We start from the raw sequence: 115,343 nt of genomic DNA, 5'->3' as shown, positions 1-115,343 counted from the left end.
AACAGCGACGGCACCGGCTCGGCAATGGTGTGCCCCAGCGCCCGCAGCCAATCGTATTGGGCGGCTTTGGGGGCGCCGCCGGTGGCTATCAGCAGGCGCGCTACCTCTAGTTCCTGCGCGTGCGTGCCCGTGAGATGCAATCGAAAGCCACCCGTAGGTAGGGTAGCAATATGCTCGGCGGTGGTATGGGTAAGGATGCAGACGCCCGCCTTGTCGGCCGCTGTGAGTAGGGCCTGGGCAATGGTTTCCGACGAATCCGTGACCGGAAACATACGGCCGTCAGCTTCGGTCTTGAGGCGCACGCCGCGCCGCTCAAACCAGCGCACGGTATCCACGGCCCCAAACTGCTTGAAGGGTTCCTTGAGCTGCTTGGCCCCGCGGGGGTAGTGCTGCACCAACTGCGCAGGCGTATCGGCGGCGTGCGTCACGTTGCAGCGCCCGCCTCCCGAAATACGCACTTTGCTCAGCAGCTTGCCGGTTTTTTCAATCAGATAAACACGCAAGTGCGGGTTGGCTTCGGCACAGGCAATGGCCCCAAAAAAACCAGCCGCACCGCCGCCCAAAATAGCTACTACCTCTTTATCGTTCACAAGCGCAAAGATACGAGGTAGGGGGCTGAAAACCGGCGCGAAAGCACTGCGGCGTGTTGCTCGCCAAACGGTATAGCCGATGCGCTAGCAGTGCTTCATGGCCTCGTTCAGGTCATCAAACTGAAACATATAGCCGGTTTCCTGACGCAGCAATTCGCTGTCGATGCACTTGCCCAGGGTTTCTTCCTCCGCGAAGGTAGGGGGCGCGAGTTCCAGATGAGCCGCGGCGGCGGTGTAGAACTCCTGCCGGGTAGGGTGGTGTGCCGCGCTGGCATTGAACGTGTGCCCCCAGGCGCGCTGGCGGATAATGCGGCCGAGAATGCCCAGACAATCGGTGAGGTGGATGAGGTTGACGGGGGCCTGAGGCTTGGGCAGACCGGTACGGCCCGCCAGGAAGCGGCCAGGCGCGCGTCGGGGGCCAATCAGGCCAGCCAGGCGCACCACGGTGGTGGCGAAAGGTGCATCGGGGGTGGTAAACAGGCTCTCCGCCCGCAGTAATTCCGAGTCGGCGTCGGGGGTAGCTAGGGCGTCGGTTTCGGTCATGGTGCGGGGCTCGTCGGCATACACACCGGTGCTGCTCACAAACAACACGTGGCGCACGCCGCAGTCAATGGCGGCTTGATATACGGGCTGTAGCAGCTCCACGTAGTGTCCTTTGGCGGCGCTGGGTGGCACGTTCAGTACCAATACCCGCGCGCCGGTAAGCATCGTGTGTAGCGTGTCTTGGTCGGTGGCGGTAAGGGTAGGGCCTAGCTCCAGCAGGTAGGGCGTAATGCCCGCGTCGCGCATTTTCAGGAGTCGGCTGGGCGTGGTGGTGGAGCCAGCCACGGCATAGCCTTCTTCCACCAGCGCCTGCGCCAGGGGTAGGCCGAGCCAGCCGCAGCCCAATACGGCAATTAGGGGTTGTAGGGGGGTAGGAGTAGGAGACATGCGGGGCTAAAGGTGAAGAAAAATTCTTAGCCGGCATACATCTTGGGCAAATCCGACAAATCCCGTTCTTGCATCCTTGCTGCTTCACCTTTAAAAATCCACATCCTATGCCAGCCTACTCCCAACCCATGCTCCGCGACAACGCCCTGCAAGGCAAAACCATTGTGGTGACAGGCGGCGGCACCGGCCTGGGCCGGGCCATGACCACCTATTTTCTGCAACTTGGGGCCAACGTCACCATCAGTTCGCGCAAGCTGGACGTGCTGGAAAAAACTGCCGCCGAGCTACGCGAGCAAACCGGCGGTCAAGTGCTGGCTGTGCAGTGCGACGTGCGCAAATACGACGAGGTAGAGCGCATGCTCCAACACACCATTGATACGTTTGGGGCTGTCGATGTACTCCTAAACAACGCCGCCGGCAACTTTATTTCGCCTACCGAGCGCCTGAGCCACAAGGCGTTTGATGTGATTGTGGACATTGTGCTGAAAGGCAGCTACAACTGCACGCTGGCCTTCGGCAAGCGCTGGATTGCCGACCAGCGCCCCGGCACCATCCTCAACATCGTGACGACGTACGCCTCCGTAGGCTCGGCCTACGTGGTGCCCTCGGCGGCGGCCAAGGCGGGCGTGCTGGCCCTCACCCGCTCGCTGGCCGTGGAATGGGCCAAGTACGGTATTCGTTCTAACGCCATTGCGCCCGGCCCATTTCCGACGGAAGGTGCCTGGAGCCGCCTCTTCCCCGAGCCGCTAGCGTCCAAACTCGACCCCGCTGCCTCGGTGCCCCTCAAGCGGGTAGGCGACCACCAGGAATTGGCCAACCTAGCCGCCTACATGGTATCGGACTTCGCGGCCTACATGAATGGTGAGGTAGTCACCCTCGACGGCGGCGAGTGGCTCAACGGCGCCGGCGAGTTCAACAAGCTGGAAGCCATTCCAGCCCCCATGTGGGACGAGATTGAGAAGAAAATGCGCCGCTAGATCACGGATTCCTGCGGATTTTTCGGATTACACGGATTTTGTAGACGATTTCAAACAAAAAGCGCTTGCCAAATGGCAAGCGCTTTTTTGATGGGTAACTCAGAAAAATTAAACAGCTCCGACTACACTGTGCAATTGTCCACAAAATCCGTGTAATCCGAAAAATCCGCCTTAATCCGTGATTATAGTTTATACCCCTTATATCCCTTCGCAAACTCCTCCGCCGCAATAGGCTGGTTGGCGATGATATTCGAAAACTCGAACCGCTCGAACAGGCCTTTGTCGTCCAGCACCTCTACCACGAGCGGCAGCATAAGCTTCTGATCGACGCAGACGGTGGTGCGCCGGCCGTAGCCGTTGGGCACCTGAATGGTTTTGCCAGCCGGTACGGGCTTATCGTACGACAGGCCGTTGCGCTCCACAATCCGAAACTCGCCGCAACCAAACTTATTGGCAATCTGCGTCAGGGTTTCAGCTTTGGCGGGCGTGTAGGATACGTACCGAAACTGTGGGAAATTGGAAAGCAGCACGTGGCACGGCCGGCCGGCCACTAGGGTGTCGCCGGCGTAGCGAAAGGAGCGCTCGAAGGTGTGGTCCTGGCGTTGAGTTGAACCGCGGATGATATCGGAAATGCTGCCAAAACCGGCGTCGAGCAGGCTGTGGTGCTGGTCGCGGCGCATGAGGGTGCCGTTGGGGTCCAGGTTGAGCGTCACGTAGGGAAAGCTATTGGGGTAGACCCAGGCGTCGCCGCTGTTTTGGCCCGTTACCCACAGGGCCTCAATACCTTTTTGATTGCGCAGATACACCCGTAGCGGGCTGCTGGTGAGCTTCAAAGACGATTGCGCCGTTACGTATTTGCCCTCTACCCGCTCCTTGGCCCGCACCGTGCAACGCAGCGTCTTGAGGTTGTCGATGGCGGAGCTAAGGCGGCTCAATAGCTGCTCGGTAGAAATCTTATCAGTAGGAACCGGGGCAGCGGCTAGCGAAGAAGTCAGCAAAACAACGGCCAGCGCAACCAGCCGAATAGTACGCATCATAGGAAAAATAGGAAGACGTTAGCAGTCGTCCTCATGCACAAACCGCGCCGAATAGCCCGCTGGCTAGTTGAGGCTAATGCGCGGAAACCGAAACGTATTGCTATCGAACACGAATAGCTCGTGCACCTCAATTTGCCAGAAATAAGGGTACAAAGGCAACTGCTCCAACACAGCCCGCGCCTCGGCCTCCGTTTCCCCGTTGATGGTAAGCCAGCCGTGCCGGTAATCGGCGCTGATGGCGTAGTTTTCCAGCACACTCTCATCCAATAGCTGGCTCACGTGGGCGCGGTGACTGGGAATCAACTCTATAAAATCCTCGGAAAAGTGAGGGGGTAGGGAGAGTGTGACGATGAACTTGGGCATACAGTGGAGCAGATAATGCTAAGTCGGGTAAACGGTACTATTTCGAGAAAGTTGGCTTTCAGCTGGATTGACGCAACTTTTTAGCGGCAATTGTAGAATAGGAAGGCATGCACTTCTCCATCATCACCCCGACCCGCAACCGTCGGCAGTATTTGCCCGAGGCCATTGAAAGCGTACGCGCTACCGTTTCGGCCCCCATTGATTTTTCCTACGAGCACCTGATCAACGAGTTAGCCAGCGACGACGATACCGCGTCCTACCTTGAGGAGCTAGCCGCTCAGGATGGCCCGCCGTTGCGCTACTGGACGCAGCCCGAAAAAATGCTGCCCGGCCCCGCCCGCAACCAGATCATCCGCGAGGCGCAGCCCGGCGGCTGGCTGGTGCCCCTCGACGACGACGACGTGATGCTGCAACGCAACCTCTACCACTACGCCGACCTCATCCAGCAGAACCCCGACCGCCCTTGGCTGGTAGCCGACTTCCTGCGCATGGACGAGGAACGTCGCTACATGCTGCGCGAAGATTACTACGCCTGGAAATTTGACACGCCCACAGACATGCTGCGGGCCATTTTTCGGGCCGAAAACTTCATCCAAGGCAACGTGTGCTACTCGCACGAGCTGTTTGATCGGGTGGGCGGCTACAGCGAAGACATTGAAATGGCCGAAGACTTGGAACTATATGTGCGCTTTCTGCTGGCCGGCCACCTGCCCCTTCTTTCGCCCCACATCAGCCACCTGCACCGCTTCCACACCAACAACATCAGCATAGGCGTAGACGCCGAAAAGCACGGCAACGACCTGCGTGTCATCTACGACCTGCACGCAGCGGAGCTGGGTAAGTTGGGAATTGAACGTCCATAGAACCCTAGAATCACCTATCATCCTGAACGCAGTGAAGGACCTTCCCAGGCGAGAACGACCATCGTAGCAACGACTCGTTCTCGCGTGGGAAGGTCCTTCACTGCGTTCAGGATGACACACAGGTTCTACAGCTGTTTATATACTACCCCGCCCTTCATCACTAGCCGCACCTGCCGCAGGGCCGTCACGTCATGGGTAGGGTCGCCTTGCACTGCCACTAGGTCAGCCAATAAGCCAGTCTGGATGCGGCCCCGATCAACTAAGCCGAAGATGCGGGCGTTGCCGCTGGTGGCTTGGCGCAACACGGTCAGGGGCGTGAGGCCGTAGTCTTGCACCAGCAGCTCGGCCTCGCGCACGTTGTCGCCGTGCGGAAATACGCCCACGTCGCCGCCAAACGCCAGCGTGACGCCGCTTTTCAGGGCGGCTTCCATGCTAGTGTGTTTTTGCTGGACGCGCTCGGGTAGGGCGCCCTGGCCTTTGCGCCAGCCCTGATATTGGGCAATAGCATCGCCGGCCGCTACGGTGGGGCAAAGTGCTACGCCGCGCTGCTTCATCAGTTTGAAGACTTCCAGCGTGCCGCCGTCGCCGTGCTCAATGGTTTGCACGCCGGCCAGTGTGGCGCGGCGCATGCCTTCAGGGGTAGAGGAGTGCGCCACTACGGGCCGGCCGGCGGCGTTGGCCGTCTGCACAATTAGGTTCAGTTCTTCCTGCGAGAAGGTAGGGCGCGCCGGTTCGCCTTTGCCCCAGCGGTAGTCGGCGTATACTTTGATGATGTCGGCGCCGCGCCCGATTTGCTCGCGCACGGCCCGCACCACACCCTCGGGCCCGTCGGCTTCTTGGGCGCCCTGGGGTACTTCTACGTCGGTGGAGAGCTTGGGGCCGTAGCTGCCAGTTGCCACCAGCGCACGGGTAGCCACCAGCATGCGCGGACCGGGAATAATTCCCTGATCAATAGCTTGTTTGATGCCTACATCGGCGTAGCCGGCACCCTCCGTGCCCAAGTCGCGGGCGGTGGTGAAGCCGGCCAGCAGCGTGCGCTGAGCGTGAGCCGTAGCCCGCGCCACCCGCAACGCCTGCGACTCCAGCAGCACTTGGTCGTTCCACGGGGTTTCGTTGTAGGGGTGCAGCAACAGGTGGGAGTGGCCTTCTATCAGACCAGGCAGAAGGGTAAGGCCCGGCAGTTCCAGCGTACGGCCGCCGGCGGGGGTAGGCAGGTTGGGGCCAACAGCTGTAATCCGCTCACCTTCTACTAGCACCTGCCAGCCAGGGTGTAGCGTTTCGCCATCGAAGATGGCGGCGGGGCGTAGGAGGGTAGGAGGAGGTGTGGGTTGAGCTAGCAGTGGTTGTGCGCTGCACAACAGAAAGCCAAGTAGGAAAAACCAGCAGTATCTGTGGCTGTGAGAAAGCGAGAGCATAAAGCGGAAATATATTCTTGGTCAATAAACACAAAAAAGAGACGTCAGTAGCTGACGTCTCTTTGTAGGTAGGGGTAGGGTACAAGAGGTTGTTCTCTACTACCGGCTCTACGCTTTTTGTTTGCGCTTGCCCTTCTTCACTTTCGCTTCCTTCGCTGGTTTGCCGTTGGCTTCCGGTTTGCCTACCAGCGTCATTTCCTGGATGAGACGGGTGGCGCCGGCGTATTTATCCACTACAAACAGCATGTAGCGCACATCGAGGGTGATGTTGCGCACCTGGTTGGGGTCGAACATGATATCGGACATGGTGCCTTCCCAGTTGCGGTCGAAGTTGGTGCCGATTAGCTCGCCGCGGCCGTTGATGACGGGCGAGCCGGAATTGCCGCCGGTAGTGTGGTTGGTGGCGATGAAGGCCACCGGCACGGTGCCATCTACGGCGTATGGCCCGTAGTCTTTCTTCTGGTACAACTCCACGAGGCGGGCCGGCACCTGAAAATCAGGGTTCGTGGGGTCAGCCTTTTCCATGATGCCGTCGAGGGTAGTGTAGTACTCGTAGCGTACCCCATCGCGGGGCTCGTAGCCGGCTACCTGGCCGTAGGCCACGCGTAGGGTAGAGTTGGCATCGGGATAAAACGTCTTGTCGGTCTGCATTTGGCGCAGGCCGGCAATGTAGGTGCGCGACAATAGCGTGATGTTGTCGTTGGCAATTTGGTAGGGCGGCAGGATGTTGGCCCGATAGTTCGTCACAATGGCCGACGCCAACTGGTAGGCCGGGTCGTTGGTGAGGGCTGCCACGTTGCCTTTAGCTACCTCATCGAGCACAGCGTTAGCGCTTTCCGGCGTCGTCAGTCGGGATTTGCTGTAGAGATAGTCGGCGTAGGCGGTCCAACCGTTTTTACCCGGATACTGCTTCTGCAACGTCTTCACGTAATCGGGTAGCAGGGTAGACGGCGTATTCTCGGCGTACAGCGCCAGCAATGCCGCCGCTACTTTCTGATCGGTAGATTTGCTGTAATTCCGGAAGAAGCCATTTACGCCGGTTTTGAGTTTCTGCACGGCGGCGGTGCGGTCGGCGGCGTTTTTGATATCCACCACGGCCAGCAGGCTATTGGCATACAGCATCAGTTCCACGCCCAAGGCGGCTTCCGTCACGTAGTCGCGGGCCAGCGACACGTCGCGCTCGGCGCGGTAGTTTTTCTCAAACTCCGGCAGCAACCCGGTGTAGGCGGCGCGGCGGGCGGCATCGCCCTGGGTGGCCCACTGCTGGAAGCGGGCTTCCTGCTCCTTCTTGCGCGCCACGGCATCCAGACGCTTCAGGCCGCGCATCTCGCCTTGCCACTTCTTCCAGTAGTTGGCCAGCGAGGCATACTTGGCAGCGTACTGAATCCGCACTTTATCCGAAGCCTTCATATCGGCGTCCAGAATTCGTAGCTTGGTGTCGCGCACCTGCACCTTGGCCGGGTCGGAGAGGGAGTACACTTCGTCTACCCCCCACGAAGTCAGATACTCGTTGGTGCGGCCGGGAAAGCCAAACACCAGCGTGAAGTCGCCAGGCTTGATGCCGCCGAGCGAGATGGGCAAATGGTGGCGGGGCTTGAAGGGCTTGTTCTGGGGCGAGTAGGGGGCCGGCTTATTGTCGGGGCCGGCGTAGATTCGGAACAGGGAAAAGTCGCCGGTGTGGCGGGGCCACATCCAGTTGTCGGTGTCGCCGCCAAACTTGCCGATGCTGCTCGGCGGAGCGCCTACAAGGCGTACATCTTCAAATACTTCGGTTACAAACAGGTAGTATTCGTTGCCGCCAAACATAGGCCGCACAAAGGCGCGGTAGTGAGTGCCTTGCACAGCCGCCTGGGCCACCTGTTGGCTGTGCTGCTGCACCAGTCGCTCGCGGGCATCTTCTGAAATACCGGTGGCAGGCACGTCTTGCAGCACTTGCTTGGTCACGTCCTCCATGCGCACGATGAATGTAGCGGTGAGGCCCTGGTTGGGCAGCTCCTCGCTGGGCGACATGGCCCAGTAGCCATTGGTGAGGTAGTCTTTTTCGACCGACGAATGGCTCTGGATGGAGCTGTAGCCGCAGTGATGGTTGGTGAGCAGTAGGCCTTGGTTGGAAATAATTTCGCCGGTGCAGCCGCCGCCGAACTGCACCACAGCATCTTTCAGGCTGCCTTTGTTGACGCTGTAAATGTCTTCGGCCGTCAGCTTGAGGCCTTTTTTCTGCATGTCAGCTTCGTTGAGCTGCTTGAGCAGTAAGGGAAGCCACATGCCTTCATCGGCGCGGGCGGAGGGTAGGAAGAAAAGGAAGGTAAGGGCCAGCAGCGCCAGCCGATTGGTAATGGGCATGAACAAAAATTGGGTGAACGAAAGCCCAAAATACAATTTTTGAAGGGCTTTTATAGCTCGTTTCACAGGTAAACGCTTCACCTGTTTATTCAAAAAAGACCGTCGAAGCAGCAAATTTTGCGTAGAACAAGCAGAATAATTACTTCTACTGTCTTACTTCCACTAGGTATGTTTTTTAACGGTTGGGCCGGCGTAGGCCGCACGGTAATAATGGCTGTTCTTGTGTACGTAGCCATCATCCTGCTGATTCGCATCACGGGTAAGCGTACACTAGCCAAAATGAATGCCTTTGATATGATCGTAACTGTTGCTTTGGGTTCCAGCCTGGCTTCGGTAGCATTGTCAAAAAGCACACGGCTAGTGGAAGGCATAGTTGGCATTGGTACGCTACTGGCCCTGCAATTTGTTGTATCGTGGCTGTCTGTGCGCTCTAAAACGGTGCGTAAGCTGGTAAAATCGGAGCCGCGCCTGTTGTTTCATGAAGGCAATTTTCTGGACAGCGCAATGCACGACGAGCGTGTAACGCACGACGAAGTGCGCTCGGCCGTGCGCAAAGAGGGGGGACTGTCGATGGAAAAAGTGACTGCCGTGGTACTCGAAACCGACGGCACCTTCAGCGTTATCAAGCGCCCGGATGATAATAGGGCAGAATCAGCCCTCCAAGGCGTTGACGGAGTTGAGCAGAAGTGAAGATGTAGTTGCGTTTTTCAGCTATTCCAACAAACCTACGCCTGTCTCTCGTCGCATGAAGCACGACGAAAGACAGGCGTAGGTTTGTTGGAATACTGATGACCAGCAATTAGCTACTAGACTTGTTTAGGAACAAGTCTATTGATTTATGAGTGACCCAACTCCGCTACGGCGGGTAGCTCCTTGTTGGGACGGGCCGGTGCCTGGGCATCTTCGGCTACTTTGGCCGAGGCTTCTTCCCAGCTCTGGAAGTGCTCCAGCTCCACCCGGAAGCGGTCCATAAACCAGGCAATCAGGGCGGCATCATCCAGGAAGCCCAAAATGGGTAGGGCGTCGGGCACCAAGTCAATCGGCGACAACACGTAGAGCAGCACCGCCAGCCCCGACACGATAGTGGAAGTGGAAATCTGGCGGTAAGAGCCGTTGATATAAGACGTTACCAACCGAATCAGCAGCCGGCCCACATCGATTACCTGTTGGATAGGACCTTTTTTGCTGTCTTGGTCGTCGAGCTTTTTTGCTACGTCGTGCAGGGCGGTAGCTACTAGGAAGGGCTTGCCCAGCATTCGGGTAGCACGCCCCATGAAGGCGGAAAAGATGGCGTTTTTGGCGATGCCAAAACCTTTTTCGGTAAGTGAGGACATTGGGATAGAGTAAGAAAATGAGAGTACGAAGGGATGTACGTAACCCCTCCGGTTGCCGTTGTGTCAGGCCCGAAACGCAAAAAAGCCCGCCGAAATCGGCGGGCTTTCTGTTCAGCAGGAGCGCGAGGCGGCGTTACTGCTTGATAAAGCGCTTCACGTAGGTCTGCGTGCCACTATTCACCTGAATGACGTACATCCCGGCTTTCAGCTGACCCAGACCTTGATTCAGTTGCTGATTCAATTGCTCCAACGAGCCAGTACCCGTGGCTACCTGGCGACCATCTACGGCCAGCACGCGCAATTGCAGCGTTTTGGCCGTTTGCTCGGGCAGGTTCAGGCGGATGGCATTGGTTACCGGGTTGGGGTACACTTCAAACTGGCGGTTGGCCAAGGCCTGCTTGGTGGGCGTCGTTACCCCGAAGGTGTAGCGCGTCTGCACGGGGTAGTGGTCTGTGGTGGTGTTGCCATAGTTGGTCACCAGGTTGGCTACGCTCGTCAAAATCTCGGTCGAGTTGGGCACCACCAGCGGCTCTGTGGCTTTGGTAATGACAACGTGGTCAATTACATCGTTGTAGCCTACCGTAGAGCGTTGGCCGGCCAGGCTCAGAGGGAGCGTCAGGGCGGTGTAGTTGGCTACATCGGTCGTAAAGGCGCTGTACGAGGTAGCATTGGTTGGAGCGTCCGTTGTGATGGTTTGATCGAGGTCGTCGTTGAAATCACCCAGGATAATAACGTTCTTCCCCTTGTAGTTGGCATCCAGCGCTGCCTTCAGGCCATCGGCAGCGTTTTTCCGCCGCTCATACGAGGTAGACGTTGGGCTGGTGTTGGCTTTGGCATGAATCAGTACGAAGGTGAAATGCTGGGTAGCGCCGTTCAGCGTTACGTCGGCATCGAGCAGGTAGGGGAAGCGGCCCGACGACCAGTAGTTGAACTCGGGGCAGTTCTCGGCCTGCGTGCAGCGGAACAGCGACGAAATAGCTACATTTTTGAAAAGAGTGGTGTTATACACAAAGGCCAGTTTCTGCGCGCTGGCATAGTCGGGGTCCTGCGCATTATCGGTATACGAGCCAAAGTCCGATACGCGGTAGGTGTAGCCACCGCCCGGCAGTTGCCGCACAATGGTGCCCAGGCGAGCCGTGTCTACTACCTCCACTAGCCCGTAGATGTCAGCCTTCAGCGAGTTAAGAATGGTGCGCACATTGGCTTGCTGCTGGTCTTTGTTGCTCGGGCCGTTTTGCGTCGAGCCAAACCACTCCACGTTCCAGTTCACTACTTCCAGCGTGTTGGCTGTGTTGTAGGTATTGCCCGATAAGGTGACCGTAACCGAGGGCGCATTCGTAGAAGCCAGGGCCAGGCTACCCGTGTAGCTCTGCTGGTTTTGCGTGGGGCGGAAGCGCACCGTCAGGGTTTTCGTCTGGTTATTAGCTTCTTCTACCGTATAGGTAGCAGAGCTGCCGAACGTAGTGCCATCTTTCGACACCTGGAAAGCGGCGCCGGTGGCCGTCACCGTGAAGGGCGCCGTTAGGTTGCGGGGTGTTACCGTGAAGGTTTGCGTGGCCGTAGCATTCGCCGCCACGTAGCCGAAATCCAGGCTGCGGGTCGTCGTGGTCAGCAAGGGGGCGGGCGGAGTAGCCGAGTTCGTCAGGCTGATGTCATCCAGCGTCCAGCGGGCACTTTCCTCATCTGAGGAGGTATATATGAAGGCCACATACGTCGTCTGGCCTTTATACTCGCTCAGGTCTACACCAGCGGTTTGCGTCCAAGTATCAGAACCAATGGCGGGGAAGCTCACATCCAGATCCGTCCAGGTTACGCCGGTAGCCAGCGGGCTGCCCGTGCCAGAATAGTTAGTCGAAACTCGTAGTTTCAAAGGAGGGCCATTGAAAGCTGCCCGGCTCCAGAACGAGAGAAGGGGGTAGGAGAAGGAAGATGTATTGAAGGCCGGCGAGATAAACCAGTCCTCGTTCGGAACATTCGTGTTGCTTGCGAAGCCATTGATCTGTATACCGTTAGGCTTGCTGGCTTTGCCGGTGGCATCAGTGGCATCGTGCCCAAAGGGCGTGCAGGCCCAGGTTTGCGCGCCGGTCACGCTATACTGCGCCCAGCCACCCAGTGCGGCCGTGCATTCATCAAAGTTGAAAACCAGGTTGTTGGGGTCGATACCCGTACCGGTTACCGCCACGGTTTGGTCGGCGGCACCAGCCGAGGTATTGGTAATCGTGCCCGATACGGGACCAGCCACGGTCGGCGCAAAACGCACGTACACCGTTTGGGCCGTCGCCAGCTCAGCCGCAGCATAGCTCAGGGTAGAGCCAAATGTGCCAGTAGCGGTTTTGGAAACGCTGAAGCCGCTAGGGGCCGTAACAGTAGTAGCGCCCATGAGGTTGGCCCCTGTGAGCGTGTAGCTGCTGGTGGCAGAAGTAGCTGCCAGGTTGACGCGGCCAAAGCTCAGGCTGTTAGGCGATACAGTAAGGGTAGGCGCGTCGGGTGCCGGCGTATTCCAGGTCAGTGAGAAATCATCGATGGCCGAGGTAGGCCGGTTGTTAGACCCTGTGGTTGGATCTGGTGCTACAATCCGAATCCAGACAACATCGTTAATATTGTCGAGTTGATTACCAAAGTCAACGGCGACGGGCGTACTGCTAAAGGTGCTATTCCCGGTTGTGAACGTGGCCCCTACTGGTGTGAAGGCTGTAGGTGTGGCCCCCGTAGCATAGTCTACTCGCCAGGTAGTGGTACGGGTAGAGGTAGCATCCAACGACTGCAACAGGAAGTTGAGCTTGAAGCCTGTGCGGGCGCTGGTATTGGCAACCTGGAAAACGAAAGCCGGGCCGGCATTCGTGCTGCCATCCGCAAACGAGCCAGTCTGCCGTACACCGAGCGCCCGGTTGGTGGAGGCGTTTTGCGCCGTAGCGTCCGCAGCAGAGGTTAATCCCGTGGCGGAAGCGAAGTTTTTAAAGGCTCCGCTGGTATTATTCCACGCCGTTGCGGCGGTGGTAAGCGTTGCCGCGTCGCCCAAAGCACCGGCTTTGGCACCCGTGCGTACGCTAAAGCCGGCGGGCAGACCAGTGCCAATTTGGTCGAAATTCTCAGTGAATGAACTGCCAGTTAGTGTTATCTGAGCTGATGCACCTTGTATACCACACAGCATGGTAAAGGCTACAACAGCGCTTCGTATAGTAAGTAAAGAGTGTTTCATGAAAAAACGGATTAGTTACAAAAGAGACACGTAAAAGTACCCACGCTAGGCGCGGCGGTATGTTAAGATAGTATTATTAAATAGAATATTACCCGGTAGCTTGTTTATGCGTGGGTATAAGTGATTATTAGTCAGTTAATAACATAAAAAACGCCGCTCCCCAGTGGAAGCGGCGTCAATGGCTCGCAGCACCATCCGATAGGCTACCGTTCAAACAGGCCTACCGTGCCGCCTACCCAATCCTTGTTCTTGTTGAAGTCCACGCCAATCATGGCGCCGCGGCTGAGGCGGGCTAGGTTGGTGAGTAGCACCGGGCGGGGCGCGTTTTCGGGCCAGATGTACAGCAAGCGGATTTCACACTTCACCAGCTCGCCATCATCGGCTCGCACCACAGGCTCGTAGGCTACTTTACGCTGCAAGAGGTAGTTATGCTTGTCCTCGATGGCATCCAGCTCGGCGGGCGTCACGTGCAGCTTCACACCGGCTCCGGCAAAGGAAAACAAGGGTTTGAGCACGTAGTTTTCCAGGTCGGTGGGGTAGGTAGTTAGCTCGTGCAGGTAGTAGCTGGGCGGCACAAAGGCGCTGTGCAGCAGCGGCAACGTGTACTTGCTGATGCGGAAAAACCAATTGGGGTGCCCTACCCAGGTCACGTCCACGTCCTCGTCGGTGAGGCGGAACTCCAACGGCAGATCGGGGTAGCGCAGCAGCTCGTCGAAAATCAGGCGGTTGTAGATGCGCTTGATATCAATGCGACGGCCGTCCTTTTCGTAGTACAGCTGCCGGCCGTCCTTGCGTACGTCGGTGATGCATACGGCTTCTACCCCCAACTCGCGCTTGGTGAGGGCAAAGTCGATGCGGGTTTTCTGCTTGTCGGGAAACAGCTCCAGCAGTACTACGTTTTCCGGGTTTTCGTCGCCCACAATCAGCTCCCGCAGCGCTGCCAGATAGTCGGCAGAACTCAGCCCACCAAACAAGTGCGTCACCGAGTTGGGTACCGGAAAAAACTTCCGAAACGTGTGGGCCAGATAGTCCTGAAACACATAGAGCGATGGAAAACCTTGCAGCTCAATTAGCTGCGGCTCCAGTTCGCCTTCCGCATCACGGCACACAGCAAAGTCGATAGCCAGAAATTGCGTGTGCGCGTCTTCGTGGGGTACGCGCTGGGCTGGCGGCACGGCCGCTTCGGTGCGCTCCTTGAAATCGGGCGCTACCAGCACGTCAATAATATCCTCGCCCGCCTGCAACAGCTTGTCGCGCAGCACAGAAGGTATGAACACCGGCGTTTCCGCTACTCGAAAATCCAATTGTCCCGGCAGCTCCTGATCCACGGAGTCGATCAGCTCCTGAAACCGTTGCGGCGTGAAAGCCGCGTTATACGTCTGGCGAAATTCAGGAATCATGCGGGGGAGGGGTTGGGGTAAGATAGGGACAATAGAACGTCATGCTGAGCTTGTCGAAGCATCTCTACCGTGAGTAATTTCTGTTGAATGAAACGAAGCGGTAGAGATGCTTCGACAAGCTCAGCATGACGTTCCTGTATTTACAAGGTAACCGGCTGATCAACAGCCGTAAGCGCCGCTACAGATTGTCGCAAAAAGGCCGGCACCAGAATGCGTTCAGTCAACTCAATGGCTTCGGGGTCTTGGAGCAGACGCACCATATCGTCGTATTTCTGCTGACCGTGCGTGTCAATCACCTGCTGGCGGCGCTCTGTAGTCAGCATGTAGTGTAGCATGCCTTCGCCATCGGCTTCGGGGTGAAACTGGGTGCCTACCATCTCCGGCGTGAAGCGCAGGGCCATAATGGCCCGGTCGAAAGGCACGTGAGGCCGGTCTTTTTCCATCGCCAGCACCTGCACGCCCAACCGCTGCAAGTGGTCCTCATCGGGATTCGTCACCTGAAAATCGCGCGAGTCGACGGCCATGAACGGGTCAGGCAACAGGCCCAGCAAAGGGTCTTGCTGGCCGGCCTCGGTCATGTGCATTGGGAAGATGCCGAAGGAGGTAGACTTGCGGGCGCTTAGCTCGCCTACCTGCAAGTGGCGGCTCACCAGCTGGAAAGAGTGGCAAATCAATAGCACGTACTTTTTCTGCTCGTGCGTGCGGTTCCAGGCCAGCAGCTGGTCGATGAGCGCGAAGTAGGGCGTTTCCCAGGGCTCGTCGGAGGGTAGCGGTGAGCCGGGCCCGCCCGATGAGAGGTAGATATCGTAGTCGAGGCCCGGCAGCGCCACCTCGGCGCGCACGTTAAATACGTCGTAGGTGACGGGCACGGCCACCTCGGCTTGCAACTGGTGTAAGATCTTCAGAATACAGCGCATTCCCTGATTCGGGAAATTGTTGTACATATCCAGAACGGCAATTTTCAATGATTTCATTCGGTAGCAACTGCCCGACTTGCAAGCCGGAAATAATGGCAAAAAAGCAGAGCGACAGCAAAGATGTGGCCGAACCTGCCTCAGGTTCCAACGGGGAAGCCTGACAGGTAGAACATTACAAACCGTAAGAGGTTTCCTGCACAATGAAATCAACGACTTTCTTCAGGTCACCAGTCTCGCGGAATACCTTTAATTGGCGGTCGGCGCCGGTACCCATTTCCATCATTTTGTGGATGTACTCTACCTCGTGGCGGCTGCCCAACTCGTCGAGTACGTCGTCCACAAAGTCCAGCAGCTCCTGAATCAGATTGCGGGTGGGTAATTCTTCCTGCTTGCCAAAATCGATGAGCTTGCCGTCGAGGCCGTAGCGGGCGGCGCGCCATTTGTTTTCGTTGATGAGGGCCTTGCGGTATTGTCGGAAAGTGAGGTTGCTGATCATCAGCTTATACACCTTGGCCACCAGCGCCTGCATGAGTGCAGCCATGGCCACGGCTTCGTCCACGCGCAGCATCATGTCGCACACGCGGTACTCGATGGTGTTGAAGAACGGATGCAGACGCAAGTCCCACCAGATCTTCTTGCCATTATCAATACAGCCCGTCTTGATGAGCAGGTTGATGTAGGCATCGTACTCGCTGGCGCTGCCAAAGTGCTCAGGAATACCCGTACGCGGGAAACGCTCGAATACCTTGGTTCTGAAGGATTTATAACCGGTTTCGCGGCCTTCCCAGAAGGGCGAGTTGGTACTTAGCGCGAAGATGTGGGGTAGGAAATAGCGCAGGGCGTTCATCATGTATACGCCCAACTCGCGGGTTTCTACGCCCACGTGCACGTGCATGCCAAATACCAGGTTGGAGCGGGCGGCATCCTGTAATTCCTCAACAATCTTATCGTAGCGGGCATCTACCGTAATAGGCTGGTCCTGCCAGCGCGAAAACGGGTGCGTACCCGCGGCTGCAATTTGCAGCCCTACCCGGTCGGCCAGTTCAATCACTTGGCGGCGCAGGTGCGTTACCTGATGGCGGGCCTCCTCAATATTATTGCACACCGTAGTGCCTACCTCCACCACCGACTGGTGCATTTCGGCCTTCACCTGTTCCTGCAAAATCATCTTGCCCCCCTCCACAATCTGCGACATGTGGGAGCGAAGGTCGCGCGTTTCCGGATCAATCGTCTGAAACTCTTCCTCAATTCCGAGGGTGAAAACCGGCTTACCCATGATGATAATAGATTAGAAATGAATGAATAGGGTGGTAGTTAGGGTAGGGTTTTAGGGAAGTTGGAAGCCTAAGCTAGTTCCACTCAAAAAAGGAGGGGTGCCCGCAGGGCGGGGTGGTAAAGTCGTTGAACAATACTAGAACTAGAAAGCTAAAAGGACTAACTCTAGCTTTCATTCTTGCGGTTTTACCACCCCGCCCTGCGGGCACCCCTCCTTAAAAAAGAGGGAAATTCTAACTCTCGCTCTTAGCTTTCTTTCTTAGCGGTAGCCGTTGCCTTCTTCGGAGCAGCAGGTTTCTTAGCTGGTGCCGCGCCTGCCGTTGGGTGTACAAACGTGCCCCAAGTAAGGTTATCCTTGCCGGGCTTCTGGGCTTGAGCACGCTTGATGGCCATGTTGGCCGCGGTTTCCACAACCCACTCAAAGTTCTCCTGGCCCACAGAATTGATATCCGCATCGGGGGCAGGGTTGCCGAAATCAATAGCCAACGGAATACCGTCGCGCACGGCAAACTCTACCGTGTTGAAATCGTAGCCAAGGCCCTGGTTGAGCTTCAATACATAGTCTTTCATGGTAGCCAGCAGCTTTTTGCCCGCGGCGCCCGTGGTTTTCATCTCGGTGGCGTAGCGCTGATGGAACTCGTTGCGGGGCTCGTAGGGCATGATGCGCACGTCCTTGCCGCCAATGCAGTAGCAGCGGAAATAATCGGTAAACTCCACCGCTTCCTGGAGCAACATCACCAGCTGGCCGGTTTCGTTGTAGGCGCTGAAAAACTGCTCGGGGTTGTCGAGCTTGTACACGTTTTTCCAGCCGCCACCCGAGTGAGGCTTCATGAATACGGGCCAGCCCAGCTTCTCAAACGCGGCGTCCCAGTCCATCCAGTTTAGGTTGCGGAACGACTGATCTGAGGTGTCGTCGGGGCGATTTTTGGAGGGTAGGAGCAAGGTTTTGGGCACCGGTACACCCAGTTGCACAGCCAGCGCATTGTTGAAAAACTTCTCGTCGGCCGACCACCAGAACGGGTTGTTGACTACAGCCGTGCCGCCCAGCGCAGCATTTTTGAGGTAGGCGCGGTAGAAGGGCACGTCCTGCGAAATCCGGTCGATAATAACGGCGTAATCGGTTGGAACGCTTTGCTCAACTAGGCCAATCTGCACAAACTCGGCCTGTATGCCACTGGGTGCTTTCTCATTTACGCGGTCAACGAATGCCTGCGGAAAGCTGTTTTCCCGGCCGAAAAGAATGCCAATTTTTTTCATAGTGTTTTAGGGGGTTAGGGTCTTGATTAAGTAGGGCCTCTAGCCCGTCAGAACGCCATTCCGAGCTTGTCGAGAAATCTCGCGTGCTGATGAAAGATAGGAATTCTTACCAAGCGAGACTTCTCCCGCTGGTCGAAATGACATTTAAAAAGGGAGTTTTACGCTTCAATTTGTGCTAAATATTCCGGGAACATGTCGCGCCACACAGGCCAGTCGTGGGTGCCGTAGGGGCGGATGTCGAGCCAGTGGCGGATGCCCTTACGGTTCAGGATTTCCGACATTTCAATGTTTCCCTGCTTGCAAAAGTCGTCTACGGCTGAGCCCAGCACAATGCCCATCTGGTAGAAATTGTCGTCCTGCGCAGCGGGCATGTAGGCCGGCGGATTGTTAAAATACAGGTCGTCGTTGTGGTAGCCGCCCAGAAAGTTGCTGATATCAAACTTAGCGCCCATCGAAAACATGTGACTGACCTGGCTAGGGTGGCGGAAGGCGAAATTGAGCGCATGGTAACCGCCGAAGCTGCACCCGGCCACCGCTACTTTGGCCACGTTGTTTTCGCGTTGCAGCTGGGGCACCAGCTCCTCGGTCAGCATTCGGTCATAACGGATGTGGTTGTGCAGGCGCTCCTGGGGCGGCAGGTGCTGGCCGTACCAGCTGTAGCCATCCACGCTATCGACGCAGTAGAGGCGTATTTTGCCACTGTCGATCAACGGAGCAGCAGCATCTACCAACCCAAAATCTTTGGCCTGATAATACCGCCCACCGGAGGTAGGGAAGACGATAACGGGGTAGCCACGCTCGCCGAAAACCAGCATTTCAACGTCATGACCAAGCGCGTGGGAATAGAAGGGGCGGTAGGTTTCCTGCACGGAAAGAGGGAGTTGTGAAATGGAAAATCAGAAATATTCAGCTATAAACTTTCATTTCTCCGGGTAATCTACGGCTTGGAAGCGGAATAAAGTACCTTGCGGCCTTAAAATCGTTCGTGAAGCTATTCCCCGGCGAATGAATCAGCCTGCTTTCCTTCCTACGCAAAATACGGCCGTAACGGTGGTTCGCCGCTTGCGGCTGGCCTCGCGGGCCCTGCGGCGCACCGTCCGGTTTGATGTGGTGCTACCGCCCGGCTACGATGCTGCCGCCCCCGTGCCCTACCCCGTGCTCTACCTCAACGACGGGCAGGACCTGCGCCGCCTGCACCTGCCAGCCACGCTTAATGCGCTCTACCGCCACCAGGCGGTGCGGCCGTTTGTGCTGGTGGCCATTCAGGCGGGCGTGCGGGTGCAGGAGTACGGCACCGCTGCCTACGCCGACTACCTGGGGCGGGGCAGCCGCGCCAAGCACTACACCGAGTTTCTGCTTACCGAAATGCTTCCCTACGCCCAGGCGCGCTACCACGTGAGTGCCAATCCGGCGGAAGTAGTAGTGGCGGGCTTCTCCCTCAGCGGGTTAGCGGCGTTCGATTTTGTGTGGCACCACCCCGAGGCCGCGTTGCGGGCGGGCGCGTTTTCGGGCTCGTTCTGGTGGCGCCGCCGCGCCCTCGACCAGGGTTACACCGACGCCGACCGCCTCATGCACCTGCTCGTGCGCGAGGGCCAGCCCGCGCCCGGCCAGCAGTTCTGGTTGCAAACCGGCACCCTCGACGAAACCAATGACCGCAACAACAATGGCATCATTGATGCCATTGAAGACACATTGGACTTGGTGGTGGAACTGAAACGGCACGGACTTCACCCCAACCGCGACGTGCGCTACGTGGAGGTAATAGACGGCCGACACAACCAAGCCACGTGGGGCCGTATCCTGCCCGATTTCTTGCAGTGGGCCTTCGGGCCAGCGGAGGTAGGGAAGTGGCTCACGGCAGAAGAGCTACTAGGCCGCCGCCGCGTGTGGGGCAGCCCCAGTCGCTTGGCGCGGCACCGGCGGCGCCTGCGCCCACAGCCCGCAACCCTGCCGCCCTACCCCAACGCGGCCAGCCTCACCGATTTTCCTATGCAGCCCGCCATCCAGCGGCCGCAGCCGGGGCAGTATCCGGCATATTTCGATGCGTCGTATATCCCCCGCGTGCCAGTGGGCGCCAACCCCTTAGTGCAACTGGAGCAGCAGCTCCGCGAGGTGCAGCAGGTGGTGGGCCAACTCACCGACGAGCAAGCTCTTACCAACTACGACCCTGGCAAGTGGAGCATCAAGGAGGTGCTGCTGCACGTGCTGGATTCCGAAAGGGTGTTTGCCTACCGCGCCCTGTGCTTTGCCCGCGGCGAGCAACAAACCCTACCCGGCTTCGACCAGGACGCCTACGCCCCCGAGGCCGGTGCCAACAACCGGCCCCTGGCTGATATTTTGTCGGAATATGCCGCCGTGCGGAGCGCCACGCTGGTGCTGTTTCGCTCGTTCACGCCCGCGCAGCTAGATAGAGTAGGCTTCACGGCCAGCGGCCCCGTAAGTGTGCGGGCACTGCTGTTTGCCATTCCTGGCCACGAGGCGCATCACCTGCACATCCTGCGCGAGCGATACTTGCCACTGTTGCCGTAAAGCCCTACTTTGCGCACAACAAGGGCATATTTCTCCGCGTTAAGGGAGAAACTTAACCTGATTCTGCCACCCCTAACCCAGTGTACCATGGCCAAAGCACAAGACGCCCGCAAAGAGAAAAAGAAGGAGCCTGCCAAAACCACCAAGGAAAAAAAGGCTGCTAAAGACGAAAAGAAAAAGCTCCGCGACCGGGCAGAGTAGCGGTGAAGTTGTGAATGCAAAAAATCGTCTCTCATCCTGAGCGTAGCGAAGGACCTTCTCACGTTAGAACGACCATCGTAACAACGACTCGTCCAACGGGCAGAAGGTCCTTCGCAAGCTCAGGATGAGAGACGATTTTTTGCATTCACAACTTCACTATTTCGCTATTTCACAGTGTATAATACGGCTCTCGCTCCTTGTCGTGGTGGCGGATGTAGCCGTGGAGCGTGAGTTTGATGAGGGTGCGAAAGGCCCGTCGCTTCCCGATATTTAGCAGTTTCATATACTGCGGCAGCGTGATGCGCGTGTGCGTGCGTAGGTAATCCAGTACGGCCGACTCCTCTTTGTTTAGTGGCATCCACTCCACGCCCGTGCTTGGCTCACTTCGTTCTAACACCTTCTCGGTGAGGTTGCTGGCTTGCACGCTTTCATCTCGCACACGCACATAGCTGCGCCAGTCGCCATCGGCTACTTGGGCGCGGTGCGGCTTGCGCGGACTTTCCGGAACCGTTACAATCAGCACGATTCGGTCGTCTTCCTCTACCTCCTGAAAGCGCAAATCGGTAAGTGGCGGATCCACGAAGTGCTCGGCTGCTTGTCGTAACACGTAGATTTCCTCCTCCGCATCGCGCACGCCCACCACGCGCCCGTCGTCGTCGACGCCTACCAGCACCTGCCCGCCGTGCGTGTTGGCCAACGACGCCAGCGTGCGGGAAATACGCGTGGGGTGGGTAGTCTTCTTCTTGAATTCCAACCGCTCGCCTTCGCCTTGCTTAATTAATTCTTGCAGCATTTTCTTACGCTATTTGCTAGTAGCTGATGGCTGCTAGCCTTCTGTAAGTATGAAACGAAAAAAAGCCACTTTCCGGTCGGAAAGTGGCTTTTTCTTGCAGGCAAGCCTACTGGAAATTTAAACGATAAGCCAATAGCTAGCAGCCATCAGCTAACAGTTTAAAATTAGAAAGGCAGGTCGTTGTCGTCGTCGCCGGCGATGGGGGCAGCGGGTTGCGCCCGCAGGTTGGGGTTTTGGTTTTGCTGGGCAGGAGCAGCGGCGCGAGGTGCAGCAGCTGGCTGCGAGTAGCCACCACCAGCGGCCGGAGCCGAAGCACCACCCGAAGCAGCCTCTAAACGCCACGCTTCCAGGTTGGTGAAGTACAACATCTGGCCGTTTTTATTGAAACCACGACCACGCAGGTTGAAGGTCACTTTAATCTCGTCACCGATTTTGTAGGGGTCGATGAGCGCGGTTTTGTCTTGCACCAGTTGAAACTTGATATGCTCAGGGTACTGACCATCTATAACCTCCAGTACGAACTCGCGCTTGCGGAATTTCTCGCTCACCTGTTGCTCGTCGAAAATCTCGTGCAGGCGGCCGGTAGCATCGTAAGCCATAAAACAGAATATTAGGGAATGTGAAAACAGTTAATCAAACGTACGAAAAAAAACCGACGGCGGCCACGTCAGGCGGGTATCTTGTACGGGGTAGGAGCCGGGACTGGGCAGGATAGTTTGCGTACTTTTCGGCCGATTTCTCCCACTGTTTTTCGTCTGCTTATGTCTACTACCTGGGCGCTGGCCCTGCACGGCGGCGCTGGCACCATTGCCCGCGCCTCCATGACTGCCGAGGCCGAGCGCACCTACCGCGCCGCCCTACAAACGGCCCTCGAAGCCGGCGCCGAAGTGCTCCGCCGCCACGGCCCAGCCCTCGACGCCGTAGAAATGGCTGTGCGCAGCCTCGAAGATTGTCCCCTGTTCAACGCCGGCCGCGGGGCCGTGTTCACCCACGAGGGCCACCACGAAATGGACGCGTCTATTATGGATGGCCGCACCGGTCTGGCCGGGGCTGTGGCCGGCGTGCGCGCCGTGCAGAATCCCATCCGGGCCGCCCGCCTCGTGATGGAGCACACCGACCATGTGCTACTGGCCTACCCTGGCGCCGATGAGCTGGCCCGCCAGCACGGTCTGCCTACCCAACCCGCCGAGTACTTCTTCACCCAGCACCGGTACGACCAACTGCAAGAAGCGTTGGCAGAAGGAAAGATGCGCCTCGACCATTCCGAAGCGAAACAGCCCAACGAAGACACCAAAAAGAAAATGGGCACCGTTGGCGCCGTGGCCCGCGACCAGCACGGCCACCTAGCCGCCGCCACCAGCACCGGCGGCATGACCAACAAGCGCTACTCCCGCATCGGCGATTCGCCCATCATTGGCAGCGGCACCTGGGCCGACGACCGCACCTGCGCCATCAGCTGCACTGGCCACGGCGAATATTTCCTGCGTGCCGTAGTGGCCCACGACATTGCCTGTCTGATGGAGTACCGCGGCCTGAGCCTGGCCGAAGCCTGCCGCATCGTAGTACACGACAAGCTAGCCCCGGTAGGCGGCGAGGGCGGCCTGGTGGCAGTAGATGCTGCCGGCCACGTGGCCCTACCCTTCAACTCCGAAGGCATGTACCGCGCCAGCCTCACCGATTCCACTCCTATATATATAGGTATCTACGGCGACGAAGGGTAGGGGACGTATATAATAAGGAGTAGCATGTATGTGACCACTCCTTATTATATACAGATGCAAAGGCTAGTTTCAATTGTGTTCTGCCTTAGTTAATGCTTCTCGGACGAGAATTACGCTGTAGGCACTACATAGTAGAAATTGTGGTCATACATCCGATCTATCTGGTACAACCACTTCTTGTTTAATAATGCCAAAATTCCCTGTTCGATATCTTTTGAGGAGAAGTGCAGGTGTGGATAGTTCCAGCTAATAAATGACTCTATACGCCATTCGTCAAATCCTTGCCAATCCCCCCGAGAGTCAAAATCGATATCTATCTTAAGATCTTTGGTTTCAAAGTAGCAACCGATTCCATGAAAGAAATAAATAAGCCCTTCTATCTTACCCTTTCTGCCCATACAGGTGTTGCGTTCCATCTGTCCAATACGAGAAAAATCTAATTGATAAGCATCTCGTAAAGTATTGCAGAGACGATCAGCTTGCTGAATCCACTTCTCAATGCATATAAAGAGTTGTTGCTCGGCCTGCGTCAGAGAATCCCGTTCAGATATAGGTAGCGGATGAGGGAGCATCGGCAGGTCTTGCGTATGTTCCTCAATAGCTTCAATACTAAATTGTCCGACCTGCTCACGAAATGCAGTTCCAATAACGATGGACTCTCCTACCTGTACTGGTACATTAGCTCCCGCTGAAACGGAGAGTACAGCTTTCTTTGTTTGCCCAACCTGCATAGAGCCGGTAGAAATGGCTTTAACTTGAGCACCGAAAGCATAAGGGAGTGCTTCGGACCAAAAGCAGAGAAAAACATTTTCTTCCAACTGGTTCTGACCTTTCCATCTGGCAGGAGGGACAAGCGAAAAAGAGAGAATGCCATGAAGCAACATTACTTGGAAATAGTAGAGTAGAATCAAACAATATATTATAGAAGAATCTCTTTTCTAAAAGAAGAGCCGCCATTCTAATAGTCACTTAGAATGGCGGCTCTTTTTATAATACACGTTCGAATCTACATCTGCCCCGGCTGCTCGATACTCACCGTTTCGGCAAAGTTGGTTTTGCCGGCGTAGAATTTTCGCTCGTCAATGTCATACACGTTGCCTTTGGCCAGCACGTGCATCGTCATGTTCTCCACGGATAGCGCCGCGCCTTTTTTAACGACGGCCGCATTGTTGTGCTGAATGGTATGGCCATCCATGATGATGACCAGGTTGGAGCCGATAGTCTCGATGATGTTGCCGCCGGTGATGAGCACGCCCGTGTCTTCACCCAGCCCAATGCCAATGAGCTTGGGGTGGAGGCTCACGGCTTCAATGAGCCGGCCAAAGCGGCCGCGCTTCACGAAGTGCGAGTCAATCACCACGTCGTCGATCAGGCCCAGGCCGCTGCCGATTTTCACGGCGCCCTTCATCAGCGCATCCGGCACCGAGCCGCCCCGAATCATAATCTTCGACATGGCCATGGCCCCGGCGCTGGTGCCGGCCACCACAAAGTTCGACTCGCGGTGGTAGCGGGCGTTCAGGATTTCCAGGAACTCGCCTTCCCCAAACATCTCGCGCAACCGCGACTGGTTTCCACCGCTGAACATCACCACATCGGCGCGGCGCAGGCGCTCCAGGTACATGGGGATACGGGCGTGCTCGGGCGTGCGGATATCCATCACGCCCACATTGCGGCAGTTCAGCATGCCGAACGAGGAAACGTAGATCTTCCCGATTTCTTCCGGAATCATGGAGGCCGTGGTCACTACCTCTATGCGCGGGTCCTCCTTGCCCGACTCCTGCACCACACGGCGCAGGATGCCTAGCTCAAAAAAGTTGAGGTAATACTTTTTGCGCACACTAGCGCTGGAGTAGGTGCCTTTATCTTCGTTGCCACCGATGGCAATCAGCTTACCGAGGGGTTTTTGATTGTTCAACGTTACGACTGTTTTTTTATCAACTCACAAAATACAACGCACCGGTCCAGGCTGCAAGCATCGGGCCGGAGTAATGATGCCGGGTTTAGGGTTATCTAAGCAGCGCATCGAGGGTGTTAGTGGCTACGGCGTGGTAGTTGGGCCGTGCCTCCGCATAAATTTGCCGGGCGCGCTCCCGGCCGCCGGGGGTAGCCAGCACCGCCCGGTAGAGCGGCACCAAAAACTTACGCCGCCCCACTCGTACCAGAAACTGGTGCAAGGCCTCATCGGCAGGGGAGTAGCCAGCGGCCAGCGCCAGCGGAAACCACGCCGCCAGGATTTCGGCGTTGCCGGAATGGGTAAGGTCGAAGGTGTTGTCCAACTCCGCTAGTTGGGCGTGCGTCAGGGAGTGGGGGAGACCTTGCAGGAAGTGTACCCACTCGTGGCTGCTCCAGTCGGCAGTGGATAGGGTAGGAGCCGCTTTGCCCTCCATCCATTGTTGCCGGGCGGCATCCACTGTATCGAAGCGGGCGGAGGCTACGGGCGGCGCCACCCCCGGCACACCCGGACCGTTTATCCAGGCATCGAGCTGAAGCTTCTCTTCTAGTCCGGGCTCTTGGTCTAACAACGCTTGCCGCAGATAAGTTATGAAGCCCGCTGTATCCATGGACTGAAAGCTGTGGCGAGTGAAGTACTCCTTAATAAAGGAGTCGAGGCGCGGGCGGCCTATCAAGTGCTCTAAGGTGAGCAAAAAGTAGTCTCCCTTTTCGTAAGCAATTTCCGTCATGCCCTCGTCGGGGTCGCGCCCAGTTAGGTGCAGGTGCAAATGGGTGTCGGTACTGGTAGGGCCTAGTTCCGCGAAGGTATGCTGCAAATCGGTAAAGCCTAATACTTGCAACATATCGGCATACATGCGGCCATACAGCTGCTCCATAATACGCCGCTCGAAATACACCGTAAAGCCCTCATTCAGCCAAAAATCGTCCCACGTAGCGTTTGTAACCAGATTGCCCGACCACGAATGCGCCAGCTCGTGGGCTACCAAGCTGGTCAGGCTTCGGTCCCCGGCTAAAATCGTGGGTGTAACAAATGTTAAACATGGATTTTCCATACCACCAAATGGGAAAGAAGGCGGAAGTATCAACAAATCGTATCGACCCCAGCGGTAGGGGCCATACAAATCCTCGGCGGCGGCTACCATTTTTTCTAGGTCCACAAACTCGTGCGTGGCTAGGGGTAGAGTAGCCGGTTCAGCGTAGATGCCAGTGCGCTCACTTAGCGGCGCAAAGGCCAGGTCGCCGACGGCCAGCGCCATGAGGTAGGCCGGAATAGGGTAGGGCTGCCGAAACTGATAGCGCCCGGCCGCATCAAGCTGCTGCGGATTATCGGTGGCGCTCATTAGAGCCAGCAGGTGGGCGGGCGTTTCAATGTGCGCCTCGTAGGTGAAGCGCACACCCGGTGAGTCCTGACACGGCAGCCAGGTGCGCGCCAGAATGGCCTGCGACTGGGTGAACAGAAATGGCTGCTCGCGCCCGGCCGTTTGCGCAGGTGTCAGCCACTGCAAGGCTGCCGCGCCCGGCGTGGTGCAGTAGCGGATGGTCACGTGCTCGGTGGTTGGCTCCAGGGTAATGCGCAGTGCCTGTCCCAGCACCGGATCGGTGGGAGCTAGGCTGAAGGGAGTAGGCTTACCCTCGGGGCCGCCGAGTAGCACGGCCTCCACAAGTAGGTCGCGGGTGTCAAGGTAGAGCTCGGTGGCGCCGGCTGGATTGTGGAGCTGCCAGGTAGCATGACCCGCCAGGGTACGGCTGGCAAAATCAACACGCAGCTGTAACTGTAAATGACGAACGCCTACCTCGCCCAAACGGGCATAGCTGTGCGAGTCGGAAAGAGCGGGAACGAAAGAAGTCATAAAAGAAATAGAAAGCGGCCGACAGTCTAAGGGTTGTCGGGCCGCGTGGCGTGAGTACGGGTAGGGTATACGACTGGCGCGCCAAGCAGAGACGGAAGGCTACCATTAAAATGCGGAAGAACAACTGAGCGCCACACGTGCCGCAACACCCCCCAACGCTCAGTGAGACGACCTACTCATCCGGAGGGCCTGCCCAATTGTAGACTGAAGATGTGCGTGGGTGAGACAAAACTCCTACCTTGCATGTTGATGAGATGAGCCCTGCCTCGGAACGCAATAACCCTACGGTAGCGTTTGGAGTAGAACGGGCACGCGCCGCATCCGATGGTCAGGAATATAATTCCTTGGCATCTGACGGAGCTGCTATCATTTCTTCCACTTCACCGAATTCATGAAATCACTGTTTCACTCCGCTTTCCTGACCACACTGCTCTGCTGGCTTTGCGGCCTGACGCTCTTGGCGTCGGCTACCAGCTGCAGCCAGGAGCAGAAGGCGAAAGTTCAGGAGGCGCTACCCGGCGTACTCACCGGCAACCAGGGCCCGCAGCCCACGCTCGATAGCGTGTATGTGGCGCGCCAGATGCTGGCCGAACCCGCCTTCAAAAGTCAGCTCGACTGGGCCAAGAAGTTTTACAAAGCCCGCGACTACCGCCTGGGCTGGTTTAAAAACCACGAGGTAGTACCGCAGGCCAAGAAGCTACTTGAGGTCATCAACCAAGCCGGCGATGAAGGCTTGGATCCGCAGAAATACAAGATCAAAAACTTCGATAAGCTCTTTGCTGAGCTAGATAAAGCCCGTGGTGATACCACCCAGCGCAACAGCCTGGAGAAGCAAATCGACGTGGCTTTATCGGGTACTTACTTCACCTGGGCCTCCGATTTCTATCGAGGAACTGTAAATCCCCGAGAAGTTAAAAACATTGATTGGGACGTAAAACGCAACAAAATCAAGTTGCACAAGGCCCTCATGACCATTTTGCAAGAGCGCGAAAGCACGTATCCCTACTACGAGTTCGAGCCTCTGCACCCTGAATACGACCGGTTGAAAAAGGCGCTAGCTGAGTACCGCACTATCCAGCGAAACGGCGGCTGGCCTACCCTGCCGGCTGGTACCAAGCTGAAGCCAGGCGATACGTCACCGGCCGTGGCGTTGCTGCGCCGTCGCCTGCTCGATGAGCCGGGCACGCCTGCTCAAGGCGTTGCTACGCCTGTGCAGACGGTAGCCAACAATGGCCCATCCAATGGCCCCGCGCCGGCGCCCGCCGCCCAGCAATACGACAGCGAGTTGGTGGCTGCCGTGAAGAAGTTTCAGCAGCAAACCGGGCAGCGGACCGATGGTGTTGTAGGCGGAGAAACCCTGCGCTTGCTCAACATACCGCTCGACAAACGCATCGATCAGATCGTTCTGAATATGGAGCGCTGGCGCTGGATTCCGAAGCGTTTCGAGCAAAATTATCTGCTCGTAAACATCCCGGACTACAAGCTACATGTAGTGGAGGAAGGCAAGGAAGTGATGAACATGAATGTCATTGTGGGCAAGACTTTGAACGCAACGCCGGTCTTCAGCGACAAGGTGGAGTACGTGGTATTGGCCCCCTATTGGAATGTGCCGTTCAGCATTATCGATAAAGAAATGCGTCCGAAACTGGTGGCCAATCCGCAGGCCTACCTCGACCGTTTGGATATGGAAGTGGTGAAGGGTTGGGGTGCCAAAGCTACTCCCATCGACCCCACTACGGTGGACTGGGCGAACCTCACGCAGGCGAACTGGAAGTACACATTGCGCCGCCGTCCCGGTCCCAAAAATGACCTGGGTGACGTGAAGTTTATCTTCCCCAACTCCAACGATATCTACCTCCACGACACGCCCCACGACGAGCTGTTCAGCCAGACCAAGCGTAACTTCAGCCACGGCTGTGTGCGTGTAGCCGAGCCCATTAAGCTGGCCACCTACCTGCTGCGCAACAAGCCTGGCTACAATGAAAACACTATCCTGAGCACCATCGGAGAGCGGCAGGAAAAGTACATCACCCTACCCGAAAAACTGCCTGTATACTTGGTGTATTTCACGGCGTGGGTAGACGATGCCGGTCACCTGAACTTCCGCGACGACATCTACGGACACGACAAGAACCTAGCGAAAGAATACTTCAACTAGGGTCTTTGGATAGCTTCATCTTCAGTTGAACCTTCTCTATCGTTGCAGGGCTCAATAAAGCTGATAAGCCCTCTGACAGATTCGTTTCAGCTTAGAGTACCTGGACGCAAGAACGATTAGTTTGCGGGCCGCCGAAGGGAGAAAGAAGTTATTACAGTTTACCTCAAAGCCGACTGCGCGCATAGCGTCAGTCGGCTTTTTGCATGTAACCACAGTAACTATTCAATGGCAATAGTTACATCTGCTACTAATAAAATAAAGACGGCAAGTAAATAGGGAGGAATATGCAGATTACTCTTGTAAATACATATGTAAACTTCAGATTACTCTTGTAAATACATATGTAATCAAGATTAAGAAAGAGAATAGGTAGAGCATCGTGCTAGTGCAAACGCGTGGGTTGCGTACATTTGTGAAGCTGACACTACACTATTCTTGCAGCTTTGGTATGATCGAACGCATCCGGCAGATTCTGGCTACACGCGCACTGTCTCCTACGCAGTTCGCGGATACTATTGGTATCGGCCGGCCCGTAGTCAGCCACATCCTAAATGGGCGAAATAAGCCCAGCCTGGAGGTGATGCAGAAAATAATGGATGCTTTCCCTGACTTAGCACTGCCTTGGCTGCTGAAAGGAGAAGGCCCTATGCTGGCATCTGCGCCAGCCGAAGCAACTGCTACTACTACTAATACGCCGGAGACCGTTCCTACGATCGTAGCAAGCCCCAGTAAGAAAAAGCAGCGTGCAGCCGCCCTGGTTCCATCGGAGCCCAGCAGTCAGGCTGTAAAGCCCAAAAAAGAGCCTACAAGCGCTCCGCCCCAGCAAATAAGCGCTCCTGAGCGTGAAGAAAGCACTGTTGCCGCCCAGGTGCCCACTACCCCTGAGCTATCGGTTACACCGCCTGCACCAGTTGCGCCAGCAGCTTTAGAAGTTACTACGCTACCCGCCGCACTAGCCGCTACGCCTACTAATAAGGCTATTCGACGCATAATTATCTTCTATCAGGATGGTACGTTCACGGACTACCAGCCGGAGAAGTAACTTGTGCTATTTATGTTTCTTAGTAGATAATAGTTCTGATGTGGCAAGGATGTTGTTGAACGCTCGGAATTGTAATAATCCAATTTGGCAGGCTGGTTATTTATTCTCTATACCAGTAAATGGTTGTGGTGTGCTACAAGATGCTTGCAAGTGTTTCAATGCGTTGGCAAAATTGGTTGTGTCTGGTGCTTATTTGCTAAGTAAGCTCAGCTAACAGAATGATTATATGCATTTATATTTTGTTATTTTTCAGACACTTAATATACTTATGCGGAAGTGTGGCTTTATTGTTTATGCGTTAGTATGTAGTCTTATTTAATATTGAAATAGTTATATATTTTAGGTTGGTGGTTCCTCAGTGAAATGCATAGTAACAGTGCTAAAATCCTTGACAGTTAGATTGGCTTGTTAAAACAATAAATCCTACTCGTTTTATTTGGCCAAAGCTGTTAGTAGGTGTTTTTTATTATTGGCTGTCCCATTTCAACTTAACAAAAGTAACATGACTTTAGGAAGGGTCATCATAGGTCAACAGGGAGGACATTTGTTGACCAGTGACCAACAGCAGGCTTTCGTCAAGAAGCGGCGGAGAATAAGTGACTGTTGACTTTTGTAATAAGTAGCACTAGTGCTGGTTGGATATCAACTCAAGACAAAAGCTGATAAGCGTGAGAAAGTCCGGCTTGGCGTTATTCGCGTTGATGCTTACCTTTGGGCTATGAAAACGTCTCGCCTGTTTCTTCTGCTTGCTGCCAGCGCCACGCTGCTATTTGCTTCTTCTTGCGCGCAACAGCCCGATCCTGAGAAAGACCCCGATGCTGATGCTGCCTACAAGCGCAGCCACCGCCCCGAAATGTACCGTGAGGCGCAACGCAGCAACGTAAACTACTAACCTATCTTTTATCTGCCTTTATCGGCAGAGTTGGCTGTTATACAAAAAGCCCCGCCGGATCGACTCCGGCGGGGCTTCTGTATAGTAGGTGGTAGGACGTTTACTAATAAGCGCTAACCGGAGCCAAAGCAGGGATAGGCAACAGCGTAGGCAGTGTGATGGCCTGTAGCAATGGCTGTTCCAATAGGTCGGCCCAGGTGCGGAGGTAGAGTACTACATCGTCGCGCTGGTTGTGGCGCAGTGCGTTGCGCCGTTCCAGGGGTAAGGCACCGCGAATAACCGGATCGGAAAGGCGCTCTAGATGCGCGAGGTCCTGGCGGGTGAAGCCCGCTGCCAGCATTTCGTCGATGGTATCATCGATGGGTAGGCCGCTGGAAGGGCAATAGTCGATGAGCTGCCGCTCCCAGTCGCCGTAGCGCTGCATAGCCCGGCTATGGATTTCGGCTTTGGTGAGGTGGGTGATAGTCTGCGCTAGGTGGCCGCAGTTGCAGCTACCCATGTGGCCCCACTGGTAGGGCGCTTGCGTGGCCAGACGCTGTGCCGTGGCGCGCAACGCCTGAATGACGGGAAGAGTGCTGATAGCCATACAGAAATAGAAAAAGAGTGTTCGGAAATATAAGCCGATAGCCGGATTTTTTGTTTCCTTTTGACCCTACTGGGGCATAAAAAACCCGAACGCCTCCAGACGTTCGGGTTTTTTATGCCCCAGTAGGGTAGGAACCTGACGAGCTTAGCGCTGCCCGCCGCTGTCGCCTCGGAAGCGACGACGGTTGCCACCGCCACCGCTGCTGCCTGCCGTTGCGGGCCGATTGCCACCCGTAGCAGGGCGCGAGGAGCCACTGGCGCTAGGCCCGGCGGTGCGGCCAGCCGAACCTTGTCCTTGCCCACCAGAGCGCCCGCCTTGGCCGCTACCGCCCCGGCCGGGCCGCGGCGGACGCCCCGCCGGACCTTTGGGCCGCTGAATGTTTTTGCCGCTGTGCAGCATCACGGGCTCCACGCTGTTGGTCTTATAAGGATGCTCGAACACCACGTCAATCTGACGCTTAATCAGGCGCTGGATGTCCTGTAGGTAGGCGCGTTCCTCATCTTCCACAAACGACAGCGCCATGCCATCGGCGCCGGCCCGGCCCGTGCGCCCAATGCGGTGCACGTAGGTTTCAGGCTCGTTGGGCATTTCGTAGTTGACAACGTGCGTCAGCTCATCCACGTCGATGCCGCGGGCGGCAATATCAGTGGCTACCAGCACGCGGGTAGTGCCGGCCTTGAAGTTGCTGAGCGCCCGTTGCCGATGGTTCTGCGACTTGTTGCCGTGGATGGCTTCGGCCGGAATATTAGCCTTTGCCAGCGTCTTCACCACGCGGTCGGCGCCATGTTTGGTGCGGGTAAATACTAGCACGCGGCGGATATTTTTATCGGCCAGCACGTGCTCAAGCAAGGCAGGCTTGTCATTTTTTTCCACCAGATACACGGCCTGCGATACCGTATCGGCAGTGCTCGAAACGGGTGTTACGGCTACCTTCACCGGGTTGGGACGCAGCAGCGAGTTGGCCAGCTCTTGAATCTGACCCGGCATGGTAGCCGAGAAAAACAGCGTTTGCCGCTTGGCCGGCAGCTTGGGCAGAATGCGCTTGATGTCGTGAATAAAGCCCATGTCCAGCATGCGGTCGGCCTCGTCCAGCACAAACACGTCGAGATGGCGCAGGTCCACGTAGCCCTGGTTCATGAGGTCGAGCAGGCGGCCAGGAGTGGCAATCAGCACCTCTACACCGCGCCGCAACGCCTGCGTTTGGGGCAGCTGGCCTACTCCGCCAAAAATAACCGTGTGGCGCAGCTTCAGGTGGCGGCCATACGCCCCAAAACTTTCCCCGATCTGGATGGCCAACTCGCGGGTAGGCGTGAGTACCAGGCAGCGAATGCGGGAGTGCGAATGCTGCGCTACCTGTGCCGTTTGGTGCAGAATCTGAAGAATAGGAACTGTAAAGGCGGCTGTTTTGCCGGTACCGGTTTGAGCCACACCCAGTAGGTCGTGGCCTTCCAGCACCTGCGGAATTGCCTGCGCCTGAATAGGGGTAGGCGTCGTATACCCTTCCTCGTGCAAAGCGCGCAGGATGGGGTCAATCAGATTGAGTTCGTCGAAGGACATTAAAAAAAGTAGGAAAATGCCCGTTAACGGGCCACTGGCCTCAGGCCAGCGCGTGAATAGAGCCCGCAAAGGTCGGAAGGTTTGCGGTAGAAATTGGTGCGCACCAGAAAATCAGGCAGAGCCAGACCACCAATGCGGGTGCAAGCGGTAACAGGAAAGCGAGCGTTGTACTTGATTAGCAGCCTGCTATCGACAGCAAGAGGTAGAAAGCTGCGGGCATTGCCGCCGTATCTACCGCAACACGACAAGCTACCGGCCGTTTTTGTTCGTATTGGCTGATAAGCTTTCACGAACCATTTTTTTGCCTTCCATGAAAATAACTGATCGAAAAATCGCTTACGATGGTCACTACAAGCTCAGCAAGCTAACAGTGCAGGACGGCGACAAAGAATTGCAACGAGAGCGTTTTGAGCCTGGGCAGGCCGTGGCCGCGTTGGTTTTCGACACGCAAAAGGAAAAGTTTCTGCTGGTGCAGCAGTACCGGGTAGGCGCCGAGGCCGACGTGCTGGAAATCGTAGCGGGCATGATAGACCCAGAGGATAAAAATCCCGAAGAAGCGCTGCGCCGCGAAATACAAGAGGAGCTAGGTTACCCCGTTGATGCACTGATACCTATTGCCGAAGTGTATGCTTCTCCCGGTAACTCAGCCGAGCGGCACTATATCTACTACGCCGAAGTCAGCAAGCAAACAGGAACTGGCGGTGGTATCGCCAGCGAAAATGAACACCTCGAACTCGTGGAGTTGACAGCAGAGGAATTATATAAGGAAAAGCCTCTGGACGCGAAAACACTACTGGCAACACAATGGCACCAATTGTTTAAACAAAAGGATATATAATATTTTCTATTTATTTAGTGCAACATTTGTATAAAAACCGAAATCCCGTGTTACCTGATGGATTAGGTGACACGGGATTTTATTGTCAGATCAAAATCTACTTTATTATTTATTGGGTGTTTACTACATACTCAAAGTCTTGCTTGAGCTTTGCATCGTTAAGTGTCACATATACAGTATGTTGATCATAAATTTTAACAAATGGTATACTGCGTTTACTCATATATAAGTCACGATTCCAAAATCGGCCTTGCCCTTCTGGTAAAGAAGGTACGGCTAGCAATTCTTTGCCAGCTTTATCACGAGCGGTAACGCTGAGTAGAGCTGGGTCGGCGTTCTGTGCGCCGCGCCGATACATAGTAACTAACAGCATTCCACCAGCCGGTAAGGCCTGAAACTTGCGTTGGTAGGTGCTATCAGCCCAGTTATTCATTCGGCGCAGTTCCGTGATTTCTGTGAGCAGCTCGGCGTAGGGACGATAGGCCAGACGCGTGACGGAGGCCGTTACTTCAGCTTCCTCATCGGTGTTTTTGGTGACGTTGAGAACGTAAGCACATTCTTCGTCTTTCTTAGGACGTAGATATTTTTTGCGCGGCGTGCCCGGTAGCATTTGGGCAGAAGCTTCAAAGCTTAGGAATAAAGCGAATAGAAAGAAAAACTGCTTCATGAAAAAGGATAAAGAGAAAGCGGTAAGCAGCCCATATAGCATGGGCAAAATTAGAAAAGAGCAAATTGAGTGCCTGATGCGTGTCCTGTAGCTGTAAAATGCCCCAGTGAATGTGCTTGTAATAAAAAGACCCGTTCTTGTAATAGTGGCACTTCGCCATTCTATCATATAATGATATGCTCCTTACAATTACTACCACCCACCAGCCTGCTACTGATCTGGGCTACCTATTGCATAAGAATCCCGCCCGCTTGCAGTCGGTGGATATTGCCTACGGGCAGGCGCACGTGTTCTACCCCGAAGCCACGGCCGAGCGTTGCACCGCCGCCCTGCTGCTCGACATCGACCCCATCGCGCTGGTGCGCAACCACCGGGGCCCGACCGGCGAGGGCTTTGCCCTGGAGCAGTACGTCAACGACCGGCCCTACGCTGCGTCATCGTTTCTGAGCACGGCCCTGGCTAAAGCGTTCAACACGGCCATGAACGGCACCTGCAAGGACCGCCCCGAGCTGCCCGACGTTTCGTTGCCGCTGGAAGCCACCGTGGCGGCCCTACCCGCCACTAGCACCGAGCAACTCCGCCGCCTGTTTGCACCCTTGGGCTACGAGATAGAAGTGGAGGAGCATCCGCTCGACCCGACCGTGCCGCAGTGGGGCGCCAGCCGCTACCACACGCTGCGCCTGCGCCACTCGGCCCTGCGTCTGCGCGACCTGCTGAGCCACCTTTACGTGCTCATTCCGGTGCTCGACCGTGGCGACAAGCACTACTGGATAAGTCAGGACGAAGCCGAAAAACTGCTGCGCCGCGGGGCCGAGTGGCTGCCCCAGCACCCCGACCGGGAGTTTATTACGCGGCGCTACCTGCGTTTTGCGGAGTTTGTCAACCCTACCCTGAAACGGCTATTGGCCCTAGATGCCGAGGCGTCGGATGATGCGTCGGAACCGCTCGCCGAACTAACCGCTATTTCGGATGCTACAGGAACGGCTGCCGCTGAAACCGCCGCCAAGCAAAACCTGCACGACTTGCGCCTGGACCGCGTGGCGGAGGAAATCAAGGGGATTGGCGCCACGTGGGTGCTGGATTTGGGTTGCGGGGAAGGTAAGCTGGTGCGCCGGCTGCTGAAAAACCCAAAAATCGAGCACATTCTGGCAATGGACGTGTCGTGGCGGGAGCTAGAGCGGGCGCAGCAGCGTCTGCACGTGGCCGAAATGCCCCCGCGCCAGCGCGAGCGGCTCACGCTCACACAAGGCTCCCTACTCTACCACGACCCGCGCCTGGCCGGCTACGATGCGGCCGCCGTGGTCGAAGTCATCGAGCACCTCGACGAAAGCCGACTGGCAGCATTTGAAGAAGTGGTATTTGCCCGCGCCCGCCCCGGCGCTGTGCTCGTCACCACCCCCAACGCCGACTACAACCAGCGCTACGAAACCCTCGCCGCCGGCGACTTCCGCCACCACGACCATCGCTTTGAGTGGACGCGGGCGCAGTTCACCACCTGGGCCGAAGGTGTGGCCGAGCGCCACGGCTACCGCGTGCGCCTGGAGCCATTGGGCCCGGCAGAGGCGGAGGTAGGAGCCCCGTCGCAGCTGGCTGTATTTGAGGTAGGGTAGGAGAGTTGGTTGGACTACAGGCTAATGATAGTGTCGTCTCCGGCCGCGTAGCGGCCATAGGTTTGTAGGGAAGGCACGAACTTCTATCACTAAGATTTACGGCCTTGAACCTCGTCCGGCCAATCTAATAAGCCGCCATTCTTTGTATAAACTCCATCTCGTAGAAATCGATCAATAAAAGTTGCAAGCGAATCAGTCAGAGTAACATTCATATGGTGAATCTGATAGCCAGAAGATTGAGAAGTTAGCTCAACCTCCCATATATCACAATAAGTCAAATACTCGGCTACATAAAACTGTTGAGGCTCAAACTCTCGCTTCTGCTCAAGTATTTCTTCAAGCGGAATAATTCGAAACATATCCTCGGCTGATTCAAAGCCATTGCAAAACGAGTAAAACGCTTTGAAATCAGTTGGGAGAGTCAAGCTCATTTCCTGCTCAAATTGTTGAATCAGTTGCTTACTCGCGCCAGGATACAGTGTGATATCTGTTTGACTCAGATTAGCTTTGAGCGTCGAGAGTAACCCGTGAATTGTCATTCTATTCAGGTGATAAACGGATAATGACCTGTTGCCAAGGCGCCGTCTGTCTCTATTTCCTTTTGTCCTCTATATGCCCCAAGATACCCTTAAGCTCCCCGAGCTCTCCCTGGTTTTGCTCATCGGCACCTCAGGAGCAGGCAAAAGTACGTTTGCGCATCGCTTATTTCAGCCCACGGAAATTGTATCGTCGGACCGGTGTCGAGCTTTGGTATCCGATGATGAGAACAACCAGGCGGCTACGTCAGATGCCTTTGCCTTGCTGCACTACCTGGTAGGGCTGCGCCTGAAGCGCGGTCTGCTGACGGTGGTAGACGCCACCAACGTGCAGCCCGAAGCCCGCAAAACCCTCGTGCAGCTGGCCCGCGATTACCATGTGCTACCCACCGCCATCATCCTCGACGTGCCCGACCGCGTGGCCGAGGACCGCAACCGCCAACGGGCCGAGCGTCAGCACTTGGGCCGCCACGTAGTGCCCCAGCAACGTCAGCAGCTGCGCCGAAGCCTCAAAATGCTCCGTCAGGAGGGATTCCGCCACATCTACCACCTGCGCGGCCCCGGGGAAATTGACGGCGTGCAGGCCATTGTGCGTGATCCGCTCTACAATAACCGCAAGCAGGACACCGGCCCGTTCGACATCATCGGCGACGTGCACGGCTGCTACGCTGAGCTGGTGCAGCTGCTCACGGAGCTGGGCTACGTAGTAGAGGAAGAGCCGGTGACTGATGCGCGGGATTTGGGCGTGCGCGTGACGGCGCCGGCCGGTCGCCGTGCCCTGTTTTTGGGCGACCTGGTAGACCGGGGGCCGGCCTCGCCGCAGGTGCTGCGGCTGGTGATGCGCATGGTGCAGGACGGCGTGGCCCTGTGCGTGCCCGGCAACCACGACATCAAGCTGCTGCGCTACCTCAACGGCAAAAACGTGAACGAACAGCACGGCTTTGCCGAAACCGTGGCCCAGTTGGCCTCGGAGACGGATACATTTAAAGCGCAGGTGCGCCAGTTTTTGGATGGGCTGGTGAGCCATTATGTGTTGGACGGCGGCAAGCTGGTGGTAGCCCACGCTGGCATGCGCGAGGAAATGCAGGGTAGGGGCTCGGGGGCCGTGCGGGCCTTTGCGCTGTTTGGCGAAACCACCGGCGAAATCGACGAGTTTGGCCTGCCCGTGCGCTACAACTGGGCCGCTGAGTACCGCGGCCGCGCCATGGTGGTATACGGTCATACGCCCGTGCCCGCACCTGAGTGGCTTAACAACACCATCGACATTGATACCGGCTGCGTATTCGGCGGCCGCCTTACTGCCCTGCGCTACCCCGAGCGGGAGTTGGTATCGGTGCCGGCGCAACAAGTGTACTGCGAGCCGGTGCGCCCATTGATAGCTGTCGGCTCTCAGCCGTTAGCCTCTTCTAAAACGAACTCGAACGACGAGCTATCAGCTGATAGCCAGGTGCTAACAGCGCAACAGGAAAGCGACGACCTGCTCGACATCCGCGATGTGATGGGTAAGCAGATCATCCAGACGCGGTTGCTGCCTTCCGTCACGATTCGGGAGGAAAACGCGGTGGCGGCGCTGGAGGTGATGTCGCGCTTTGCCCTAAACCCAAAGTGGTTGCTGTACCTACCGCCTACCATGTCGCCCACCGAAACCTCGGCGCTGCCCGATATGCTGGAACACCCCGCCGAAGCCTTTGACTACTTCCGCCGCCAAGGCCTGGAGCGGGTAGTATGCGAGGAAAAGCACATGGGCAGCCGCGTAGTGTTGGTGCTGGCGCGCAGTGAAGACGCCGCCCGGCGCCGCTTTGGGGTGGTAGGCGAGGGGCCGGGCAAGTGCTACACCCGCACCGGCCGCAACTTCTTCACCAACGAAGCCCTGGAAGAAGCCTTCCTCACACGTCTGCAGGATGCCCTCACGGCAAGTGGCTTCTGGGAACGGTTCCAGACCGATTGGGTGTGCCTAGATGCCGAGCTGCTACCCTGGTCGGCCAAGGCGCAGGAGTTAATTAAGACGCAGTATGCCGCCGTGGCGGCCGCCGCTACCGCCGCCCTACCCCTGGCCGAAGCCGCCCTGGCGCAAGCCGCTACCCGCAGCCTCGATGGGGTAGAAGCCCTGCTAGCCCGCACCTCAGCCCGCCGCACCGCCGCCGACCACTACGCCGATGCCTACCGCCGCTACTGCTGGCCCGTGGAGAGCCTCGCCGACCTGCGCCTGGCGCCCTTCCACCTGCTCGCCACCGAGGGCCGCACCTACTTCGACAAGGACCACGCCTGGCATATGGAAACCCTGCGCGCGATGTGCCTGGCCGATGAAAGCCTGCTCCGTGCCACGCCTTACCGTGTGGTGCACCTACAGGATATTACTGACGTGGACGCCGCCACCCAATGGTGGCTCGACCTCACGGCCAGCGGCGGTGAAGGCATGGTCGTAAAGCCCTATGACTTCATTTCGACCACTAAAAAAGGCCTCATCCAACCTGCCCTCAAGTGCCGCGGCCGCGAGTACCTGCGCATCATCTACGGCCCCGACTACCTCCTGCTTGGCAACCTGGAGCGCCTGCGCGAGCGAAACGTGAAGTCCAAGCGCAACTTGGCTCTGCGCGAGTTCACCCTCGGTGTGGAAGGTTTGGAGCGTTTCGTGGCCGGTCAGCCGCTGCGGGCGGTGCACCAGTGCGTATTTGGCGTACTGGCGTTGGAAAGTGAGGCCGTGGACCCACGGTTGTAGGTATGTAGCGGCTACCCGCAAGATCCGCAGTAGAAAGCTCATCACTTCACTATTTTTTCTTTCTGGCTCATGCACGCCCGCATCCAAACCGCCCTCCAGCAGCTTGAAGTCCGGCACCATATCCGTATCCTCTACGCTTGCGAGTCGGGCAGCCGGGCCTGGGGTTTTCCCTCGCCTGATTCCGACTACGACGTGCGCTTTCTCTACAGCCACTCGCCCGACTGGTACCTGACCCTCGACGCCGGCCCCGACACGCTCAACTTTCCCGTGGACAACGAGCTGGACCTAGCCGGCTGGGAGCTGCGCAAGGCCCTGAAGCTGCTGCGCGGCGGCAACGCGGCCTTGTTCGAGTGGCTACAGTCGCCGGTGGTGTACCGGGAGGCGCCTGGGTTTCGGGAGGCGCTGGGCCCCTTGCTGCCGGCGTGCTGGAACCCGCGGGCCGGGCTGCATCATTACCTGGGCCTGATGCGGCGCGGGGTAGAGGACGATCTGACCAGCCAACATGTACGCCTGAAACGCCTATTCTACGCTCTGCGCTCCGCGCTGGCTGCGAGTTGGATTCGGCAACGCCCTGATGAGGTGCCGCCGATGGAGTTCCGGCCGCTCCGTGAGCTATTGCCAGCCGCGCTGCACAGCGTAGTAGACGAGTTACTCGCCCGCAGAGCCACCGCTGACGACAAAACCACTGTGCCCCGTCCGGCCATGCTAGTCGAATATCTGCAAGCTGAGTACGAAGCTACCCTAGCCGCCCACGAAACTCTACCCGTCACTCGCCAGCCTGACCCCACGGCGGCGCTAGACGCGCTGTTTCGGGCGTGGCTACCGGACGCGGGCACTATGTAGAGACGCATATTCGCGTCTCGGCGTCAGAACAACCGGACGCATTTATGGTAGAATCACGCCGCCGTTTTCCACCAGAACAGCCCGCTCTAATTAAATAACATCAGCAACGACGAGACGCGAATACGCGTCTCTACACCGCCCATGACTATTGCCGACCTGCGACAACGCGGCCTGCTTCTCTTCGAAGCCATCAGCGGCAGCCGCGCCTACGGTACCCACCTGCCGCACTCCGACACCGATCTGAAAGGCGTGTTCATCCTACCCGAAACCGAGTTCTACGGCCTCGACTACGTGCCGCAGGTGGCTAATGATACCAACGACAAGGTATTTTACGAGCTGCGCCGCTTCGTGGAACTGCTGCTCAAGAACAACCCTACCGTGCTAGAGCTGCTCGGTACTCCCGAGGACTGCGTGGTGTATAGGCACCCGCTGTTTGCGGCGTTTCGAGCCGAAGATTTCCTCTCGAAGCTGTGTCGCCAGAGCTTTGCCGAATACGCCGTAGCGCAGATCAGGAAGGCGAAAGGACTAAACAAGAAAATCAACCATGCTGAGCCGCCTAGCCGCAAATCAGTGCTGGATTTCTGCTACGTGACGGTGGGTGCAGGCGCGCAGCCGGTAGCCATCTGGCTGGAACGGCGCGGCTACGGGGCCAGTCAGTGTGGCTTGGCCAATGTACCACACCTCACCGACTTGTATGCCCTATTCGTAGACAAAACTCCCGACCAGCGTCACGGCTACCGCGGTCTGGTGCGCGACCCCTATACCTCGCAGGACGTGCAGCTCTCGGCTGTGCCGAAAGGGGAGGTGCCGGCGGCCTACCTCAGCTTCAACCGTAACGGCTATAGCACCTACTGCCGCGTGTACCGCGAGTACAAAGAATGGGAGCAGAAGCGCAACCCCGAGCGCTACCAAAACACCGTGCAGCACGGCAAAAACTACGACGCTAAAAACATGCTCCACGTGTTTCGGCTGCTGCGCATGGCCGAGGAAATTGCCACCGAAGGCCGCCTGCACGTCCGCCGCCCCGACCGGGACTTCCTCCTACAAATCCGCCGCGGCGAGTTTGAGTACGAGCAATTGGTAACCGAAGCCGAAACGTTGGTAGAACGGGTGAATACCGCCTTTGCTACCTCCACGCTACCCGAAACGCCCAACAGAGAAGCAGCCGAGCAACTGCTGATTCAAACGCGGCGGGCGTGGTACACTATGCGTCAGCACCCGGCATAGAGACACAATATACTGCCTTGTCGTTAAACGACTTGCGACAGCATCATTCGCATAAACACCATCAGCAACGGCGAGATAGAAGATATTGCATTTCTACATAGTAAACAGCCATACAATAAGGTAGGGCGCCCAGCACGAGAAGTGTCTCTCGCGTTGGGCGCCCTACCTTATCGTATGGCTATGCCTATGACGGTACTAGAAGCGGCGGGCGCGCACTGTGGAGCGGAGCTTGTGGCTGCGTTTCTTGTGGAAGAATTTCAGGCCCTTACGATTTCCCTTCCGGAAACCTCTGTACACTTTGTAGCTCGGGCGGTGCGTATATACGCGGCCTTTTGCTTTGGCCCGGGCATAGCGCGTGCCGGGATTAGTGGCCTCAGCAGGCTGAAGCCCACTTAGCAAAAACAAGGCGAAAACGAGCAGCAGGGCTTTGTACATGCGAGCAGAGAGAGTATGATGAGAGTAACAAAGAATAGAACTCTGATAAGAGTAGAAAATTGCGTGCCAGATCCCCAGGGAATAAGAAATAACACGGTGCGGCCTTTTCAAAAATGAAAAGCCTCCCGGGTGGAATCGGGAGGCTTTTAGTCGTAAGGCGTGCCTGGCCAGGCCGGGGTGGGAGCAGCGGGCCGGCGACTTACGAGTGGACGACCGACCGGGTGGATTCTCGGACAATCAAGCGCGTGGGAATTTTAACGGTAGAGGGTGGGGCAGCTTTTTGTTTCTTTTCAATCAGTTCAATCAGGCGTTCTACGGCTACCTGCCCTATTTCCTGGGCAGGCTGCACGACGGTGCTGAGCGCCGGGTTTAGAAGGTCGGCAGCGTTGAGATTCGTGAAGCCAATCAGCGATACGTCGTCGGGAATGGCGATGCGGCGCTGATGCAGCGACGCCAGGCAGCCCAGCGCCAACCGGTCGCTGGCTGTGAAAAAGGCGTCGGGTGGGGTAGGGAGGGCCAGTAGCTCGTCCACCATCGGCCCGGTTTCGTCCTGCCCGAAGCTGCCGTAGCGTACCAGAGCCTCATCGTAGGGTAGGCCGTATTGCTCCAGGGCGGCACGGTAGCCGGCCAGGCGTTCCTTCGTGATGCTCAACCACGGCGGAATAGTAAGGTGAGCAATACGCTGACGACCAGCTTTAATTAAGTGTTCGGTGGCAGCAAAGGCCCCACCAAAGTTATCGGCCACAATGCGCGTAGTATCCAGCTCGTGCGATACCCGGTCGAATTGTACAATGGGTAGGCCCTGCTCCTGCAACGCCCGCAGGTGCGATACATCGGAGGTTTCGCTGGATAAGGAGATAAGCAAGCCGTCTACCTTCCGGTCCATGGCCTGCTGCATGTTGGCCGCTTCCCGCTCGTACGACTCCTGACTTTGGAAGATAATGACGTGGTAGCCCCGGTTGTAGGCAATGGCCTCAATGCCGTTGATGGCCTGCGAAAAGAAGTAATTGGCAATCTGCGGCACAATCACGCCAATGGCCCGACTACGATTTTCCTTCAGGCTGAGCGCAATAGGGTTGGGGCGATAGTTCAGCCGCTCGGCATACTCCAGCACCAACTCTTTCGTCTCCTGATTTATCTCGTAGCTACCCCGCAACGCCCGCGAAACCGTGGAAGTTGAGATGTTCAGAGCGCGGGCGATATCCTTTATAGTGACGGTACTCAAAGTAGACTATACTTCTAAAATGCAATTTTAAGGAGAGGGGTAGATGGGATTGAGGGTAGGGGTAGAAGAGCGGGAAAAAGGCTTCGGGAGCAAATCTAACAACTTATTGCATAACAACAACTCGCTTTGACATCGTTCCCGGCAACGTTTGCGGTAATAAATGCTCGCAAGCGTTTTCTTTCCTTGATGCTGCAATGTAATCTTAAAGAGCCGGGTTATGCACCCAATCTCAAAAAAAATATCACTGCTTCTCAGAATAGGTACGAAATCGTTTACTCCACTTCAGGGCCAGTGCCAAGGCCATTTTTACTGCAACGGCTCACGCAAAGTTGCACTAGCATGGTAGGCAAATTTTCGCGCATCACTCCAATTCCTACTCTTATACATTCTGGTTTCATGAAAAAATATCTACTGTCGCTCTGGCTACTGCTGGGGATAGTGTCGCTGGCTGTAGCCCAGCAACGACAGGTAACGGGCGTGGTACGCTCGGCGGATAAGGCTGAGGCCTTACCTGGCGTAACGGTAGTGGAAGTAGGTACCACCAACGGTGCTACCACCGACGGCGAAGGACGTTTTGTACTGACAGTAGCCGGACCCGCTGCTAAGATTCGCCTAAGCTACATCGGGTTTGTGTCGCAAGACGTGACGGTGGGCACGCGCAGCAGCATCACTGTAGAGTTGCGCGAGGACTCCAAGGCCCTCGACGACGTGGTGGTAATCGGCTACCAGGCCGTGCAGCGCCGCGACGTAACAGGGTCCGTGTCGTCGGTTAGTGCGCAGCAAATCAAAGATATACCCGTTAACTCGGCCGCTGATGCATTAGCCGGCCGCTTGGCCGGGGTGCAGGTTACGGCCTCCGAAGGCCAGCCGGGTTCCGATGTGCGGATCCGGGTACGGGGTGGCGGTTCTATCACACAAGACAACTCGCCGCTGTACGTGGTGGACGGGGTGCAGGTGGAAAACGCCTTATCGGTACTTTCTCCGCAGGATATTGCCTCCGTTGACGTCCTGAAGGATGCCTCGGCTACGGCTATCTACGGCGCCCGCGGTGCCAACGGCGTAGTAATTATCACGACCAAAAATGGCCGCGAGGGTAAAACAACGGTGTCCTACACTGGCTTTGCTGGCGTCCGCACCATCACCAAAACATTGGATGTTCTGAATCCGGCGGAGTACCTCGACTACGCTTACGAGCGCTCAGCACTGTCGGGGGCTAGCTACCTGAGCGGATTCAGGACCCGCTTTGGCAGTTCCAACTTCACCAGCGATACACTGAACCTGCTGCGTAATTCGCCCTTCCTCGACTGGCAGGATCGGGTGTTTGGCCGCCGCGCTTTCCAGCAGACACACAACCTGACGGTTTCGGGTGGTAGCAAGAGCACTACCTACTCTATTAGCCTGACAGATAACGAGGAGAAGGGTATTCAGTATGGTTCTGACTACAATCGCAAGCTGGTAAACTTTCGCTTCGACCACAAAGCCACCGATAAGTTCCGCATTGGCTTCAATACGCGTTTCAATAACCAGGTAGTGAAGGGTGCGGGCACTTCTACCAACGGCGCTACCACTACCTCGCGCCTGCGCAACGCGGTTACCTACGTGCCATTAGAGACGACGGGTACCACTGCTATAAACCCCGCCGACCTAATCTTCGACGACGATTTGTATAACAACTCGGGGCAGCTGGTGAATCCCATTCTGGCCATCGACAACGAGTACCGCCAGGATAAGCGTTTGCTGATCAACCTCAGCGGCTACGCCAGCTATAACTTCACCAAAACGCTGCAGTTCCGCTCCACGGTGGGGTACGATAATACCAACCGTCGCATCGAATCTTTTAACGGCCAGTTCTCGCCCAGTATCCGCAGCAGCAACTACGCTAACCTGCCCTTTGCCTCCATTGCGACGAGTGTGCTGGGTACGATTAATAACTCAAACGTACTGACGTATTCCCTCACCAAAGGCAAACACGCTTTCGATGCGTTGGTGGGGGAAGAAATTTACCAGCAGCTGCAAACTTCGCAAAATATTCAGACCAACTTCCTACCCCTGGAAATTACGGCCGATAAGGCCATCAATAACATCAACCAGGGTGTGCCGCCCACGGGCTACACACAGCCCTACCCCTCCACTGACCAGCCCATCAACTCGCGGTTGCTCTCGGGCTTTGGCCGCCTGAACTACAGCTACGACGATAAGTACCTGCTGACGTTCACGTTCCGGGCCGACGGCTCATCGAAGTTTGCGCCCGGCCGCAACCGGGTAGGCTACTTCCCGGCTGCTTCAGCGGCGTGGCGGATTTCGCGCGAGTCATTCATGCAGAATTATACCTCCACCATTTCGGATCTGAAGCTGCGCCTGAGCTACGGTTTGGCCGGTAACAACCGCATCGGCGACGGTCTTTATTTCTCCTCTTTCACACCAGGCAATGCGCAGTACGCTCTAGGAGGAATTGTGCTGCCCGCTACTTCGGCTACCTCACTGGCTAATCCCAACCTGAAGTGGGAAACTACTGCCTCCAGCAACGCGGGCCTCGACCTGAGCCTGTTCAACAACCGGGTGCAGCTTACGGCCGATGTGTACTACAACAAAACCCGCGACTTGCTGATTAATCTGTCGATTCCCTCTTCCTCGGGCTACCCTTCGCAGCTGGTCAACGTAGGGGCTACCTCGAACCGCGGTCTGGAGTTGCAGGCTACCGCCACGGCGGTGCAAACCAAGAACTTTACCTGGACCACCAGCGCCAATATGTCGTTCAACCGGGGCCGGGTAGAAAGCCTCGGGCCGCTACAGGCACTACCACCGCAGTATTCGGGCTGGGCGAGCACCGCTATTTCTTCCGACTACTTGGTGCGGGTAGGACAGCCGGTGGGGCTTATGTACGGTTACGTAACCGATGGCTGGTACACCACCGACCAGTTTGAAGGCTACACCAACGGAAGGTGGGTACCTAGGAACGATGTGGCAAGCGACCAGGGGGTAATTGGTGCCGCCATTGCGCCGGGCTCGCTACGTCTGAAGGACCTCAACAAAGACGGCGTGGTGAATGAGCAGGACCGCACGGTAATAGGCAATGCCAACCCTAAGTTTACGGGTGGTCTGAACCAGCAGTTTTCCTACAAGAATTTCGATGCCAGCATCTTCCTGAACTTCGTGTATGGCAATGATGTGTACAACGCCAACAAAATTGAGTTCACCTCCTTCCTGGCGCAAAACACACAGAGCAACGGGTTGGGTATCCTGGCCGACCGCTACCGCACAATTGACGCCAGCGGCCAGAACATCACCGATCTAGCTACGCTGGATGCCGTGAACCAGAATGCCAAGATCTGGTCGCCCCCGCGTCAGTTGCTGGCGCACTCTTGGGCTATTGAGGATGGTTCGTTCCTGCGCATCAACAACGTTACGCTCGGCTACACACTGCCGAAGGCGCTGGTTGAGCGCGCCAAACTCACGCAATTGCGCTTTTACGTGACGCTGAACAATCTCTACACATTCACTAAGTACTCGGGCTACGATCCGGAGGTGAACACCCGCCGCGCTACGCCGCTGACGCCGGGCGTTGACTACGCTGCCTACCCCCGCAGCCGCGCCTTCCTGTTCGGCGTGAACCTTTCGCTTTAGTAATTCCCACAGATCTGTCCTCGAATCATGAAACATATACTTCGTCCTGCCATTCTTGCAGCCACTCTAATGGGCTCTTTGGGGGTAGTTTCCTGCCAGGACTACCTCGATGTGACGCCGGCAGCCCTCTATTCGCCCGAGGATATTTTTAGCAGTGTCAGCAGCGCCACCAGCACCGTTCTGGGGGTGTACGACCCCCTTTCGGGCGACCAGGGCTATGGCATTCGCCTAAACATGTACTACCCCTTCGATACGGACGAGATGCTCAGTAGCCCCGGCGCTTCTGACGCTGGTCGCCGAGGCATCTCCCGCTACGGCGCCATTCCGACCAATAGCGAGATTTCCCGCCCTTGGGACAACCTGTACCAGGGCATTGAGCGGGCGAACATTTGCATCAAGTACATTCCGCAGATGGCGCAGTACACCAGCGGCGCGGCCACGGATATGGCTGCCGTCAAGCGTCTGCACGGCGAGGTACTGGTGCTACGGGCACAGTACTACCTGGAGCTGATTCGCAACTGGGGCGACGTGCCAGCACCCTTCGAACCGTCGGTAGCAGGCCAGAACTTCAACATCCCTAAGACCAACCGCGACGAGATTTACGAGCAGCTCCTCGCTGACTTGTTGCAAGCGGAGGATCTGCTGCCCTGGCGTACGGAGATTGGCGCCAAAGACGAGCGTATCACCAAAGGGGCTGCCAAGGCCTTGCGGGCCCGCATAGCACTGTACCGTGGCGGCTATTCCGAGCGCCAAAATGGGCAGATGGAGCGCGGCTCCAATTACCAGCAATACTACCAGATTGCCCACGACGAGTGCGCTCAACTAATGGCCCGTCGTGATCAACACACGCTGCTGCCCAAAGCAGAGGACGTGTGGCGCGCTATCAATGCACGTACGTTGGAAACAACTGAGATTCTGTTTCAGGTAGGTTCTGGAGGAGGTAATAGCACCTCTGATAGCAAACTGGGTACTTACAATGGCCCACGTCTTAACAACTCGCCTAAGTTTGGTACCACCAGTGGTGCTGTCACGGCGCTGCCCAACTACTTCTACGCGTTCGACTCAACGGATACGCGCCGCGACCTGAACGTGACCAAGTATACCATTGAGAGCAATGACCAACAGAAAGCCACTGAAATTTTGCGCTTGACCGATGGCAAGTTCCGCCGCGACTGGCGTGTGCCGCTGCTACCTGGAAACGCGCAGAACCTGGGCTACAACTGGCCTCTGATCCGCTTCGCCGACGTATTGCTGATGTTTGCTGAGGCTGAAAACGAGCTGAATGGCCCGACGGCAGCTGCCAAAGCTGCCTTCGAAGAAGTGCGCAAGCGAGGTTTGGGTACCAAGATAGGTACTACTCCCAGCGACAAAGAAGGTTTCTTCAATGCGATTGTGAAGGAACGCTACCTGGAGTTTGGGGGCGAAGGTATCCGAAAATACGACTTGCTACGCTGGAATCTGCTGGCTACAAAGATTGCCGAAACTAAGGCCACGCTGCGGGCTATGCAGGCCGAAACCGGCACGGGCGCCTACGCGAATGTTCCACAGTACATGTACTACAGAGTAATAAATGGAGAGGTACAATTCCTGAACTCCTTCTACCGACCCACGCCGGATAAACCGCCGGTGGTGGCTGGAGCCACAATAACCCGCCTCAACTGGCGGCAGGGACTGGTAGGTTCAAGTGCCACAACATTTATCAATAACGTGGCGGCTGAATACCAGCCAAACAAAGGCAAAGAGTTGGTGCCTATTCCACAAACGGCTATTGATACCAACCCGGCCCTGGTGCAGAACTTCGGCTACTAACCAACTGATTTTTGCTCCCGCTAGCTTCGGTTGTTGGCGGGAGCAGGATAGTGCAGGACATTGCCCACACTGCGCCTGACTACTTTTTCTTCCGTTTGTTGTCCCTCTTTTCATGAATACTTCCCCTTTCACTACCTATACTACTACCTGGCAAGACTTGGGCGGCGGCCTGCGCCGGCAGGTGCTCACCTACGGCCCGGAGCTGATGCTGGTGAAGGTAGCCTTTGAGGCGGGTGGGGTAGGCGCTCCGCACCAGCACCCCCACGTGCAGATCAGCTATGTGGAAAGCGGCGTGTTTGAGGCCACGGTGGGCGAGGAAACGCAGGTGTTGCGCGCCGGCGACACGTTCTACGCGCCCTCCAACGTGCGCCACGGCGTGGTATGCCGCGAGGCGGGGGTGCTGCTAGACGTGTTCAACCCCCTGCGGGAAGACTTCTTACAACCGTTGGAAGGGTAGGGCCATGCACAACAGACCACAACGAATGACTCGATTTTTTACAGTATTGCTCCTGCTGGTTACAGGAGTAATCGGGGGAAGAAATTCCCTCGCTTATGCGCCGACGGTTAGGGTAGCGCAGGATGGTTCGGGAGATTTCCGAACCATCCAAGCCGCCCTAAACAGCCTGAGCGCCCACGCCGAACAGCAGCGGGTAGTCTATATCAAAAACGGCACCTACCCCGAGAAGGTCTACCTCGACGGCAAAGACCACGTGACCCTGCTCGGGCAGAGCGAAAAAGGCGTGGTGATTACTGTGAGCCAGGCCCGCGACGCTTACCGCTGCGAGGGCAACCTCGATGACTGGGGCGTGGCTACCCTCAACCTGCGCAATTCCCCCGACGTGACACTGGAGAAGCTCACCGTTGTAAATAGCTACGGCTTCAACGCCGCGGGCGACATCACCATCGACTGTCCCGCCGATGCCAGCGGGCAGAAGAAAATCGGCAAGACTGGCCACCAGATGGCCCTGCGCACTTTCCCCGGCACCACGCGCTTGGTCGTGAAGAACTGCACCTTCCGAGCCCTGGGTGGCGATACTGTGAGCCCCTGGGACGTGGAAGCCGGCTTGTACTACTTCAAGGACTGTACCCTGGAAGGCGGAGTGGATTTCTACTGCCCCCGCGGCTGGGCCTACGCCGAAAACTGCCGCTTTATCTGCCACAACAGGAGCGCGGCCATCTGGCACGACGGCTCGGCAAACAAAGATTCGAAAACGGTGCTGGTGAACTGCCGCTTCGAGGGCGACGACAACTTCAAGCTGGGCCGATTTCACCGCGAGGCGCAGTTTTACCTGATTGGCTGCCGCTTCCCCAAGAATATGGCCGATGCTGATATTTACTGGGCTGAGTCGGGGCCGGGGGCCAAGCAGTGGGGACGGCGCGTGTACTACGCCAACGCCCGCCGCCGAGGCGGCAACTACGCCTGGATGGCCGACAATCTGGCTGCGGCTGAGGGTAGCCCGACCATCAAACAAATAACGCCCAACTGGACCTTTGGCGGCCGTTGGAACGTGGACCCCAAAGCGCCCGCCCTACCCGCGCCGCCTGTGGTGGCCGTTGAGAAAGACTCTGTAGCCGAGCGTATGTTGCTCTATCAGCGTAGCGTAGGCGGCTGGCCCAAGGCTGTGGGCGACGTGAAAGTGAAGTACGACCACCCTCTGACGGCCGCGCAGAAAGCCTCCATCCTGGACGACAAAGGGCGCAACGACCCTACCATCGACAACAACGCCACCACCCGCGAAATTCGCTACTTAGTGGAGGCCGCCAAGCGGACTGGCAACCTAGCCTACCGCCGCGCCGCCGAAGATGGCATTCGCTACCTGCTGAAAATGCAGTACGCCAACGGCGGTTTTCCGCAGTACTACCCCGACCACAGCAACTACCGCCACCAGATCACCTACAACGACAACGCCATGATTCAGGCGATGCAGGTGCTGCGTGACCTAGCCGAGCAGCGCGGCGACTATACCCTGCTGGACCAGGGTCTGGTGGAGCCTGCGCGCAAGGCCGTGGCCCGCGGTATTGACTGCATCCTAAAAACCCAATACGTGCAGCACAGCCAACTCACGGCCTGGGCCGCGCAGTACGACGAGAAAACCCTGCAACCCGCCAAGGCCCGCGCCTTCGAGCTGGCTTCGCTCAGCGGTGATGAAACCGTGGCCATTGTGAAATTTCTAATGGACATCAAAAACCCTTCGCCGGAAATTAAAAAGTCCATTAAAGCCGCCGTAGCGTGGCTGAACAAGGTGAAGCTGGAGGGCTACGCCATCCGTGACGTGACCGACCCCAAGCAACCCAGCGGCCGCGACCGGCTGATTGTACCCGAGGCGGGCTCTACCATCTGGGCGCGCTTCTACGACCTCGACACCAACCGTCCCATTTATGTAGGCCGCGACAGCCAAGTGCACTACTCGCTGGCCGAGATTGAGAACGAGCGGCGCGTGGGCTACGGCTACGCTGGCACCTGGCCCGCCAAGCTCCTGAATCGGGAGTACCCGAAGTGGGAAAAACAGTGGGCCAACTAACCTTCCAATTGTATACTCTTTTAGTCTACTTTATATGAGAAATCTGTCGCAACGTCTGGTCGCCGGAGATGCACCGGTTGCCGTAGAAATGCCCCAGGCCTCCCTGTTCGCGTTGCCCGAGAAAGTGTTGCAGTTCGGTACCGGCGTGCTGTTGCGCGGCCTACCTGACTACCTCATCAACAAGGCCAACCAGAAAGGCGTGTTCAATGGCCGTATTGTAGTAGTGAAATCCACCGACGGCGGCGACATCACAGCGTTTGAGCGGCAGGATGGGTTGTATACCGTTGGTATTCGGGGGATAGAGGACGAAGAAACGATTGAGCGCAACGTGGTGTGCGCGGCCATCAGCCGCGTGCTGTCGGCCAAAAGCCAATGGGCCGAAGTGCTGGCCTTTGCCGCTGCGCCGGAGCTGCAAGTAGTCATTTCTAATACTACGGAGGTAGGCATTCAGTTTGCCCCCGACGATATCCGGCAGGACACTGCCCCTAGCTCGTTTCCGGGCAAGCTGCTGGCCGTGCTCTACACTCGCTGGCAGGCATTCGGTAACGACCCCAGCAAAGGCCTGGTGATTGTGCCCACCGAGCTGATTCCGGCAAACGGCACGCAACTGGAGAAGATTCTGCTGGAGCTGGCCCACCGCAACCAGCTCGAAAGCGAGTTTATTGACTGGCTGGAAACCGCCAATACCTGCTGCAACTCCCTGGTAGACCGGATTGTGCCGGGCCTACCCAATGCGGACGCTCATCAGCAACTAACCGAGGAACTGGGCTACCAGGACGACCTGCTGACCATGTCAGAAGCCTACCTGCTGTGGGCTATTGAGGGCAATGCGCGAGTACGGGAAGTGCTGTCCTTTCACAGCGCCGACAAGGGCATATTCATCCAGCCCGACATCAACCAGTTCCGGGAGCTGAAGCTGCGCCTGCTGAATGGCACGCATACCTTGAGCTGCGGCCTAGCCTTTCTGAGCGGTTTTGCTACCGTGCGCGCCGCTATGGAAGATAAGGCCATGGCCGGTTTCATCTCCAACCTGATGCTGGCCGACCTGCTGCCCGGCATTCCCTACCCCGTGGATGAGAAAATTGCCCAGCGCTTTGCCATGCAAGTGCTCGACCGTTTCCGCAACCCCTACATCGAGCACCGCTGGTTGGCCATCACGCTCAACTACTCGGCCAAGCTGCGCATGCGCGTGCTAGCCGACCTGCTGCACTACTACGAGCGGTTTGGCAAAGTGCCGCAGTACGTGGCGCTGGGCTTTGCGGCCTACCTGCTGTTTATGCGGGCTACCGAGCAGCATAATGGCAAGTGGCACGGCGAGCTGCACGGCGAAAGTTATTCGATTGAGGACTCGCAGGCCGGTTATTTTGCCAATCTTTGGGAAAAGCACGCCGACGAGCCAGCGGAAGTAGTCCATGAGGTACTCGCCAACGAAACCCTTTGGGAGCACGACCTCACCCAACTGCCAGGGTTTGCCGACCGCGTCACCTACTTCCTGCACCAGCTGCTGGAAGTGGGCGGCCATGCTGCCGTGAAAGCGTGCTTTATTTCGAAAGCTGCTGTGAGCTAAATAATTATGAAGCATTTAGTTGCCAAAATTCATCCGGCCGACAACGTACTGGTAGCCCTCACGGACCTACCCGCCGGCACACCCGTAACCTGGGACGGCACCACCGTTACCACCACCGAAGCCATTCCGGCCAAGCACAAGCTGGCTCTGCAACCCCTCGCCTCCGGCGACCCCGTTACCATGTATGGGGTGCTGGTGGGGAAGGCTGCCTCGGCCATTGGGGTAGGCGGCCGCCTTACCACTGCCAACCTGCACCATGCCACCGATGCCTATGCCGAAAGCGGCCAGCGTCCCGCCTGGCAGGCACCCGACGTGAGCCGCTGGCAGGACCGCACCTTCTTGGGCTACCATCGTGCCGATGGCAAGGTAGGCACCGCCAACTACTGGCTGGTGATACCCATGGTATTCTGCGAAAACCGCAACATCCAGGTGCTGGAAGACGCCCTGGTAAAGGACCTGGGTTACGCTCGCCAGAAGTCGTATCAGCCCCAGACCCAGGAGCTGATTGCGTTGATGCAGGCCGGCAAATCGGTGGAAGAAATCCTGAGCGTGGACTTGCAGGCCGCCGAAAGCAGCCGCCAGAAAGCCCGCCTGTTTCCGAATGTGGACGGTATCCGGTTCCTGACCCACGAAGGCGGCTGCGGCGGCATCCGACAGGATGCGCAGTCGCTGTGCGGCTTGCTGGCCGGCTACATCACTCACCCCAACGTGGCCGGCGCCACCATCCTCAGCCTGGGCTGTCAGAATGCCCAGGTGACCATGTTGCAGGACGAAATCAACAAGCGCAGCCCGCAGTTCAGCAAGCCGCTCTATATGATGGAGCAGCAGAAAATGGGCACCGAAGAAAACATGATCAGCGCGGCGCTGCGCCAAACGTTTGCCGGCCTGATGCTGGCCAACCAGCAGCACCGCCAGCCGGCTCCGCTCAGCAAGCTGTGCATAGGGCTGGAGTGCGGCGGCTCCGATGGCTTCTCGGGCATTTCGGCCAACCCCGCCGTGGGGCACGTGTCGGATATGCTGGTGGCGCTGGGCGGCTCGGTTATTCTGGCCGAGTTTCCGGAGCTGTGCGGCGTGGAGCAGGAAATCTTGGACCGCTCGGTGAACCAGGAAACGGCGCAGCGTTTCAGCTCGCTGATGAAAGCCTACGGCGACGCGGCCGTGGCCGTGGGCTCTGGCTTCGATATGAATCCCTCGCCCGGCAACATCCGCGACGGCCTGATAACCGACGCGATGAAATCGGCCGGGGCGGCGCGCAAGGGCGGCTCCTCGCCTGTGGTAGCCGTGCTTGACTACCCCGAGCTGGTGACCCAGCCCGGCCTGAACCTGCTCTGCACCCCCGGCAACGACGTGGAATCTACGACGGCCGAGGTAGGGTCGGGGGCCAACGTGGTGCTGTTTACCACCGGCCTGGGCACGCCCACCGGCAACCCCATCGCGCCGGTTATCAAGATTTCGACCAATACACCCCTGGCCAAGCGCATGCCCGACATCATCGATGTGAACACCGGCACCGTGATTGACGGCGAGGAAACTATCGAGCAAGCCGGCGAACGAATCCTGGAGTACGTCATCCGCGTGGCAAGCGGGGAGGAGGTAGCCGCCGTCCGCCACGATCAAACCGACTTTATTCCTTGGAAACGAGGGGTTTCGCTGTAAATAAAAGAACGACAAACTCCCCTCCTCATCTGAGGAGGGGACGTTCAGCCGAAAGGCTGAACTGGGGTGGTTGAAGTCGTTGCTGACGTTGTTTAGTTGAACAGATATAATGAGTATTCCAAACATAAAAAGAACGTCATGCTGAGCCTGCCGAAGCATCTCTACCGTGAGTAATCTAATTTCTATCAGACGAAGCGGTAGAGATGCTTCGGCAGGCTCAGCATGACGGTCAACCCTCCCCCCAAAAACACCCGGCTAACCACCGCTTTCCTACCCACTGCCTAACCCAGCAAACCGCATGAAAAAGCCCTTTCTCGGCCCCGATTTTCTGCTCCAAACGGAAACCGCCCGGCAGCTCTACCACGTGCACGCCGAGCACCAGCCCATCATCGATTACCACTGCCACCTGCCCCCCGACCAGATTGCCGAAGACCGGCAGTTTGAGAATCTGACGCAGATCTGGCTCTACGGCGACCATTACAAGTGGCGCGCCATGCGGGCCAACGGCGTAGACGAGCGCTACATCACGGGCGATGCCTCGGACTGGGAAAAGTTTGAGAAGTGGGCCGAAACCGTGCCCTATACCGCCCGCAATCCGCTTTACCACTGGACGCACCTGGAACTGCAACGCTACTTCGACGTGCACGAGCTGCTGGACAAAGACAGCGCCCGCCGCATCTACGACGAGTGCTCCCAGAAGCTGCGCACGCCCGAATACTCGGTGCGTAGCCTGCTGCGCAAAATGAGCGTGCGGGTAGTGTGCACCACCGACGACCCTGCCGATTCGCTGGAATATCATCAAGCCATTCGGGATTCGGATTTCGACGTGCAGGTGTTGCCTACCTTCCGGGCTGATAAGGCGATGTCGCCGGAAGATGCGGAGGCCTACAACGCCTACCTCGATAAGCTGAGCGCGGCCGCAGGAGTGGATATTCAGGCGTTTGCCGATTTGGAAAAAGCGCTGCGCCAGCGCCACGATTTCTTTGCTGAGATGGGCGGCAAGCTCTCCGACCACGGCTTGGAGCAACTCTACGCTGCTGACTATACCGACGAGGAAATCGACACAATTTTCAAGAAAGTACGCGGCGGTGAGACGCTGGATTCCGCTGAAGTCTTGAAATTTAAGTCCAAAATGCTGGTGTTGCTGGCCGAAATGGACTGGGAAAAGGGCTGGACCCAACAATACCACATCGGGGCGCTGCGCAACAACAACGCCCGTAAGCTGCGCCAGCTCGGCCCTGATACGGGCTGGGATTCTATTGGCGACTTCCCGCAAGGCGTGGCCCTGTCGAAGTTCTTCGACCGGCTGGATACTCAGGACAAGCTCGCCAAAACCATCATTTACAATCTGAACCCCGCCGACAATGAGCTGATTGCCACCATGATCGGCAACTTCAACGACGGCTCGGTGGCCGGTAAGATGCAGTTCGGCTCGGGCTGGTGGTTCCTGGATCAGAAAGACGGCATGGAGCGGCAGATCAACGCCCTGTCGAACATGGGCCTGCTGAGCCGCTTTGTAGGCATGCTCACCGATTCGCGCAGCTTTTTGTCCTACCCCCGCCACGAGTATTTCCGCCGGGTGCTGTGCAACCTGCTTGGCAACGACGTGGAAAACGGCGAGCTGCCCGACAACATGAACTGGCTGGGCGAAATGGTCAGCAACGTCTGCTACGGCAACGCCAGCACCTACTTCGGCTTCACGCCGGTAGAGGAGAAGGTGGCCGCCGAAACGGCGTAAGGCGTGCAGTACGTCTGTCATCCTGAGCTTGCGAAGGACCTTATGCCCGCAGAACGGGTCGTTGGTAAGATGGACGTGCTGACGTGAGAAGGTCCTTTGCAAGCTCAGGATGACAGATGTTCACCAACTCAAGTTACTAGTAACTAACAACACGCATTCAATCCATCTCTTTTGAAACAAGTCGTAACCTTCGGCGAAATCATGATGCGGTTGTCGCCGCCGCTCAACCTCCGCCTCACGCAGGCCGCTAGCCTGGACGTTACCTACGGCGGGGGCGATGCCAACGTGGCCGCCGCGCTGGCCCAACTGGGCCAGCCCGCCGCTCACGCCGGCTGCTTTCCCGACAACGACCTGGGCCGCGCTGCCGCCCAGCACTTCCAGCGCCTGGGCGTAGATATGCACTCCTGCGTGTTTCGCGGGCAGCGGTTGGGGCTGTACTTCCTGGAGGTAGGAGCCTCGTTGCGTGGTAGCAAAATCGTGTACGACCGCGCCGATTCGGCCTTTGCGAACCTTGACCCCGCGTGGTTCAACTGGGATGAAATCCTGAAAGACGCCCAGTGGCTGCACTGGACGGGCATCACGCCTGCTATTTCGGCCAGCGCGGCTCAGGCTACCCGCGAGGCCATTCAGGCCGCTCGCCGCCTGGGCATCACTGTGTCGGCCGACGTGAACTACCGCCGCAACCTGTGGCAGTACGGCCAGAAGGCGCAGGACGTGATGCCCGAGCTGGTAGCCGGCTGCGACGTGGTAGTGTGCACCGAAGGCGACGCCGAGGACTTGTTCGGCATCCGGCCCGAGGAAGGTAGGGAAGACCGCTTCGTGAGCATGTGCGAGCAGCTGCAACAGCGTTTCCCGCAGATCAAACAGGTAATTGCTACCCGCCGCGAAACGCAGAGCGCCTCCCACGAGCGTATCCGCGGCCTACTCTACGACCAAGGCGCCTACCACGAAACCACACCCTATGATATCGTGCCCGTGATAGACCGTATCGGCGGCGGCGACTCGTTCATCTCGGGCTTCATCTACGGCTGGCTGCACTTCGACCAGGACCCGGCGCGGGCGCTAGGCTTTGCTACGGCGGCCTCGGCCCTCAAGCACACCATCGTTGGCGACATCAACCTGGTGACGGCCGCGGAGGTGGAGCACATTGTGCAAGGCAACGTGACGGGGCGACTGCTCCGGTAAGGTTCTTACTAATTAGGTATCAAACTGATTTGCAGGGTGATGCAGAGTAGTGCATAGCTACTCACCGCTCTTTCCACTTAGCGCTTAGAACCAGATAGGCGCTGTATTCGCTCTTTTCTCATTTCTACCCTACCTCCCTTATGGCTCGATTTTCACGTGCAGATGCATTAAAACAGTTACTGGCGCACCCGCTGGTTCCAGTCTTTTATCACCCCGATGTAGCGCACGCCCAGCAGATTGTGCAAGCCTGCTACAACGGCGGTATCCGGGTCTTTGAATTCACCAATCGGGGCGCGCAGGCCTTCGATGTATTTACACAGTTGCAATCGTTTGTGCAGACCAACTGCCCGGAAATGTTACTGGGCATCGGGACGATTTATGAGGGGGAGGAAGCCCAGCGCTTCATTCAGGCCGGCGCCGATTTCGTAGTGCAGCCCGTCACCACTGAGTCGGTGGCGCACGCGTGCAAACACACCGACGTGGCCTGGCTGCCCGGTGCCATGACCTTGAACGAAATCTACCGTGCCCACCAACTGGGTGCCGATGTGGTGAAGGTGTTTCCCGGTAACACCGTGGGCCCCAGCTACATCAAGGCCGTGCGCGGCCCCCTACCCGATGTGTCCCTGATGGTGACCGGCGGGGTAGAGCCCACCGAGGAAAGTATTGGCGAGTGGCTGGGCGCGGGCGTGCAAGCTGTAGGTATTGGCTCTCAGCTCTTTAAGGGCGATGCGGGCGCCGAGGCCCTGACGGCTAAGGTGGCCGGTCTGGTTCAATTTATTCAGCAACGCGCTCAGCAGTAGACTCATGGAGAAAAAACTCGGAACCTACCGCTGGACCGTTGTGGCGCTGCTGTTCTTCGCCACTAGCATCAACTACCTCGACCGCCAGGTAATTGGCCTGTTGAAGCCTACCCTCGAAACCCAGTTCAACTGGACGGAGAGCAGCTACAGCTACATCGTCATGGCTTTTTCGGCGGCCTATGCTATTGGGCTGCTAGCCTTTGGGCGCATCATCGACTTCATCGGCACCAAGAAAGGTTACATCATTTCTATTATTGCCTGGAGCGGAGCGGCCATTGCCCACGCCTTTGCCTCCAGCACACTGGGGTTTGGGGTAGCCCGCGCCGCGCTGGGTCTGGGTGAAGCCGGCAACTTTCCGGCCGCCATTAAAACCGTAGCCGAGTGGTTCCCGAAGAAGGAGCGCGCGCTGGCTACGGGCGTTTTCAACTCCGGCGCCAACATTGGGGCCGTAGTAGCGCCCATCATGGTGCCCTGGATTCTGGGGAGCTACGGCTGGGAAGAAGCCTTTCTGATTACCGGTGGCATTGGCTTTATATGGCTGATTTTCTGGTGGATATCCTACCAGATTCCGTCCAAGCAGCCCAAGCTGTCGGCCGAGGAATACGCCTACATCCACAGCGACAACGAGCCTGAAACCGCCGAGGGCGACCATGGCAAAACCATTTCGTGGGGTCGGCTGCTGAGCGTACGCCAGACCTGGGCCTTCGTATTCGGCAAGATGCTCACGGACCCCATTTGGTGGTTTTTCCTGTTCTGGCTGCCATCCTACTTCGCTACTACCTTCGATCTGGACCTGAAAAAGCCTAGCCTACCCTTAGTGGTTGTGTATACTCTGACGACGGTAGGCAGCATCGGTGGCGGGTACTTTTCTTCCTACCTCATCAAGCGGGGCTGGAGCGTGTATAAGGCTCGCAAAACTGCCATGCTGGTCTTTGCCCTGCTGGTAGTGCCCATCATGCTGGCCCGCTACGCCACCAGCATCTGGCCAGCCGTGGCCCTGATTAGCCTGGCCGCCGCCGCGCACCAGGCTTGGAGCGCCAACATCTTCACCGTGGCCTCGGATATGTTCCCCAAAAAGGCTGTCAGCTCTATTGTGGGCATCGGCAGCATGGCCGGCTCGGTGGGCGGCATCCTGTTTCCGCTGCTCATCGGCTATCTGCTCGACACCTACAAAGCGGCCGGCAACATCAACGGCGGCTACAACATCATCTTCCTGATTTGCGGCTCGGCCTACCTGCTGGCCTGGGTGGTGATGCACCTGTTTGTGCCGCGCATGGAGCCGGTGAACCTGGGTGAGCCAACTATATCAAAAGCTGTAACCACATAACCATGAAAATAATAACGATTTTTTTGCTCCTCCTGCTAGGTGGGGTAGGGGTGGCCTTTGCCCAAATCCCCACTGCCAAAGACAAAGCCGCCGCGCAGGAAGTAGAGCGCTTGGAGCGCCAGCGCTTTGAGGCCCAGGTGAAAAAGGACTATGCCTTCCTAGAAAAAGTCTTTGCCGACGACCTCATCTACACCCACGCCAGCGGCAAGCAAAACGGCAAAACGGACTACATCCAGAGCATCCGCGACGGCAAAAGCCAATACGAGAAAATCGACGTGGAAGCCCTGAACGTGCGCGCATACAACAACGGGCAGGCGGCCGTGGTGAACGGTACCATCACCATTACCTTACCCCCCACGGCCGAGGCCAACCCCAATCTGGCCCACCTTAAGTACGTGGTGGTACAGATCAAAGATCCCAAGAAAGGCTGGCAAGTGGTCCTGTGGCAGTCGCAGAAGCAGCCGAAGTAACTGCTGCCGCTAGTCAACATTTCTAATCTACTTATCATGAGTCATCGTCCGCTAGAAGACACCATTGCCCAGCCCGTGGGCACCACCCTGGAGCGCTACATTATGCGCACCCAGAGCGAGTTTCCGTATGCCACCGGCGAGTTGTCGCAACTGCTGCGCGATATTGCCCTGGCCGGGAAAATCGTGAGCCGGGAGATTAATCGGGCGGGGCTGGCGGAAGTAGCGGGTGCCTTTGGGCAGCAGAACGTGCAGGGCGAGCAGCAGCAAAAGCTAGACGTGGTAGCGAATATTCGCTTCATTCGAGCGCTTACCAACGGCGGTCAAGCCTGCGCGGTGCTTTCCGAGGAGGAAGACGAAATTGTGCATACCGGCAACGTGCAGGGCAAGTACGTGGTAGCCATCGACCCGCTGGATGGCTCGTCTAACATTGATGTGAACGTGAGCATCGGCACTATTTTCAGCATCTACCGCCGCGTGTCGCCCTACGGTGCGCCGGCCACGGAGGCCGATTTCTTGCAGGGCGGGCGCCGACAGGTGGCGGCGGGCTATATTCTGTATGGCTCCAGCACCATGCTGGTGTACACCACCGGGCACGGCGTGGCGGGCTTCACCTACGAAAGCTCGTTGGGCGAGTTTTTCCTCTCGCATCCGCGCATGCTCATTCCGGAAACTGGGAATATCTTCTCCTGCAACGAGGGCAACTGGCACGACTACCCTGAGTACGTGCGCGACTACCTCTCGCGCTGCAAGGAGCGCCGGTGCAGTGGCCGCTACGTGGGCTCCCTGGTGGCCGACTATCACCGCAACCTGCTGGTAGGGGGCATCTACCTCTACCCGCCCACCCAGAAAAACCCCGATGGCAAGCTGCGCCTGCTCTACGAGTCGTTTCCGCTGGCTTTCGTGATTGAGCAAGCGGGGGGTAGGGCAGAAGCTGGCCCCGGCCTGGGCCGGGTGATGGACCTGATGCCCACGCACTTTCATCAGCGCACGCCTCTTTTCACCGGGTCCTACTCGCTGGTAGATGAGCTGCTCGGCATGGAAACCACCTAGTTTTTTCGCCTTCTTTCGCACACTAAATTCCCAGATAATGACGTATCAATTCCCCTTTCTACTTTCCGTAGCTGCTGTGCTGGCCGGAGCGGCGCCCGCCACCGGGCAGGTCCGCCCTACCTTCACCGTGAAGTCTACTCAGTTCTCGGCCGATACAGTGAGCCTGCTCAACTACGGCGGCAAGGCAAACGGCCAGACGCTGAACACCAAGGCATTTCAGCAGGCTATAGCCGCCGCCAGCCAGAAGAGAGGGGTAGTGTTGGTACCGGCCGGCCTGTGGCTAACGGGACCTATCGAGTTGAAAGACAACGTGAACCTGCACTTAGCCAAAGGTGCGCTGGTGCAGTTCACGACGGATAAGAGCCAGTACCCACTCATCAAAACCAACTGGGAAGGGGTAGACGCCGTGCGCAACCAGTCGCCCATTTCGGGCATGGATCTCACCAACGTGGCCATCACCGGCCCGGGCGTGTTCGACGGCAACGGCGACGCGTGGCGCCCCGTGAAAAAAGACAAGCTGACGGCCGGACAGTGGAAAAAGCTGGTGGCCTCGGGTGGCGCCCTGAATGAGAAAAAAGACTACTGGTACCCCTCGGAACAGGCCCTGAGAGCCTCTACCATGCCGGAGCCGGGCGTCATCAAGCCGGGCAAAACGACAACGGCCGATTTTGCCGATATCAAGGATTTTCTGAGGCCCAATATGCTGAGCCTGCAACGCTGCAAGCAGGTGCTGCTGGAAGATTTTACCATCCAAAACTCGCCGGCCTGGACCATCCACCCGCTCTTGTGCGAGGACGTGACCATCCGCCGCGTGACGGCCAAAAACCCCTGGTACGGCCAGAATACGGATGCCCTGGACCTGGAATCCTGCCGGAATGGGCTGGTAGAGGACTGCACTTTCGACGTGGGCGACGATGGTATCTGCATCAAATCGGGCAAAAACGAGCAGGGCCGCAAGCGCGGCGTGCCCACCGAGAACTTCGTGTTTCGCAATTGCAAAGTCTACCACGCCCACGGCGGCTTCGTGATTGGCTCGGAGATGTCGGGCGGAGCGCGCAACCTGTTTGTCTACAACTGCTCCTTCATCGGCACCGATGTGGGCCTGCGCTTCAAGACCACGCGGGGTAGGGGCGGCGTAGTGGAGAAAATCTACGTCGACGGCGTGGCCATGACTGACATTGCCGGGCAGGCCATCCTGTTTGATATGTACTACGCGGCCAAGGACCCGGTGCCCGCCAACGGCGAAGCCGAAGCCCTACCTGAAATCAAGGCTGAACCGCTGAACGAGGGCACCCCGCAGTTCCGCGACTTCACCATCAACAACGTGGTGTGCAAGGGCGCCGAAACCGGTATTCTGATTCGGGGCCTACCCGAAATGAGCATCAAGAACATCCTGATTCAGAACACGGTGCTGGAAAGCGAAAAAGGCATGGTGTGCCAGGAGGCCGAAGGCGTTACGCTGAAAAACGTGGCTTTGCTGAGCAAGGATACCAAGCCCGTAATGGAAATCCAGAATAGCCGCAACGTGTTGGTAGACAACTTGCAATACGCCAACAGCGCCGACCTGCTGGTGCGCCTCAGCGGCGACCGGACCAAGGGCGTACGCCTCACCAACACCGATACCAAAGCTGCCAAGAAAGACGTGGAGCTGGGCCAAAAAGTGTCGAAGAAAGTCATCACGGTATCAAAACGATAGTCGTCAGAACGAAACTCCCTTTCTCAGCTGCGAAGGGGATGTTGCGACTGTAGTCGCAACTAGGGTGGTGGGCGTCGTTGCTGACGTTGTTTGGCTGTCATTCTGAAGGACGTGAGGAATCTGCGTGCTGATACAGAGCAGAAATTACTACCACGCAAGATTCTTCGATAAGCTCGGAATGACGGGCTATTTAATACACTCAGCGTCAATGCCAACCTGCATTGACGTTTGACTTACCATTTTCCTGTATGCTCTTTTCCCGTTTGCTTCTTTCTGGCTTGCTACTGACCTCGGTCGCGAGCGTTGCCCAAATGCCTACCTCCGCGCCGCCCATGTCGCAGCGCATGGCCGATGCGTTCATCTCCTGGCATCCCGATTCTATTGTGATTGGCAACCGCAAAACGGCCCGCTGGGACTACGAGCAGGGCCTGATGCTGAAGGCATTAGAACGCGTCTGGCAGCGCTCCGGCGACGGCAAGTACTTCACCTACATTCAGAAAGACCTCGACCAGTTTGTGCAGCCTGATGGCAGCATCCGCACCTACAAACCCACCGACTACAACCTCGACAACCTAGCTACCGGCCATGCCCTGCTGCTGCTGAGCCAGGTTTCCCTACCCAAGAAAACCGATAAATACCAGAAGGCCGCTCAGCTGCTGCACCAGCAAATTGAAGGGCAGCCGCGCACCAAAGCGGGCGGATTCTGGCATAAAAAGGTGTATCCCAATCAGATGTGGCTCGATGGCCTGTATATGGCCGAGCCGTTCTACGCCGAGTACAGCCAGGTGTTCAACCAGCCCGAGGGGTTTGACGACGTAGCCAAACAGTTTGCGCTGATTGAGAAGAACTTAGTGGATTCTAAAACCGGGTTACTCTACCACGGCTACGACGAAAGCCGGGAGCAAAAATGGGCTAACAAGCAAACCGGCCAGTCGCCCAACTTCTGGGACCGGGGTATGGGCTGGTACGCCATGGCCTTAGTGGATGTGCTCGACTACTTCCCGCAGAATCATCCGCAACGCGCCCAACTCATCAAGGATGTGCAGCGCCTGGCGCCGGTGCTGGCGAAGTATCAGGATGCCAAAACCGGTACCTGGTCGCTGGTGGTAGACCAGGCCAAGCGCAAGGGCAACTACGCGGAGGCCTCGGGAAGCAGCATGTTTGTGTACGCGCTGGCCAAAGGCGTGCGCATGGGCTACCTCGATAAGAAATACCTACAAACCGCTCAGAAAGGCTACGATGGTCTGCTGAAAACCTTCGTTTCGACGGAAAACAACGCCCTGGCCTTCAACGGCACGGTGAGCGTAGGCGGCCTCGGCGGCAACCCCTACCGCGACGGCAGCTACGAGTACTACCTCTCCGAACCCCTGCGCAAAAATGACCTGAAGGGGGTAGGGCCGTTCATTCTGGCGAGCGTGGAAATGGAAATTGCCCGCGAAAACAGCGTGGGCCAGGGCAAAACTGTGGGGCTGGACTACTACTACAACCATGAACTGCGCCAGAACCCGCTGACAGGGCAACAGGAACAGTGGCACTACACCTGGGAAGACCGCACGCACGGCGGCTTCTGGCTGTGGGGCAATCAGTTCCGCGAGCTGGGCGCCCGCACCGTATCGGTATCCACGGCGCCTACCCCCGCCGCCCTCCAAGGCATGGACGTATACATCATCGTTGACCCCGATACCAAGAAGGAAACGCCCCAGCCTAACTTCGTGCAACCTGCTGATAGCAAGATCATAACGAACTGGGTGAAAGCCGGCGGCACGCTCGTGCTGATGGCCAACGACACGTCGAACTGTGAGATTCCGCACTTCAACGAACTGGCGAAAAACTTCGGCATCCAGTTCCTACCCCAAAATGTCAACATGGTGAAGGGCAGCCAGTTTGAGCAGGGCCGCGTGGATATACCGGCCGGCAATGCTATCTTCAAAAATGCCCGCGCGGCTTACATCAAAGAGTTAGCGCCGCTGGGATTGTCGGGGCCAGCCAAGGCCAGCGTAACGCAGGGCCGTAACGTTATCATCGCTACGGCCAAGGTAGGGAAGGGTACCGTCTTCGCCGTGGGCGACCCATGGCTGTACAACGAGTACGTGGATGGCCGCAAGATTCCGGCCGTGTATCAGAATTTCGACGCTGGTAAAAACCTGGCGGAATGGCTGCTGCGGCAGAAGTAGTTGATTTTGTCCTACGCGTTGAACGTCATGCTGAGCCTGTTGAAGCATCTCGCGTGCTGATGTTGCTTTATTTTAGACGCCAGCACGCGAGATGATTCAACAGGCTCAGCATGACGTTCTTACTATATAATAAGTACAACTTGTTGATGCGCAACCTGTTCTTTCTGCTCCTTTTCCTACCCTCGCTCTCCTTAGCGCAAACCAGTACGCTCTCCAAGGTATGGGTGCCCGACCTAGGTAATGGTACCTACAAAAACCCGGTGCTCTACGCCGACTACTCCGACCCCGACGCTATCCGGGTAGGGGAGGACTATTACCTCGTATCGTCGAGCTTCAACAGCGTGCCTGGCTTACAGATTTTGCATTCCAAAGATCTGGTAAATTGGACGTTGGTCAGCGCGGTGTTTGGTGAGCAACAGCCCGCTGAGCGTTTCCAGAAGCCCCAGCACGGCGGGGGGGTGTGGGCACCGGCCATTCGCTACCACAAAGGCCTCTACTACATCTACTACCCCGACCCCGACCTGGGTATCTTCGTGACCCGCGCCCAGCACCCGGCCGGCCCCTGGGAGCCGCCTATTCTGGTGAAAGAAGCCAAAGGCTGGATTGACCCTTGCCCCCTTTGGGACGACAACGGCCGCGCCTACCTCGTGCACGCCTTCGCCGGCTCGCGGGCAGGCTTTAAGAGTGTGCTGGCTGTAAGCGAGATGTCGGCCGACGGCCTGCAACTACTTGGTGATGAGGTATTGGTGTTCGACGGCCACACCAAACATCCTACCCTAGAAGGCCCCAAGTTCTACAAGCGCAACGGTTACTACTATATTTTTGCGCCGGGTGGGGGCGTTACGCCGGGTTGGCAAGTGGTGATGCGCTCCAAAAATGTGTTTGGTCCGTACGAGGACCGCATTGTGCTGGCCCAGGGCAACACGACCATCAACGGCCCGCACCAGGGCGCTTGGGTCGATACCAACACCGGCCAGGACTGGTTTCTGCACTTTCAGGACCAGGGCGCCTACGGCCGGGTGGTGCACTTGCAGCCCATGCGCTGGCAAAACGACTGGCCCATCATCGGCGACGACCCCGATGGCGACGGTACCGGCCAGCCCGTTTTGACGCACAAAAAGCCGGCTATCAAGGGCAAAGCGCAGCCGCTAGCTACGCCTGCTACCTCCGATGAGTTCGACGCACCCGAGCTGGGCTTGCAGTGGCAGTGGCACGCCAACCCGCAGGATGGTTGGGCTTTCCCGATGCCCGCACAAAGCCAGTTGCGCCTCTATACGGTGCCGGTGCCGGCCGATTTCAAGAACTTCTGGCAGGTGCCGAATCTGCTGCTGCAAAAGCTACCCGCCGAAACCTTTACTACGACCACCAAAGTCACCTTCACGCCGCGCTTGGAAGGGGAGAAGGTAGGGCTAGTAATGATGGGACTAGACTACGCCTACCTGTCGCTGACCAACGAAAATGGCCAGCTCCGCGTCGGTCAGGCCGTTTGCCGCAATGCCGATAAGCTAACGCCCGAAACCACAGCGGCGCCCGTGGCTACGCTGCCCACTGGTCAGCCCATGTACCTACGCGTAGCTGTACGCTCTGGCGCTAAGTGCCAGTTCAGCTACAGCACCGATGGCACCACGTTTCAGCCGGTAGGCACTGAGTTTCAGGCGCGGGAAGGCCGCTGGATTGGAGCAAAAATGGGCCTATTTGCCCTTCGCCCTGGCTCTACCAACGACGCCGGCAGTTTAGATGTAGATTGGTTTCGGATAGAGTAGGGAAAGGCGTTGGGCTAAACGATACACCCAACGCCTACCTTAATAAATGCAGTATGAACTAGCCGAAACGTAAAAAAGCCCCTGCATCATCAAATGCAGGGGCTTTTTCTAGAAGAGCGGTCCGGACGGGACTCGAACCCGCGACCTCCGCCGTGACAGGGCGGCATTCTAACCAACTGAACTACCGAACCAGAGTACTTTGTGGGCTGAAAAACCGTCTGTCTTTCCGTTAAAGTGATGCAAAGGTAGGGGGATGACGGACATTGTCAAACCCCGACGCGCATTTTGCGCAAAAAAAGTGCCTTCGCCGGCGTTTATCGCTGTTTGTCAGGTAGATTATTTTTTGCTTCATGTTTCCCAAAGTTGATTTAGGGTCGATGCATAGGTTTCGCTTACCTTTGTCTTCTATTCTTTTTCCGCAACCCGCGCATTCTTTCCTCTGCAATGCTCCTCGATTTCGAACAACCCATTGCTGCCCTCGAAGGCAAGCTCCGCGAAATGCAACAACTGGCCGACGACAGCCAGGTAGATGTATCGGAGGCGGTAGCCGCCCTGGAAGCTAAAATAAAGGCCCTCAAAAAGGAAACCTACGCCAACCTCACCCGCTGGCAGCGCGTGCAGCTCTCGCGCCACCCCGACCGCCCTTATACCCTAGAGTATATCGAGGGTATGACCGACAAATTCATTGAGCTACACGGCGACCGGACCGTGGCCGACGACAAGGCCATGGTAGGCGGTTTTGCTGAGCTGGGTGGCCGCTCCGTGATGTTTATCGGACAACAGAAGGGGCATAATACCAAGCAGCGCCAGTTCCGCAACTTCGGCATGCCCAACCCCGAGGGCTACCGTAAGGCGTTGCGCCTGATGAAGCTGGCTGAGAAGTTCAACAAGCCCATTATCACTCTCATCGACACGCCCGGCGCTTTCCCTGGCCTAGAAGCTGAGGAGCGTGGCCAAGGTGAGGCCATTGCCCGCAACCTCAAGGAAATGTTCCTGCTGAAGGTGCCTGTTATTTGCGTCATCATCGGCGAGGGCGCCTCGGGCGGGGCCTTGGGTATCGCCATCGGCGACCGGGTATTGATGCTGGAAAACACCTGGTATTCAGTGATTTCGCCCGAGTCGTGCTCCAGCATCTTGTGGCGCTCCTGGAACTATAAGGAGCAGGCTGCCGAGGCCCTCAAGCTCACGGCCACCGACATGCTGGGAAACAAGCTCATCGATGGCATCATTAAAGAGCCCCTGGGCGGCGCCCACATCGCCCCCGATAAGATGATTGCTACCCTCAAGAAAACCCTACTCAAAACCCTCGACGAGCTGGAAGCTATTCCGCACGAGGAGCGAATCAGCCAGCGCATCGACAAGTTCTCGGCGATGGGCGTGGTAGTGGAGTAGGATAGAAGTACATAGCGTATAATAAAAATGTCATCCTGAGCAGCGCGAAGGACCTTCTCACGCAAGAACGACAGGCGTAACAACGACTCGTTCTAACGTGAGAAGGTCCTTCGCGCTGCTCAGGATGACATTTTTTTAGTTATTTACGCCTACCCACTCAACCTCCTACCCATGACCTTACACACGATTGATACCGGCTTTTTCAAACTCGACGGCGGCGCTATGTTTGGCCTGGTGCCGCGCACGATGTGGGAAAAGCTGAACCCACCAGATGCCAACAACCTCTGCACCTGGGCCATGCGTTGCTTATTGGTAGAAGACGGCAACCGCCTGATTTTGGTGGATACGGGCATGGGCAACAAGCAAGACGCCAAATTCCGGAGCCACTTTCACCCGCACGGCGACGCGACGTTGGAAAGCTCCCTGCGCGAGAAAGGCTTCACCGCGGCTGATATCACCGACGTTTTTCTGACGCATCTGCACTTCGACCACTGCGGCGGCGCTGTAGTGCGCACCCCCGACGACAAGCTGGTGCTGGCCTGCCCGAATGCTACCTATTGGAGCAACGAGGCTCACTGGGATTGGGCCGTGACACCCAACGCCCGCGAAAAGGCCAGCTTTCTTAAGGAAAATATTTTGCCCATCCAGGAAAGTGGCCACCTGCAATTCGTGGACCCTACCCAAGGCGTACCCGGTGCACTGCCCGCCTTCCGGGAAATCATTTTTGCCGATGGGCATACCGAGAAAATGATGGTGCCCGTGCTGGAATATAAGGGCCGCACCGTGGCCTACATGGCCGACCTATTGCCCAGCGTGGCTCACATTCCGCTGCCCTACGTGATGAGCTACGACATGCGCCCCCTAGTCACGCTCAGCGAAAAAGAACAGGTATTGCGCCATGCAGCCGAGGAAAACTGGGTGCTGCTGCTAGAGCATGACCCTACGGTGGAAGCCTGCACCGTGCAGCTAACGGAAAAAGGCGTGCGCGTGGCCGACACGTTCCGGCTGGATGAGTTGTAGGCCGGTAGGGTAGGGACTGCACGATGAAATGAGTGAGAATAAGTTAACGCTTGCCCATTTCTAACCGTTAAAGCTGCAAAATTGACTAGTTCACTATCTCACCATTTCACCACATGCTGGCACTAGCCTTATCGGGTGGCGGGGCGCGGGGCATTGCGCATTTGGGCGTGCTAGCGGCGCTAGACACGCTGGAACTACCGATTGGACGAATGGCCGGCGTATCGTCGGGTGCCATTGCGGGGACGTTTTATGCAGCGGGCTTCGCGCCGGCCGAGATTTTGCGCATGCTCACCAGCGTCAATATTGCCCGGCTCACGCGCTTGGCGCTAAGTCGCTACGGGTTGTTGCATCTAACGGCCGTAGAGCAGCTGTTTATCAGTCATTTAGGTGCCAATGCCAACTTCGCCGACCTGCGTATACCCCTCACGCTAGTAACAACCGACCTGACGGAAGGCGTATCGGTGGAGTTTTCGGAGGGGCCGCTGATTCCGCCGCTGCTGGCGTCGGCGGCGGTGCCTATCGTGTACCGGCCAGTGGAATACCAGGGTAGGCAGCTGGTAGATGGGGGCTTACTTAACAACTTGCCCGTGAGTGCGGTGGAGGGTAGGGGAATGCCGGTGGTAGGCATTAACTGCAACCCCAGCAACCGGGCGGCGCGCATCACCACGTTTCGTAGCCTGATTGAGCGGGTGCTACACCTGGCCATCAGCACCAATACCATGGCCAGCAAGCAGCGCTGCGACCTACTGCTGGAGCCTGAAGAACTGCGTACCTATCGGACCTTGCAGTACCGACAGGCCCAAACGCTATTCAACATTGGCTACCGCCACACCATGGACAAGGCCAAGGAATTAGCGGCCTTGCTGGGGTAGCGCGTTATTTTTTCTAGTTTTGACGACTGTTTTTCTTGCTGCCCCATTTTTTGGGGTTGCTTCCTCTTTTTATTCTATGGCCGCCCGCAAAACGTCTACGTTCTGGTATCTGTTCTCGAAATTCTGGTTTTGGATAACTGGCTGGCACCTAGGGCCGCAAGTACCGCCCGGCATCAAAAAAAGTATGATGATTGCCGCGCCCCACACCAGTAACTGGGACTTTATGTTTGCCCGCGCCGCCTTCTTCCTGATGGATGTGGACGTGAAGCTGACCATCAAAAAGGAGTGGACTACCATTCCGGTGCTCGGCGCGTTGGTTCGCTCCCTAGGCGGCCTGGCCGTAGATCGTAGCCGTAACAACAGCCTTGTAGATGGCATGGTGCAACTCTTCAACGAACGCGACGAACTGGTGATTCTCATTACGCCCGAGGGCACGCGCAAGTACCAACCCAAGTGGCGCAAAGGCTTTTACCACGCTGCCGTAGGTGCCGGTGTGCCCATCCTGCTCGGCTACCTCGATTATAAAAACAAAGAAGCCGGCGTAGGCCCTGCCTTCTGGCCTACCGGTGATTATGAAAAGGACCTAGAGGAAATCAAAGCCTTCTACCGTACCAAGCAGGGCCGCTTCCCGGCGCAGGGTATCCGTTAGGTAGGAAATGGTGAATAGCAAGCTGCCAAGCGTTATAGGTTTGTTGTGATACGCGGCGCTAACCGCGCAACTGGCCTACAGTCGCTACGTGGCCGCTTTGCAACGTAGATATACGTACCTTGAAGTTCGCTGCTGAGCGTGTGTATTCCGTACGGTACTACACACGCTCACGCATCCTCCCACCCTGGTTCCTATGGAAAAGCTGCAAATATTCCTCGTTATCCTGGCTGGGCTAGGGGTTTTCATCTGGCGCATGGTGCAGAAAGCCATTGAAACTACGGCCCGCGAAAGTCAGGAGCGGCCCCGCCCCAAGGTGCCCAGCCTACCTGATACTTCGTTTAAAGAGCTATTAAAGCAGATGCAGGCGCAGAATCAGCCGGCACCTGCTCCCTCACCCCAGCAACAGCCGTCAGCGCCGACCACGCCCGCAGGCCGGCCACTACCCCCCGAAACCACTCCCCAGCCCCGTAGCCTGGAGCGCACCGAGGTAAAGCCGGTTTCTCTGGAAGCAAAAGCCACGGCTCGTGCCAATCAAGAAGTTGCGCCGCGTGCACGCCGCGCCGCTACCTTGCCGCGTGCAACCACCACTATCCCGAATGCCTACAACCGACCAGTCAATACTACAAACACTACTCGGCGTACGGTGCGCGACACGCTCCGCAGTGCTGCCGATGTGCGAGCAGCCTTTGTACTGAGTGAAGTCCTGCGCCGGAAATTTTAGGAATTAATTGAGGATCAGCTTACAAAAAGATTGTCAGTTACTCCGTCGAGCTTGCTGAAGTATCGCTACCGCTTCATTGTATTCGATAGAGCAGAACGGTCCTTTCTACTCCTGCGTAAGTGCATACGTCACCAAGTTAGCGCCCATTTTCAGGGCTGATTCGTGCACGGCGGGCGTGTCTTCAGGGTAGGTGCCCAGGTCTTCCCACCCGTTGCCCAAGTCGCACTCGAAGCTGTAGAAGCATACTAGGCGCCCTTTGTACAGCAGGCCAAAGCCTTGCGGACGCTTGCCGTCGTGCTCATGCACTTTGGGTAGGCCCTTCGGAAAATCGAATTTCTGGTGGTAGACGGGGTGGGAGAAGGGCAGTTCCACGAACTCCAGCTCGGGAAACACCTTCTTCATCTCAGGACGGATGAACTTGTCGAGGCCGTAATTGTCGTCGATGTGCAGGAAGCCGCCGCCCATCAGGTAGCGCCGCAGGTTTTTGGCCTCCGCCTCTGTGAAAGCCACATTGCCGTGGCCCGTCATGTGGAGGAAAGGGTAGGTGAGCAGTTCTGGCGAGTCCAGCTCTACGGTAGCCTCATCGGGCGCAATGTTGGTTTTGAGCGTCTGGTTGCAGAAGCGAATCAGGTTGGGTAGGCTGGTTTTGTTGGCGTACCAGTCGCCCCCGCCGCCGTAGTGCAACTTGGCAATTTTGAAGCTGGGTGCCACGGGCGCAGCAGCCAGTAGGGGTAGGACGCAAAGCAGCGCGAGCAGTAAGTTCTTGAGCATTATTCTACTAAATATTCCCGCAGAGGTAACGTAACGCTTCGTGCAAGCCGTTCAACCTGGCAGTAATTTAACAACGTGCACAGTATGGACGGCGGCTAGTGCGGCCGTTTCGGTGCGTAGTCGCGTGAGGCCCAACGCCACCGGCCGGATACCCAACTGACGGGCCGCAACGATTTCCTCGGGAGTAAAGTCACCTTCGGGGCCGATGAGGATGCAGCAGGTAGGCGCGCTGCCTGCCACGTGGGCCAGCTCAGTGCGCTCATCGTCGGCGAGGTGGGCAATGAATGTAGTAGCCGGGGCGAGGGTAGGGAGCACGCGGGCGAAGTCCGTTAGCTCGTCGAGCTGTGGCAGCCACGCTTGCCCCGACTGCTTGAGGGCACTCACGGCAATTTTCTCTAGCCGGTCCAGCTTCAGCTCGCGCCGCTCGGAGCGGGCACAGCGCAGAAACGTGATGCGGTCGACACCGATTTCGGTGGCTTTTTCCACCAGCCACTCCATACGGTCGAGGTTTTTGGTGGGGGCCACGACCAGGTGCACGGCGTAGTCCCGGCGTGGCACCTGGGTTTCGCTGGTGATGCGCAGTTGGCAGCGTTTGGGGTTGGCATCCGTCACCTCTGCCTGAAATACGCTGCCTTGGCCGTTCACCAGTGACACCGCATCACCCGCGCCGAGACGCAGTACGCGTACTGCGTGTTTGCTTTCGTCTTCGGGTAGGGTGTAGGCGGGTAGGGTGAGGTCAGGAGCATAGAAGGTATGTGGCATACGGCAAATCTACGGCGAAATGCCGGGCGTTGCGGCGCAAGCTGTCTGCGCAAATAGAACCTCAACATAACATTGTACTACCGACCTGCCGTACATACTAAACCAACACACTCTACCTAACACCCGCAACCGAATATGAAAGTCAACCTGAAAAAACTGAAAGAACAAGTTATCGTTATCACTGGCGCTTCGTCGGGCATTGGCCTCGTTACGGCGCGTATGGCTGCCAAGGAAGGCGCCAAATTAGTGCTGGTAGCCCGAAGCGAAGATGCTCTGCGTCAGCTTACCAACGAGCTGAAAAGCCAGAACGCACAGGCGACCTACTTGGTAGCCGATGTGAGCAAACAAGAAGAGGCACAGCGCATTGCACAGGTAGCAAAGGAGCAGTTCGGCGGTTTCGATACTTGGATAAATAATGCCGGCGTTTCCATGTATGGCAAAGTGGAAGAGCAGTCGGTGGAGGATATGCGGCAACTGTTTGAGATTAACTTCTGGGGACTGGTATACGGCTCGTTGGAAGCAGTGAAGCATCTGAAGCAGCAAGGCGGTGCCCTCATCAACGTGGGTAGCGTACTGTCGGATGTGACGGCCATCCTGCAAACCATGTACAGTTCCAGCAAGCACGCCGTGAAGGGGTTCACCGATGGTCTGCGCATGGAGTTGCAAATGGAAGACGCTCCGGTATCGGTCACGCTCATCCAGCCCGCAGCTATCGACACGCCCTACCCGCTGCACGCCAAAAATTACATGGACAAGGTGCCCAAGCACGCCCCGCCTGCCTATGCTCCCGAAACTGTGGCGCGCGCCATCCTCAAATGCGCCGTTGCACCAGCGCGCAACGTGGAAGTAGGCGGTGCTAGCAAGCTCTTTAAGGGCATGGAAGAATGGACGCCTACCCTGCTGGACAAGTTTATGGAAACGAGCTTCTCGGAAATGTCTAAATCCGACCAGCCTGCTCGCCAGAACCACAAAAGTGGCCTATACCAAGGGGTAGGGGAACTGAAAGAACGCGGAAATTATCCCGGCCATACTCGCGAGGTGAGCACTTACACGCAAGCTCGTCTGCACCCAGCTATTACGGCTGCCATTGTAGCTGGCGCTGGCGTGGCAGTAGCCGCGCTTGCAAGAGGCCGGAATAAAGATACCAAGGCGTCTACCCCGCAGCGTAGTACGAAAAGTGCCCGTAACGCTACGGCTGCAAGTGCTACCAAGCATAGTCCGGCTATGCCAGAATCTGGTCCGACTGTTACGCCAGTTTAGGCGCAAAGACGCTTTAGTTGTTAATAAGAAGGCCCCGCCAATTCGTTGGCGGGGCCTTTCTGCTGGAAAGCTGACTATCTCTACTTCTATTTCAATGCCTCGTTCAGTACGCCCGCCAACCGGATGCCGGCCTGCTGAATGCGTTGTTTTACCTGCGGACCATGCTCAGGGAAATAAGCCCAGCCGTAGGTAGGGTTTTGGGCAGCTTCGCCATAGATCTGTTCGCAGAGTTGGTACGATTCGTAGAGCCACTGCGCAATATCGTCGTGCTGCCACTGGCGGCGCAGGCGAGCCGGTACGTGGTCGTACTGCTGGCCCATTTCGGAGTAGCTCAGGCCTTGGTAGTCAATGAGGCCGCTGTCCCAGAGGCTGTGCAGGTTGGTTTCCTTGCCGCGGTAGGTTAGCTTGATGGTGTTGCCGCCTTTATCTTCCAACCGGCCTGCGTGCAGGGGCTGGTGCACATCGCCTACAATATGAATGACAAATTTCAGCGCCACTACGCGCTCTGCTTTGGGCCGGTGCTTATCCTTCAGAATGGCAAGATTGTCCTGAAGCGCCTTGTACGCATTCGGAATGGTCTGGCTCTTTAGATTCTCGATGTACTGATCGTGGTTGAGGCCGCCAGGTGTGTTCACGTAGTGCCAGGGGCCGGTGCCTTTATATTCGGGAGTAGGCGGGTAGAGAATTTCGTCGGGCCAAGTGCTAACTAGCGTAACGGTTTCAGTACCAAGCAACGCCTGTATCTCGCGCTGGGCTTTGCGGGTGAGGTGGTGTTCGGCCAGGCGGCCTACAGCCCGATGGCCTTCCACGCCCCAAGCGCGGCAGAAGCTAAACGGAACAAGCAGCAGAAAAAGCAGCGGCAGAATGCGTTTGCGCATAAGAAAAAAGAAAAAAACGTGATGCAGCTACAAAGCTAGCGCTTAAAACGCTACCTGGTTGGCGAAAGCAACGCGGCAAAGTCGGCGGAAAGCCGCGCGGGTTGCCTCTGCGGCGCAGTAGGGAAAGTTTTGTAGCTTTACCAACCCCCGTTTGGCTTCGGCCGCGGGCGTTCTGTTTTCTGTCCACTTTACTTTCTCTTCATGCAAACTGCTACTGCCGCGCAGGGACAACCCACGCAGGCCAGTCACCCGAATGGCCTCTACATCCTGTTTATGACGGAGATGTGGGAGCGTTTCAGCTACTACGGCATGCGCGCCCTGCTCATTCTGTACATGACCCAGGCGCTGGTTTTCAACAAGGAATTTTCCTCGCTGATTTATGGCAACTACACCAGCCTTGTGTACCTAACGCCTCTGCTGGGCGGCTATATGGCCGACCGCTATTGGGGCAACCGCCGCTCCATCCTGATTGGCGGCTTAATGATGGCTATTGGGCAGTTTAGCCTGTTTTTCAGCGCCAGCAGCTACCAATCAACCAGTGTGGCAATGCCGCTTTTTTACCTGGGTCTGGGCCTGCTAATCTTCGGTAATGGGTTTTTCAAGCCCAACATATCCTCCATGGTAGGCTCGCTCTATCCCGTGGGCGACAAGCGCATCGACTCGGCCTACACCATTTTCTACATGGGCATCAACCTAGGCGCGTTTTTCTCGCCGCTGGTATGCGGTACGCTTGGTAATACGGGTAATCCCGAGGACTTTAAATGGGGCTTTTTGGCCGCTGGTATCGGCATGCTCATCGGCTCGCTGACGTTTGAGCTATTCAAAAATAAATACGTTGTGACGGCCGAAGGTGCTCCGTTGGGCGCCAAGCCTGAGCGCACCGTAGAACACTCACCAGTAGTGCCAGTGCAAACCGACGGGCCAGTGCGGGCTACTACTGTTGCACAACCGGCCAAAACCGGCCTTAGCTCTGGGCGCATCCTCGCGTTTATAGGGATATTCGCGGTAGTCTATGGCGTCATTGCCTGGCTCATGAATTACGACTGGATTGGAGCGCTGGTGTTTGCGTCAATGATTGTGATGCCCTTGCTTATCCTGTCCGACTCGTCGCTGACGGGTAGGGAAAAGGAGAAAATCTACGTTATCCTGATCCTGAGCTTCTTCGTGATATTCTTTTGGGGCGCCTTCGAGCAAGCCGGGGCTTCCCTCACGTTCTTTGCCGACGAGCAAACGGACCGGAACCTGGGTTCCTACGTTGTGCCAGCTTCTTACTTTCAGTCGGCTAACGCACTGTTTATCATCATCTTTGCGCCTATTTTTGCAGTGATTTGGACGTTCATGGGCAAGCGCGGTATCGAACCGTCTTCGCCCCTCAAAATGTCCATCGGTCTAATGCTGCTGGCTGTGGGCTACCTCATCATTGCCTTCGGGGTGAAAGGGGTAGAAGCTAGCACCAAAGTGAGCATGTTCTGGCTGATTACCATGTACATGCTGCATACATTCGGCGAGTTGTGCCTGTCGCCTATCGGGTTGGCGTTGGTGAACAAGCTGGCGCCTGCCCGCTTTGCTTCGTTGCTGATGGCTGTGTGGTTCCTAGCCACTGCTGCCGGCAACAAGCTGGCTGGCGTGCTCAGCGGCTTGTATCCTCCCGGCCCCGGCGAGTTTGCCAAAGCTGCCCAAGAAGGCATCGACCTTCCCGCCATCCTCAATGGCGCACAGCAAGCCAGCGCCACCGTTGTTGAAAAGCTGCAAAGCCTGGAAGTGCCCTATCAGTGGCCTACGTTCCTGGGTATCGAAATCACCAACCTCTACCAGTTCTTCATGATTTTCGTGGCCCTGTCGGCCGCCGCGTCTATCATTCTATTTTTCCTCTACCGTCGCCTCGCACGCATGATGGAAGAGCCGGTAGTAGCAAAATAACCTACCCGCTACACGTAACAGAAAGCCCCGATGCAAGAACTGCGTCGGGGCTTTCTGTTGAATTAACGCTCGTGTGTCATCCTGAGCGGAGTGAAGGACCTTCTCATGGTAGAACGACTATCGCACCAATGATGACTCGTTCTACCGTGAGAAGGTCCTTCGCTCCGCTCAGGATAACACACAAACAAATCAACAAAAAACGGCCCCACAACGTTAAGTTGCGGGGCCGTTTTGTAAGCATCTGATTCAGCGAAATCCACCAAATCAGCGACAATCAGCGATAATTACATCATGCCGCCCATGCCACCCATGCCACCCATACCAGCGGCACCGCCGCCAGCACCGCCTTTGTCTTCCTCAGGCTCGTCGGTGATAACAGCTTCTGTGGTCAACAGCAGGCCAGCAATGCTAGCTGCGTTTTCCAGGGCCAGACGTGTTACCTTGGTAGGGTCCAGGATACCAGCGGCCACCAGGTTTTCGTACCGGTCTTCGCGGGCGTTGTAACCGTAGTCACCTTTGCCGTCGCGTACTTTCTGTACTACTACCGAGCCTTCGCCACCGGCGTTAGCCACGATGGTGCGCAGGGGAGCTTCGAGGGCCGTGCGGATAATGTTCACGCCGGTACGCTCGTCACTGTTAACAGTGTCAACTGCTTCCAGCGAATCCAGAGCACGTACCAGAGCTACACCACCGCCGGGTACTACGCCTTCCTCAACGGCGGCACGAGTAGCGTGCAGGGCATCGTCTACGCGGTCTTTCTTCTCCTTCATCTCTACCTCCGTAGAAGCACCAATGTAGAGGATAGCCACACCACCAGACAGCTTGGCCAAGCGCTCTTGCAGCTTCTCCTTGTCGTAATCGGAAGTAGTAGTGCCGATTTGGGCCTTGATTTCGTTTACGCGAGCCGTGATGGTCTCTTTATCACCGCGGCCATTGACAATCGTCGTGTTGTCTTTGTCGATGATGATCTTCTCAGCCTGACCCAAGTACTCCAGCGTAGCGCTGTCGAGCTTGTAGCCACGCTCTTCGCTGATAACCGTACCGCCCGTCAGAACGGCAATGTCTTCTAGCATCGCCTTACGACGGTCGCCGAAGCCAGGAGCTTTCACGGCTGCAATTTTCAGCGAGCCGCGCAGTTTGTTTACTACCAGCGTAGCCAGCGCCTCACCGTCTACGTCTTCCGAGATGATAACCAGCGGCTTACCCGTCTGAACTACCTGCTCCAGTACGGGGAGCAGCTCTTTCATGGTGCTCACTTTCTTGTCGTAGATCAGAACGAAGGGGTTTTCAAACTCCGCTTCCATCTTCTCCGGGTTGGTTACGAAGTAGGGCGACAGGTAACCACGGTCAAACTGCATGCCTTCCACCGTTTTCACTTCGGTTTCAGTGCCACGCGCTTCCTCTACCGTGATAACGCCTTCCTTGCCTACTTTGTCCATCGCATCGGCAATCATCTTACCGATTTCCGCGTCGTTGTTGGCCGAAATAGTACCAACTTGCGCGATTTCCGACGAATTCTCAATTTTCTTCGACTGCGACTTCAGGTTCTCCACAACGGCTTTCACCGCCTTGTCGATACCACGTTTCAGGTCCATCGGGTTAGCACCGGCAGCTACGTTCTTCGAGCCAGCCGTGTAGATCGCCTGAGCCAGAACGGTAGCAGTAGTCGTGCCATCACCAGCCTGGTCGGCAGTTTTGCTGGCTACTTCTTTCACCAGTTGAGCGCCCATGTTTTCGATAGGGTCTTTCAGCTCAATTTCTTTGGCTACGGTTACACCATCCTTGGTGATGGTGGGGGCGCCAAATTTCTTGTCAATAACCACGTTGCGGCCTTTGGGGCCCAGGGTTACTTTCACGGCATTCGCCAGTTTATCCACGCCGCGCTTCAGACGGTCGCGGCCTTCGGTATCAAATTGGATGTTCTTAGCCATCTTGGTATTGAGGGGAATTACTGCAAAAAAGAAAGGAAAGGGGTGTCGACTTACAGAACGGCAAAAATGTCCGACTCCTTCATGATGAGGTAGTCTTTGCCTTCCACGGTGATTTCAGTGCCGGCGTATTTGCCGTACAGAACTTGGTCGCCCACGCTTACCTGGGGCTTAATGGCAGTGCCATTGTCGGCCACTTTGCCTTCGCCTACGGCTACTACTTCGCCGCGCTGGGGCTTCTCCTTGGCCGTGTCGGGGATGATGATGCCAGATTTGGTCTTTTCCTCGGCAGCGGCCGGCGCGATGATAACGCGGTCAGCCAGCGGTTTAATGCTTAGTGACATATTGGTTGTTTTGGGTGAAAGTGAATGTAAAACTAAGGGGTGCTGGTAGAGGAACACTTCTTATGCCAGCCCACCAAAACCTGACAGAATGAACGCCCAAACTTGATTTTCGGGCTTTTTAGCCTGTCAGGACTGCCATACGTGGCAGGGTGGCGGTGGTTGTGATGGCACTGTGTCTTCTCGGCGAGAGGCACGAATGCCATAAAAAAACCAGCCGCTTTTCAGAAAAGCGGCTGGTTTTATAGTCAGGTTCGATACGTGTGGAGTGATTACTCTGCGGCCGGAGCGGGGGCGGGAGTAACCGGGGCCGGCGCAGCTGGTTGCTGAGCTGGTGCGCCGGCCGGGGCCGGTGTGGCGCCCGTGCCAGGGATGGCGGGCGCTGAGGGTAGGGTAGGCGTTTCGAGGGCGCGCTGCTGGTTGATGCTACGAACGGGACCGTTGCCGCCACCGCTAGCCAGCATGTGGCTACCCAGCGACAAAACCATCAGGGCAATAGCAAAGCCCCAGGTTAGTTTTTCCAGCAGGTCGCCGGTGCGTTTCACGCCCATAAGCTGGGCCGTACCGCCCGCACCAAACTGGCTGGAGAGTCCGCCGCCCTTGGGGTTCTGGGCCAGAACCACCAGCGCCAGCAGCAAGCAAACGATAAAGACAAGAACAAGCAGTGCGTAATACATACTATTCCGAAGATTTCAGTTGTGCAATTTGGTCGGCAAAGTACGCCTTTTTTTCCGGCTGCCGCACCATCAGGCGCTCATATATTTCAATGGCCTTGGCGGTTTTGCCCTGCTTCACCATAATTTTTGCCAGGCTCTCTGAGGCCAGCGCGGGGGTAGCGCTGGTGCTGGGTACCGATAAATCAGTTTGTTCCTCAGCGGGTGGTACCACGGCTGGCGCTTTTAAACGAGGCTGGTTTTTGAGGAATTGGTCGATGATAGCCAGGGTTTTACGCGGGGCCGGCTGTTGTGCTGCCACATGGTCCAGCAACAGCGCGTCGGGGAGGAAGAAGCCAGTGTGCGGTAAGTCGGTGGTGTAGGTGTCGTGCGGTTGCAGGCTGGTGCCTAAGCGGCTACCCAGGTCTAAGCCGTAGCCAATGCTAGGGTCGGCATAGAATGGCGGACTGGCTGCGGTATGCGTAGGTGGGGTAGGAGTCTCGGTAGCGGGCGTGTCGTCGAATAGCTCATAAACGGCTGGGGCTGGTAGCCTTGAATCGGCCAAGCCAAACTCAAAGCGCGAGGACCCCGCGTCGGCCGGCGGCCGAATGGGCGGTGCCGTGGCGGGCAGTAAGTCTTCTACTACAACAGGAACGGCGGCTTCGTGGGTAACTTCCTTCGCAGTTTTCGTAACGGCTTCAGCTTCTGTTATTTCCTCGGCAGTAGGCACTACCTCATCCGTTTGCTCCACTAGCTCAGCTTCCGGCTCGGCTGCAATATCTAAGGCTGGCGGAGAATCGCCAAGCGATGGCAATGAAGTAGCGAATACTTCATTTGAGTCCGAAGCGGGGACATCAGTCTCGGCAGCAACCAAAACTTCCTCCTCAACTGGCTCAGCGGGTACCTCAACAAGTACGGAAGCTACCGGCTGTTCTTCCGTCGTTGGCATTTCGGCCAGGGGTAGCTCAGGAACGGCTAGCTGAACTGATTGCACAGAAGCAAGTGCTGAAGTAGCAGCAGGTAGCAGCACGTCGGGTTGCTCAATGAGCAAGCGCAGCAACTGGCGGTCGGCGGCGTAGGTAGCCGCCCGACGCAAGCGCTGGCTGGCCAGCATACTACCCTTGTCGTGCGCGGCTTTGGCGAGCAGTAAGTGAGCGGTCTGGCAATAAGGAAAGGCCGTAGCCAGCTGCACCAGCTCCTGATTTTCGGCTTCCGATATAGAGCCGACATGGTCCAGAATATGCAGCAGCGACGCGCGAGTCATCTTTTAAAGCGTTAAGTGTTAAGAATAACTATCGCAGAACGTCATTTCGACTATAAGAAAAAATCTCACGTGCGATGCTAACTCAATCGTCAGAAATGACGTGCTGCAACAGTCCTATATCACCAGTTGGCCACCGACTTATTGAATACGTCGGTGATGATGTTGGTAGTAATTCTGCGGATAGAGGATGGGTCGCTATTGATTGCGACAATGGACTGCGATGCGGGAAAGTCGCCGTTGCTCTGGAAGGTTTGCTCGAAGCTCTGGGTATCGTCCTTGGTATTGATGAATTTCACCCGTACCTGAATGGTAAGGCGGTTCACGCCGGCTTGGTCCACGTTGCCCTCACGCTGAATAGCGGCCGGGGCAAAATCGTAGGCAATAATCTGACCTTCAATCTGTAAGTCGCCATCGCGCTGCTGCATCTTGAGCGGCGTGTTGCGCTGAAAGTAATCCTTGAAATCTTCCGTAAACTGCTGCGACAGCGCCGAAGGGCCATTACTGGAGTTGTTTTGGAAGGTAGCAATGGACATAGTCTTCACCGACGGATCAATGTTGGTACCGGTGAAGGAATAAACCGAGCAACCACTTAAGATTACGCTCATAGCTAGTAGCTGATAGCTGATAGCTTTTTTGTACTTCCTATTCAGGAAATTAAAGGCTAACAGCCAATGGCTAACAGCTAACAGCTCAGAAAACCTACGCTTGTTCCAAATCATATTGTTTGAGCTTGCGGTACAACGTGCGCTCGGAGATGCCCAGGTCGTGGGCGGCGTACTTACGCTTGTTGTTGTGCTTTTTTAACGCTTTGATAATCATCTCCTTTTCCTTGGCTTCTAGGGAAAGGGTTTCCTCTTCCGTCTCGTGCGGAATATCTTCAACGCGCTGCTCCTCTTCTTCGTATTCGGTGGCGTCTTCTACCTCAGGGTGCATGAAGTAATCCGACGAAGCGCCGGCCGTATCGGGGCGGGCGTTCAGGCGGCCTCCCTCGTAAGGTGCCACGTTGAGGTTCGTAAACAGGTGGCTGTTTTGGCGCAACAGTTCCTGCGCTTCCTGGGGCCGCTGACCGGCAGCCAGGTCCAGCACCAACTTCTTCAGGTCGGTCATGTCGCGGCGCATGTCGAAGAGCACCTTATATAATAAGTCGCGCTCGGAGTAGGCGTTACCCGCGCCGTCGGTGGCCGGACCCGCCGCGCTCAGCAGCATGGGCAAGTTGCTGCTTTGCTCCTGGGGCAGGTACTGGCGCAGGTGGGTAGCATCTACCTCGCGCTCCATTTCCAGCACCGACATCTGCTCGGCCACGTTCTTAAGCTGGCGAATGTTGCCGGGAAAGCGGTAGCGCTGCAATTCCCGCACAGCCTCCGGCGACAGCGAAATGGGCTTCACGCGGTAACGGTCGGCAAAATCGGTGGCGAACTTGCGGAACAGCAGGTAGATATCATCGCCCCGCTCTCGTAGGGGCGGTACGGTGATGGGCACCGTATTGAGGCGGTAGTAGAGGTCTTCGCGGAAACGGCCGTTGCGCACGGCTTCCAGTAGGTTTACGTTGGTAGCAGCCACCACGCGTACATCGGTTTTCTGCACTTTGGAAGAGCCTACCCGAATAAAATCGCCGTTTTCCAGGACGCGCAACAGACGGGCCTGCGTACCCAGCGGCATTTCCCCAATTTCGTCGAGAAAGATGGTGCCGCCGTTGGTCACCTCAAAATAGCCCTTGCGAGCCTCATTGGCACCGGTGAAAGAACCTTTTTCATGCCCAAATAGCTCCGAATCGATGGTGCCCTCGGGTATGGCGCCGCAGTTGATGGCAATAAACTGCCCATGCTTGCGGGGCGACAGTGCATGGATAATCTTGGAAAACGACTCCTTACCGGAGCCGCTCTCGCCCGTTATCAGCACCGTCATATCGGTAGGCGCTACCTGCGCCGCCACTTGAATGGCGTAGTTCAGTGCCGGCGCATTACCGATAATACCGAAGCGCAACTTTATACTTTGAATCTCAGATGGTGTCAAGGTCGTGGTAGGTTTTCGTAGAGTAGACGAAAAGCGGAGTGTTCTATTTGGCGTGTAAATGGGTGTATCAGCAAGCGTAGCATCACGCTTGCTGATACACCCATTACTCTATACCGCTTCTCCCAATAGCGCCCCGCCGGTCGTGCTGCTCACGAATACGTTCACGTAATCGCCTTTCTGGAAGCTGCCTTTTGGAAAGATAACCACCTGGTTCTGGCTGTTGCGGCCGCTCAGGTGCTCTTTTGAGCGCTTGGAGGTGTTCTCTACCAATACTTTATGCACGCGGCCTACCATGCGGGCGTAGCGGGCGCGGGCGTGTAGCTGCTGCCGGTCGATGATTTCCTGCAAGCGGCGCTTCTTGGTTTCCAACGGAATGTCGTCTGCCAGCTTGCGGGCGGCTAGCGTGCCGGGGCGCTCCGAGTAGAAGAAGTTGTAGCCCATGTCGTACTGCGCGAAGTCGATGAGCGTCAGGGTATCTTGGTGCTCTTCCTCGGTTTCGGAGCAGAAGCCGGCAATCATATCGGTGGAGATGGCACAGTCGTCGCCAAGGATGCGGCGGATGGCCTGCACGCGTTCCTCGTACCAGGGCCGGTCGTAGGTGCGGTTCATCAGCGCCAGCACCCGCGAGTTGCCGCTCTGGGCAGGTAGGTGAATATACTTGCAGATGTTCTCGTGCCGCGCCATCGTGTGCAGCACCTCGTCGGTGATGTCTTTGGGGTGGGAGGTGGAGAAGCGCACGCGCAGCTCGGGGCTTACCAGCGCCACACGCTCCAACAGCTGAGCAAAGTTGACGCGCTCGACGCCATCTTCGCTGGCCCACTTATAGGAATCTACATTCTGACCGAGCAGCGTAACTTCTTTGTAGCCAGCTGCTACCAAGTCACGGGCCTCTTGTACGATGCTGTGTGTATCGCGGCTGCGCTCGCGGCCGCGGGTGAAGGGCACCACGCAGAAAGAGCACATGTTGTCGCAGCCGCGCATGATGCTGATGAAGGCCGTGACGCCGTTGCTGTTCAAGCGCACGGGCGTGATATCGGCGTAGGTTTCCTCGCGGCTCAGTAGTACGTTCACGGCCTTCTGGCCCCCGTCGACCTGTGAAATCAGTTGGGGTAGGTCGCGGTAGGCGTCGGGGCCAACTACCAGGTCTACAATTTTCTCCTCCTCTAAAAATTTGGTTTTCAGTCGCTCGGCCATGCAGCCCAACACGCCTACTAACATGCCTGGACGGCGCTTTTTGTGCGAGTTGATTTGCTTGAGGCGCATACGTACCGTTTGCTCAGCCTTCTCGCGGATGGAGCAGGTATTAAGCAGCACTAGGTCGGCGCCGGCCAGATCGTCGGTGGTGTCGAAGCCTTCGTTGAACAGAATGCTCGACACGATTTCGGAGTCGGAGAAGTTCATCTGGCAGCCGTAGCTCTCGATGTAGAGCTTGCGTTGCCGGCCGGTGCGGGTAGCCGGGCTCACGCGCACGGCCTCCGTGGGCTCGTGGGCATGTGTGGTGGCGTCTACCGACGGCGTATCGAAGGTAGGCGTATCAAGAAAATCGAGGGTAATCAGCGGTTGAGACATGGAGGCGCGCAGCTTCAGCTTCACATTTTGGGAGCGTCAAAGGTAAGGTTTTTACCGCAGAAATGACAGAATGGCAGAGGGGATGATGTGGTGGTTGATGACGTGTTGATGTGTAGACTATTGTCATCTTGAGCAGAGCGAAGAATCTTATTACGTGAGAATGATGCTCGTAACAACGACTCGTTCGTCCTCCGCTCTGCTCAGGATGACAACTGTTTTCTATTCACTATCTCACCAATTCCAACACGGCGCGAATATCTTCAACCTGCTCGAAAGCAATACCTTCCAGCAGAGCTGGGTCGACGTGCTCAAAAATCCAGTTGGTGTGGTAGGGGACGTGTATGGCCCGGAAACCCAGCCGCGCCACAGGTAAAATATCCGACTTCAGCGAATTACCAATCATCACAAACTCCTCAACCGTTGCGTTATAGCGCGTCAGAAGGCGGCGGTACGTGGCCTCGTCTTTCTCGCTGACTACCTCCACATGGTCGAATAGCTCGCCCAGGCCGGAGCGGGCAATTTTGCTTTCCTGATCAAACAGGTCGCCTTTTGTGAGCAGGAGTAGGCGGTGGCCGCGCCGGCGCAGCTCCGTGAGCACTTCCACTACGCCGGGTAGGGGCTCAATGGGAAAGCGCAGTAAGTCTTTGCCCATGTCTAGAATCTGTTGGATGTCGTGGCCCGTGACGGCACCGTTGGTTAGTTGAATGGCCGTTTCGATCATGGAAAGCATGAACGACTTGGCGCCATAGCCAAACAACTGCATGTTGCGGCGCTGCACGGCGTTGAGGTGGGTGCTGATGTAGGCTACGTCGCCGCAGTGCGCCATAATCTCAAACAAACGGGTCTCTACCCGGTCGAAATGCGGCTGATTGGGCCAAAGGGTGTCGTCGGCATCAAAAGCAACCAAATAGGAAGCAGACATAAGGAAGCAGTGGAGAGGCTAGAAAAGCCGCGAAGTTACCGAACTTGCCGCCCATGAAACATCTCGTTGATCTGGCTTCCTGGAACCGCCGGGAGCATTTTGCCTTCTTTTCCACCTTCGATGAGCCCTTTTTTGGCTTGGTAGCACCGGTTGACTGTACCCAGGCGCGGGCTGAAGCGAAACGGCTGGGCGTGTCGTTTTTCCTGTATTACCTCTACCACTCCTTACAGGCTGCCAATCAGGTACCGGAGTTTAGAACGCGCATTGAAGATGGGCAAGTGTACCAATATGACCGGGTGCACGCCTCCGCCACCATCGGCCGAGCCGACCATACATTTGGCTTCTCCTTTATTGAAGCGCACGACGCGCTACCCGATTTTGTAACCGCCGCTACCGCCGAAATAGCGGCCGTACAGGCCAGCACCGGCCTTCGGCTCAACGACACCACCGGCCGCCCCGACGTACTGCACTGCTCGGCCATTCCGTGGGTGCGTTTCAGCAGCCTCACCCACGCCCGCAGCTTCCGCCACCCCGACAGCTGCCCCAAGATTTCATACGGCCAAACGTACGAGGAACATGGCCGTATCTGGCTGCCCGTGGCCGTCAACGTCCACCACGGTCTTGCTGATGGCTACCACGTGGGTCAGTTTTTAGAGGCGTTTCAGCAGGGGTTGAATGGGGAGGACGTTGAGGGTAGGAAGGTATAGGGGTAAGAGGGAGAGAGGGTAGGAGGTATGTCATCCTGAGCGGAGCGAAGGACCTTATCACGTCAGAACGAGTCGTTGTTATGATGGTCGTTCAACTGGCATAAGGTCTTTCGCTCCGCTCAGGATGACAGACTTCCTGCTTACCCTATCGTCTTTCAACATTCTGATTCATAGTCTATTACTCTTATGTCTTCCTATCCTCAACGCTCTCACTCACTTCCGCGCCTAGTACTTCCAGCATGGCCTTGGCTTTCAGCAGACACTCGGCGTATTCCTGCTCAGGCACCGAGTCATACGTAATGGCCGAGCCGACTTGAAACGAGAGGTAGCCCGTGTCGGCGCGGTATTGCAGGGAGCGGATGACCACGTTGAACTCGAACGAGCCATCAGGCCAAGTGTAGCCGAGGCAGCCGCTGTAGAGGCCGCGGCGGGTGCGCTCGTACTGCTCGATGAGCTGCATGGCCCGTATCTTGGGGGCGCCGGTCATAGAGCCCATAGGGAAGGTAGCGCGCAAGATGTCTACCAAGTCTGCGTCGGGGCGCAACTCGGCTTCTATGGTCGAAATCATCTGCCACACATGGCGGAAGGGGTAGAGGCCGAACAGTTCCGGCACCCGCACCGAGCCGGTTTGTGCTACGCGGGCCAGATCGTTGCGCACCAAGTCCACAATCATGAGGTTCTCGGCGCGCTCTTTTTCGTTGTGCAATAGCTGGTAGCGTTGCTGCTCGTCCTCGGTTGGGGTAGTACCGCGCCGAATGGTGCCTTTAATAGGTTGAGAAAGGATAACCGACTCATGCTGAGACAAAAATCGCTCGGGCGAGGCGCAGAGCAGGTAGTGGTCGGCTAACTTATAGAAGCCCGCAAATGGCATTGGCGAGGCTTCGTTCAGGCGCAGAAACGTAGCCACGGGGTCGAGCACAACGTCCTCCGCGAAAAACTCCATGCACAGGTTCAGCTCGTACACTTCCCCATTCAAAATGTCTTCGCGCACGGCCTCTACGGCTGCTGTATAGTCGGCTTTGGGTAGGCGCGGGCGCATGGTGGCCACGCGGGGCGCGGCTGGGTTAGGCGGAGCGGTGTCCAGAATAGCTGCCAGTACCTCGTCGGTATCACCATGAATCTCCAGCGCATCTTCGCGCCAATGCAGCCAGGTTTGGGGCGTAAAGAAATGCAACGTGGGCCACTCCAGACCAGTGAAATTGTGGCTGTGCAAGGCCTCTATCTCATTTTTTAGCTCATAGGTCAGAATGCCGAAGCGCGGCCCGGCAGGGGGCTTTTGCTGCATCCAAAGGCGCAATTCATCTAGACAGGTAGGAGAACCCGTAGCTGAATCAGCCACGCCCAGCAGCCGTTCAAACGGCCCATTGGGGTAGGAAAAGTGGTGGTTGGGCTCGTAATAAGCGCAATAGCGATACTGCGCCGCCCATTGTAAGGCTTGCGCCCGAAAATCGGGTGGTAGCTCAGAGTAAGAGATAGTCAGCACAAAGCAAAGATGCAGGCAAAACGGGGTATAATAGTGTGAATGCTTTACTGAGCCAACGCCGCCAGGGCCACTTTTGCTTTGGTATCGGTGCTATTTTTATACTCGTGCTTAGGGTATCTGAGCGCCTTTTGAAAATACGAACGCGCCGTATCTTCTTTCCTATCAGTCTGATACAGATAGCCTAGCTGAAGGGCCGATTGCGGTGCGAAGTAGTAAGGGGCTGTGCCCGCCAAGGCAATCGTGCGCGCATAATAACGGCGGGCCGAGTCGGGCTGACCGTGTAAATGCCAAGCGCGGGCTTGGCGGTAAGGCCATTCTAGTCGGTCGCGCAGGAGAGTAGTGGGCGTGAGAACAAAGGTGCGTAGCGTGGCGAGTGCCTCGGGGTAGTAGCCGCCGTCGGTTTGCAGGCGGGCGCGGGTGAGGATGCGGTGGAGGGGTAGGGCGTCGTCGTAGAAACGCTGCGCATAGTGGTCTTCCTCCAGCACGTCGCGGCCCTGCGCGTCAATCTGCCGACGGTACTGCGTGGCGGCCGTTTGGTTGCCGCCCAGCCAAGCGGCCAGATAAAGCTTAAAGTACGCATCCTTGCGGTAGTGCTGGCCACGATATTCACGCAGAAATTGTTGATTTTCAGTTTCTGACGCCGCGTATTGGCTCTGATACAATAGCAGGTCGGCGGCCATGTGGTGCAGATAGGGCAGGGGGAGGTAAGCCGCGCCGGTAGGGCGGCCCCGGTAGGCGGCCAGCGCCGCCGCCGTGTGGTGCAGTTTTTTGCGCTGACTAACCGTTAAATAGCTGAGCAATAAGTTATCAGGTTGTTGTGCGGCTAGTTGCTCAAACTGCTGGGCCGTCGCTTCGCCGTCTTTCAGATACGTTTCGCGGAGCAGCGCTAGAATCAGGCGCGACTCAAACTGAAAATCATGGGACGAGCGGGCGGCGGCCGTCAGGTTGCGCAAGCCCGTTTCCACGCTACCCGGTAGGCCCAGTAGCTTTAGAAACCAGCGGTAGTTTTCGGGTAGTGAGCCAATAAAGAACTGAAGCATCCCCAGCGTTTTGCGGGCCGGCAGATAGGCGGGGTAGCGTTGGGCCACGGCCTGCATCTGCTGATAAGCCTGCCGCAGGCTCCACGCCCCCCGAATCTCGTGCCCAAACGTGACCTGCGCCGCCGCCTGGTGCAGCCGAATTTCGGCACGGGCGTAGTCGGGCAGGGCACCGGCCTGCTTTTCCAACAAAGTCAGTCGCTGATCCTGCGCGGCCACGGTGGCCGCGTAACGCCCGGCATCCTGCGATACCAATAGTTCCGCAAAGTCGATGCAGTCCTGCACCAGCAGGGTCCCGGCAGCCGTGGCGGATTCGTTGCGTAGCAGGACGCGGGCCGTAGCGGGGCGCAGCTTCAGCAGTTCAGCGTAGGCGCGGGCAGCACTGGGCGTGAGGGTACGCGGCGTTTCCCGCGAAGAGGCACCCACGCCGACGTGCGCGGCAAGAAGTAGTGCCGCGAGCAGCACATGCGTGACTATGCGTTGAGTAAGCAGGGCGAAAAACCAACACCTCATATAGCAAAAAAGGAACGACCCAGGGGCCGTTCCTTTTCAAAATACAGCTGAAAACTTATTCAGCGCGGGCCGCTACATCAGCCAGAATCCGGCCGCAGTGCTCGCACACAATGATTTTTTTATGCGACATGATGTCGGCTTGGCGCTGCGGGGGCACCGTGTTGAAGCAGCCACCACAGGCATCGCGCTTCACGGGCACCACGGCCAAGCCGTTGCGCACGTTGCCGCGAATACGGGTGTAGGCCGTCAGCAGGCGCTCTTCGATGGGCTGGGTAGCCTCACCGCGCTCGTCCATCAGCTTCTTCTCGTCGGCTTCGCTTTCCCCTACAATGGTTTGCAGCTCAGCTTGCTTGTTGTCGAGGTCCTTGCGTCGCTCATCGAGGCGCTGCTTGGTGCCGCTGATTTCGGTGTTTTTCTGCTCAATCTGATACTGAGCTTCCTTAATTTTCTTTTCCGAAATCTGAATTTCCAGCTTTTGCAGCTCAATTTCCTTGGCAATAGCCTCGTACTCACGGTTGTTGCGCACGTTTTGCTGCTGGTCCTCATACTTGCGAATAAGGCCGTCGGCATCCTTGGCGTTTTGCTTGCGCTGCTTGATCTGGTCGTTCAGGCCCGAGATTTCTTCGTCAAACTTGCTTACGCGTACTTCGTAGCCAGCAATTTCGTCCTCCAAATCCCGTACTTCTTCGGGCAAATCGCCCCGCACACGCCGAATTTCATCGAGTTGCGAGTCAATACGCTGCAAATTCAGCAACGCTTCCAGCTTACTAGCAACGGGGGTATCCGCGGAGGTATTAGAAATCATATCGAACGGGGTTGGTCAGGGTCTCAGCAATTAAGACCGCAAATTTACGGGTAAATGCGCTTGTAAGCAAGTCCCGGAAAATCTCGCTGGTAAACTGCTCACTTTCGTAGTGGCCCACATCGCACAGCATCAACTGGCCTTCGGCGGCAAAATACTCGTGATATTTCAAATCGCCGGTTACGTAGGCCTGTGCGCCGGCTGCCCTAGCTTTGCCGGTAAGGAAGCTGCCCGCGCCGCCACACAAGGCTACTGTTTTAATAGGCTGCGCAAACTCGGTGTATTTCACCACTGGCACGCCCAGTGCTGCCCGCAGCCGTGCTCGGAACTCCTGCGGTGGCAGCGGCTCAGGCAGTTCGCCTACCATACCGCTGCCTACATCCTGGTGCACATTTTCCAGCTTTATCAGCTCGTAGGCTACTTCCTCATAAGGATGTGCCTGCCGTAGCGCCCGCAGGGCGGCGCCTTGCAAGTGCAATGGTAGGAGCACTTCCACACGTTGCTCCTGGGCCGTTTCAGGTTGGCCGGGCGTGCCCTGAAATGGGTTCGTGTCGGCACTAGGCGTGTAGGTGCCCGTGCCATCCATGCGGAAGCTACACTGGGAGTAGTTGCCTACCTGGCCGGCACCAGCATCATACAGGGCCTGCAAAACGGCGTCGGTGTGGGTAGGCGGTACGTAGGTGACAAGCTTGCCCAGTGTGCCGAATTTAGGATCAAGAATGCGCAGGTTTTGCAGGCCGAGCTTGTCGGCCAGCTTGCGGTTGACGCCGTGGCGCACGTTGTCGAGATTGGTGTGGGCGGCGTAGAGAGCAATATCGTGCTTAATAGCCTTCAACAGGGTTTGCTCCACTTCGTTGGCGCCGGTCAGTCGTTTCAGTGGCTTAAAGATAAGCGGGTGGTGCGCTACTACCACGTTGCAGCCTTTTGCGAGGGCTTCATCTACTACAGCCGGAGTGCAGTCGAGGGCAATCAACACGCCTTTAACTTCCAACTGCGGATTACCGCATTGCAGCCCGGCGTTGTCGTAGGATTCCTGATAGGCAAGGGGCGCGGCTTGTTCCAGCACGCGCATAAGGTTAGCGAGGGTAGGCATGAGGCAGCAATATGAAAAAGATGGTACTACGAAAGTAAAAAAGCTTATATCCATAGATCTACTTTATGTGTAGAGCATTACTTCTCTAATAGAATGTACAAACGTTTGCTATGCTAGTCCACTGCAAACGTTTGCTATTTTAACTCTTAGCAGTGAGTTTTCTTAAAACCGGCAACCAGTTGAAATGAATATTTGATGATTTTTTACTTCTATTTCTATTTTTTATTATCATAATTCAATACTATTGGTGCTATGAATGCGATAAAGCAACGCTTCTCTCTTCTTTGCCTCTCTGGAGTAGGAATATGCATCCACTACACAATCGATTGTTTTTTTTAATGATTTGCAATCGATTGCATAGACGAAAATATACTTTTACAAAATTGTAGCAATGACTTAAGCGGCACACCAACATCTCCAACAGCAGCCAACAGGCATACTCTTCCACATTTCTACCACAAACCCTATTCGAATATGAAGAACCGAATACGCAACAAGCGGCAACGTAGCGTCATGGGAAACACGAGGCGTACTCTTGTGCCCCTCGTACTATGCACTGCTATTGGCCTGACAACAGGGCAAGCGGTGCAAGCCCTACCTTTAACGGCTGCAACCTTCCATACATCAAGCACAGCTGCTGACATTACTGTACAAGGCAGGGTAGTAGACGCTACGGGCGGTGCTATTCCAGGTGTAAACGTTGTGCAGAAAGGCACTAGCAACGGTGCCCAGACCGATGCCGACGGCAATTTTACACTGGTTGTACCCGAGGGCTCAACACTAGTCGTATCCTTTATAGGGTATCAGTCGCAAGAGGTGGTGGCTACCTCCACTGCGCGCCTGACAATTCGATTAGGCACAGACCAAAAGGCTCTTGATGAAGTAGTGGTAGTGGGCTACGGTACGCAGTCGCGAGCAACGGTAACAGGTGCCATTAGTACCACAAAATCAGCGGAAATTGTACGAACGCCTGCTTCTACCTCCTCCAGTGCCCTGGTAGGCCGCGTGCCAGGCATATCAGCTCGTCAGCCGGATGCCCGCCCTGGTGGCGGTACCAACATTCAGATTCGTAATATGGGCGATCCGCTCTACGTCATTGATGGGGTAGTGGCGGATGCTGGTCAGTTCAATAACTTGGGTCTCAATGATATCGACAATATTTCGATTCTAAAAGACGCTTCGGCTGCGATTTACGGGTTACGGGCTGCCAACGGCGTAGTGCTTGTGACTACCAAACGAGGTACCACTGGGAAGCCCACCATCAATATATCTGGCTATTATGGTGTGCAGAACTTTACGCGCTATCCGCACCCGGCTACTGCCTACCAGCACGTGCGCGCTTTGCAAGAAGCGGGGCAAAACCAGGGCCGTACGCCGGTGAATGAGCCGGTGAGGGGCGAAACCATTACGCCGGAAGTGCTGGAGAAATGGCGCACGGGCGCCCCCGGCTACAAAAGCTATGATTACTACAAAGAGGTACTGCGGCCTAACGTGCCGCAGTATTCTGCCAACGCCAGCGTATCGGGTGGCTCGGAAAACGTGCGGTACTATGTGTCGGGTACCCACTTGGCGCAGGAAGCACTTATTCGAGACTTCCACTTCAAGCGGACCAACCTACAAGCTAACGTGGAGGCCAACGTAACGAAGCGCCTGACCATCGGTACGCAGATTTACGCCCGTATAGAAGACCGCTTTCAAGCAGGGGTGCCCGGCATTGACGACTATTTCAACCCTTTCCTGAGCATCTTCTCGATGTGGCCCACGGAGTCGCCCTACGCCAACGACAACCCGGCATACATCAATCAGACGCACAACATCAACGTGAACCCGGCCACGTACCGCACCGAGGTAACGGGCTACTCGCAGGACTACTGGCGTTCGGCCAAGGGCAACTTCACGGCGCAGTACGATTTTGATTTTGGTCTAAGTGCCAAGGCCATTGGCTCCTACAACTTTACCAATTTTGATTTCGACGGCTTCGAATACACCTATAACGGCTACCGCTACAACGGGGCCAATGACACCTACGACATTGTGCCGGGCGGGGGTAACCAAAACCCCTGGCGCGAAACTCGGCGGCGTAATGTGATTGACCGGTACGGGCAATTGCAACTGAACTACAACAAAACCTTCGGTGACCATGGCATCTCGGCAGTAGCTGCCTACGAGCGCTACGACACGGAAAATAAGTACAACGTGGTGCACACCGTGCCGCCAAACAACACCATTCCTATTCAGCTGTTCGCCAACCAGGATTTGCTGATTGACGAAATCTTTGAGTCGGCGCGGGCGGGCTATATTGGCCGTATCAACTACAACTACAAGCAGAAGTACCTGCTAGAGGTGCTGGGCCGTTACGATGGCTCCTGGCTGTTTGCACCAAGCAAGCGGTACGGCTTCTTCCCGGGCGTATCAGCCGGCTGGCGCATTTCGGAGGAACCTTTTATAAAGGATAATCTGGGTGAGACCATCACGCAGTTGAAGCTACGCGCCAGCTACGGCCGTACGGGTAGTGACTATATTGGTAATGACCCTATTGTAGGTTTTTACAGATTTCTACCCGGCTATCGATTCCCGTCGGGTAGTGCTATCTTCAACGGCAACTACACCATTGGGATTGACCCCCTTGATCCTCCCATTACGAACATCTCGTGGTTGACTAATACGAGTGCTAACGTTGGGATAGATGTAGGCTTTCTAGAAAATAAACTAACGGGACAGTTTGACATCTTTGAGCGGCGGCGTAGTGGTTTTCCTCAGCAACGCTATGATGTATTGATACCTTCGGAAATAGGATACGGAATTCCGCCTGAAAACCTCAGGTCAGATGCTGTTCGGGGGGTAGAAGGTGCGTTGACGTACTCTAGTGCGATTAATGATTTCACTTACACAGTAACTGCCCACGCCACGCTGGCTAGAGCACGGAATATCGCGGAGTATAAGCCGCGCTTTGGCAACTCCTGGGATGAATACCGTGGCCGCTATAACGACCGGTGGTCAAACGTGGGTTGGGGCTATCAGGTGATTGGGCAGTTTCAATCGGAGCAGGAAATTGCCGACTATCCTATCAACAACGATGGCCAAGGCAACCGCAATATGCTGCCCGGCGACCATAAGTATAAGGATGTGAACGGCGACGGCGTAATCAACTACCTCGACGAGCGGCCAATTGGCTACGCCGAAGAAGCTACGCCCTACTTCACGTATGCGCTCAATACCTCGCTCGGCTATAAAGGTTTCACATTGAACTTTGACCTGGTAGGAGCCGGCCTGCAGACCTTCCGCCGGGAGGTAGAGCAAAAAATACCGTTCCAGAACAACGGCACGTCGCCTAACTACTTCTTCGAGGACCGTTGGCACCGCGAGGACCCCTTCAATAACGACAGCCCCTGGGTACCGGGCACCTATCCCGCCGTACGCCGTGACGACTCTGGGCACCCAAACTACAACCGTCGGAGCGACTTCTGGACCGTAAACGTGCGGTATCTGCGCATCCGCAACCTGGAGTTGGGCTACAGCCTGCCCAAGCCTTTCCTGAACCGGTTTGGTGTGGGAGCGTTGCGCGTGTACGTGAACGGTACCAACCTGTACTCCTTTGATACTTTAAAGAAATACGACCTCGATCCGGAGGTTTCGTCAAACGGGGGCCTCATCTATCCGCCCCAGCGACTGTTCAATGCGGGCATAAACCTGAGCATTTAATTTCTTGCTGCACATGAAACTGAAACATACACTCTTGACGCTCGGTCTGGGCCTTACGCTTGGACTGGGAGCTTGTGAGAAAGACTTCTTAGACCGTGACCCACCAAACCTGGTGACGGATGCGCAGGTGTGGAACGACGCGAACTTGGTGACGAGTCTGCTAGCCAACTTCTACGACCGTATACCTGCCCACACGCGCATTGATGCGGGCTGGGACCGGTTTGCGGCTTATGATGAGGCCATGTGGTCGGGTAACGGCGACGGCTTTAATAACCAAGTAGAATACAACTTCGACTGGTGGCGCTACTGGGACTATGGCTTGATTCGAGACATCAACTTATCCATCGAAAACATCGATAAGTTCAGCACCTCCCTGCCGGAAGCACAGAAGCTACAGTTCAAATCGGAGTTGCGCTTTCTGCGGGCTTACATCTACTTCGAAATGGTGAAGCGTATGGGCGGCGTGCCGCTGATAACGCAGCAGCTGATCTACGACTTCAGCGGTGACCCGACACCCCTACAGGTACCGCGCAGCAAAGAGGCAGAGCTCTACGATTTTATTGGCAGTGAGCTAGACGCCATTAAAAACGACCTGGGCAACGCGGGTAGCAACACCCGCGCAAACCGCTACACAGCCATGGCGCTGAAATGCCGGGCAATGCTGTACGCGGGTTCTATTGCCAAGTACAACAGCGCTTCGGGCCTGAACATTGAAACGCCAGGCGGAGAAGTAGGCATTCCGGCCAGCCGGGCCGGAGAGTACTACCAAAAATCGTTGGATGCGGCCAAGGAGGTAATTGCCGGACCCTACTCGCTCTACCGGGCCAACCCCGTAAACCTGGGGGAAAACTTCTACGATGCCATTACCCGCAAGTCGCCGAACCCGGAAGTGATTCTTGCCAAGGACTTTCTGACGGCAAAGAACCGGCGTCACCTGTTCACCTACGACAACATTGCCCGCGGTATTCGGGAGGATAACCTGTCGTCGTCCATCATCACGCCGGTATTGAACCTGGTAGAAAGCTACGAGTACCTGGATGGCACATCGGGCGAAATCAAAACCCGCAACGCCGCCAATACCGACTATATCTACTACGATAACCTGAGCGCACCCTTCGCCAATAAGGATGCCCGCCTCTACGGTACGGTTATCTATCCTGGCACTACCTTCAAGGGTCAGGAGGTGGAAATTCAGGCCGGCGTAATGGTGTGGAACGGCAGCGGATACAACATGGTAGAAGGCGGCCTGGCTACCCTCTACACGGATGGCAAGACCCTGACGGGCAGCTCGGGGCCGCAACGGGCGCAGTCGGAAGTAACAAACACTGGGTTCTACCTGCGCAAGTACATCGATTCGACGCCTAAATCCAGCACCCGTGGTATTCAGAGCGACACGTGGTGGATCTGGTTCCGCCTGGGCGAAGTGCTGCTGAACGCATCGGAGGCCGCACTAGAGCTAGGCAACGAAGCGGAGGCGCTTACCTACGTGAACCGGGTACGCGAGCGGGCTGGCTTCCCGGCCAACAGTCTCACCACGCTCAGCCGACTGAAGCTGGAAAACGAGCGTCGAGTAGAACTGGCCTTCGAAGACCACCGCGTGTGGGACCTGATACGTTGGCGTCGGGCGCACGTGCTATGGAATGGCGATAACACGAATCCTAACGCCATGATGTACGCCCTGTATCCCTACCGCGTGGTGCGCCCCGGCGATGCGCGCGACGGCAAATATGTGTTCCTGAAACTGGTAGCACCCCGCTTCCGTGCTCCACGCAACTTCCGCTTGGGCAACTACTATTCTTCCATTGACCAGGGCGTGCTTAACCTTAACCCTAAACTTGTTCGTAACCCCTTCCACTAAGCCTCATGAAAGCAATAGTTTATAGCCTCCTGGCCGGTGCGATGTTGTTGACAAGCTGTGCTAAGGATAACGTAGAACCTCCAAAATCCCGGCTAACGGGTCGGGTTGTGTACCAGGACCAAGCAGTAGGTGTTCGCTCGTTTGGCTCTACCAACTTAGGAAGCAATGCTTCTATGTTGGAGCTATGGCAACGCGGCTTCGGCCTGTTCAATAAGATTCCGGTGTTTGTGGATCAGGACGGGACCTTCTCCGCAGAGCTTTTTGATGGCGACTACAAGCTGGTACGCTCCCGTGGCAATGGTCCTTGGGTAGATAATACGGATAGCATCAGCGTAAACGTGAATGGAAACACCGTGCTTGACGTACCGGTGCAGCCCTATTTCACTTTTACGAATGCTAGCATCCAGAAAAGCAACAACACTATGACGGCGACCTGCACCGTTTCTAAGACGGCAACCAGGGACATAGAGCGGGTTGTTCTTTTCATCAGCCGAACGGCCATTGTAGATGTTACAAACAACTTGGCTCGGAGTGAAAAAGCTGATGCCGACGTAGCAGATCTAAGCAAACCACTGACCTTTTCGCTTGCAATACCTGCCTCTATCAGAGGAACCGTATATGCGCGGTTAGGAGTGAAAGCAATTGGTGCAGGGGAGTATCTCTACACACCGGTGCAAAAGTTCGAGTAATAGTTTTTGTTGACTATGTATAAAAAAGGGCGGCCATCAGGCCGCCCTTTTTTAATTAGTGCGAGTATGTAATCAACTGACTCAGCACCTCCCTGTACCGCGCTACGTTGTCGGCCAGTGCCCGGCGCTTATACTGCATGAGGTAGCGCGGGTGGTCGAGGATGTGCAGGGTGTCGAACAACTGCAATTCATCATTGAGTCGCTGAAAGTACTGCCCGTTGCGGCGGCCCAGGCACACGGCGGCGTGGCGGGCCAGCCCTACTTCCGTGGTCATTTGTTGGAGGGAGTGCTGGATGTTGGGCCACAAAGCCTGCGTCACGGCCGGCGAGTCGTAGAAATTATAGTTTAAGTCGTTTTTCAATAGTACCAAAGGGTAGAGTGAGCCAAGAAAAAAATGTTCGTAGAACACCTGCGGCCCGCCCATCGCTACAATCACGGCTTGCACAAACTCGCTACTTGGCTCGCGGCGGCGCGGCAGATCGTTAGCTATGCCCCAGGCCGAGAGGGCAGTAGGGTCGGTGAAAGCCACGCCGGTGCGGCCATTGCCCAGCCGGCCGGGGTTGATGCCCAGCAGCGCTACGCGCGGGCGGTTGCTAGCGTAATAGCGCTGGGCAAACTGCGTAAGCAGCCGCAGCGGCTCGGGCTGCTGGTAGGGGCTCACCGCTACCACATTGTCGGGTAATGGTGCGGCGGGTAGCGGAAACGCGGTAAGAAACGATAGCAGGCGGTCGGCGAAACTAGACATGGGCAGGGTAGGGGTTACGCTTTCCTACGACCTATTCACCGCCGATGGTCGGGTTTGCTGCGCTTTTCCCGCTACTTTTGTTGGCCCGTTCATCCCCCGTTGTTGATGCCCACGCTGCTGACCATCTTGCTGCTGCCTGTTGCCTGGCTCTACGCCGGGGTAATGCATGTGCGCAATTGGTTGTACAGCAAGGGAGTCAAGGAAAGCGAGCAGTTCCCAATACCCATATTAAATGTAGGCAACCTGCGGGTAGGCGGCACTGGCAAAACACCCCACGTGGTCTGGCTGACGCGCCAGCTGCTTCGGCACGGTCAGCACCCCGCTATTCTGAGCCGGGGCTATGGCCGCCAGACCCGCGGCTACCGCCTCGCAACCCCCTCCGACACCGCCCAAACCATTGGCGATGAGCCCCGGCAGTATGAGCAAGATTTCGCGGGACAAGTACCCGTGGCCGTGAGTGAAGACCGATGCGCCGGCATTCGGCAACTACTGGGGCTACCCCAGCCACCTACCGCCGTGGTCCTCGATGATGCCTACCAGCACCGCCGCGTACGTCCTACCCTCAACCTGTTGCTCACCGAGCAGCAGCGCCCGTTTTATGAGGACTACGTGCTGCCGGCCGGACGCTTGCGCGAAAGCCGCGCTGGTGCCCAACGGGCTGACGCCGTGATTGTAACGAAGTGCGACCCTCACCTCAGCGCCGACCAGCAGCAGGATATTGCGCGGCGCGTGCGACGCTATGCCCAGCCCCAGGTACCGGTCTTGTTCTCAGCGTATCAATACGGCGCTCCGGTGGCTGTAAATCAACCGCAAGAAGTTGAAAGACAGTATGTAGTGCTGCTGACGGGCATTGCCAATCCTGCGCCGTTACGCACATATTTGGAGACGGCGGGGTACCAGATTGTAAGCCACGCGGCTTTTGCCGACCACCATTTGTTCAGCGAAACGGAGCTTCGGCAGGTAGCTGCGCAATTACGGCCGGGTGTTAGCGTTTTCACCACGCAGAAAGATGCAGCCCGTCTACAAGTGCCCGCGTTGCGGGCGGTAGTAGCCAGCTGGCCTTTATTTTATATTCCGATTGACGTGCAGTTCTTGGCTGATGGCGAAAACCGTTTGCTGGCGCTGCTGACACCTATTTTTCAGCCCCACGCTGTTGTCTGATTTGTTTCGTTTCCTGCTTGTGAGCCGGCTGCTACGCCGGTGGTTATCGTTGCCGCCGAATCGGGGAAGCTGGTTGGGCCTACTGACTACGCTGGTATTGCTGTTACCCTTGGCCGCCAGCGCCCAGATTGTAGACGACTCTACCAAGGTGCTCTACGGGCCTAAAACCACGTTCATCATCCGGGAGGCCGATGTGTTGCGCGATACCATCACGCCAGTGATGGTGGATACCACTCTCACACGCCTACCCCAGCAGCGCTACTGGCTGCACGACAGCACGTTTCAGCAGGATCTGGGCAACCTGGGCACTGCTACCCGGCCGCTGTTGTGGCAGACCAATACGCAGCTGGGCAACCGCCTGGGGCGCAACGTATTCGATAAGTACGCCATCAATCCGGCTACCATTCCCTACTACGATACCCGCTCGCCCTACTCGTATTTTCAGTTCAATCTGGGTAGTACTGGCGAGTCGACGTTCCGGCTTTCGTACGCACGCAGCGTGAAGAAGTACTTCAACGTAGGCGCGGTGTACGAGCGATTTACGTCGACCAAAACCCTGGCCGACGTAACGGGCCGCAACGACTTGGTGCGCCACACCAACGTGCTGGTATTTATGCGCTATCAGTCGCCCAATGACCGGTACCACGGCCTGTTCAACGTGACAACGGCCCGGCACCGCGCCATTGAGCAGGGCGGCATCCGGCGTAATAGTGACCCAGTAGCAGCCGATACGTTGCTTGCCAAAGGGCTATTGTTCCTGCAACCCAGCACGCAGTCCGTTTGGTTGCAGACAGCTGCCGGTGGTGCCACCGCCGCCAACGAGGAGGAGCGTAACAACGTGCACCTAGCGCACACCTACCGGCTGCTGGGGCAGGGCCTCACGGCCTTTCACGTGCTGGATTACAATTCCCGGCGCAACCGCTTCTACGACAATGGTATTGTACGCGTAGGCGGCCGGCCGGAATATCCAGGCTACCCCAATACCTTTCTCAATCTCACCAAAACCAACGACATTGCTACCTATCATCAGGTGGAAAATACGCTGGGCTTTCTGGGTACCACGGTCTGGAAAGAGTCTTTAGTGGAGTATCGCGTCTACGCTCGCCGCCGCGACATCAGCCTCCGCATGGAAAGCCTGTTTTCTACCATCACCGGCACCGACTCAGCGGGCCGTGCGCCGCAATTGATAGGACCTGCTATTCCAGCTACTACTAGACTTCAGTCAATAGATACCTACCGAGGAGCAGGTAATGCTTTTGTTGGGCAAATATTCTTGGGTGGCAATGCAGCATTCAACTACAAGCAATTTGCCATTCAAACAGAAGGAGAATATTTGCTGCCAAGAGGTGAATATAAGGTGCGTGGTCAAGCCAGATTAGGTCCTCTGACGGGCGAGATACTCCTTGTTGGCTATTCGCCTACCCTTACTCAGCAGTTATTTAGCGGTAATCACTTTCAATGGGAGTACCGGCCTAACAAGAGTGATAGTACTTTAGATAATACAAATGTTCAGCAGTTCTCAGCCCATATTTCGCAAAAACTTGGCCGTCATCAATTCAATGCCTCTGGCTCATTTATAAGTATCCTTGATTTAGTATATTATGGTACCGATGGGAAGCCACGTAACGCCAGTGCCCAACAGCTTTACATCCTCACGGCCCGGCACCGCTTCAACTACGGCAAGTTCTATTTCGATAACCAGGGAACCTTCACGTATAGTGGCCAGGGAACTAGTGACGACGACCCGATTCGTATCCCGGAGCTGGTGTCGCTGTCGCGGGTGTATTATCAGAACGAGATTTTCCGTAAGGCGCTGTTTGGGCAGATTGGGGCTGAGATGTACTACCAGTCGAGCTACCGGGCGTATCAGTACAGCCCCAGCACCCAGCAGTTTTATCTGCAAAACAGCTTCGAGATTCGCAACTACCCGGTCATCAACGTGTTTCTGGCCGCCGATGTGAAAACGGTAGGTGTGTTTGTGAAAGTGGCCTACCTCAATCAGGGCCTGGCCGGCAACGGCTACTTCACCACGCCCTATTACACGGCCCAGCAGCGCCGCATCCAGTTCGGCATCCGCTGGCAGTTCTTTAATTAGGGTCTTGGGGTCTTAGTTGATATTCTTTACTTGTTAACCATCGACTACGCCCTTCAAAATCCAAGACCCCAAGACCTCATGAAAGAAAAAACCATCCTCAAGCTCAAGCTGAATACCGACCCGCGGTGGGTGGATATTGCCAGCAAAAACATTGAAGATATTCTCGTCGACCACGCCTATTGCGAGCAGAAAGCGGCCAGCACCGGCATTTCACTGATTGTGAAGTATCCCGAGAAAACGCGGTTGGTGGACGAACTGACGCTGCTGGTGGCTGAAGAGTGGAGCCACTTCGAGCGGGTGCTGGAAGAGTTGCGCAAGCGTGGCCACCAACTGGGCCGCCCCCGCCGCGACGAGTACGTGGTGCAGCTGATGACGCACGTGCGCAAGGGCGGCGCCCGCGAGCGGCAGCTCATGGACCAGCTTCTGGTATCGGCCCTCATTGAAGCCCGCAGTTGTGAGCGGTTCAAGCTGCTCTGGAAACACATTCCTGACCCCGACCTGAGCCAGTTTTACTATGAGTTAATGGTATCGGAAGCCGGCCACTTTGTGAGCTACGTGGACCTGGCCAAAGAATACTGCGACCCCAAAGACGTAGACATCCGCTTGCAGGAGCTGCTGAAAATTGAAGGCGATATTGTGACCAACTTGCCCGTGCGCGACGACCGAATGCACTAACTGGCAAGAGCAGGTAGCAGGCTACTGTAGAGTTAGATAGGGTAGGGGAAAGAGTAGGTACGCAGTACGGAGGGTGTAAGCAGCCTTTAGGGTAGAAGGCAGTCCTTAGGCAAGCCGGGTATATCGTGTAGTTTCAAACGGATATGCTATACTACGGCTTACGGCTCACCGGCTATTCCGCGCTTCCACTCACCAAAACCCTACCTGCATGATGCACTTAAAACGCATTAGTTTACTCGCCAGCCTCGGCGCGGCCTTGCTCGGCGCGGCGCCCAACGCTCGGGCGCAGGCGCCAGCCACTACCACCCCCGAGGTGCGCAAGGCGCCCATTATGAGCCGATGGGAGAAGAAAGTAACCCCCGGCAACGCCTGGCGCGAGTACCCGCGCCCCCAACTGGTGCGCCCGCAGTGGCAGAACCTGAACGGACAGTGGGACTACGCCATTACCACCCAAACGGTGCCTGCGCCTACCTCGTTCGAGGGGAAAATCCTGGTCCCCTTCTGCGTGGAATCAACCCTTTCGGGCGTAACCAAACCCCTGCGCCCCGAGCAGCGCCTTTGGTACCGCCGCTTCCTGCAAGTACCCACGCAGTGGCAGGGCCAGCGAATACTGCTGCACTTTGGGGCCGTAGACTATGAATGCAGCCTGTGGCTGAACGGTGGACTGGTAGGCAGCCATACCGGCGGTTCTGACCCCTTCAGCTTCGACATCACGGACTTTCTGAAAACCGAAGGCGACAATGAGCTGGTGTTGGGCGTGACGGACCCCAGCTCCACCGGCGAGCAGCCCCGCGGTAAGCAGGTCACCAACCCCGAAGGCATTTGGTACACACCCGTGTCGGGTATCTGGCAAACGGTGTGGATGGAGCCAGTGCCCACCGCCGGCTACCTCGAAGAGGTGCGCCTGACGCCCGAGGTAGACTCCAGCCGCCTGCGCGTGGAGGCGCTCCTGCACCGCCCGGTTAGCGAAAGAAATTACACCAGCGCCATCCGCGTCACGGCCATGGATGGGAAGAAAACGGTGGCTAGCACAGTGGTTAAGGTAGGGCAGGTGGCCTACCTCACCATCGCCAAACCCAAGCTCTGGTCGCCCGACAAACCGTTTCTGTATGATGTGAAGACGGAGCTAGTGACCGTGGAAGACCCCTTCGGCGACATGGCCCGCAACCAGCGCCCCCGCGGCGGCCGGGCCTTAGCCGACGCCTACGCCAAGGCCTCTGTGGTAGGCACGCCTACAGATGTAGTGACGGGTTACTTTGCCATGCGCAAGATTTCGCTGGGGCCGGGGCCGGTACAGGGGCAGCCCGTATTGCTGCTCAACGACAAGTTTGTGTTTCAGAATGGTCCGCTTGACCAGGGTTGGTGGCCAGCCGGGCTGCTCACGCCGCCTTCGGATGAGGCCATGATTTTCGAGATAGACTTTCTAAAACAGTCCGGCTTCAACATGTTGCGCAAGCACATCAAAGTAGAGCCCGACCGCTACTATTACCAGGCCGACCGGTTGGGAATCCTGATTTGGCAGGACATGCCCTCCGGCTTCCTGGATCATACCTCGCAAAACGACCACAACGGCGTGCAGCAGGAACCGCTGCGTCGCTCGCTGGCCAAAGAGCAATTTGAACTGGAGCTGCACCGCATGATAGACCGCCTCTACAACCACCCCAGCATCGTGACGTGGGTGGTGCACAACGAGGGCTGGGGCGAGTACGACAACCAGCGCCTGGCTGCCCAAACGCAGAAGCTCGACCCGAGCCGCCTGGTAAATGCCGTGAGCGGCTGGAACGACCGGGGTGCCGGCGACTTTTTCGATATTCACACCTACGAGGAGGAGCCCCGCGCCCCAGAGGCTAAGCCTAACCGCGCCGTAGTAATAGGGGAGTTTGGCGGCATCGGCTGGCCCATCGAAGGCCACCTCTGGAACCCCGAGATGCGCAACTGGGGCTACCAGACCTATCACGACGCCAAAACCGTGGAAGAAGCCTACCGGAAGAAATACGCCAAAATCATCGATTACTATCAAAATCGGGCACTTTCTGCCGCCGTCTACACTCAAACCACCGACGTAGAAGGCGAGGTAAACGGCCTGCTGACGTATGACCGGGAGGTCATCAAAATTCCGGTGAAAACGCTGCGCAAAATTCACGCGCCGCTATTCAAGGAGGTGAAATAAGCTACTTTGAAAGGCCGTCATGCTGAGCGGAGTCGAAGCATCTCTACTGGTAGTAATCACTCACGGTAGAGATGCTTCGACTCCGCTCAGCATGACGGCTTTTTCTTGTCTATAAAGCAAAGAAAACGCTACTGCGCCGTGCTTACCTGCGCCGAAGCTGTTTTCAGCGCCAGCAACGCCCCATCCGACACGTCGCCGAACAACGATACGCCGGCCGCGCCGTTGCGAAGCGCGTTGGTAATGCCTTGCTGTACTTCCTGATTGTTTTTAAAATCGGGTAGAAATAGACCGGCGTACAGTGGAAATTTTCCGTTTAGGGCCTGCACGCCTTCAGCCACGGCCTGCCCAATCCAGGCCACGTTTTCCTTGTAGAAACCGTGGTAGATCATGGGGCACACGCCGCTGATGTTCCAGTTCACCCAGTCCTGCTTCACGTTGCGGTGAGCAATATCGGGGGTAGGGAACACGGCGGCCGTCATGGGCTTCTTGTATTGCTGGGCCACCTTCATCAGTCGCTCTACCACCCGGTTCACACGCTGGTAGCGAAACAGGCGCCACGAGGGGCTGGCCTCCGGGTACTGCACCGTGTCGATATCAATGCCGTGCTCGGCCTTATAGGCGGCTTTGCAGACCGAGCAGTAGCAGAAATCGTACTCCGGCAACTCGCTGGTCTGCACAATGTTGTACTTGTCCCACAGATTCACGGGTAGGATTACGTCGCAGAACCGTACGTAATCGAGGTGCACGCCGTCCACGTAGTCCTTTTTGAGAGCGGCAGCGTAGTCGTCTTCGAGGTACTTTTTCACCTCCTCACGCGAGGGGCACAGCCAGCGGTAGTAGTCTACATAGGGCGGGTGGGTAGCGCAGGACTTGCCCGTGCGGCTCACGGCGTACCACTCGGGGTGGGCTTGCAGCAAGGACTTTTCGCCGCGGTTCATGGTCCAAATCCAGCGGTGGGCCTCCAGCTTCTGGGCTTTAGCGGCGCGGCAATGCTTTTCGCTGTCGGCCTCGAAAAAGATGCCGCGTACGCCTGCTTCGTAATACTTGCGGTAGCGCTCAGCCAGTTGCTGCTCGGTGTCTTTGGCGTCGGGATTGGTCCATACCCAATGTTTCCAACGGGTTTTGGGAGCGACTGCGGGCACGGCAGCGGTGGCTACGCTGGGCAATAAGGTGGCTGAAAGGCCCGCTACTACACTGTTTTTAACGAAATTTCGCCGGCTGGTCATAGGGTTGAAGGGTTTTGGAGGTAGGGCAAAGAAAGTCAAGGCGAATATAACAGTACTGTCATCCTAAGCTTGCGAAGGATGACAGTACTGTTATTAGGTCTTCTGCTTCTTTTTCTTTGCGGCCGGGAAAAGCACGTTGTTGAGAATCAGGCGGTAACCGGGGGAGTTAGGGTGCAGGGCGAGGTCGGTGGGCTCTTCCTCTACCATGTGTTGGTAGTCTTCGGGGTCGTGGCCGCCGTAAAACGTCCAGGTGCCTTTGCCCAGGGTGCCGTGCATGTAGCGCACTTCGCCGGAAGCCTTGTTTTCGCCCATTACCACTACATCGGGCTTGATGAGGGACTTCCGGAAGGCGGTTGTCTGGCCCATAAAGCCCTTTATCACCTTCTCGTGGTCCTGGGTGAGCATGGTGGGCACGGGGTCGTACTTGGCCGAGAACGTGAACAGCTGGAAGTAGTCGTTGCCCTCGTACACGCCCCGCTCGGCGGGCTGCATGTCGATGTTGGAGAATTCGTACTCGTACGGGTCGCGCACAATCTGGAAATTCTGGAAGGCCAGCGTGCGGTTGAAGTTCAGCTTCTGCTGGGCCTGCGGGTCGGACGCGTCGCCGTCGTACATGCTCTCTACCATGTCTACGCCCAGGCCCGCCAGGGCAATATCGTAGGTGTCGGTGGCGCCGCACATGGCAAACATAAAGCCGCCGCCGGCAATAAAGGCCTGCATTTTGGTCACCACGGCACCCTTCATCTCACTCACTTTGGCAAAACCGTTGCGCTTGGCCGCGGCTTCCGAGTCGCGCTGCTGCTGCTGGTACCAGGGCCGAAAGCGGTAATTGCGAAAAAACTTACCGTACTCGCCCGTAAAATCTTCGTGGTGAATGTGCAGCCAATCGTACTTGGGCAGGTCGCCGCGCAGCACTTCGTCGTCGTAAATCTGGGTGTAGGGAATTTCGGCGTAGGCCAGCACCAGCGTCACGGCGTCGTCCCAGGGCTGCTTACCTTTGGGCGTATACACCGCAATCTTGGGCACCTTCTCCAGCTTCATGATGTCCATGTTGGCATTGGGGTCGGCAATCTGGCTGAGCACGCCGGTGTACTGGGCTTCAGAAATCACCTGGTACGTGACGCCCCGCACGGCCAGCTCGTTTTCGGCGCCAGCCACCGCGTCGAAGGCAAAGGCCCCGCCTCGGTAATTCAGCAGCCAGTCCACTTCCACCTGTTTGCCCAGCAGCCAGTAGGCAATACCATACGCCTTTAGGTGTTCTTTCTGCGCCTCATCCATCGGAATGAGAATGTGGTTGGCCCAAGCCGCAACGGGTGCGCCTACCCAGAGGACAGCCAGCAGCAGGAGAGAAAGTAAACGCTTCGACAACATAGAATAAGCAACTAAAAACCGCGAAAGAAGAACAACGTGCTCAGTCCGGAAAACGAGATAAAAGCCCGTGTACTATGCCAATTATTCGGCTCGTTGGCCGCGATATCCGCTGATATCGCATCTAAACAAATGTAGCGAAACGGGGCGGGAGTTGTGCCGAAAGCGCCTACCTTGCACTACCTACTACCCGGCCCGTTGCTGGGTAGCTGCACCACGTTTGGCCATGCACTTTTTAGAAAACATAAAGGAGGCGTTCCGTTCCATCCGGAGCAATCTGCTGCGTACCATCCTCACGGCCCTCATCGTGAGCATCGGCATTATGGCGCTGGTTGGTATTCTGACGGCCATTGACGCCATGAAGTTCTCGCTGAGCCAGACGTTTGCTAGTCTTGGGGCTAACTCGTTTGAAATCAGTGCTAAAGGATACAATAATCGCTCCCGGCGTGGGGGTGTGCAGGAAAAAGTCTACCCGGTTATCACCTATTTGCAGGCCCGGCAGTACAAGCAGCAGATCGGCGACGAAGGTCGGGTGGGCATCTCGGCTTTTATTTCGGGAGCAGTGGAGGTGAAGGCGGGTAGCGAGAAAACCAACCCCAACATGCGCGTAGTGGCCGGCGACGATAACTACCTGTTGATTCAGAGCTACAACCTACTGGCAGGCCGCAGCTTTTCGGCGTCTGAACTGGAAAGCGGCGCCAACGTGGCCATTGTAGGGCAGGAAATCAAGGATAAGCTATTCCCGAGCCAGAGCCCGATAGGGGAGTATGTGTACCTGATGGGGCGCCGCTTTCTGGTGGTAGGCCAGCTGGAAAAAAGCGGCAGCACCATGGGCGGCGGTGGCGCCGACCGCACCGTGCTGATTCCGCTAGAAACCGGCAACCAGATGCCCCGTCAGCAGGCCCTGAACTACGAAATCAAAACTGCTACCCCTGACCCCAATAACCTCACCTACCTCACCGGCCTGGCTACCGGCTCCATGCGCGCCGTGCGCCACGACGCCCTGGGCCAGCCCGATTCCTTTGAGATAGAGCGCAGCGACTCGCTGGCTGCCAAGCTGGATGAGCTGTCGGGTAATATCCGTATCGGGGGCTTTCTGGTAGGATTCATCACGCTGCTCGGCGCCAGCATTGCCCTCATGAATATCATGATGGTATCCGTGACGGAGCGCACTCGTGAAATTGGTATCCGTAAGGCCTTGGGCGCTACCTCCCGCCAGATTCGGCAACAGTTTCTAATGGAAGCCATTGTGATTTGCCTGCTGGGAGGTGCCTTGGGCGTAGCGCTGGGCGTGGCCATGGGCAACGGCGTAATGCTGTTTGTGGGTGGCGGCGGTTTCCTGGTGCCCTGGGTCTGGATTATGCTAGGCCTGCTTATCTGCGTGAGTGTCGGGCTGGCCTCGGGCTACTACCCCGCCAGCAAAGCCGCCAAGCTCGACCCCATCGAGTCGCTTCGCTACGAGTAGGTTCTTACTCTATTCCGATTTCACACGAAGATAGAGGAGCTGAAAAGGGAGGTAAAAGGAGTTCAATCGTTCGGCGATACTCTTTTACCTCCCTTTTTCAGCTCCTCTATCTTCGTGTGAAATACTATTATACAAATGTTGTTATTATGGATATGTAAAAACATGTATATATTTGTGCTTTCACAGAAGGTAGCGTATATGGCCACGAATAGCACGGTAGGACAACGAATCAGCCAGTTGATAGCACAATTGGGTATTTCCAAAAATGCCTTTGCTATGTCTTTGGATAAAACGGCAACGGTGATTCAACACCTTGTAGACGAGCGAAATAAGCCGGGATTTGACCTTTTGTGTAAAATATTTGAGACGTACCCAGCGGTATCGAAAGATTGGTTGATGCAAGGAGAAGGGACTATGTTTGCCACCACTGTGGCTCCCGCCGAAGCAGCGCAGCTTGTGGCTACTCCTCCGGTAGCTGCTACCGCACCGGCACCCGTAGAAGAATTACCCGCGCCAACACCCGTAGCGGCCACACCAACACCGGCGCCTGCCCCAGTGGCCCCCGAGCCGATAGTGCAAGCGCCTGCTCCAGCACCAGCAGCGCCTGAGCCAGTAGCGCCCGCCCCGACGCCGCCAATTGCTTCTTTACCCCCAGCGCCAGCGCCCGTTGTAGCTGCTCCGGCTGCTATGCCGGCTGCTCCGGCCGCTTCCGATGCAAGCTGGCAAACGGCCCTTTACACGCAGCAAATGGCGCATCAGTTGGCTATGGCCGAGATGCGCAATCAGCATTTACAGGAGCAGCAGCGCATGATGCAACAAATGATGGAACTGATGCAGCGGCAGCTCAGCTAGGGTTGCTACCCACTTAATCAACTAAGAAGCACCGGTACCTGCCGGTGCTTTTTTTATGAACTGTACTATGCTGCTGCGTTTTGTGTAGCATTCTCCGCAGTTTGTATACACTCAACGCTTAGTAGATGCCAGACCTTTGTTGAGCAAAAAGATAGTTCAACATTTAGGTATAACATCATGAGCAGTATCAAACGAGTAGCCCTGGGTAGCCAGGGGTTGGAAGTGCCCGTCGAAGGGTTGGGCTGCATGGGCATGACGGGCGGCATCAACGGCATGAGCGTATACGGCGAAGCCGATGAGCAGGAAAGCCTGGCAACCCTGCACCGCGCCCTGGAGCTGGGCGTAAACATGCTAGACACCGCCGACTTATACGGTCCCATGCTCAACGAACGGCTGATCAGCAAAGTCCTGGCTGGCCAGCGCGATAAGTATATCGTCGCCACGAAGTTCGGTTTCGAGGTAGACGATCAGGAGAACTGGACTGGCGGCTATAACGGCCGCCCCGAATACGTGCGCAAGTCCATTGAACGCTCCTTGCGCAACCTGGGCACCGACTACGTAGACCTCTACTACTTGCACCGCCTCGACCCGAATACGCCCATTGAGGATACCGTAGGCGCTATGAGCCGGCTGGTAGAGGAAGGCAAGGTGCGCTACCTGGGGCTAAGCGAGGTAGACGCCGACATTCTGCGCCGAGCGCACCAAGTGCACCCTATTTCGGCGCTGGAAACGGAATATTCGCTCTTCGACCGTGGAGTAGAGGAAAAGGGCACGTTGCAGGCGGCGCGCGAACTGGGCATTGGCTTTGTGGCCTACTCGCCATTGGGTAGGGGCTTTTTGTCCGGCGATATCAAAACGCCCGACGACTTCGAGCCCAACGACTCGCGCCGTTTCTTCCCGCGCTATCAGGGTGAAAACTTCTACAAAAACCTGGAGTTGGTAGAGAAGCTGCAAGCTTTGGCTCAGGCAAAAGGCGTCACGGCTGCGCAACTCGCCTTGGCTTGGGTGCTGGCCCAAGATGTAGTAGTGATTCCGGGCACCAAGCGCCGCAAGTACTTGGAGCAGAACGTGGCCGCCGCCAGCATCGAGCTAACCCAGCATGAATTAGCTGAGATAGAAGCCATCATGCCAGTAGGTAGTGCGGCCGGCGCGGCCTACCCAGAGGGGCTATAAGAGAAACAACGGGCAATACGCCCAGCCTGGAAAACATTGCGGCTGCGTTGGCATTTTAGTAATGTCAACGCAGCTTCCAGTTTGGTAGAGATGCCAACGAGTGCCTTTCTACGTTGCCTGACTCCAGCATTCTTTCTTGGTGAGCAGTGCTGAGCAACTCAGTCTATCGATTCTACTCTTATCTGACTTATGAAGCCTACTGGTAGAGAATTTCAGTTGCTGGCGTCCGTATCCGACTTTACGCGACACTTTGGGTTTCCCGAGCCGGTGCACCCGTTATTGACGGTAATCGACTTGGAGAAAACGCGCCACCTCACGCCGCCCACTACGCCGGCGTTGCGGCAGCTCTACATCATTGCCCTAAAGAAAGACCTGCGCGGTCAGATGCAATACGGCCGGCAGAGCTACGATTTCAGCAACGGGGTGCTGGGGTTCTATGCGCCCGGCCAGCTCTGCGAAGGCAACGACGGTTTGGATATTTCGGCGCTGAGCGGCTGGATGCTGGTCCTTCACCCTGATTTGCTGGCGAAGTATCCGCTGGGGAAGAAAATCACCAGCTACGGCTTTTTTTCCTACCAGGTGCACGAGGCTTTGCACCTCGCGGCCCACGAGGAAAGTGCGTTGGCCGGGCTAATTGACGGGATACGGCGAGAATGCGAACAACCTATTGATGCCTTTAGCCAGGATGTGCTGGTGTCGCAGCTTGATGTGCTGCTGAGCTACGCCAACCGCTTCTACCACCGTCAGTTCCTCACCCGCCGCACCGCCGAGCACGACCTGCTCAGCCGCTTCGAGGCGTTACTGACGGCCTACTTTGCCCAGGACGACGGCGAGCAGCCGCTGCCTACCGTGCAGTACTTCGCCGATGCCCTGCACGTATCGCCAGCCTACCTCAGCGACATGCTCCGCACCCTCACCGGGCAAAGCACCCAGCAGCACATTCACCAGGCCTTGATCGAAAAAGCCAAGCGCATACTACTGTCCACTTCTCTAAGTATCAACGAAACAGCCTTTCAGCTGGGCTTCGAGTATCCGCAGTATTTCAGTCGGCTATTCAAAAGCAAAACCGGCCTCACGCCGGCTGAATTTCGGTTTTCAGTGCAGTAGTGCAAGCCCTACCATTTCATGCTACACGGTGAGGTAGAATGCACAACTACCGACGGAAACTGTCGCGCTGACAGCTTCCGTCGGTAGTTGTGCAATAGTCTGAAATCCAAATAAAAGCTACTGCCAACCCTGCACAGAATTACCGCCGAAAATGCTCTTGTTTACGGTCGGCGTGAAGATGCCGTAGGGAAAGGCCGGGGGTAGGGCGCTGGCTTCGTTTAACTGCCGGAGCTGGTCGGGGGTGAGTGTGATGTCCAGTGAAGCCAGGTTGTCGTGTAGCTGTTCTTGCCTGCTGGCACCCAGAATCAGCGACGTAATGCCGGGTTGCGCCGTGGCCCAAGCCAGCGCTACCTGGGCCAGCGGCCGGCCAACTTGCGCCGCCACTGCCCGCAGAGCGTCGAGCACGCGCCAGTTGTGGTCCGTGAACTTGGAATCGCCAAACGGATTGCTGCCGCTTAGTCGGCCTTCGCCGGTCGTGCCGGCGTCGTTGCGCTGGTATTTGCCGGCCAGAAAGCCAGCTGCCAGCGGGCTCCAGGGTAGAACGCCCAAGCCACACTCGCGGGCGGCGGGCACGTGCTCCTGTTCGATGTGTCGCTCCACGAGAGAGTACTCCAGCTGCATGGCAATGGGGCCGGGCACGGCGTGTGTCTGCGCCAGCGTGGCGGCTTTGGCGGCATACCACGCCGGAACATCAGAAAAGCCGAAATAGCGGATTTTACCGGCGCGCACCAGGTCGCCCAGCGTTTGCAACACTTCCTCCACGGGCGTCACCATATCCCATACGTGCAGCCAATACAGATCAATATAGTCGGTTTGGAGGCGGCGCAGCGAGGCTTCCAGCGCCTGATAGATGTTTTTGCGGCCGTTGCCGCCGGCGTGTGGGTTGCCGGGCGCGGTGTTGAAGGCGAACTTGGTGGCCACTACCAGCTGGTCGCGCAGGCCGCGTTCGGCTATGTAGCTGCCTACCAACTCCTCGCTGCGGCCTTTGGCGTACACATTAGCCGTGTCAATGGAGTTGCCGCCGGCATCAACATACGCATCAAAAATAGCCCGCGATACCTCATCAGAGGAGCCCCAGCGCGGCGTGCCAAACGTCATGGTGCCCAAAGTAAGCGGACTAACCAGCAGGCCGGAGCGGCCCACTGTGCGAAAATCGGTAAGGTTCATAGAGACAATAGTGAGGTAGGGTGCTGACCTATAACGGCCGATGTGCTACAAAGGTCGGGGTGTGGCTCGGCGCTGATACAACACAAACCGTTGCTTCTGCTACACAAAACGCGACAAGGCGCCGAGCCACGGCAATATTTGCCAGTGACCCCACGCCTTGCCGCGTTTTAGCAGGTTGGATGGGCTAGTGCTGAAAAACCTCTATCCCCAATTCCTCTGCTTCCATTAAGTTTTGGGAAGTGACGGCCGTGAGGCGCAGGCGCTTCAGCTCGCCCACCAGCAACGGGTCGTACTTGGCCGTCACGCGGATGTAGTTGGGCGTGAAGCCCTCCATTTGGCCGTTGGTTACGTCGTCCTCAAACAGCACTTCGGCTTCCTGGCCCACGTGCTGCTCATAGAAGAAGCGTTTTTTCTTCTCCGACAGGCTACGCAGCTGCGTGGTACGCTCATGGCGGGTGCGGTCCTGCACCCGGCCGGGTAGGGTAGGCGCCAGCGTATTCGCCCGCTCTGAGTAGGGAAACACGTGCAGGTAGCTCACATCCAGCTCATTCAGAAACTGGTATGTGTCGAGGAAGTCAGCCTCCGTTTCGCCAGGAAAGCCCACAATCACGTCTACCCCAATGCAGGCATGGGGCATCACTTCTTTGATCAAGCGCACGCGCTCCTGGTACAGCTCGCGGCGGTAGCGGCGGCGCATCAGGCCCAGAACCTTATTGGAGCCCGATTGCAGCGGAATGTGGAAATGCGGCGCAAAACGCTTCGACTGCGCCACAAAACGGATAATCTCGTCGGATAGCAGATTAGGCTCGCAGGAGCTGATGCGGAAGCGGTTGATGCCCTCTACCTCGTCCAGGGCCTGCACTAAGTCGTAGAAGTTTTCCCGCCGCTCGCGTTCCGGACCTTGCAGGCCAAAGTCGCCCAGGTTCACGCCCGTCAGCACGATTTCCTTCACGCCGGTAGCGGCCAGCTTTTCCACGCGTTCCACTACGCTCTGCACCGAATCGGAGCGGCTGTGGCCCCGCGCCAGCGGGATGGTGCAGAACGAGCAGGAGTAGTCGCAGCCGTCCTGCACCTTCAGGAACGTGCGCGTCCGGTCGCCGTAGCTGTGGGCCGCGTGAAACTCAGTGGCCTCGCTGATCGGCGACGCATACACGCGCCCCGGCCCGGCAACAGGCTTCTCAAAACCGGCGAGCGTTTCCACCAGCCGAAATTTTTCGGCGGCGCCCAACACGGCGTGCACGCCGGGAATCTCGGCAATTTCCTGCGGCTTGAGCTGCGCGTAGCAGCCTACAATGGTCACGAAAGCCTCGGGATTGTGCTTGAGGGCTTCCTTCACCACCTTGCGGCATTTGCGGTCGGCATGGTCCGTGACCGAGCAGGTATTGATAACGTAAATATCGGCCGCGTCCTCAAAGGCTACTTTCTCGAAGCCATACTCTTCAAACTGTCGCCCAATGGCGGAAGTCTCGGAGAAATTGAGCTTGCAGCCCAGCGTGTAAAAGGCAACTTTCCTGGTTTCCATAAGCAAGCCGCAAAGATACGACGCAGGCGCTGAATGGAATAATGGAGGTAAGAAGGAAGCGTTATAGGACCTGCTATTTGCGCAAAAAATCCTCGAACGACACCTGCTCATAGGCCTGCCCCAACTGTACCTGCGAAGCTGCGGTGCCGGGCGTTTTGTAAATCACACGACGGCCCACGTTGTCATATAGCACGGTGTCCTGTGGAGTGAGCAGGCCGAAGCCGTCGGTGAAGCAGTAGAAGGCAAAGGAGCGCGCCGCCGGGCGCAGCAGGTCGCGGCTGAAGGAGTAGGGGGCTGCTGGTAGTCCCAGTTGTCCCAGCAGCGTGGCCGCTACGTCTGTTTGCGAACCCATTACGTCGATGGTTTTTCCCTGCGCGGCGGGAAGCAGGGCGCCGCCCGTTAACACCAACGGAATATGAAACTTCTCTGGGGCGTAGTTGGGCGTGTTGCCGGGTTGGGGGTGACCGTGGTCGGCTACCAGTACCACCAGCGTATTGTTCCACCACGGTTGCTGGCGGGCCGCGTGCAGAAATTGGCCCAGCACGTGGTCGGTGTAGTACACGGAGTTGCGGAACAGGTTGGCCTCATTGGTGCCGGGAAAGCGCGAGCGCATGGGCACATCAAACGGCTCGTGGCTGCTGAGCGTGAAGGCCGTCACGAAGAAGGGCTGTCGCTGGTGCTCCAAATCGGTGAGGATGTGCTGGAACAGCACGTGGTCGTGGGCGCCCCACTTCGAATTCTGCTCATCGGGCTGAAAGTCGGCACGTTCCGTCAGCGCATCGTAGCCGCCGGCGACCAGGTAGCTCTTCATATTGGCAAAAGCCAGCTCGCCACCATAATAATAGTGCGAGGAATACCCGGCCGCCTGCAAGGAGCCTACCAGTTGGGGCAGCCGCTCGGTTTTGCGCGGATACTTAATAATGCTAGTGGTAGGCTGGTTGGGGTAGCCCGAGAGCAGCGCCACCAAACCCTTCTGGCTCCGGTCGCCGGCCGCATAGACGTGGCTGAACCGTACGCCCGTGCGGCTCAGGCTATCTAGGGTAGGCGTCACGCCAGCCTCGCCGCCCAAGCTGCCTACCAGCTTGGCCGTGAAACTTTCCAGAATAATAAACAACACGTTGGGCCGCTGCGTCCG

General features: G+C 56.8%; 92 protein-coding genes and 1 tRNA gene (2 of these 93 only partly in view). 47 read left to right on the top strand and 46 right to left on the bottom strand.

Going from position 1 to position 115,343, the window contains the following annotated elements:
• Positions 1–590, bottom strand: the start of a protein-coding gene (locus tag J4D97_RS09510; RefSeq protein WP_347879336.1) for an NAD(P)/FAD-dependent oxidoreductase. The gene continues 658 nt to the left of window position 1, outside the view; only the first 590 of its 1,248 coding nucleotides appear in the window; it begins with the start codon at positions 588–590; the stop codon falls past the left edge of the window.
• Positions 591–674: 84 nt separating this feature from the next.
• A complete protein-coding gene (locus tag J4D97_RS09505; protein ID WP_208307373.1) occupies positions 675–1,520 on the bottom strand; it encodes an SDR family oxidoreductase in 846 nt (281 codons plus the stop codon).
• Between the two features lie 107 nt (positions 1,521–1,627).
• On the opposite strand from J4D97_RS09505, the gene J4D97_RS09500 reads away from it, so the two are divergent.
• Positions 1,628–2,497: an SDR family oxidoreductase gene (locus J4D97_RS09500; protein ID WP_208307372.1), complete on the top strand. Its 870-nt coding sequence runs from the start codon at positions 1,628–1,630 to the stop codon at positions 2,495–2,497.
• Between the two features lie 182 nt (positions 2,498–2,679).
• Here J4D97_RS09500 and J4D97_RS09495 read toward each other — a convergent pair whose 3' ends face one another.
• Positions 2,680–3,534, bottom strand: coding sequence for a LysM peptidoglycan-binding domain-containing protein (locus J4D97_RS09495; protein WP_208307371.1), 855 nt, complete (start codon positions 3,532–3,534; stop codon positions 2,680–2,682).
• A gap of 63 nt (positions 3,535–3,597) precedes the next feature.
• Positions 3,598–3,897 (bottom strand): hypothetical protein, encoded by a 300-nt coding sequence (locus tag J4D97_RS09490; protein ID WP_185283905.1) that lies wholly within the window; start codon positions 3,895–3,897, stop codon positions 3,598–3,600.
• Positions 3,898–4,004: 107 nt separating this feature from the next.
• Between J4D97_RS09490 and J4D97_RS09485 the strand changes: the two genes are divergently transcribed.
• Positions 4,005–4,760: a glycosyltransferase family 2 protein gene (locus J4D97_RS09485; protein ID WP_208307370.1), complete on the top strand. Its 756-nt coding sequence runs from the start codon at positions 4,005–4,007 to the stop codon at positions 4,758–4,760.
• Between the two features lie 125 nt (positions 4,761–4,885).
• Here J4D97_RS09485 and J4D97_RS09480 read toward each other — a convergent pair whose 3' ends face one another.
• A complete protein-coding gene (locus tag J4D97_RS09480) occupies positions 4,886–6,175 on the bottom strand; it encodes a metal-dependent hydrolase family protein (protein ID WP_208307369.1) in 1,290 nt (429 codons plus the stop codon).
• A gap of 108 nt (positions 6,176–6,283) precedes the next feature.
• Positions 6,284–8,518, bottom strand: coding sequence for a S46 family peptidase (locus J4D97_RS09475; protein ID WP_208307368.1), 2,235 nt, complete (start codon positions 8,516–8,518; stop codon positions 6,284–6,286).
• 168 nt (positions 8,519–8,686) lie between these two features.
• Between J4D97_RS09475 and J4D97_RS09470 the strand changes: the two genes are divergently transcribed.
• On the top strand, positions 8,687–9,208 hold the full coding sequence (locus J4D97_RS09470; RefSeq protein ID WP_185283901.1) for a DUF421 domain-containing protein: 522 nt from the start codon (positions 8,687–8,689) through the stop codon (positions 9,206–9,208).
• Between the two features lie 146 nt (positions 9,209–9,354).
• Here the strand turns inward: J4D97_RS09470 and J4D97_RS09465 are convergent, their stop codons facing one another.
• The 7 genes from J4D97_RS09465 to J4D97_RS09435 all read right to left on the bottom strand — a co-directional run bounded on the left by J4D97_RS09465 (position 9,355) and on the right by J4D97_RS09435 (position 18,769).
• The gene (locus J4D97_RS09465) at positions 9,355–9,852 is read right to left on the bottom strand and encodes a YkvA family protein (protein WP_185283900.1); all 498 of its coding nucleotides are present in this window, start codon (positions 9,850–9,852) and stop codon (positions 9,355–9,357) included.
• Positions 9,853–9,985: 133 nt separating this feature from the next.
• Positions 9,986–13,051, bottom strand: coding sequence for a T9SS-dependent choice-of-anchor J family protein (locus J4D97_RS09460; RefSeq protein WP_208307367.1), 3,066 nt, complete (start codon positions 13,049–13,051; stop codon positions 9,986–9,988).
• Positions 13,052–13,254: 203 nt separating this feature from the next.
• Complete coding sequence (locus tag J4D97_RS09455) at positions 13,255–14,451, bottom strand: hypothetical protein (RefSeq protein WP_208307366.1); 1,197 nt, start codon at positions 14,449–14,451, stop codon at positions 13,255–13,257.
• 140 nt (positions 14,452–14,591) lie between these two features.
• Positions 14,592–15,425: a type 1 glutamine amidotransferase gene (locus J4D97_RS09450; protein ID WP_208307365.1), complete on the bottom strand. Its 834-nt coding sequence runs from the start codon at positions 15,423–15,425 to the stop codon at positions 14,592–14,594.
• A 115-nt stretch (positions 15,426–15,540) separates the two neighbouring features.
• Positions 15,541–16,644 (bottom strand): carboxylate-amine ligase, encoded by a 1,104-nt coding sequence (locus tag J4D97_RS09445; protein WP_185283896.1) that lies wholly within the window; start codon positions 16,642–16,644, stop codon positions 15,541–15,543.
• Between the two features lie 245 nt (positions 16,645–16,889).
• Positions 16,890–17,900 (bottom strand): ATP-grasp domain-containing protein, encoded by a 1,011-nt coding sequence (locus J4D97_RS09440; RefSeq protein WP_208307364.1) that lies wholly within the window; start codon positions 17,898–17,900, stop codon positions 16,890–16,892.
• 158 nt (positions 17,901–18,058) lie between these two features.
• Positions 18,059–18,769, bottom strand: coding sequence for an esterase family protein (locus tag J4D97_RS09435; RefSeq protein WP_208307363.1), 711 nt, complete (start codon positions 18,767–18,769; stop codon positions 18,059–18,061).
• Between the two features lie 136 nt (positions 18,770–18,905).
• Between J4D97_RS09435 and J4D97_RS23515 the strand changes: the two genes are divergently transcribed.
• A complete protein-coding gene (locus J4D97_RS23515; protein ID WP_243900235.1) occupies positions 18,906–20,429 on the top strand; it encodes an alpha/beta hydrolase-fold protein in 1,524 nt (507 codons plus the stop codon).
• A 370-nt stretch (positions 20,430–20,799) separates the two neighbouring features.
• Here J4D97_RS23515 and J4D97_RS09420 read toward each other — a convergent pair whose 3' ends face one another.
• Both J4D97_RS09420 and J4D97_RS09415 read right to left on the bottom strand, forming a co-directional pair.
• Positions 20,800–21,423: an AlbA family DNA-binding domain-containing protein gene (locus tag J4D97_RS09420; protein ID WP_208307362.1), complete on the bottom strand. Its 624-nt coding sequence runs from the start codon at positions 21,421–21,423 to the stop codon at positions 20,800–20,802.
• A 164-nt stretch (positions 21,424–21,587) separates the two neighbouring features.
• A complete protein-coding gene (locus J4D97_RS09415; RefSeq protein WP_185283891.1) occupies positions 21,588–22,022 on the bottom strand; it encodes a DUF3127 domain-containing protein in 435 nt (144 codons plus the stop codon).
• Positions 22,023–22,184: 162 nt separating this feature from the next.
• On the opposite strand from J4D97_RS09415, the gene J4D97_RS09410 reads away from it, so the two are divergent.
• Entirely contained in the window at positions 22,185–23,144 is a 960-nt protein-coding gene (locus J4D97_RS09410; protein WP_208307361.1) for an isoaspartyl peptidase/L-asparaginase family protein, read from the top strand.
• 110 nt (positions 23,145–23,254) lie between these two features.
• Here the strand turns inward: J4D97_RS09410 and J4D97_RS09405 are convergent, their stop codons facing one another.
• The 3 genes from J4D97_RS09405 to J4D97_RS09395 form a co-directional block, all read right to left on the bottom strand.
• Complete coding sequence (locus tag J4D97_RS09405) at positions 23,255–24,055, bottom strand: DUF6896 domain-containing protein (RefSeq protein WP_208307360.1); 801 nt, start codon at positions 24,053–24,055, stop codon at positions 23,255–23,257.
• A gap of 95 nt (positions 24,056–24,150) precedes the next feature.
• The gene (locus tag J4D97_RS09400) at positions 24,151–25,059 is read right to left on the bottom strand and encodes a cyanophycinase (protein ID WP_208307359.1); all 909 of its coding nucleotides are present in this window, start codon (positions 25,057–25,059) and stop codon (positions 24,151–24,153) included.
• Positions 25,060–25,150: 91 nt separating this feature from the next.
• On the bottom strand, positions 25,151–26,947 hold the full coding sequence (locus J4D97_RS09395) for a M1 family metallopeptidase (RefSeq protein WP_208307358.1): 1,797 nt from the start codon (positions 26,945–26,947) through the stop codon (positions 25,151–25,153).
• 391 nt (positions 26,948–27,338) lie between these two features.
• Between J4D97_RS09395 and J4D97_RS09390 the strand changes: the two genes are divergently transcribed.
• The 3 genes from J4D97_RS09390 (at position 27,339) to J4D97_RS09380 (ending at position 31,039) form a co-directional block, all read left to right on the top strand.
• Complete coding sequence (locus J4D97_RS09390; protein WP_208307357.1) at positions 27,339–29,105, top strand: L,D-transpeptidase family protein; 1,767 nt, start codon at positions 27,339–27,341, stop codon at positions 29,103–29,105.
• 448 nt (positions 29,106–29,553) lie between these two features.
• Entirely contained in the window at positions 29,554–30,147 is a 594-nt protein-coding gene (locus tag J4D97_RS09385; RefSeq protein ID WP_208307356.1) for a helix-turn-helix domain-containing protein, read from the top strand.
• Between the two features lie 718 nt (positions 30,148–30,865).
• Complete coding sequence (locus J4D97_RS09380; RefSeq protein ID WP_185283885.1) at positions 30,866–31,039, top strand: hypothetical protein; 174 nt, start codon at positions 30,866–30,868, stop codon at positions 31,037–31,039.
• A gap of 103 nt (positions 31,040–31,142) precedes the next feature.
• Here the strand turns inward: J4D97_RS09380 and J4D97_RS09375 are convergent, their stop codons facing one another.
• Both J4D97_RS09375 and J4D97_RS09370 read right to left on the bottom strand, forming a co-directional pair.
• Complete coding sequence (locus J4D97_RS09375) at positions 31,143–31,625, bottom strand: hypothetical protein (RefSeq protein ID WP_208307355.1); 483 nt, start codon at positions 31,623–31,625, stop codon at positions 31,143–31,145.
• Positions 31,626–31,769: 144 nt separating this feature from the next.
• The gene (locus tag J4D97_RS09370; protein WP_208307354.1) at positions 31,770–33,182 is read right to left on the bottom strand and encodes a DEAD/DEAH box helicase; all 1,413 of its coding nucleotides are present in this window, start codon (positions 33,180–33,182) and stop codon (positions 31,770–31,772) included.
• Between the two features lie 310 nt (positions 33,183–33,492).
• Here J4D97_RS09370 and J4D97_RS09365 point away from each other — a divergent pair, with 310 nt between their 5' ends.
• On the top strand, positions 33,493–34,020 hold the full coding sequence (locus J4D97_RS09365; RefSeq protein WP_208307353.1) for an NUDIX domain-containing protein: 528 nt from the start codon (positions 33,493–33,495) through the stop codon (positions 34,018–34,020).
• Between the two features lie 109 nt (positions 34,021–34,129).
• Here the strand turns inward: J4D97_RS09365 and J4D97_RS09360 are convergent, their stop codons facing one another.
• Positions 34,130–34,687, bottom strand: coding sequence for a hypothetical protein (locus J4D97_RS09360; RefSeq protein ID WP_208307352.1), 558 nt, complete (start codon positions 34,685–34,687; stop codon positions 34,130–34,132).
• Between the two features lie 176 nt (positions 34,688–34,863).
• Here J4D97_RS09360 and J4D97_RS09355 point away from each other — a divergent pair, with 176 nt between their 5' ends.
• Complete coding sequence (locus J4D97_RS09355; protein ID WP_208307351.1) at positions 34,864–36,297, top strand: 3' terminal RNA ribose 2'-O-methyltransferase Hen1; 1,434 nt, start codon at positions 34,864–34,866, stop codon at positions 36,295–36,297.
• Between the two features lie 89 nt (positions 36,298–36,386).
• Here J4D97_RS09355 and J4D97_RS09350 read toward each other — a convergent pair whose 3' ends face one another.
• Complete coding sequence (locus tag J4D97_RS09350; RefSeq protein WP_208307350.1) at positions 36,387–36,836, bottom strand: SMI1/KNR4 family protein; 450 nt, start codon at positions 36,834–36,836, stop codon at positions 36,387–36,389.
• Between the two features lie 73 nt (positions 36,837–36,909).
• Here J4D97_RS09350 and J4D97_RS09345 point away from each other — a divergent pair, with 73 nt between their 5' ends.
• From J4D97_RS09345 to J4D97_RS09335, 3 genes are all read left to right on the top strand, one after another.
• Positions 36,910–39,552, top strand: coding sequence for a polynucleotide kinase-phosphatase (locus tag J4D97_RS09345; protein WP_208307349.1), 2,643 nt, complete (start codon positions 36,910–36,912; stop codon positions 39,550–39,552).
• Between the two features lie 69 nt (positions 39,553–39,621).
• Positions 39,622–40,395 (top strand): nucleotidyltransferase domain-containing protein, encoded by a 774-nt coding sequence (locus J4D97_RS09340; RefSeq protein WP_208307348.1) that lies wholly within the window; start codon positions 39,622–39,624, stop codon positions 40,393–40,395.
• Positions 40,396–40,536: 141 nt separating this feature from the next.
• Entirely contained in the window at positions 40,537–41,622 is a 1,086-nt protein-coding gene (locus J4D97_RS09335) for a DNA polymerase beta superfamily protein (protein ID WP_208307347.1), read from the top strand.
• 195 nt (positions 41,623–41,817) lie between these two features.
• Here the strand turns inward: J4D97_RS09335 and J4D97_RS09330 are convergent, their stop codons facing one another.
• Positions 41,818–42,057 carry a hypothetical protein gene (locus J4D97_RS09330; RefSeq protein ID WP_185283874.1) on the bottom strand — a complete coding sequence of 80 codons (240 nt, stop codon included), beginning with the start codon at positions 42,055–42,057 and terminating at the stop codon, positions 41,818–41,820.
• A gap of 199 nt (positions 42,058–42,256) precedes the next feature.
• Positions 42,257–43,282 carry a LacI family DNA-binding transcriptional regulator gene (locus tag J4D97_RS09325; protein ID WP_185283873.1) on the bottom strand — a complete coding sequence of 342 codons (1,026 nt, stop codon included), beginning with the start codon at positions 43,280–43,282 and terminating at the stop codon, positions 42,257–42,259.
• Positions 43,283–43,678: 396 nt separating this feature from the next.
• On the opposite strand from J4D97_RS09325, the gene J4D97_RS09320 reads away from it, so the two are divergent.
• The 15 genes from J4D97_RS09320 (at position 43,679) to J4D97_RS09245 (ending at position 66,663) form a co-directional block, all read left to right on the top strand.
• Positions 43,679–46,906, top strand: coding sequence for a SusC/RagA family TonB-linked outer membrane protein (locus tag J4D97_RS09320; RefSeq protein ID WP_208307346.1), 3,228 nt, complete (start codon positions 43,679–43,681; stop codon positions 46,904–46,906).
• Between the two features lie 27 nt (positions 46,907–46,933).
• Positions 46,934–48,715 carry a RagB/SusD family nutrient uptake outer membrane protein gene (locus tag J4D97_RS09315; protein ID WP_208307345.1) on the top strand — a complete coding sequence of 594 codons (1,782 nt, stop codon included), beginning with the start codon at positions 46,934–46,936 and terminating at the stop codon, positions 48,713–48,715.
• Positions 48,716–48,827: 112 nt separating this feature from the next.
• Entirely contained in the window at positions 48,828–49,172 is a 345-nt protein-coding gene (locus J4D97_RS09310; RefSeq protein WP_208307344.1) for a cupin domain-containing protein, read from the top strand.
• A 25-nt stretch (positions 49,173–49,197) separates the two neighbouring features.
• Positions 49,198–51,237 (top strand): pectate lyase, encoded by a 2,040-nt coding sequence (gene pelA, locus J4D97_RS23510; RefSeq protein WP_243900234.1) that lies wholly within the window; start codon positions 49,198–49,200, stop codon positions 51,235–51,237.
• A 34-nt stretch (positions 51,238–51,271) separates the two neighbouring features.
• Positions 51,272–52,804 carry a tagaturonate reductase gene (locus J4D97_RS09295; RefSeq protein WP_208307343.1) on the top strand — a complete coding sequence of 511 codons (1,533 nt, stop codon included), beginning with the start codon at positions 51,272–51,274 and terminating at the stop codon, positions 52,802–52,804.
• A gap of 6 nt (positions 52,805–52,810) precedes the next feature.
• Positions 52,811–54,460: a UxaA family hydrolase gene (locus J4D97_RS09290; RefSeq protein ID WP_208307342.1), complete on the top strand. Its 1,650-nt coding sequence runs from the start codon at positions 52,811–52,813 to the stop codon at positions 54,458–54,460.
• 298 nt (positions 54,461–54,758) lie between these two features.
• Complete coding sequence (gene uxaC, locus J4D97_RS09285) at positions 54,759–56,198, top strand: glucuronate isomerase (protein WP_208307341.1); 1,440 nt, start codon at positions 54,759–54,761, stop codon at positions 56,196–56,198.
• 171 nt (positions 56,199–56,369) lie between these two features.
• Complete coding sequence (locus J4D97_RS09280; RefSeq protein ID WP_208307340.1) at positions 56,370–57,383, top strand: sugar kinase; 1,014 nt, start codon at positions 56,370–56,372, stop codon at positions 57,381–57,383.
• A gap of 140 nt (positions 57,384–57,523) precedes the next feature.
• Positions 57,524–58,183 carry a bifunctional 4-hydroxy-2-oxoglutarate aldolase/2-dehydro-3-deoxy-phosphogluconate aldolase gene (locus J4D97_RS09275; protein WP_208307339.1) on the top strand — a complete coding sequence of 220 codons (660 nt, stop codon included), beginning with the start codon at positions 57,524–57,526 and terminating at the stop codon, positions 58,181–58,183.
• A gap of 4 nt (positions 58,184–58,187) precedes the next feature.
• The gene (locus tag J4D97_RS09270) at positions 58,188–59,510 is read left to right on the top strand and encodes an MFS transporter (protein WP_208307338.1); all 1,323 of its coding nucleotides are present in this window, start codon (positions 58,188–58,190) and stop codon (positions 59,508–59,510) included.
• Positions 59,511–59,512: 2 nt separating this feature from the next.
• Entirely contained in the window at positions 59,513–59,980 is a 468-nt protein-coding gene (locus J4D97_RS09265) for a nuclear transport factor 2 family protein (protein WP_208307337.1), read from the top strand.
• 36 nt (positions 59,981–60,016) lie between these two features.
• Complete coding sequence (gene fbp / locus J4D97_RS09260) at positions 60,017–61,030, top strand: class 1 fructose-bisphosphatase (protein ID WP_208307336.1); 1,014 nt, start codon at positions 60,017–60,019, stop codon at positions 61,028–61,030.
• 37 nt (positions 61,031–61,067) lie between these two features.
• Complete coding sequence (locus J4D97_RS09255) at positions 61,068–62,726, top strand: glycoside hydrolase family 28 protein (RefSeq protein ID WP_208307335.1); 1,659 nt, start codon at positions 61,068–61,070, stop codon at positions 62,724–62,726.
• A 248-nt stretch (positions 62,727–62,974) separates the two neighbouring features.
• Entirely contained in the window at positions 62,975–64,900 is a 1,926-nt protein-coding gene (locus tag J4D97_RS09250) for a glycoside hydrolase family 88/105 protein (RefSeq protein WP_208307334.1), read from the top strand.
• Positions 64,901–65,010: 110 nt separating this feature from the next.
• On the top strand, positions 65,011–66,663 hold the full coding sequence (locus J4D97_RS09245; RefSeq protein WP_243900233.1) for a glycoside hydrolase family 43 protein: 1,653 nt from the start codon (positions 65,011–65,013) through the stop codon (positions 66,661–66,663).
• Positions 66,664–66,780: 117 nt separating this feature from the next.
• On the opposite strand, the gene J4D97_RS09240 is transcribed toward J4D97_RS09245, so the two are convergent.
• A tRNA-Asp gene (locus J4D97_RS09240) sits at positions 66,781–66,854 on the bottom strand.
• A gap of 253 nt (positions 66,855–67,107) precedes the next feature.
• Between J4D97_RS09240 and J4D97_RS09235 the strand changes: the two genes are divergently transcribed.
• From J4D97_RS09235 to J4D97_RS09215, 5 genes are all read left to right on the top strand, one after another.
• A complete protein-coding gene (locus J4D97_RS09235; protein WP_187319664.1) occupies positions 67,108–68,055 on the top strand; it encodes an acetyl-CoA carboxylase carboxyltransferase subunit alpha in 948 nt (315 codons plus the stop codon).
• Positions 68,056–68,226: 171 nt separating this feature from the next.
• The gene (locus J4D97_RS09230) at positions 68,227–69,075 is read left to right on the top strand and encodes an MBL fold metallo-hydrolase (protein WP_208307333.1); all 849 of its coding nucleotides are present in this window, start codon (positions 68,227–68,229) and stop codon (positions 69,073–69,075) included.
• Between the two features lie 113 nt (positions 69,076–69,188).
• Positions 69,189–69,947 (top strand): patatin-like phospholipase family protein, encoded by a 759-nt coding sequence (locus J4D97_RS09225; protein WP_208307332.1) that lies wholly within the window; start codon positions 69,189–69,191, stop codon positions 69,945–69,947.
• A gap of 76 nt (positions 69,948–70,023) precedes the next feature.
• Positions 70,024–70,596, top strand: coding sequence for a 1-acyl-sn-glycerol-3-phosphate acyltransferase (locus J4D97_RS09220; protein ID WP_185283857.1), 573 nt, complete (start codon positions 70,024–70,026; stop codon positions 70,594–70,596).
• Positions 70,597–70,789: 193 nt separating this feature from the next.
• Positions 70,790–71,317 (top strand): hypothetical protein, encoded by a 528-nt coding sequence (locus tag J4D97_RS09215; RefSeq protein WP_208307331.1) that lies wholly within the window; start codon positions 70,790–70,792, stop codon positions 71,315–71,317.
• 105 nt (positions 71,318–71,422) lie between these two features.
• Here J4D97_RS09215 and J4D97_RS09210 read toward each other — a convergent pair whose 3' ends face one another.
• Together J4D97_RS09210 and J4D97_RS09205 are read right to left on the bottom strand one after the other, a co-directional pair.
• Positions 71,423–72,088, bottom strand: a complete 666-nt coding sequence (locus tag J4D97_RS09210) for a DUF4159 domain-containing protein (RefSeq protein WP_185283855.1) — start codon at positions 72,086–72,088, stop codon at positions 71,423–71,425.
• 51 nt (positions 72,089–72,139) lie between these two features.
• Positions 72,140–72,850 carry a 16S rRNA (uracil(1498)-N(3))-methyltransferase gene (locus J4D97_RS09205; RefSeq protein WP_208307330.1) on the bottom strand — a complete coding sequence of 237 codons (711 nt, stop codon included), beginning with the start codon at positions 72,848–72,850 and terminating at the stop codon, positions 72,140–72,142.
• Positions 72,851–72,985: 135 nt separating this feature from the next.
• Here J4D97_RS09205 and J4D97_RS09200 point away from each other — a divergent pair, with 135 nt between their 5' ends.
• Positions 72,986–74,110: an SDR family oxidoreductase gene (locus tag J4D97_RS09200; RefSeq protein ID WP_208307329.1), complete on the top strand. Its 1,125-nt coding sequence runs from the start codon at positions 72,986–72,988 to the stop codon at positions 74,108–74,110.
• An 86-nt stretch (positions 74,111–74,196) separates the two neighbouring features.
• On the opposite strand, the gene J4D97_RS09195 is transcribed toward J4D97_RS09200, so the two are convergent.
• Positions 74,197–74,988, bottom strand: a complete 792-nt coding sequence (locus tag J4D97_RS09195) for a S1/P1 nuclease (RefSeq protein ID WP_208307328.1) — start codon at positions 74,986–74,988, stop codon at positions 74,197–74,199.
• A 201-nt stretch (positions 74,989–75,189) separates the two neighbouring features.
• Between J4D97_RS09195 and J4D97_RS09190 the strand changes: the two genes are divergently transcribed.
• Entirely contained in the window at positions 75,190–76,908 is a 1,719-nt protein-coding gene (locus J4D97_RS09190; RefSeq protein WP_243900232.1) for a peptide MFS transporter, read from the top strand.
• 284 nt (positions 76,909–77,192) lie between these two features.
• Here J4D97_RS09190 and groL read toward each other — a convergent pair whose 3' ends face one another.
• The 8 genes from groL to J4D97_RS09150 form a co-directional block, all read right to left on the bottom strand.
• Entirely contained in the window at positions 77,193–78,839 is a 1,647-nt protein-coding gene (groL, locus tag J4D97_RS09185; RefSeq protein ID WP_208307327.1) for a chaperonin GroEL, read from the bottom strand.
• Positions 78,840–78,889: 50 nt separating this feature from the next.
• The gene (gene groES / locus J4D97_RS09180; protein WP_185283850.1) at positions 78,890–79,180 is read right to left on the bottom strand and encodes a co-chaperone GroES; all 291 of its coding nucleotides are present in this window, start codon (positions 79,178–79,180) and stop codon (positions 78,890–78,892) included.
• Positions 79,181–79,449: 269 nt separating this feature from the next.
• Positions 79,450–79,854, bottom strand: coding sequence for a preprotein translocase subunit SecG (gene secG / locus J4D97_RS09175; protein ID WP_185283849.1), 405 nt, complete (start codon positions 79,852–79,854; stop codon positions 79,450–79,452).
• Position 79,855: 1 nt separating this feature from the next.
• Positions 79,856–81,094, bottom strand: a complete 1,239-nt coding sequence (locus J4D97_RS09170) for a hypothetical protein (protein ID WP_208307326.1) — start codon at positions 81,092–81,094, stop codon at positions 79,856–79,858.
• Positions 81,095–81,213: 119 nt separating this feature from the next.
• Complete coding sequence (locus J4D97_RS09165; protein ID WP_208307325.1) at positions 81,214–81,699, bottom strand: LptE family protein; 486 nt, start codon at positions 81,697–81,699, stop codon at positions 81,214–81,216.
• Between the two features lie 94 nt (positions 81,700–81,793).
• A complete protein-coding gene (locus J4D97_RS09160; RefSeq protein WP_185283846.1) occupies positions 81,794–83,107 on the bottom strand; it encodes a sigma-54 interaction domain-containing protein in 1,314 nt (437 codons plus the stop codon).
• Between the two features lie 108 nt (positions 83,108–83,215).
• The gene (gene miaB / locus J4D97_RS09155; protein WP_208307324.1) at positions 83,216–84,676 is read right to left on the bottom strand and encodes a tRNA (N6-isopentenyl adenosine(37)-C2)-methylthiotransferase MiaB; all 1,461 of its coding nucleotides are present in this window, start codon (positions 84,674–84,676) and stop codon (positions 83,216–83,218) included.
• A 226-nt stretch (positions 84,677–84,902) separates the two neighbouring features.
• Complete coding sequence (locus J4D97_RS09150; protein WP_208307323.1) at positions 84,903–85,598, bottom strand: HAD family hydrolase; 696 nt, start codon at positions 85,596–85,598, stop codon at positions 84,903–84,905.
• A 53-nt stretch (positions 85,599–85,651) separates the two neighbouring features.
• Between J4D97_RS09150 and J4D97_RS09145 the strand changes: the two genes are divergently transcribed.
• Entirely contained in the window at positions 85,652–86,305 is a 654-nt protein-coding gene (locus tag J4D97_RS09145) for a chloramphenicol acetyltransferase (RefSeq protein WP_208307322.1), read from the top strand.
• Positions 86,306–86,489: 184 nt separating this feature from the next.
• Here the strand turns inward: J4D97_RS09145 and J4D97_RS09140 are convergent, their stop codons facing one another.
• Genes J4D97_RS09140 through J4D97_RS09125 form a run of 4 tightly spaced genes read right to left on the bottom strand, consistent with a single transcriptional unit; the run spans position 86,490 to position 91,233 of the window.
• Entirely contained in the window at positions 86,490–87,788 is a 1,299-nt protein-coding gene (locus J4D97_RS09140; RefSeq protein ID WP_208307321.1) for an anthranilate synthase component I family protein, read from the bottom strand.
• Positions 87,789–87,832: 44 nt separating this feature from the next.
• Complete coding sequence (locus J4D97_RS09135; protein WP_208307320.1) at positions 87,833–89,338, bottom strand: tetratricopeptide repeat protein; 1,506 nt, start codon at positions 89,336–89,338, stop codon at positions 87,833–87,835.
• A gap of 55 nt (positions 89,339–89,393) precedes the next feature.
• Positions 89,394–90,143, bottom strand: coding sequence for a zinc ribbon domain-containing protein (locus tag J4D97_RS09130; RefSeq protein WP_185283841.1), 750 nt, complete (start codon positions 90,141–90,143; stop codon positions 89,394–89,396).
• Positions 90,133–91,233, bottom strand: coding sequence for a Nif3-like dinuclear metal center hexameric protein (locus J4D97_RS09125; RefSeq protein WP_243900231.1), 1,101 nt, complete (start codon positions 91,231–91,233; stop codon positions 90,133–90,135). Before J4D97_RS09125 ends, J4D97_RS09130 begins: the two co-directional genes overlap by 11 nt.
• A 537-nt stretch (positions 91,234–91,770) precedes the next feature.
• Here J4D97_RS09125 and J4D97_RS09120 point away from each other — a divergent pair.
• The 3 genes from J4D97_RS09120 to J4D97_RS09110 are packed head-to-tail and all read left to right on the top strand — an operon-like array spanning position 91,771 to position 97,482.
• Positions 91,771–94,935 (top strand): SusC/RagA family TonB-linked outer membrane protein, encoded by a 3,165-nt coding sequence (locus J4D97_RS09120; protein WP_347879335.1) that lies wholly within the window; start codon positions 91,771–91,773, stop codon positions 94,933–94,935.
• Positions 94,936–94,948: 13 nt separating this feature from the next.
• Positions 94,949–96,793: a RagB/SusD family nutrient uptake outer membrane protein gene (locus J4D97_RS09115; protein WP_208307319.1), complete on the top strand. Its 1,845-nt coding sequence runs from the start codon at positions 94,949–94,951 to the stop codon at positions 96,791–96,793.
• A 5-nt stretch (positions 96,794–96,798) separates the two neighbouring features.
• Complete coding sequence (locus tag J4D97_RS09110) at positions 96,799–97,482, top strand: DUF3823 domain-containing protein (protein WP_208307318.1); 684 nt, start codon at positions 96,799–96,801, stop codon at positions 97,480–97,482.
• A 55-nt stretch (positions 97,483–97,537) separates the two neighbouring features.
• Here the strand turns inward: J4D97_RS09110 and J4D97_RS09105 are convergent, their stop codons facing one another.
• Entirely contained in the window at positions 97,538–98,227 is a 690-nt protein-coding gene (locus J4D97_RS09105; protein WP_208307317.1) for a uracil-DNA glycosylase family protein, read from the bottom strand.
• A 105-nt stretch (positions 98,228–98,332) separates the two neighbouring features.
• Between J4D97_RS09105 and lpxK the strand changes: the two genes are divergently transcribed.
• The 4 genes from lpxK to J4D97_RS09085 all read left to right on the top strand — a co-directional run bounded on the left by lpxK (position 98,333) and on the right by J4D97_RS09085 (position 104,328).
• Complete coding sequence (gene lpxK / locus J4D97_RS09100) at positions 98,333–99,388, top strand: tetraacyldisaccharide 4'-kinase (protein WP_208307316.1); 1,056 nt, start codon at positions 98,333–98,335, stop codon at positions 99,386–99,388.
• Positions 99,381–101,483 carry a putative porin gene (locus J4D97_RS09095; protein ID WP_208307315.1) on the top strand — a complete coding sequence of 701 codons (2,103 nt, stop codon included), beginning with the start codon at positions 99,381–99,383 and terminating at the stop codon, positions 101,481–101,483. Before lpxK ends, J4D97_RS09095 begins: the two co-directional genes overlap by 8 nt.
• A 78-nt stretch (positions 101,484–101,561) precedes the next feature.
• Entirely contained in the window at positions 101,562–102,158 is a 597-nt protein-coding gene (locus tag J4D97_RS09090; RefSeq protein WP_208307314.1) for a tRNA-(ms[2]io[6]A)-hydroxylase, read from the top strand.
• Positions 102,159–102,366: 208 nt separating this feature from the next.
• Positions 102,367–104,328 (top strand): glycoside hydrolase family 2 protein, encoded by a 1,962-nt coding sequence (locus tag J4D97_RS09085; RefSeq protein WP_243900230.1) that lies wholly within the window; start codon positions 102,367–102,369, stop codon positions 104,326–104,328.
• Positions 104,329–104,456: 128 nt separating this feature from the next.
• On the opposite strand, the gene J4D97_RS09080 is transcribed toward J4D97_RS09085, so the two are convergent.
• A complete protein-coding gene (locus J4D97_RS09080; protein ID WP_185283827.1) occupies positions 104,457–105,554 on the bottom strand; it encodes a Tat pathway signal protein in 1,098 nt (365 codons plus the stop codon).
• A gap of 93 nt (positions 105,555–105,647) precedes the next feature.
• On the bottom strand, positions 105,648–106,925 hold the full coding sequence (locus J4D97_RS09075) for an asparagine synthetase B (RefSeq protein WP_208307313.1): 1,278 nt from the start codon (positions 106,923–106,925) through the stop codon (positions 105,648–105,650).
• Between the two features lie 223 nt (positions 106,926–107,148).
• On the opposite strand from J4D97_RS09075, the gene J4D97_RS09070 reads away from it, so the two are divergent.
• From J4D97_RS09070 to J4D97_RS09055, 4 genes are all read left to right on the top strand, one after another.
• Positions 107,149–108,387: an ABC transporter permease gene (locus J4D97_RS09070; RefSeq protein WP_185283824.1), complete on the top strand. Its 1,239-nt coding sequence runs from the start codon at positions 107,149–107,151 to the stop codon at positions 108,385–108,387.
• 414 nt (positions 108,388–108,801) lie between these two features.
• Positions 108,802–109,239: a hypothetical protein gene (locus J4D97_RS09065; protein WP_208307312.1), complete on the top strand. Its 438-nt coding sequence runs from the start codon at positions 108,802–108,804 to the stop codon at positions 109,237–109,239.
• A gap of 177 nt (positions 109,240–109,416) precedes the next feature.
• Positions 109,417–110,412: an aldo/keto reductase gene (locus tag J4D97_RS09060; protein ID WP_208307311.1), complete on the top strand. Its 996-nt coding sequence runs from the start codon at positions 109,417–109,419 to the stop codon at positions 110,410–110,412.
• A 189-nt stretch (positions 110,413–110,601) separates the two neighbouring features.
• Complete coding sequence (locus tag J4D97_RS09055) at positions 110,602–111,519, top strand: helix-turn-helix domain-containing protein (protein ID WP_208307310.1); 918 nt, start codon at positions 110,602–110,604, stop codon at positions 111,517–111,519.
• A 117-nt stretch (positions 111,520–111,636) separates the two neighbouring features.
• Here J4D97_RS09055 and J4D97_RS09050 read toward each other — a convergent pair whose 3' ends face one another.
• From J4D97_RS09050 to J4D97_RS23860, 3 genes are all read right to left on the bottom strand, one after another.
• Positions 111,637–112,686: an aldo/keto reductase gene (locus J4D97_RS09050; RefSeq protein ID WP_208307309.1), complete on the bottom strand. Its 1,050-nt coding sequence runs from the start codon at positions 112,684–112,686 to the stop codon at positions 111,637–111,639.
• A 184-nt stretch (positions 112,687–112,870) separates the two neighbouring features.
• Positions 112,871–114,208, bottom strand: a complete 1,338-nt coding sequence (gene mtaB, locus J4D97_RS09045) for a tRNA (N(6)-L-threonylcarbamoyladenosine(37)-C(2))-methylthiotransferase MtaB (protein WP_208307308.1) — start codon at positions 114,206–114,208, stop codon at positions 112,871–112,873.
• Positions 114,209–114,281: 73 nt separating this feature from the next.
• Positions 114,282–115,343, bottom strand: the 3' portion of a protein-coding gene (locus J4D97_RS23860; protein ID WP_208307307.1) for an LTA synthase family protein. It continues 795 nt past the right edge of the window; 1,062 of the gene's 1,857 nt are visible here — the last part of the coding sequence; its start codon lies off the right edge, out of view; its stop codon occupies positions 114,282–114,284.

It is taken from the genome of Hymenobacter defluvii (assembly GCF_017589435.1).
GTDB lineage: Bacteria > Bacteroidota > Bacteroidia > Cytophagales > Hymenobacteraceae > Hymenobacter > Hymenobacter profundi.
Note: the sequence above shows the minus strand (reverse complement) of the source record. Positions and strands in the feature narration are given on the sequence as shown.

Coding starts and splice junctions, on each gene's coding strand:
- J4D97_RS09505 (WP_208307373.1), bottom strand. CDS start 1,520: ATGTCTCCTACTCCTACCCCCCTACAACCCCTAATTGCCGTATTGGGC.
- J4D97_RS09500 (WP_208307372.1), top strand. CDS start 1,628: ATGCCAGCCTACTCCCAACCCATGCTCCGCGACAACGCCCTGCAAGGC.
- J4D97_RS09495 (WP_208307371.1), bottom strand. CDS start 3,534: ATGATGCGTACTATTCGGCTGGTTGCGCTGGCCGTTGTTTTGCTGACT.
- J4D97_RS09490 (WP_185283905.1), bottom strand. CDS start 3,897: ATGCCCAAGTTCATCGTCACACTCTCCCTACCCCCTCACTTTTCCGAG.
- J4D97_RS09485 (WP_208307370.1), top strand. CDS start 4,005: ATGCACTTCTCCATCATCACCCCGACCCGCAACCGTCGGCAGTATTTG.
- J4D97_RS09480 (WP_208307369.1), bottom strand. CDS start 6,175: ATGCTCTCGCTTTCTCACAGCCACAGATACTGCTGGTTTTTCCTACTT.
- J4D97_RS09475 (WP_208307368.1), bottom strand. CDS start 8,518: ATGCCCATTACCAATCGGCTGGCGCTGCTGGCCCTTACCTTCCTTTTC.
- J4D97_RS09470 (WP_185283901.1), top strand. CDS start 8,687: ATGTTTTTTAACGGTTGGGCCGGCGTAGGCCGCACGGTAATAATGGCT.
- J4D97_RS09465 (WP_185283900.1), bottom strand. CDS start 9,852: ATGTCCTCACTTACCGAAAAAGGTTTTGGCATCGCCAAAAACGCCATC.
- J4D97_RS09460 (WP_208307367.1), bottom strand. CDS start 13,051: ATGAAACACTCTTTACTTACTATACGAAGCGCTGTTGTAGCCTTTACC.
- J4D97_RS09455 (WP_208307366.1), bottom strand. CDS start 14,451: ATGATTCCTGAATTTCGCCAGACGTATAACGCGGCTTTCACGCCGCAA.
- J4D97_RS09450 (WP_208307365.1), bottom strand. CDS start 15,425: ATGAAATCATTGAAAATTGCCGTTCTGGATATGTACAACAATTTCCCG.
- J4D97_RS09445 (WP_185283896.1), bottom strand. CDS start 16,644: ATGGGTAAGCCGGTTTTCACCCTCGGAATTGAGGAAGAGTTTCAGACG.
- J4D97_RS09440 (WP_208307364.1), bottom strand. CDS start 17,900: ATGAAAAAAATTGGCATTCTTTTCGGCCGGGAAAACAGCTTTCCGCAG.
- J4D97_RS23515 (WP_243900235.1), top strand. CDS start 18,906: ATGAATCAGCCTGCTTTCCTTCCTACGCAAAATACGGCCGTAACGGTG.
- J4D97_RS09420 (WP_208307362.1), bottom strand. CDS start 21,423: ATGCTGCAAGAATTAATTAAGCAAGGCGAAGGCGAGCGGTTGGAATTC.
- J4D97_RS09415 (WP_185283891.1), bottom strand. CDS start 22,022: ATGGCTTACGATGCTACCGGCCGCCTGCACGAGATTTTCGACGAGCAA.
- J4D97_RS09410 (WP_208307361.1), top strand. CDS start 22,185: ATGTCTACTACCTGGGCGCTGGCCCTGCACGGCGGCGCTGGCACCATT.
- J4D97_RS09395 (WP_208307358.1), bottom strand. CDS start 26,947: ATGACTTCTTTCGTTCCCGCTCTTTCCGACTCGCACAGCTATGCCCGT.
- J4D97_RS09390 (WP_208307357.1), top strand. CDS start 27,339: ATGAAATCACTGTTTCACTCCGCTTTCCTGACCACACTGCTCTGCTGG.
- J4D97_RS09385 (WP_208307356.1), top strand. CDS start 29,554: ATGATCGAACGCATCCGGCAGATTCTGGCTACACGCGCACTGTCTCCT.
- J4D97_RS09380 (WP_185283885.1), top strand. CDS start 30,866: ATGAAAACGTCTCGCCTGTTTCTTCTGCTTGCTGCCAGCGCCACGCTG.
- J4D97_RS09375 (WP_208307355.1), bottom strand. CDS start 31,625: ATGGCTATCAGCACTCTTCCCGTCATTCAGGCGTTGCGCGCCACGGCA.
- J4D97_RS09370 (WP_208307354.1), bottom strand. CDS start 33,182: ATGTCCTTCGACGAACTCAATCTGATTGACCCCATCCTGCGCGCTTTG.
- J4D97_RS09365 (WP_208307353.1), top strand. CDS start 33,493: ATGAAAATAACTGATCGAAAAATCGCTTACGATGGTCACTACAAGCTC.
- J4D97_RS09360 (WP_208307352.1), bottom strand. CDS start 34,687: ATGAAGCAGTTTTTCTTTCTATTCGCTTTATTCCTAAGCTTTGAAGCT.
- J4D97_RS09355 (WP_208307351.1), top strand. CDS start 34,864: ATGCTCCTTACAATTACTACCACCCACCAGCCTGCTACTGATCTGGGC.
- J4D97_RS09350 (WP_208307350.1), bottom strand. CDS start 36,836: ATGACAATTCACGGGTTACTCTCGACGCTCAAAGCTAATCTGAGTCAA.
- J4D97_RS09345 (WP_208307349.1), top strand. CDS start 36,910: ATGCCCCAAGATACCCTTAAGCTCCCCGAGCTCTCCCTGGTTTTGCTC.
- J4D97_RS09340 (WP_208307348.1), top strand. CDS start 39,622: ATGCACGCCCGCATCCAAACCGCCCTCCAGCAGCTTGAAGTCCGGCAC.
- J4D97_RS09335 (WP_208307347.1), top strand. CDS start 40,537: ATGACTATTGCCGACCTGCGACAACGCGGCCTGCTTCTCTTCGAAGCC.
- J4D97_RS09330 (WP_185283874.1), bottom strand. CDS start 42,057: ATGTACAAAGCCCTGCTGCTCGTTTTCGCCTTGTTTTTGCTAAGTGGG.
- J4D97_RS09320 (WP_208307346.1), top strand. CDS start 43,679: ATGAAAAAATATCTACTGTCGCTCTGGCTACTGCTGGGGATAGTGTCG.
- J4D97_RS09315 (WP_208307345.1), top strand. CDS start 46,934: ATGAAACATATACTTCGTCCTGCCATTCTTGCAGCCACTCTAATGGGC.
- J4D97_RS09310 (WP_208307344.1), top strand. CDS start 48,828: ATGAATACTTCCCCTTTCACTACCTATACTACTACCTGGCAAGACTTG.
- pelA (WP_243900234.1), top strand. CDS start 49,198: ATGACTCGATTTTTTACAGTATTGCTCCTGCTGGTTACAGGAGTAATC.
- J4D97_RS09295 (WP_208307343.1), top strand. CDS start 51,272: ATGAGAAATCTGTCGCAACGTCTGGTCGCCGGAGATGCACCGGTTGCC.
- J4D97_RS09290 (WP_208307342.1), top strand. CDS start 52,811: ATGAAGCATTTAGTTGCCAAAATTCATCCGGCCGACAACGTACTGGTA.
- uxaC (WP_208307341.1), top strand. CDS start 54,759: ATGAAAAAGCCCTTTCTCGGCCCCGATTTTCTGCTCCAAACGGAAACC.
- J4D97_RS09275 (WP_208307339.1), top strand. CDS start 57,524: ATGGCTCGATTTTCACGTGCAGATGCATTAAAACAGTTACTGGCGCAC.
- J4D97_RS09270 (WP_208307338.1), top strand. CDS start 58,188: ATGGAGAAAAAACTCGGAACCTACCGCTGGACCGTTGTGGCGCTGCTG.
- J4D97_RS09265 (WP_208307337.1), top strand. CDS start 59,513: ATGAAAATAATAACGATTTTTTTGCTCCTCCTGCTAGGTGGGGTAGGG.
- fbp (WP_208307336.1), top strand. CDS start 60,017: ATGAGTCATCGTCCGCTAGAAGACACCATTGCCCAGCCCGTGGGCACC.
- J4D97_RS09255 (WP_208307335.1), top strand. CDS start 61,068: ATGACGTATCAATTCCCCTTTCTACTTTCCGTAGCTGCTGTGCTGGCC.
- J4D97_RS09250 (WP_208307334.1), top strand. CDS start 62,975: ATGCTCTTTTCCCGTTTGCTTCTTTCTGGCTTGCTACTGACCTCGGTC.
- J4D97_RS09245 (WP_243900233.1), top strand. CDS start 65,011: ATGACGTTCTTACTATATAATAAGTACAACTTGTTGATGCGCAACCTG.
- J4D97_RS09235 (WP_187319664.1), top strand. CDS start 67,108: ATGCTCCTCGATTTCGAACAACCCATTGCTGCCCTCGAAGGCAAGCTC.
- J4D97_RS09230 (WP_208307333.1), top strand. CDS start 68,227: ATGACCTTACACACGATTGATACCGGCTTTTTCAAACTCGACGGCGGC.
- J4D97_RS09225 (WP_208307332.1), top strand. CDS start 69,189: ATGCTGGCACTAGCCTTATCGGGTGGCGGGGCGCGGGGCATTGCGCAT.
- J4D97_RS09220 (WP_185283857.1), top strand. CDS start 70,024: ATGGCCGCCCGCAAAACGTCTACGTTCTGGTATCTGTTCTCGAAATTC.
- J4D97_RS09215 (WP_208307331.1), top strand. CDS start 70,790: ATGGAAAAGCTGCAAATATTCCTCGTTATCCTGGCTGGGCTAGGGGTT.
- J4D97_RS09210 (WP_185283855.1), bottom strand. CDS start 72,088: ATGCTCAAGAACTTACTGCTCGCGCTGCTTTGCGTCCTACCCCTACTG.
- J4D97_RS09205 (WP_208307330.1), bottom strand. CDS start 72,850: ATGCCACATACCTTCTATGCTCCTGACCTCACCCTACCCGCCTACACC.
- J4D97_RS09200 (WP_208307329.1), top strand. CDS start 72,986: ATGAAAGTCAACCTGAAAAAACTGAAAGAACAAGTTATCGTTATCACT.
- J4D97_RS09195 (WP_208307328.1), bottom strand. CDS start 74,988: ATGCGCAAACGCATTCTGCCGCTGCTTTTTCTGCTGCTTGTTCCGTTT.
- J4D97_RS09190 (WP_243900232.1), top strand. CDS start 75,190: ATGCAAACTGCTACTGCCGCGCAGGGACAACCCACGCAGGCCAGTCAC.
- groL (WP_208307327.1), bottom strand. CDS start 78,839: ATGGCTAAGAACATCCAATTTGATACCGAAGGCCGCGACCGTCTGAAG.
- groES (WP_185283850.1), bottom strand. CDS start 79,180: ATGTCACTAAGCATTAAACCGCTGGCTGACCGCGTTATCATCGCGCCG.
- secG (WP_185283849.1), bottom strand. CDS start 79,854: ATGTATTACGCACTGCTTGTTCTTGTCTTTATCGTTTGCTTGCTGCTG.
- J4D97_RS09170 (WP_208307326.1), bottom strand. CDS start 81,094: ATGACTCGCGCGTCGCTGCTGCATATTCTGGACCATGTCGGCTCTATA.
- J4D97_RS09165 (WP_208307325.1), bottom strand. CDS start 81,699: ATGAGCGTAATCTTAAGTGGTTGCTCGGTTTATTCCTTCACCGGTACC.
- miaB (WP_208307324.1), bottom strand. CDS start 84,676: ATGTCTCAACCGCTGATTACCCTCGATTTTCTTGATACGCCTACCTTC.
- J4D97_RS09150 (WP_208307323.1), bottom strand. CDS start 85,598: ATGTCTGCTTCCTATTTGGTTGCTTTTGATGCCGACGACACCCTTTGG.
- J4D97_RS09145 (WP_208307322.1), top strand. CDS start 85,652: ATGAAACATCTCGTTGATCTGGCTTCCTGGAACCGCCGGGAGCATTTT.
- J4D97_RS09135 (WP_208307320.1), bottom strand. CDS start 89,338: ATGAGGTGTTGGTTTTTCGCCCTGCTTACTCAACGCATAGTCACGCAT.
- J4D97_RS09130 (WP_185283841.1), bottom strand. CDS start 90,143: ATGATTTCTAATACCTCCGCGGATACCCCCGTTGCTAGTAAGCTGGAA.
- J4D97_RS09125 (WP_243900231.1), bottom strand. CDS start 91,233: ATGCCTACCCTCGCTAACCTTATGCGCGTGCTGGAACAAGCCGCGCCC.
- J4D97_RS09115 (WP_208307319.1), top strand. CDS start 94,949: ATGAAACTGAAACATACACTCTTGACGCTCGGTCTGGGCCTTACGCTT.
- J4D97_RS09110 (WP_208307318.1), top strand. CDS start 96,799: ATGAAAGCAATAGTTTATAGCCTCCTGGCCGGTGCGATGTTGTTGACA.
- J4D97_RS09105 (WP_208307317.1), bottom strand. CDS start 98,227: ATGTCTAGTTTCGCCGACCGCCTGCTATCGTTTCTTACCGCGTTTCCG.
- lpxK (WP_208307316.1), top strand. CDS start 98,333: ATGCCCACGCTGCTGACCATCTTGCTGCTGCCTGTTGCCTGGCTCTAC.
- J4D97_RS09090 (WP_208307314.1), top strand. CDS start 101,562: ATGAAAGAAAAAACCATCCTCAAGCTCAAGCTGAATACCGACCCGCGG.
- J4D97_RS09085 (WP_243900230.1), top strand. CDS start 102,367: ATGATGCACTTAAAACGCATTAGTTTACTCGCCAGCCTCGGCGCGGCC.
- J4D97_RS09080 (WP_185283827.1), bottom strand. CDS start 105,554: ATGACCAGCCGGCGAAATTTCGTTAAAAACAGTGTAGTAGCGGGCCTT.
- J4D97_RS09075 (WP_208307313.1), bottom strand. CDS start 106,925: ATGTTGTCGAAGCGTTTACTTTCTCTCCTGCTGCTGGCTGTCCTCTGG.
- J4D97_RS09070 (WP_185283824.1), top strand. CDS start 107,149: ATGCACTTTTTAGAAAACATAAAGGAGGCGTTCCGTTCCATCCGGAGC.
- J4D97_RS09065 (WP_208307312.1), top strand. CDS start 108,802: ATGTTTGCCACCACTGTGGCTCCCGCCGAAGCAGCGCAGCTTGTGGCT.
- J4D97_RS09060 (WP_208307311.1), top strand. CDS start 109,417: ATGAGCAGTATCAAACGAGTAGCCCTGGGTAGCCAGGGGTTGGAAGTG.
- J4D97_RS09055 (WP_208307310.1), top strand. CDS start 110,602: ATGAAGCCTACTGGTAGAGAATTTCAGTTGCTGGCGTCCGTATCCGAC.
- J4D97_RS09050 (WP_208307309.1), bottom strand. CDS start 112,686: ATGAACCTTACCGATTTTCGCACAGTGGGCCGCTCCGGCCTGCTGGTT.
- mtaB (WP_208307308.1), bottom strand. CDS start 114,208: ATGGAAACCAGGAAAGTTGCCTTTTACACGCTGGGCTGCAAGCTCAAT.